The following is a 115343-nucleotide window of genomic DNA, read 5'->3' as shown; positions in this document are numbered from 1 at the left end:
CGCTTGCCTCCTTGCACAGGCTGAGTTCGTCGCCGCTCGAAGGCGAGCGGCTGCGCCAGAAGTTGATCGCGGCTTCGAGTTCGTTGATCGTAATGACGGACATGACTTTCGTGATCATTCGATGGCCGCATCGCACGGCAACGCCGCACAAGCTGTGCAGCAGGCGCTCCGGCGAACGCGTGCACGATACGCCTAAACCCATTGTACTTGAGCGAAATCCATGCGACTCCTTCTGATCGAAGATGACCGCCCCATCGCACGCGGCATCCAAAGTAGCCTCGAACAAGCCGGCTTCACGGTCGACATGGTCCACGACGGCATTTTCGCCGAACAGGCTCTCACGCAAAATCGTCACGAACTCATCATTCTCGATCTCGGTCTGCCGGGCATCGACGGCATGACGCTGCTCTCGCGTTTCCGCCAGGGCAACCGCCACACGCCGGTGATCGTGCTGACCGCGCGCGACGAGTTGAACGACCGCGTCCAGGGCCTCAATTCCGGCGCCGACGACTACATGCTGAAGCCGTTCGAACCCGCCGAACTCGAGGCGCGTATCCGCGCGGTGATGCGCCGCAGCGGCCCGCACGGCGACATGCCGCGTCCGGAAGTGTCGCTCGGCGGCGTGCGTCTGTCGGGCGTCGACCGCCGCATCTTCAACGACGACAAGCCGCTCGAACTGTCGCCGCGCGAATTCGCGGTGCTCGAAATGCTGCTGCTGCGCCACGGTCGCGTGGTCAGCAAGGCGCAGCTGCAGGATCACCTGACGCACTTCGGCGGCGATCTCGGCGACACCGCGATCGAAGTCTACGTACACCGGGTGCGCAAAAAGCTCGAAGCCTGCCGCGTGGAAATCGTCACGGTGCGCGGCTTCGGCTATCTGCTGCAGGAAATCCGCCAGGCTTCGTAACCGCGCTTTTTCGGGCGGTGACCTGGCCGGGCCGATCGCCGGGCGTCCCGTTGAATCGGGACATCCGGCCAAACCCGGTTTTTTTCGCGGACGAGGAGTAATCTGATCCGCGTTGATCTCTTTTGCGCGTTCGACCATGCCCCATCCGGTCGCGAACAGCCTGCGGCGCACGCTGCTGCGCCGCCTCGCTGCTCCCCTTTCGCTGCTCGCGCTGATGAGCGGGCTCATCGCTTACTGGCTTGCATGGCAGTACACACAGCACGTCGTCGACCGTTCGCTCGCTGATCTCGCCACCGCCATCTCGCGCCAGGTCCAGATTGCCGGGCCGGACGCGTCGATCACGGTGCCGCCGCTCGCGCAGGCGATGTTCTCCGATCCGGTCGAACAGCTCGTCTATCGCATCAGCAACGGCGAAACCGAGATTGCCGGCGATCCCAAACTGCCGCTGCAGGGCACGAGCGTGCGCCGCATGCACTACGCGTATGTGTTCGAGGCGCAGCACGAGGGCACGAGCCTGCGCGTGGCACAGGTGCGCGTGAGCCAGCCGCATGGCAATCCGATCGTCGTCGAGGTCGGGCAGCCGGTCCATCATCGTTTTCGCATCGCCGCGGAGTTTCTCGTCGCGATCATGATGCCGCTGCTGCTGTTGCTGCTGGCCGGCTGGGTGATCGTGTGGCGCGTCGTCAACCAGCAGCTCAATCCGCTCACCGATCTCGCCGATTCGCTGAACCGGCAGACGCACACGTCGCTCGAGCCGGTCGACGAAACCTTCGTGCCGATCGAAATCCGGCCGCTCACCAGCGCGCTGAATGGTCTGCTCGACCGCCTGAAAACCGCGCTCGATTCGCAACGCAAATTCATCGCCGACGCCGCGCATCAGCTGCGCACGCCGCTGACCGCGGTCAAGCTGCACGCGGAGCAGGCCGCCGTCGCGCGTGAGCCGAAGCAGGTACACGCCGCCGTGCGCGAGCTGCGCGCCGCCGCGGATCGCGCGGTCCGGCTGTCAAACCAGTTGCTGTCGCTCGCGCGCGCGGAGCCGGGCGAACAGGCGGCGCGCTTCATCAACGTCGACATGGCTGCGCTCGCGTTCGAAACCGGCGCGGAATGGGTGCCGCGCGCGCTCGCGGTTCACGTCGACCTCGGCTTCCAGCGTCTGGACGACCCGACCAACGATCACCCGCTGATCGCGCGCGGCAATCCGGTGCTGCTGCACGAAGTGATCGCGAACCTGCTCGACAACGCGCTGAAATATGTTCCGCCCACGCGCTACGACGGCGGACGCATCACGGTGAGCGTCTCACAGGTGCAGCTTGACGGCACGACGATGGCGGAAATCGTCGTCGAGGACAACGGCGCGGGCGTGCCGCCGAAACAGCAGGCGGAACTCTTCAAGCGGTTTTTCCGCGGCGACGGGCAAAGCGACACGAGCGTCGACGGCGGCGCGGGTCTCGGCCTCGCCATCGTCCACGACATCATGGTGCTGCACGGCGGCGGCGTGCATTACGAAGACGCACCCGGGGGCGGCGCCCGTTTCATCGTGCGCATTCCGGTTGTCGCCAATACCGTTACCGGCGAACGCGCCGGGCCAGCCCATGTGACAAAAAAACCGGCGCACAGGGCGCCGGTCGATATGTGACTGTCTGGCGGGCGCGCGGGTTTCGCGCCGCCCGTCCTTCACTTTTTCTTCTTCGCTTTCTTTTCTTTTTCTGCCTTGTCCGGCGCCGCCAGCATCGTGCCGCGGCACTTGCGCGCGCCGCAACGGCATTCGTATTCCTTCTTCAGTTTCTTCGTCTGACGCGCGTCGATCACGAGGCCGTAGTCGTAGAACAGTTCTTCGCCGGCTTCGATGTCGCGCAGCGCGTGAACGTACACGTGACCGTCGATTTCCTCGGCTTCGCAGTTCGGCGCGCATGAATGGTTGATCCAGCGCGCGCTGTTGCCGTCGACCTTGCCGTCGATCACGCGGCCGCTATCGAGCGCGAAATAGAACGTGTGATTCGGTTCGTCCGGATTGTGCGGGTGACGACGCAACGCTTCTTTCCACGTGATCCGCTCACCCTTGTATTCGATCAACCGTTCGCCGGCAGCGATTGCTTCCACGGCAAACACGCCTTTGCCATGCACACCCGAGCGGCGCACAGCGATCCTGCGTGAACTCATTGAATGAATCCTTGTGAAGAACTGAAGGTGAACATGCAATCACTCGCGTGAAGCGGGGAATCTGCCGGTTTTTCTGGCGTGGATAGCAAACGCGGCGCCATACCGGCGCCGCGTAGCCCTGCGACGCCCATGCGCCACACCCGGCATCGTACACGTTAGAGACGGCTTCGTTCAACCGCCAAAAAGCTTCCGCCGCCCTTCATCTTCGTTGCAGGTCAGCGCTGCCCGAGCGTCGTCTCGCCGAAGAGCGCCTTCTGGTCGCGCGGTTGCGAGCGCCAGTATTGCGGCGGCGCCTCGACGCTCGCGCCGAGTTGCGCGGCCGCGTGCCACGGCCAGCGCGGGTCGTAGAGCATCGCACGCGCCATCGCGACGAGATCGGCGTCGCCCGCTTCGACGAGTTCGCTGGCATGCTGGGCATCGGTAATCAGGCCGACCGCGATCGTCGTCAGGCCCGTCGCTTTCTTCACGGCCCGCGCGAACGGCACCTGATAGCCCGGCTCCAGCGGAATCTTCTGCAGCGGCGACACGCCGCCCGACGACACGTCGATCCAGTCGCAACCCCGCTTTTTCAGTTCGTGCGCGAACGCGATGGTGTCTTCGAGCGTGATGCCGCCTTCAACCCAGTCGGTCGCCGATACGCGCACGCCGACCGGTTTGTCGGCGGGAAACGCAGCCCGCACGATGTCGAGGATCTCCAGCGGAAAACGCCAGCGGTTCTCGCGCGAGCCGCCGTATTCATCGGTGCGCTGGTTCGCGATCGGCGAGAGAAACTGGTGCAGCAGATAGCCATGTGCCGCGTGGACTTCGAGGGCATCGATACCGAGCCGCGCCGCACGACGCGCCGAAGCGGCAAACGCTTCGCGAATCCGGTTGAGCCCCGCGTTGTCGAGCGCAAGCGGCGGCGCTTCGCCGGCCTTGTGCGGTAACGCGGAAGGCGCATGCGGCAGCCAGCCGCCCCCGGCCACCGGAATCAGCTGGCCGCCGGCCCAGGGCACATGGCTCGATGCCTTGCGGCCGGCGTGCGAGAGCTGCATCGCGACGGGCACATGCGAGTGCTTGCGGATCGCGGCGAGCACGGGCTTGAGCGCGGCTTCGGTGGCGTCGTCCCACAGTCCAAGATCGGCGGGCGTGATGCGACCGTCCGGTTCGACCGCGGTCGCTTCAATGCACAGGAGCCCGGCGCCGGACAGCGCGAGGTGACCCAGATGGATCATGTGCCACTCGCTGGCCTCGCCGCGTTCGGCGGAATACTGGCACATCGGGGACACGACAATGCGGTTGCGAAGCGTCACGCCACGCAGCGTGAGCGGAGAGAAGAGCGCACTCATGGGTTCTCGCGAGAGAGGACAAAGAGCGATCGAGGATAGCACTGCGTCTCTTTCGCTGCAGAGCACGCGCCACGCGCGCAGAAAGCGGACTGAAACCCGGCCGCCGCCGTGACGTCAGGCGTCGTGCGTCTGGCCCGACGGTGTGTCGAGACGGCTCGACCACGACTCGATCGTGCCGCTCGCGAGCCGCTTCGTGGCGGTCGCGCGCCAGGAAGCCGTCAGCGTGTCGAGATTCGCCATGCCTTCGAGTGCGGCGCGGTCGTCGCGGTCGACGTACAGCACGCGCAGCAACCGTCCGACGGTCCATTCGGGATGCGGGCGCGCAAGCCGTTCGATGGTGTCGCCGGCGCCCATTTCCCCTGCTTCGAGCACGCGGTAATACCAGCCCGTGCGACGCGTGTCCTGAACCCGGCGCGACATGTCCTCGCGCGAAAAACGCAGGTTCAGTTTCCAGCACGGATTGCGTGGCTGCGACACCTGCACGAGCGCGCCGCCGATCCGGTACACGTCGCCGACGCATACCGTCGATTCCGTCATGCCGAGCGTGCTGATGTTTTCGCCGAACGCACCGCACGCGTCGAGCAGCGTGCGACCGGCGGGCGTTGCCGGCCATTCGTTGCGCCACGCGTCGTAATGATCGAACGCGTAGTGAAGCATCGCCTTTTCGGGGCCGCCGTGATGTTTGCGTTCGGCCTGTTCGTCGCCGTCGAGACCCGTTTCGCCAAGCCACACGCGATGTCCGACCGGCTTCTTGCCGATCGCGCTCTCTTTGCCATGGTCACCCAGCGGCGCGACAACGCCCGTCAACACGGCATCGACGCGAAACACGACACCGCTCATGGCTTCGCCTCCACCTGGTCGAGCCATTCGTTGAACATCGCCTGGGATGCTTCCTCAAGACGCGGGCCAAAACGGGCTGTATCCGCGCGCAGCTGCAACACGTCCACGCCGTCGGTTCCGCCGATTTCCGACGCATTGCCGATGAGCCATGGCTCGAAGCGGTCGGCGCGAATTTCCGGATGACATTGCAGGCCGAGCACATGCCCGCCCCACGCGAACGCCTGGTTTTCGCAGTCAGGCGTGGAAGCGAGACGCGTGGCGCCGGTGGGAAGATCGAAGGTATCGCCGTGCCAGTGGAACATCGATGTTTGCGCGCCGTCCAGGTGACGCACCGGCGACGCGCGGCCGGCGTCGGTGAGCGCAAGCGGCGCCCAGCCGATCTCGGGCCGGGTGCCCGCATAGACCCGCGCACCGAGCACGCGCGCGATCAGTTGCGCGCCAAGGCAGATGCCGAGCGTCGGCAGACCGGCGGCGATGCGCCGTTCGATCATCGATACAAGCGGAACCAGCGTCGGGTAATGCGCGTCGTCGCACGCGTTGATCGGGCCGCCGAGGATAACCATCAGCGAAGGCGCCACCGGATCAGGCGCCTCGATGCGTCCACGGCCGACATCGAGATAGCGCACCGGACGCCCGCGCTCGCCGAGCACGAGTTCGAGGCTGCCCAGATCTTCGAAGTGCACGTGGCGAATGGCCAGAACTTCGTGATTCATCGGCAGTTCCTGTTCCCGAAATAGACCCGAAGAAGACGACCCGTCGCCCGTGCATCGCCGGGCGTCGCTGCCGTGCCGCGAGTCGGTTCGCAAGGGACAACGACGCCCGACACCGGCGCGTTCCCCACCAGCCCGCCGGGCGGCACGGCGGATTCGCGCTTACTGCGCGAAGATTTTCCAGATTTTCTTCTGTGTCGCCACGTCGGCGGTTTCGTGGACTGAACAGTCCAGACGCACATTCGTATCCGACATTTTCAGCTCGAGCAGCGCGCAGTAATGCGGCGTCTTCTTCGGATTCCTGCTCGGAACGAAATGCGTACACGACAGGCACATGCGATGCGGAGGAATCGTTTCCTGCGCTTCGAGCTGATGGATCGTCTTCAGCAGCGTGCGATAGAACACGGCCTGCTCGTCGTCCTTCAGCGTGCCGACGGCCTTCGACAGAAAGTCAGGCCATTGCGCCGCGCGCTTTGCCGCCGTCCGGCCACGTGCCGTCAGGCGCACCGCGAGGGCTCGGCCGTCGTCGAGCGCACGGCGCTTTTCGACGAGACCCTTGCCTTCGAGCGTGCTGACCGCGTCGCTGGTGGTGGCCGCGGTCAACGCCGTTTCGCGCGCGATCTCGCCGAGACGCATCGGACCCTTGCGCTGCATCAGCAAGACGAGAATTTCACCCTGGGTCGGCGTGAGGCCCGCACCTTCCGCCCATTCCCATGCCTGGCTTCGCATGGCCGTGCTCAGTCGCAACAAGGTGTGGGTCACCCGACCGGTTGCCTGCTCTCCGTAGACGCCTTCGCTCATAATCTTTCGTTCGTTAATGACAGCATGCTGCCGCGTGGTTGGCCTTCGGCGGCAAACACGCCGGCAGCCTGTGTGGGGACGGTCCCGTCCGGGAAAGCCGGGCCGATTCTAACTATCTCAAAAATATTCTGCTTTGCCCGCCTGTTCCGGCGGGTTGTGCAGCAATGCTCTCTCATTTCGCTGTGTACCGTCAGCCGTAGTTTTTCGAACAGGGCGACGCGACCCGTCACAGCGTTAAAACCGACATTCTATGCGAGTGCGGCCAATCGTACAGCTAAGTTATCCAGCGCGTGCTGTGGATAACCCCGGGATATCCCATGAAATGGGTGTGCATGGATTCTTGATAACCGGCACCAGGGTTGCCAGGTCAGATGAAGTTATCCGCACTTCCCGGTGAAGACACCCATTGGATCCGCAGGGTTGTGGTTTACGCAATTCATTGACTTTGCAGGGAATTCCTTCGTTGTCCACAGATGAAGCCCATGCTTGTTAACTATTACTACGTATGTATACGTAAACATTGAATAAACCTCAGGAAGCCCTGGCTGGAAAATGAAAGCCGAAAAAAAACCCGCGAAAAGCGGGTTCTGTCAGACAACGGCAACAGGCTGCGGGCAGAAAATCACGCCCGCCATTGCAGACATTGTTGCCGCACGGTTTCATGGAGCGATTTTTCTTCCGAAAACACGCTGCGCAGCCATGTCGCATCGTTGACCTGACCGCGCGCGATCGCGCCGACCTGGTCCAGCGCCTTGCCGGACCCCAGTGCATCCCCGTGCGGCGCGATGCGATCGAGCGTGGCGAGAATGTCCTCGGAAATCGTCCGGCGCTCGCCCGTCTGCGGATCGATGCAGGTGCCGGCCAGTCCGAAGCGGCAAGCCTCGAACCGGTTGAACGTGTAGACGAGGTAATCGTCTTCTTTCGGGATCAACGGTTTGTCGAGCAGCAGATGACGCGCGAGCGTCTGGATGTAGCAGGCAATCGCCGCGGCCCGGTCGACGGACATCGGCGTATCCATCACGCGTACCTCGATCGTGCCGAAACCCGGCTTCGGCCGGATGTCCCAGTAGAAATCCTTCATGCTGTTCACGACGCCCGTGTGAACCATCTTCGAAAAATACTCCTCGAAGCTGTCCCACGTCAGCACGAACGGTGCGCGGCCCGACAGCGGAAACGCGAACACCGAATTCAGGCGCGCGGAATGAAAGCCGGTATCGACACCCTGCACAAACGGCGACGAAGCCGACAGCGCGATGAAATGCGGAATGAAGCGCGACATCGAATGCAGCAGGAACAGCGCGCTGTCCGGATCCGGGCAACCGATGTGTACGTGCTGGCCGAACACGGTGAACTGCTTCGCCAGGTAACCGTACAGTTCGGACAGGTACTGAAAGCGCGGCGTATCGACGATCTGCCGGTCGCTCCACTGCTGGAACGCATGCGTGCCGCCGCCACACAGCCCGACGTTCAGCCGGTCGGCCGCGGCGACGAGCGTATCGCGAATCGTGTGCAGATCGGTCACGGCCTGCTCGTGCGTCGAGCAGATGCCCGTCGACAGCTCGATCATGCTCTCGGTGATTTCCGGCGTGATGTTGCCGGGAATCGGCTCGTCCTTGATGAGACGGAGAAGATCGCTGCCGGCTTTGGTCAGATCATAGTCATGGGTATTGACGATCTGCATTTCGAGCTCGATCCCGAAGGTGAACGGTTTCGAGTCGACAAAGGGTTCGAGTGACATGACGTCCCTTGGATTGGCTGACTGGACCCGCCAGGCGCCGAAGCACCGGCCGGCCGCAATCGTTGTGAATTCAGGTTTGCTTCGCGCGAACGGCTACTCGCGGCGTTCTCCCACCAGCGCGAGGCTGCGATAGACGAGCCACGGCCCGACAAGCTGCAGCACGACAATCGAACACATCACGACGGCGCGCAGTTGCGGATCGAAATTCGGATACAGGTCGTAGGTATCGTTGACAAGCAGATACGCAAGCGCGGACATCGGCGAAAGCGACAGCCCGAGTGCGATGCCCTGCTTCCAGTTCAGGCCGCTCGGCTTCGCGAACACGAGCACGCCGACCAGCTTGCCGATCAGGCGCGCAACAATCAGGCCCAGTGCCGCCACCCCGCCGAGCGCGATGTCTTTCCACTCGAACGACGTCAATGTCAGCACGAACAGGATCACGGTCAGGAGCCACCCGGCCGTGCCGAAATGCTGCGGCCACAATTGCGGCCGCGCCTCCAGATTCTTCACGATGATGCCGGCGGCCAGCAGGCTCAGGATCGTCGACAGCTTGAACAGATGCGCGATCGCGATGGCGAGCAGCACCAGACCGAACAGCGCGACGAACGAATGTTCGTCCTGCATGTTCATGCGTCGATAGAAGAAATTGCACGCGCGCGCGAGCGCGAACGCCAGAACGAACGAGCCGATCAGCAGATAAAGCGGTTGCAGGATCGTGGCGAGCGCGTTGCCGTACACCTCCTGATGCAGCCAGCTCGACGCGAGCTTTTCGATCACCACCGCGTACATGCTGTTGAGCGCGGTCAACGTCATCAGTCGCTGCGTCACCTGCCCCTCGGCACGCAGCTCGGTTTTCAGCTGGATCACCATCGCGGGCGACGTGGCCATCGCGATCGCGGCCAGCACCATCGCGACCATCGTCGGCACCTTGAGGAACAGCAGCACGGCGAGGACGAGTGCGAACGTGAGCGTCGATTCGGCGATGCTCGAGAGAATCAGCCACGGGTTGCGGCGAATCCAGCGCAGGTCGAGACGGCTGCCGAGCTCGAACAGCAACAGACCAAGCGCGACGTCGAGCAGCGGGCGCGCCGCGCCGGAACTGGCATCGATCACGCCGAAGCCAGCCGATCCGGCAATCAAGCCGATCACGGCATAGCCGGAGATGCGCGGCAGGCGCCATGCGCGATAACAGAGTTCTCCACACAGACCGGCCGCGAGCAGCGCGAGACCGGCCCAGAAGATCGCGTCGGGGGCGAGCGGCAGGGCTGGAAAAAATGAAAACGCCGACTTCATCGTGGGGGCTTCTCCTTTGCTGCAACGGCCATGCGGCGAAAACCGGCGGACGGACCGGTGACGGAGTGAACGCGGCTTGCATTCGTCGTCGCTATCGCGTTCGTCGTCGATGTGGCGCTGCGCCGACGGGCGTTGCAGATTGTCGATCGGGTGAAAACTGAGACGGTTGCGCGAAGACCGATTGACCGCGGACGGCGAAGCCCGCGTGTGCATTCCGGCAGCTTGCCAAATACATGTGTACGAACGCCGTCGACCTGTGAATCAGATTGTTATTGACCGGCAACCGTTCCGTGAATGCGCACCCTGGATGAAACGAGGCGTGCGCATGAAGAACGGCGATTGTGCCACAGGTTTTTCCGGGTCGACCGAAAAGGCCCTGATGAGAAGGTAAAGCAGTAAAACGTACCCCAATTTCGTCGAGGCAGGGAAAAACGACCTTTTTGAAGGCTTCGGCGCGTATGGCGCGAGGCATTTCGGGGTGAAGCCCATTGATAGAAACGATGCGAATTTCAGGGAAGCGCTTTTGCGTCGAGGCAGGGGTTTCCGGTTTTGTGGTTTCGGGTTTGATCCAGTGCGAGCGGCCACGCCTCTTTGTTTATATGTTTACCTGTATGTATACGTAGTAACAGTTAACAAGGACATCGCGTTTCTGTGGATAACCGGTGTTTACCGAAGCAGATCATCACGTTAGAAAGCGCATAACCGCACGCACAGCATGTGTGGGTCTCGCGGGCTTCGATGAACAACTTTTCCCGCGAAGACGCGACGCGAAAGTTGTCCCGTTTACGTCCACATCGGGTCCACACGAGTTGATGCCGCTTTTCTCACGGTTATCCACAGACAGGCGTGGATAACTTTTTCGCGCGATCGCGCTATCGAACCGTTCCTTGCCGCAATGCACGAAGCAGAAAACGCGCGGGATCGATGGATTCGGCGAGATCGCGTTCGATTGGCCACGGCTCGCCTTCGATCTGGGATGCGATCAGCTCCGCGCCCAGCGCAGCCCACACCAGTCCACGCGAGCCATACGCGAACGCGCCGAAGAGACCCGGCGAGCGCGGCAGATCAAGCGGCCATGCTCCACGAAGACGGTCGGCTTCGCTTGTGGCTTCTGCTTCGTCGGCAAGCATGCCAATCATCGGCATGCGGTCCGGCGCCACACATCGAAACGCGACGCGACCATCGAGCGCTTCAGCCTTGAGCGGATCGATTGCGTGATGGAGTCCGGGCAGCATCTGCGCGAGGTGCGCCAGATTTTCGGCGTGTCCGTTTGCGCGCAACGAGGCATCGGGATCGTCGAGGTCGTAGGTTGCACCGGTCAGCGTGAGGCCGCTCGCGAGCGGAACCGCATAACCCTCGCCGATCACGGGCAGTTGCAGACCCGGCACCGTATCCGCCGGCAACACGGTCAACTGGCCACGCACGCTGCGTGTCGTCGCGTAGCGCAGCCCGGCAATGCGAGCGGCATCATGCGCGTTCGCAACAATGACAACCGGCGCCCGTTCCACGATCTGCCCGCTGTCATCGAATACGTTCCACTGATCGCCGTCCCGTTCGATACGCGCGACGTTGACGCCAAAGCGCCGGTCAAGCAGCGAACCCGCGGCCGCGCATTGCGCCGCGCACAGCGTCGCGGGATCGATCCAGCCACCTTCGGGGAAGAACCAGCCGCCGTTCGCCACATCCATGTTCGCGAGCCGTCGTGCTTCGTCGCGGGACACCGGTGTGACGTACCCCGACGGCCACGCAAACGAAGCAAGCGATGCCGACATCGCGCGTGCTTCGTCGTCGTTGCCTGCAAGCTGGAGAAGCCCTGAAGTGCCGCGCGCGAGCGGATGGCCTGCATCCGCGAGTACCGCCCATCGCTGCAATGCATAAAGAAAGCCTGCACGCGTGATGCGTGACGCGACGCTGTCGTCGCGCGAAAGCATCGGATGGAACACGCCTGCGGGATTGCCGGACGCCTCACGCGCGATGCCATCGTGTCGTTCGAGCGAACTCACGTGCCAGCCGCGCGCGGTGAGCCGCTCGATCACCGCGCAACCCGCGAGACCGGTGCCGATCACCACCGCGCGACGTTCGGCGACAGCAAGCGGCATCGGCGGATCGTGTCGGCGCACGCGCCAGCGCGGCGCAAAACGTCCGACCAGCATCGCCCGCTTCCAGCCAAATCCGTCGACCTTGCGATACTCGAACCCGGTCTGTATCAGCGCACGTTTCACATCGCCGGAACTGGTGTATGTGGCGAACGTCGCGTCGTCGCCGGCAAGACGCGCGAGTTGCCTGAAGAGTTGCGGCGTCCAGAGATCGGGGTTTTTCGCGGGCGCGAAACCATCGAGGTAAAACGCGTCGGCACGCAACCAGAGCGATGAAAGCGTGGTGCCCGCATCGCCGAAGACAAGCGTCAGCGTGACGCGACCCCCGTCGAATTCGAGCCGGTGAGTACCCGGAACCAGGAGTGGCCACGCATCGGCAAGGGTGCGCGCAAGCGCAGCGATCGACGGATCGGAAATCGTCGCGTCATACGCACGATGCAGATCGTCCCTTGAAAAAGGGTGTTTTTCCGTCGAAACGAAATGCAGCCGCTCGCAACGTAATGGGTCGGCGCGCCAGGCGGCCCACGTCATCAGGAAGTTGATGCCCATGCCGAAGCCGGTTTCCAGCACCGTGAAAACGCGTCTTTCCTGCCAGCGCGCGGGCAGATTGTTGCCCTGCAAAAACACATATTCGGCCTGGGCGAGACCGCCGACTGCGCTGTGATAAATGTCGTCGTATTGACGAGAGAATGGTGCGCCGTTGTCGCGAAAGGCGAGCGTGGCGGGGATCAGCGGCTCGGTCATGCAGGCAGAAAGAGGACGTCGACTATGAGGAACAAAGCGTGCTGCAAGGTACTGGAAAGCCCTTGTTGCAAGAGTCACACGGCGATATACCGCCGCTCGGGCGTTGGCAAAAACCAACGCTGGCGCGGTGTTCAGGCCATCCACGCGAGCGGTTTGATGCGTTCCAGGGGGAAAAAGGCCTCATCCGCGTCCAATCGGAACCCGATCGGACAAGGAACCGTGTAAATCTTCGAAACCCTTGTCCTGATTGGGTTTGCGCTGCGCTATCATAGCAGGCGCCGCACAGGGAAGCGGCAGCACGGCCGTCGCGTGAAAAGCTTCGCGACGCGTTTGACCGGAGCGCTCCGGTCACCGTCGCTGCTCGACGGCGCGGCACGCGCACGTATAATCGGCGCGTTCGCGCTGTTCGTGTCAACCTAACCAAGAAAGGAACCTTAATGAACAAACAGGAACTGATCGACGCCGTCGCAGGTCAGACGGGCGCCAGCAAAGCTCAAACCGGCGAAACGCTGGACACGCTGCTTGAAGTGATCAAGAAGGCTGTGTCCAAGGGTGACGCAGTCCAGTTGATCGGCTTTGGCAGCTTTGGTTCGGGCAAGCGCGCAGCGCGTACGGGCCGCAACCCGAAGACCGGCGAAACCATCAAGATTCCGGCCGCCAAGACCGTCAAGTTCACGGCTGGTAAAGCGTTCAAGGACGCAGTCAACAAGCGCTAGGCATGTAGAGCCTTGTGTTGACGCCCGCCATTGGCGGGTTTTTTTTCGTCTGCGCGTCTAGTGATGATGGTGGCCGTGACCATGATCGTGGTCACCGTGATCGTGATGATCGTGGTCGTCATCGTCGAGGTCCCACGCGGGGAACGGATCGGCGAACGCCTTCCACGCCTCTGGACCGGATGCATATTCGTCGCCGGTCAGCAGGCACGCGTCGAGTTTTGCGCGCCACGCGGGCGCATCGATATCGACGCCGATCATCACCAGTTCCTGGCGACGGTCGCCGATACTGAAGTCGCTGGCATCGCCGTACCAGTCGGCGGCGATTTCATCCATCAGTTCGTCGTCGCCCTCGGGCCATTCGCTGCGATCCTGCGCGGCCCACCACGTGCCCGCCGGCGCGGGCCGGCATGTGCCGCCCGCCTGCGAGAGCGTGCCGCCGATCTCGTTGCGCGTGGCGAGCCAGAAAAACCCCTTGCTGCGCAGCACGCCCTTCCATTCCTCATGCAGCAGCGCCCACAGACGCTCCGGATGAAACGGACGGCGCGCGCGATAGACGAACGTGCTGACGCCGGCATCATCCGCATGCACGTGCGGCTCCGGATCGTGATCTTCGGTGAGCGTGACGAGCCAGCCGGCCGAACCCGACGTTGCGTCGAAGTCGAAGTGTCGTGTGTCGAGCACGTCGGCAGGCGCGATGTCGGCGTAATGGCTCACGATCTGCACGGCGCCCGGATTGATGCGCGTGAGGATGCGCTGAAGACGCGCGAGCGCTTCGTCGCTGACGAGGTCCGGCTTGTTCACCACCAGCACGTCGCAGAATTCGACCTGGTCGACAAGCAGCTCGACGACCGTGCGATCGTCGTCTTCGGTCGTGACAAGGCCCGCTTCGAACAGTGAATCGGTCCGCGCGAAGTCAGTCAGAAAACGCGACGCGTCGACGATCGTCACCATCGTGTCGAGCCGTACAACGCCGGTGTCGTCATCGCTCTCGCCGAACGTAAGGCTTTCCGCAATCGACATGGCCGTGAAGTTGCCCGTCGCTTCGACGAGGATCGCATCGAACTGCTGCTCACCAGCAACGCGTTCGATATCGGCGGGCAGATCATCGCTCGCCGCGATCAACGCGCTGCCGCTTTTCAGCGCGATTCGTTTTTGTGTCGCGCCGTGCGTCGTTCCCGATGCGCGCACGAGCGTCGCATCGAGTTCGATCGCGGCGACATCCGCGACGATTACCGCGATGCGCAGGCCAGCCGCGTTCGCGAGAAGGTGTTCGATGAGCGTGGTCTTGCCCGCGCCCAGAAAACCGGAGAGCACGGTGACGGGCAGTGGCGACTGGTTCATTACGGTCAGAAAGCGAGAAAAGAAGAAAGGCGTGCCGGGCGCAAAACCGGGGTGCGGGCGAGCGGCAGGACGAAGCCGCATTGTGCATCAAACGTCGCGGGGCCGCGCGAATCCGCCGCCTGGCAAGCGCATGCATGGACGCGCGATGCACGATGCCCGATGTCCGGCAACCGGCCGGCCAGCTGGCGTTCGGGGAAGGCTGGCAGAAAACCCGTGTGCGACGAAACGTTCAGCGCAGCAGGTTCCACTTCTGCAAAATGGCCGCGATCTGCTTTGCGTACCGATCGCGCAGCGTCGGCGTTTCCGAGTGGTAGGCGCCGACCGCGTTCCACGTATTGCCGTATTTGTTCATCTGGCGTCGCAGATGCCAGGCGGCAATGTAGACGTTCTTGCAGGGCTGCATCAGCGTATCGGTGGAAATCCCGTACTGCGACAGCGTCGCGAGATGGACGGAGTTGATCTGCATGATGCCGTAGTCGGTCGAACCGTTCGCATTCTTGTGCAGGGCGTCGGGCCGGTTGTGCGACTCCTGCCACGCGATCGCACGCAGGATGAGTGGATTGACCTTCTGGTAACTGGCCGCCTCGTCAAAGCAGTCGGCGCGTGCCGGCGCGGCGGCGAACCACGCGCAGAGCCCGATAGCGACAGTGACGAGAACCGGTTTCATCGATCAAGATGACTAAGCAAATAACGGTGAAAAGACAAGGCGATGCCCGCCGTCGTGACCGGACATCGGGGAAAACCCGATGCCTGTAGAGACGCGTCCGCCACATGGAACCGCCCGTATCATACCGTCAGCCTGTGACGGGTCAAGGTTGGCTAACCGACATAAGAGGGCAGATTCCGGAGACGACGTCCCCGACATTCGACATGCCGGGAGAACGGGGATCTTTCATGAAGTTGACGGGCACGCGCATCAATTAGAGGAAACGCACTGTCGGGCGACTTTTTGTGAGAATGTCGTCATAAAAAGCTGTTACTGTTCATTTTTTTCGGACCTCAGACTGGCGTGCGTCCGGGAGACCGGCGGGCTTCAGGGTGAAGGGGTTGCGCCCGGCCAGCATGTCCACTGCGCATGACCGTCGGCGGCGGCAGTCGCCGGCATCGACATCACATTCCATGAGAAGAAATCGTATGGCATTGCGTCGCATCGCAACGGCGCTGCTGGTTGCTGGATTGATCACCTCGCAGATCGCATACGCACAGGTGACCCTCAACTTCGTCAACGCGGACATCGACCAGGTGGCCAGGGCGATCGGCGCGGCAACCGGCAAAACGATCATCGTCGACCCGCGCGTCAAGGGTCAGTTGAACCTCGTTTCCGAAAACGCCGTTCCGGAAGATCAGGCGTTGAAGACGCTGCAGTCCGCGTTGCGGATGCAGGGCTTCGCCCTGGTGCAGGATCACGGCGTCCTGAAGGTCGTGCCCGAAGCCGACGCCAAGCTGCAGGGCGTGCCGACCTACGTCGGCAACGCGCCGGCCGCCCGCGGCGACCAGGTCGTGACGCAGGTCTTCCAGTTGAAGAACGAATCGGCGAACAACCTGCTGCCGGTGTTGCGCCCGCTGATCTCGCCGAACAACACGATTGCCGCCTACCCGGCCAATAACACGCTGATCGTCACCGATTACGCGGACAACGTGCGCCGTATCGCGCAGATCATCGCGGGTGTCGACACCGCCGCCGGCCAGCAGATCCTCGTCGTGCCGCTGAAAAACGCCAACGCGCTCGACATCGCGACGCAGCTTTCGAAGATGCTCGATCCGGGCGCGATCGGCAGCACGGATGCCACGTTGAAGGTGTCCGTCACCGCCGATCCACGCACCAATTCACTGCTGCTGCGCGCATCGAACGTGCAGCGGCTCGCGGCGGCGAAGACACTCGCCCAGCAGCTCGATGCGCCGAGCAGCGTGCCCGGCAACATGCACGTCGTGGCGCTGCGCAACGCAGACGCGACGAAGCTCGCGAAAACCTTGCGCGGCATGCTCGGCAAGAGTGGCGACACCGGCTCGTCGTCCGGCGCGAACGAAGCGAATGCGTTCAACCAGAGCGGCGGCGGCGCGTCGGGCGGCACTTCGACCGGCACGGCGGGTACGCCGCCGCTGCCGTCGGGCGGACTCGGAAGCAGCTCCATGTCGTCGTCGATGGGCGGCGGTGGCGGTGCATACGGTTCGAGCGGCAATGCCAGTTCCGGCGGGTTTCTGGGTGGCGACAAGGACAAGAGCGACGACAACCAGCCGGGCGGCATGATCCAGGCGGACGCCGCGACCAACTCGCTGATCATCACGGCGGCCGAGCCGGTGTACCGCAACCTGCGCGCGGTGATCGACCAGCTCGACGCGCGGCGCGCGCAGGTCTATATCGAGGCGCTGATCGTCGAGCTCAACTCGAACACGAACGCCAATCTCGGCATTCAGTGGCAGGTCGCGAACAACTCGATCTTTGCCGGCACCAACCTCGCGACTGGCAGCAGCAACAGCATCATCAACCTGACGGCGGCCGCCGCGGCGACCGGCGCCACGGGCGGTCTCGCCGGAGCGCTCGCGGGCCAGCAGCTCCAGCAGGGGCTCAACGTCGGCTGGATTCACAACATTTTCGGCGTGCAGGGACTCGGCGGACTGCTGCAGGCGCTGTCGCAGACCGCCGACGCGAACGTGCTGTCGACGCCTAACCTCATCACGCTCGACAACGAGGAAGCCAAGATCGTCGTCGGCACGAACATACCGATCCAGACGGGTTCGTATTCGAACCTCACGAGCGGCACGACGAGCGCGGCGTTCAATACCTACGACCGCGTCGACGTCGGTCTGACGCTGCACGTCAAGCCGCAGATCACCGAGGGCGGGATACTCAAGCTGCAGCTCTACACGGAAGACTCGGCGATCGTGAACGGCACGACCAACGCGACGACCAACCCCGCGGGCCCCGAGTTCACCAAGCGTTCGATCCAGTCGACGGTGCTCGCCGACAACGGCGAAATCATCGTGCTGGGCGGCCTGATGCAGGACAACTACCAGGTCAGCAACAGCAAGGTGCCGCTGCTGGGCGATATCCCGTGGATCGGCCAGCTGTTCCGTTCGGAACAGAAGAACCGCAACAAGACCAACCTGATGGTGTTCCTGCGCCCCGTGATTATCAGCGATCGCGACACCGCGCAGGCCGTGACGTCGAACCGCTACGACTACATCCAGGGCGTGCAGGGCGCGTACAAGCAGAACAACAACCTCATCAAGGACAACGACGACCCGGTCGTTCCGCCGATGCCGATCGGCCCGAGCCAGGGCGGCACGCCCGCGCTGAACCTGTTCGATCTCGACCAGATGCGTCGCCAGCAGGCGGCGCCGCCGGCCGCGGTTCCCGCTCCTGTTCCCGCGCCGGCGAATGGCGCGGCGGGGAGCATCCAGTCGCCGGGAGCGCATCCGTGACACAGGCGCCCGCGCAGGCATCGCAGCGCGCTCAGGGCGGCGACCCGGCCGGTGAGCGTGAGCCGCCCTCGCCGCTCGCCGCGCGGCTCGTGCCGTACGGCTTCGCGAAGAGCGGCCAGATTCTCGTCGCGCATCAGCACGCGGACAGCCTCGAAGTCTGGATCAGCGATCGCACGACCGACGCGGCGCTTGCGGAAGTCGCGCGCAATTTCGGCGCGCTTTCGGTGGTGCGCCTGTCTGCCGACGAACTCGCGCACGCGATCAACCAGGCGTACGCGCGCCAGGACGGCAGCGCGGCGCAGGTCGTCGGCGAAGTGGAAGGCGAAGTCGATCTGTCGCGCCTGATGCAGGAGATTCCCGAGGTCGAGGACCTGCTGGAATCCGAGGACGACGCGCCGATCATTCGCATGATCAACGCGCTTCTCACGCAGGCCGCGCGCGAACAGGCGTCGGATATTCACATCGAGCCGTTCGAGACGTCTTCGGTGGTGCGGTTTCGTGTCGACGGCACGCTGCGCGACGTCGTGCGCCCGAAGAAGGCGCTGCACGGCGCGCTGATTTCGCGCATCAAGATCATGGCGCAGCTCGATATCGCCGAGAAACGTCTGCCGCAGGACGGCCGGATCACGCTGCGCGTCGGCGGCCGTCCGGTCGACGTGCGCGTCTCGACGCTGCCGACCGGCCACGGTGAGCGCGCGGTGCTGCGTCTGCTGGAAAAAGACGCGGCGCGGCTGAATCTCGAAGCGCTCGGCATGGCCGCCGACACGCTCGTGAAGTTCGACAAGCTGATCGGGCGCCCGCACGGCATCGTGCTCGTGACGGGCCCGACCGGCTCAGGCAAGACGACGACGCTGTACGCATCGATGTCGCGCCTCGAGACGGCGACGACCAACATCATGACCGTCGAGGATCCGATCGAATACGACCTGTCCGGCATCGGCCAGACGCAGGTCAACGAGCGGATCGGCATGACCTTCGCGCGCGCGTTGCGCTCGATTTTGCGGCAGGATCCGGACGTCATCATGATTGGCGAAATCCGCGACCTCGAAACCGCGCAGATCGCGGTGCAGGCCTCGCTCACGGGTCACCTCGTGCTGGCGACGCTGCACACGAACGACGCGGCATCGGCCGTCACGCGTCTCACCGACATGGGCGTCGAGCCGTATCTGCTCGCGTCGTCGCTGCTGGGCGTGCTCGCGCAGCGGCTCGTGCGACGGCTGTGTCCGGTGTGCAAGGAAGAACGCGTCGAGGAAGATGGCGGCGTGCGCTGGCATCCCGTCGGCTGTGACAAGTGCGGCCACTCCGGTTATGCGGGACGTCGCGGCGTGTACGAACTGCTGCTCGTCGACGAGTCGATTCGCGCGCTGATTCACCGCAACGCCGCCGATTCGGAAATCCTTGAAACCGGCCGCGCGCAGGGCATGCGCACGCTGCGTGAGGATGGCGACCGCTGGCTCGAATCCGGGCTGACGTCGCTCGAAGAAGTGATCCGCGTGACGGGCGGAGTGTAAGCGCATGCCAGCGTTCCGTTTTGAAGCGATCGACGCGGCCGGCAAGGCGCAAAAAGGCGTGCTCGACGCCGACAGCGCCCGTGGCGCGCGCACGCAGCTGCGCACGCAGGGATTGACGCCGCTCGTCGTCGAACCGGCCGCGACGCGCACGCGCGGCGAGCGCAACCAGCGCCTGTCGCTCGGACGCCGCCTGTCGCAACGCGAGCAGGCCATTCTCACGCGGCAGCTGGCGAGCCTGCTGATCGCCGGCCTGCCGCTCGACGAAGCGCTGTCCGTTCTGACCGAGCAGTCCGAGCGCGACTACATCCGCGAACTGATGGCCTCGATTCGCGCCGAAGTGCTCGGCGGCCATTCGCTCGCCAACGCGCTTTCGCAGCATCCGCGCGATTTTCCCGAGATCTATCGCGCGCTCGTTTCGGCCGGCGAACATACCGGCAGGCTCGGCCTCGTGCTGTCGCGCCTCGCCGACTACATCGAGCAGCGTAACGCGCTCAAGCAGAAGATCGTGCTGGCGTTCACGTATCCGGCGGTCGTCACGATCATCGCGTTCGGCATCGTCACGTTCCTCCTGAGCTACGTCGTGCCGCAGGTCGTGAACGTGTTCGCGAGCACGAAGCAGCAGTTGCCGTTTCTCACCATCATGATGATGGCGCTCTCCAGTTTCGTGCGGAACTGGTGGTGGGCGATGCTGATCGCGCTCGTGGTCGTGGTCTACGTCGTGCGTTCGATTCTGGCGCAACCCGGGCCGCGTCTCACGTTCGACCGCTGGCTGCTCACCGCGCCGCTCTTCGGCAAACTCGTGCGCGGCTACAACACGGTGCGTTTCGCGAGCACGCTCGCCATCCTGACGGCTGCGGGCGTGCCGATCCTGCGCGCGCTGCAGGCCGCGAGCGAAACGCTCAGCAACAAGGCGATGCGCCTGAACATCGACGATGCGATCGTGCGCGTGCGCGAAGGCACGTCGCTGTCACGCGCACTGGGCAACACAAAGACGTTTCCGCCGGTGCTGGTTCACCTGATCCGTTCCGGCGAAGCGACCGGCGATGTCACCACGATGCTCGACCGCGCCGCCGAAGGCGAATCGCGCGAACTCGAACGAAGGACCATGTTTCTGACGAGCCTGCTCGAACCGCTGCTGATTCTCGCGATGGGCGGCGTGGTGCTCGTGATCGTGCTGGCGGTGATGATGCCGATCATCGAACTGAACAACCTGGTCCAGTGAAGTGAGCGGCGGATGTTGAAAACGTGGCGCGGGCATCGAGGCCGCGCCGGAACCTAGCGCACGTAGATGGTCGGGCCGGGTGCGTTGGCGGGGAGGAATACCTCGGAACGTGAGCCGTTGCGATCGATGATGATCGAGCGCGGGCGGACTTCCGAGAGTTTCGCGCCCTGCATGATCGCGCTGCCGAGCGAGACGGCATGAGGCGGTTCGTCGCCGGTGCTGACGATTGCCGCAGCGCCTTCGCGTAGCGCGAGGATGCCGAAGAGATGCACGTCCTGGTTCGTGTCGCGCGTGAGTTTTCCGCCGAAGAGCGTGGCGGCCTGTTCGACCGAGACGGGCGGAAGTGCAGCAGCCGCCGCCGGACCGGGCCGATGCGTGGTGAGCGTGACGACCCACCAGGTCAGCGTCGCGCAGAAAACGGCGAAGAGCGCGAGCGATAGAAGGCGTATCTGAAGTGCGTTCATGCGTGTCATTGTACGGACTATTGTGAAATTTGCGTGGAGTTGAAACCCTTCAACTCCACGACATTAGAATGACCTGCCGGGTCTGGATCCCGGCGATGGACCGCGGAATATTCACCGCATCGGGCGCCGCCCGGTGCATCGATACATTTTCTGGAACGAGGTAGCAAGTTATGCAGATGTGGACCACACGCCGCTCCGAAATCACGGGGCCGCGCGCCCGCCGTCAACGCGGGTTCACGTTGATCGAAATCATGGTGGTGATCGCGATCCTCGGCATTCTTGCCGCGCTGATCGTGCCGAAGATCATGAGTCGTCCGGACGAAGCGCGCCGCGTCGCGGCGAAGCAGGACATCGGCACCGTGATGCAGGCACTGAAGCTCTACCGGCTCGACAACGGCCGTTATCCGACGCAGGAACAGGGTTTGCATGCGCTGATCGAACGGCCGGCGACCGACCCCGTGCCGAACAACTGGAAAGACGGGGGTTATCTGGAGCGTCTGCCGAACGACCCGTGGGGCAACGCGTATCAATATCTGAACCCAGGCGTGCATGGCGAGATCGACGTGTTCAGCTACGGCGCCGACGGCAAGGCGGGCGGCGAAGGCAACGATTCCGACGTCGGTTCCTGGCAGTAAGCGGCTGACCGTATGAAGGCGATCCGTCCGGGGATGCGCACGCAGGCGGGCGCGTCCGGCTTCACGTTGCTGGAGATGCTGGTGGTGCTGGTGATTGCCGGGCTGCTGGTGTCGCTGGCATCGCTGTCGCTCACGCACAATCCGCGCACGGATCTGAACGAGGAAGCGCAACGTCTCGCGCTGCTGTTCGAATCGGCCGGCGACGAGGCGCAGGTCCGCGCGCGTCCTGTCGCGTGGCTGCCGCTCGACGGCGGCTATCGCTTCGACGTGCGCACCGGTGACGGGTGGCGTCCGCTGCGGGACGACCTGCTGGGGCCGCGTCGCTGGGAAGGCGGCGTGACGGGCGTGGCGATCAGCTATCCGGGTTCGGACCAGCGATCCGACCGGGTTGTGTTTGGCACGGAGAGCATCGATGCGCCGGTGCAGGTCACGCTTTTTTCGTCGGCGGGGCGCGCGACCATCGTCGGTACGGGCAATGGCCGGTATGAGGTGCATTGAGATGCGGCCTCGGGCGTGGGGCATCGGGCGATCGCGTGGCTTCACGATGATCGAGGTGCTGGTCGCGCTCGCGATCATCGCGGTTGCGCTTGCTGCTTCATTGCGCGCGGTGGGCAGTCTCGCGACGGGCGAGGCCGACCTGCACAAGCGCCTGCTGGCCGGCTGGAGCGCGGACAACACGCTTGCCCAGTTGCGGCTTGCACGTGCGTGGCCCGAGGTGGGCGCGCATAGCTTCGACTGCTCGCAGGGCAATTTGCAGCTGATCTGTACCGAGAACGTGAGCGCCACGCCGAATCCGGTGTTCCGGCGTGTTGACGTGACGGTGACGACGCCCGGAGGTTCCGGCAATCTGGCCCAACTGGTGACGGTGATCGCGAATGAAACGAACCGGCCGCTGTGAGGGTTGCGCGCGCGGCGTCGCGCGGGTGCGTCACGTAGGTGGCCGCCATGGCGCGCGAGGTTTCACGCTGATTGAGCTGCTGGTGGCGATTGCGATTCTGGCGGTGATCGCGGTGTTGTCGTGGCGCGGGCTGGACCAGATTGTTCGTGGGCGCGAGACGATTACGAACGCGATGGAAGACGAGCGCGTGTTTGCGCAGCTGTTCGACCAGATGCGGATCGACGCCCGCCAGGCCGCATCGGACGACGAGGCTGGCGAGGCCGCGGTGAGCATCGGTAGCAGCGTGTTGCAGATCGTGCGCGAGCGTGACGAAGTGGGGGCTGCGCCGCGGCTGCAGGTGGTGCGGTACCGGATCGTCGATGGACGCGTGATCCGGTATGTGTCGCCGCCGCTTGCGAATGTGGGGGCGTTGCGGCGCGCGTTGCATGGTGGGGAGGGAAGCGACTGGAGCGCGGTGCCTTTGATGGGTGGGGTGGGGTCGATATCGGCGCGGGTGTATGTCGCGAAGGTGGGGTGGACCGCGCAGATGAAGGATGTGCAGTCGGCGATTACGGAGTACGACAACAATCTGAAGGTACCCCAGTTGGGGAACGCGCCGTTGCCGCGCTCGGTGACCGGGCTGGAAGTGAGTGTTGGCGCGAAGTCGCTCGCGAGGCCTGTTGTGCGGGTGTTTCTGGTGGGGGAGTGATGAGGCGTGGATTTGCGTTACACGCGGGTCTGGTTTTTCGTTTTCTGGCCAGGGGTTTTGTTGGTCTTTCCTTGTGCTCGTGTCGGTCTATTCGCGTTGCCCCTTTGCGGGGCGGGGTTCTGCTTTTCCGTTTTCTGGTTAAGGGTTTTGTTGGCCTTTCCTTGTGTTCATGTCGGTCTATTAGCGTCGCCCCTGTGCGGGGCGGCACCTACTTTTCTTTGTCTTGCCAAAGAAAAGTAGGCAAAAGAAAGTCGCTTCGATACCTTTCCTCTTCCAGGTGTGTCACCCACCGGGAATGGCAACCCATGAAGTGTCGCCCCCGCACCTCACCCCGCATCGGTCCCCGCGCGATTCCATCTCGCGCGCATTCCATGCCCGTGACAAAGCCGTCATTCACCCGGCTCCACGCTTCGCGTGTCGCCGAAGGGTTTACTGCCCTCTCCATTTTTATTGGTTCTGGTTTGCGAAATCTTCTGGATCTCTCCGCTCAAGTGGCGTGGATTGCCAGGGGCGCGAGCCGCGCCGCGTGGCATTCCCTTCCGCGACGCACGCGGTGCGGAGCGGGATGGATGAGTCCTTTGTCACGGGCGGTTGTTTTGCGAGGGACGGTCTCGTGCGCGGACCTATGTGGTTCTAGCGCGATGTCGACACTTCATGGGTTGCCATTCCCCGGGGGGGATTCACCTGGAAAAGATGGCATATCGAAGCGACTTTCTTTTGCCTACTTTTCTTTGGCAAGACAAAGAAAAGTAGGTGCCGCCCCGCACAGGGGCAACGCTAATAGACCGACACGAATACAAGGAAAGGCAACCGGACAAGATAACCGGGAAGAAATGGCCATCGCGACCCACGAGCGAGAGCAAAAACCAAATGCCGCCCCGCACAGGGGCAACGCGAATAGACCGACACGAATACAAGGAAAGGCAACCGGGCAAGATAACCGGGAAGAAATGGCCGCCACGACCCACGAGCAAGGGCAAAAACCAAATGCCGCCCCGCACAGGGGCAACGCCAATAAACCGACACGAGCACAAGGAAAGACCAACAAAACCCTTAACCAGAAAACAAAAAACCAGAAAGGCGCGGCAATCATAACCGCGCTCCTGGTGGTGGCGCTCTCCGCCATTCTCGTCTCCGGCATGCTCTGGCGCCAGCAGGTACAAATCCGCAGAATCGAAAACCAGCGACTCCTGTCGCAAGCCCAGTGGATCTCCCGTGGCGCGCTCGACTGGACGCGCCTCATCCTCCGTTCGGAAGGCGACACCTCCGCCGGTGTCACCTACCTCGGTGGCATCTGGGGCGTGCCGATCGCCAAAACACGCCTGTCGGATTTCCTCGGCCAGATCGGCGAAATCCACGCGACCCAAGGCGCCGACACGTATCTGTCCGGCTCCATCGAAGACGCCCAGGCAAAATTCAACCTGCGAAACCTCGTCTCGAGCCCGGCGCCCGGCGCGCTGCAACTGAACATCGAACAGATCCAGTCGTTCCAGCGCCTCCTCGCCCTCCTCGGCGTCAACGCCCAACTCGCAAAGAACACCGCGGTCCAGCTGCGCACCAGCCTCGGTCAGTCGGCCACCCGCTTCCAGTCGCCATCGACCCCCAACACCACAACGCCCCAAAATGCGCCCCAGCAAGGCGGCATCACCGGCAACAGTACCTTCACCGATCAACCCGGCCTCACCGACAGCGACGACAATTCCGCCACCGCCCCGCTTCAGATGACGAGCGTCGATTCGCTCCTCGACATCCCCGGCTTCACGCGAGAATCGGTCGAGCGGCTGCGCCCGTTCGTCACCGTCCTGCCAACGACAACCGCCGTCAACATGAACACCGCCTCCGCCGAAGTGATCGCGGCCGTCGTGCCAGGCATGAGCCTGTCGAGCGCGCAGGCGTTCGTCGCGCGCCGCGAGACGGTGTTCTTCCGGAACGTCGCCGACGTGCAGCTCGCCCTGCGCGGCGCTGGCGTGCAACTCGCGGTGTACGACCCGAACATGCTCGACGTCAATACGAACTACTTTCTGATCCACGGACGCGTCCAGCACGAACGCGCGGAAGTGGACCGCACCACGCTCGTCTATCGCGATCCAATGACCCACACTACGCGTATCGTGCGTGGACGCGACCAGCTATGAATAACCGGAGAGGCTGACCTTTGAGCACCCTGATCGTCCTGTTGCCGCCACGTGACCCAGCGGTGCCTTCGCAGGAATGGCAACTGCCGGACATGCCGTTCCTGCTGCTCGACAAGGCGGGCCGCACCCAGCGCGCCGGACGCTCGGCGCTCGCGCTGCTGCCGCGCGCGTCGTCGACCGTGCTGATGGTCGCCGCCCGCGATCTCCTGATGGTCGCCGCGACGGTGCCGCCACTCAAAGGCCCGCGCCTGCGTCAGGCGCTGCCGAACGTCGTCGAGGATCAGCTGATCCAGGATCCGCAAACCTGTCACATCGCGCTCGATCCGCAACCGCTCGCAGCTGGCCGGCATCTGCTCGCGATCATCGATCGCGGCTGGTTCCGGTTCGTCGTCGAAGGCTTTCAGGCCGCCGGACACCGCAACCTGCGCGCCGTGCCCGTCACGCGCTGCCTGCCGCCCGCCGTCGCGACCGAAACGGCAAACGCGCTGGAAGAAGCGGTCGCGCTCGCCAGCGTCGACCCTGTCACGGCCGCCCCGGCCTCCGTGGCAGCCGGCGCAACCGGTTCAGCGCCCGACAGCGCGCCGGCCGTGACGCCCATCGTCGCCGCCGTGCTGGGCCGCGTCGTCCCCACCGCGCCGGCGCTGCTGATCGATTCCGCGTTCGACAACGCCACGCCGCGCGTCGAACTCGCGATCGTTCGCGGTGCGCAGGGCGAAGGTCTGGCGGTACCGGCCACCGCCGTTCCCGCGACGCTCGCCGCGCTCGCGGGCACCGCGCCCGTTACTCTGTACGCGCTCACCGATCTGCCTGGCAACGAGCCGCGTCTCACGTCGAACGCCGCGCCCGTGAGCGGCGCGCAACCGCTCACGTTCGAGGCGCTCGCGCGCCGCGCGCCCGAATGCCGCTTCGATCTGTGCCAGTTCGAGTTCGCGTCGCAGCCGTGGCGCCTCGACCGCGCGACGCTGCGTCATCTTCGCGTGCCGCTGCTGCTCACGGTCGCGTCGCTCGTGGTCGCGATCGTCGGCGCCAATGTGCAGTGGATGATGCTCGCGCGTGAACGCGACACCATCAACGCGCAGATGACCGAGCTGCTCCTCAACGCGTTCCCGAAGACGACCGTCGTGCTCGACGCGCCCGACCAGATGTCGCGTCAGTTGCAGCAACTGCGCGTCGCCGCGGGCGAACTGTCGCCGGATGATTTTCTTTCGATAGCGGATCGCCTCGCGCGCTCGCTCGGCAGCATCCCGGTGAACGGCATCGCCGCGCTCGACTATCACGACCGGCGTCTCGAGGTGACGTTCAAGCCTGAAGTGAAGGTCGACGCCGATCTCGGCAAACGCCTCGCGCGCAACGGGCTGAACGGCGCGATCGACAGCAACACCGGCAAGTGGACCATCAGGAACGGACAATGAAAACAGCACTGGCGGACACCTGGGCCGGATTCTGGGGCGTGCGCACGACGCGCGAAAAGACGCTGCTGACGTGGGGCGGCGCGGCCATTGCCGTCGCGCTTGCTTGGTCGGTGCTATGGGTGCCGGCGCAGGAAGGCCGCGCGCATCTGCGTGACACGCTGCCGGCAATGCGCGGCCAGCTCGCGCGGATGACGGCGCAGGCCAACGACGCGCGCGCGCTGTCGGCGGCCGCGCAGGGCGTCGCGCCGACGGGCGGCGCGCTGAAAGATGCGCTCAGCGCCTCGCTGGCCGATCACGGGCTCGCCGCGACGCAGGTGCAGGTGCTCGGCAACGCGGTGCAGATCCAGCTGAAGAACGCATCGTTCCCGGCGTGGACGGCCTGGCTCGACGACGTGCGCAAGCAGTACAAGGTGCAGGTCGCCGAGGCGCACGTGAGCGCGCTGAAGGACGACGGACAGGTGGACCTGACGGCCTCGCTCCAGCCATCGACGGTCAAATGAGCGTTCACCGACAGGGTCGCCGATGAACTTCTGGATGCGCCGTCTGCGCGCGGTGGTGCCGTGGGTGCTGGTTGCCGTGCTGTCGAACGTTGCCGTGCTGCTGGTGCTGCTGCCCGCCGCATGGGTCACGCCGCAATTCGCGAGAGCAACACGCGGTCACGTGAATCTCGTCGACCCGGCAGGCTCGCTCTGGAACGGCTCGGCCACGCTGATGCTCGCCGCGGGCGACGACCCGTCCGGCGCGACGCTGCTGCCTGGCCGCATCGAATGGCACACGGCGTTCTGGCCGCTGTTCACGGGCCGTGTGCGCATGCAGATGCGTCAGACCGAGGCGATGCCCGACGCGGTCACGCTCGACGCCACGCTACGCGGCGCGACGCTGACGGGCGGCAGCATCGCGGTGCCGGCCTCGCTGCTTGCGGGCCTCGGCGCGCCGTTTAACACACTCGATCTGCAGGGCGACGTGCGCCTCGCGTGGACCGACTGGCGCACGCTCGGCAACGAGGCGTTCGGCCAGCTCGATGTCACGCTCGGTGAGATGAGCTCGCGGGTGTCACTCGTGAAACCGCTCGGTTCGTACCGGGTGGCCGTGCAGGCGGAAGGCGCGCGTTCGACGGTCGATCTGTCGACGCTGAAAGGGCCGTTGATGCTCGACGGTCACGGCACGGTGCAGCAGACGCACTCGTCGTTCCAGGGCACGGCCAGCGCCGCGCCCGGGCAGCGCGACAACCTCGCCGGGCTGCTGAATCTGCTCGGCCGGCAAACCGGGCCGGACACGGTGGCGCTGACCTTCGCCCATTGAGCGGCCCGAAGGCCGCATGAAGCGACCCGAACCGGCTGCCTATTTCTGCGCGACGACGGGTTGTTGCGCGGCGCCTGCGCCTTCATCTTGCATCGGCGCGGTTGCGGCGGTCGGTGCCGCTGCCGGCGCGGTCACGCTGCCCGTTTCGCGATCCATCTGCGCGACGTCCCAGCCGCCGCCGAGCGCCTTCACGAGTCCGACCGACGACACCATCCGCTGACCCGCGATGCTCGCCAGCTTCTGCTCGGCGGTGAACGCCGTGGTCTGCGCGGTCAGCACGTTGACGTAGCCCACGGTGCCGGCCTTGTACTCGTTCTCGACGATGTCGCGCGCCTGGCGGGCGGAATCCACGGCCTGCTGCTGCACGACGATTTCCCGCTCGAGGATGCGCAGCGACGCGAGGTTGTCCTCGACGTCCTGAAACGCGGCGAGCACGGTTTGCCGGTAGGCGGCGACGTTCTGGTCGTAGGCTGCCCGCGCGGCGTCGGTTTGCGCGCTACGCAGGCCGGCATCGAAGATGGTCGCGGCGAGTTGCGGGCCGAGCGTCCAGAACCGCGACGGCGCCGTCAGCAGTTGCGACAACACCGAGCTTTCGAAGCCGCCGCTCGCCGTCAGCGTCAGTGTCGGGAAAAACGCGGCGATGGCCACGCCGATCTGTTCGTTGGCGGCGGCCGCCTTGCGTTCCGCCGAGGCGATATCCGGCCGGCGTTCGAGCAGCGCCGAGGGCATCTGCGCGGGGACGGCCGGCGGCGTCGCGTCGAGCGGCGAAGGCGGAATCGCGAACGTCGAAGCCGGCTCGCCGACCAGCACGGCGATCGCGTGCTCGTCCTGCGCGCGCGCGACGCCGTTGTCGATCGCCGCGGCCTGCGCGGACTGCAGTTGCGTCTGCGCCTGGATGACATCCGAGCGCGCGACGATGCCCTGCCGGTACTGGTTCTGCGTCAGTTGCAGCGAGCGGCTGTAGGCGGCGACAGTGTCGTCGAGCAGCTTCTGCGTTGCATCGAGCGAGCGCAGCGAGAAATACGTCTGCGCGAGCGTGGCCTGCGCCGAGAGACGCGCGTTGGCGAGATCGGCTGCGGCGCCCTGCTGGCCGGCTTCCTGCGAATTCACCGAGCGGCTTACCTTGCCCCAGAGATCCGGTTCCCAGGACGCATCGAGCCCGAGGTTGTAGCTGTTGCTGATCGAGCCGGAACTGCTGACGCCGATGGACGTGCCGTTCGATCCCGTTATCGAGCCCGTCGAATTGCGCGACGGCGTGCGTTGCCGCGTGCCGGCAGCCGATGCGCTGATGACCGGGAAGTACGCCGCCCTCGCCTCGCCGACGAGCGCGCGCGCCTGACGGTAAGCCGCGGCGAACTGGGCGACGGTCTGGTTCGACTGGTTGAGTTTTTCTTCGAGCGCGCTTAACTGCGGATCGTCGTAGATCGTCCACCACGTGCCACGATCGCCCTGGTCGGCCGGTTGCGCGACCTTCCAGCCCTCGGCGGCTTCCTTGTACGACGCGGGCACCTGCACGGCGGGCCGCTTGTAGTCGGGGCCAACCGCACAGCCGGCGAGCGCGAGCGCGAGCATCGCGCAAGCGCCGGCGAGCGTCAGGGCACGAGGCGCGACCGCAGGCGGGCGCGTGGTCTGTTCAAACTGCATGCAATGAATTCCTTTCGATCCGGCCGGCCGCACAACGGAATGCGCCGCGCGACCGCCATGACTGGCCGGGGCGCGACAGCGCGGCGCACCAGGATGGTAGCGCACGCGTTGCATAAGACGTGGAAAACTGAAAGGGTAATGCGGCGCACGCCGCAGGTGTGTTACTGACGGTTTCGGCGCGGTTACACCGCATTACTGCTGGTGTGCCGCGCCGGGTCCAGGCTGCGGGGGAGCGAGGTGCTCAGGTGCGCGAATCGCAGGTCTGGCGTGCCTGCTTGCCGGCCGCTGCGCGGCACGGCGGCGCATCGCAGCGCGTCTGGCAGAGGGTTGCGCTGGACGGCGCGGCCGCAGCCGGCTTGCCGGCCTGATCCGAACCCGAAGTCAGCAGGCCGGCGGGCACGGGCACGGCGCGATCGCGAACGGCGCGCCGATGATCGATCCATGCAAAGACCATCACCGCAATCGACCCACCCGGCAACACAAACATGACGGCGTACAGCGCCAGCTTCCACCAGCGGTTGGGCCCCTGGAAAGTCTGGAGCGCGGAACCGGTCAGGGAGCGGCTCAGGCCGCCAAGGGTGTTTTTCAGGTACAGCATTGCAGGATCCTCAGTGCATCGGCACATGCCGGTGCGGTTCAATCGGTCAGAACATGGTCTCGTGATGGCGCAGGTCGCGCTTAACTCATTGCCTGTCATAATATTGACTATGCAATTAAATTTCAACATACTTCAGGCCTTGTCCGATTGACTGTTGTTTTTTGTTGCAGCGCGCCATTGCGGAACGTGCCTTGCGCCCCCCGCCTGGCAGATAAAATCCGCTTCAGTGAAATGGACGTTTCAGGCGACCCGCAATGATGGATGGACCTTACGACAGCAAGGAGGCTCGACTGGAAGCGAGTCTTGGCTATTACCTGTCGAAAGCGCGCAACGTGCTGGCCCAGCGGATGGACCGGGCGGTCGGGCCGCTTGGGCTCACGTCGTCGCAGATCGGCGTGATCCTGCTGCTGTCGTGCGGGCGGGCGCATACGCCGTACGAGCTGTCACGGGCGATGTCCTATGACAGCGGTTCGATGACACGCATGCTGGACCGGCTCGAAAAGAAGGGTTTCATCGCGCGCAGCCGCAGCGATGCGGACCGCCGGATGGTCGAGCTGGAGTTGACGTCCGAGGGCAGGAAAGCGGCGCGCGTGCTGCCGGAAATCGGATCGGCCGTGCTGAAAGAGCAGTTGCGGGGCTTTTCGGAGAGCGAGGTGGCGACGCTGGTCGGCCTGCTCGAGCGCTTCATCCAGAACGGCCCGGTGGTGGACGAATAAAGAGAAGGCGCCTTGATGCGCCTGTTTTTTCAGGCATTTAGCTGTCTGGGCAGAGAGTGTCCAGGCATGCAAGAAGCGCTCCACATGCAGTCTGGGCGTCTTCATAAGCATGCCGCGACAAGCTTTTTCCGCGGACAAAGGGATTGGGACCATGTCAGTTTCCGCTACGACCACTGCCGACGGACCGGCTCAACCGGCACAACCCGCCCAGCCCGCGCCGCTCGCGGGCGGCATGCTCGCCTTGCTGACGCTCGGCCTCGCGCTGGGCACGTTCATGGAAGTGCTCGATACCTCGATCGCCAACGTCGCGGTGCCCACCATTTCCGGCAGCCTCGGTGTGGCGACGAGCGAAGGCACATGGGTGATTTCGTCGTATTCGGTGGCGTCGGCGATTGCGGTGCCGCTGACGGGCTGGCTCGCGCGGCGCGTCGGCGAGGTGCGTCTTTTCACGCTCTCCGTGCTGCTGTTCACGATTGCCTCGGCGATGTGCGGCCTCGCGCACAATTTCGAATCGCTGAACGCGTTCCGGCTGGTCCAGGGGCTCGTGTCCGGTCCGATGGTGCCGCTGTCGCAGACCATCCTGATGCGCTCGTATCCGCCGGAAAAGCGCGGTCTCGCACTGGGCCTGTGGGCGATGACCGTGATCGTCGCGCCGATCTTCGGCCCGGTGATGGGCGGCTGGATCACCGACAACTACACGTGGCCGTGGATCTTCTACATCAACGTGCCGATCGGGCTCTTCTCGGCGGTGTGCGCGTTCTTCCTGCTGCGCGGCCGCGAGACGAAGACCACGCGGCAGCGCATCGACGCCGTCGGGCTCACGCTGCTCGTGATCGGCGTGTCGTGTTTGCAGATGGTGCTCGACCTCGGCAAGGATCGCGACTGGTTCAACTCGAACTTCATCGTCACGCTCGGGATCATCGCGGTGGTGTCGATCGCGTTCATGCTCGTGTGGGAGATGACGGAGAAGGAGCCTGTCATCGATCTGTCGCTCTTCAAGGACCGCAACTTCGCACTGGGCGTGCTGATCATCTCGTTCGGCTTCATGGCGTTCTTCGGCTCGGTCGTGATCTTTCCGCTCTGGCTGCAGACGGTGATGGGTTACACGGCAGGCCTTGCCGGCCTCGCGACGGCGCCCGTCGGCCTGCTCGCGCTGGTGCTGTCGCCGCTCATCGGGCGCAACATGCACCGGCTCGATCTGCGGATGGTGGCGAGCTTCGCGTTTTGCGTGTTCGCGTTCGTGTCGCTGTGGAACTCGACCTTCACGCTCGACGTGCCGTTCAGCCACGTGATCTGGCCGCGCCTCGTGCAGGGCATCGGCGTCGCGTGCTTCTTCGTGCCGATGACGACGATCACGCTCTCGAGCGTGTCGGACGAGCGTCTCGCGAGCGCGTCGGGCCTGTCGAACTTCTTCCGGACGCTTTCGGGTGCGATCGGCACTGCGGTCAGCACGACGTACTGGGAAAACGACGCGATCTATCACCACGCGGTGCTGTCGGAATCGGTCAACGCGTATTCGGCGAATACGACGGCGTATAGCAATGCGCTGTCGAGCCTCGGCATCGCCGGCCAGAGCATCACGGCGCAAATCAACCAGATCGTCACGCAGCAGGGCTACATGATGGCGACCAACGACTTCTTCCGGATCTCGTGCGTCGGGTTTGTGGTGCTCGCGGGTCTCGTGTGGATCACGAAGCCAAGGAAAGGCGCGTCGGCGTCGATGGGACACTGACTGACGATATTGCTTGCGGCACCCGGCTCACTGCGTCACGAGCCCGCCCGCTGGCGCATGCGTGGTCTGGACGGGGCCGGTTTCAAGCTGCATCGTGGCGGCGGGCGCCGAGGCGGGTTGCTGTCCGGCCGGGCTCGCGCTTGCCGCGCTGCCGCGCACGAAACGCTTGAAATCGGCGCCGGCTTTCCACGGGTTCGGCTGGCAACCCATCGCGCTGTCGCAATGCGCGGCGAAGCCGATCGTCGCGGTGCCGTCCTTGTTTTCCGTCTTCGTGATCTCGTAGGCGAGCGCGCGTTTGCCGCCATCCGGGCCGGCGGTCTGGATCAGCGTATCGCTGGCCGATTCCAGCGCGTAAGTCGACACCTGCGTAACCCACGTCCGCGCCCGCGTCCACCATATATCGCACTCGGTTTTGTTCGCACAGGTGAGCGGCGCGGTTGCGATCTGCATCGTGTCGGGATCGACCTGACCGCTGCTCGAGCAGCCCGCGGCGAGCGCGCAAAGGACAGCCAGCAGAGCTTTCTTCATGGCGATCCACCTCCGTCGGTTGAGCCGTGCGGGATGGCGACCCCCTCAAGCCGCGCGCCGCCTCACGTCACGTCATGAAAGTTGGACCGGCGGCGCTCGAGGTCGTTTCATGCAGCGCGCTGCGCGCTGCAATCACACGCTGAAGCGGTTCAGTGTGTACGCGCGATAGGCGGCCACGAAGGCGTCGAACGAGCCGACTTCTTCGCGTTCGAGCTTGGTCTGTTCTTCCAGCGATTTCGCGGCCAGCGTGGCGAACGCCTGGGCCTCGGCGGCGGGCAGCGGACGCGCCCTGAAAGCCGCCGCATGCGCGATGCCTTGCGCGAGACCGAATTGCAGGAAGCTCTGTTTCTGGTCGCGCATGGTTTGCAGCACGCGTGCCGACGGCGTGAGCGATACGTCGGCAAGCTTCGCGCGTTGCGCGGCGACCGCACGCGCGTGCGCGTCGCCGCCACGAATTGCGTCCAGCGCTGCTGCTGCTGCATCGATCTTGCCGAACAGCTCATTCGCCCAGTCGAGCATCCGAACGGTCTTGCCATCGCGCGTCAGTTCGAGCGCTGGCTTGCGCCCTTCCATCGTGACGCGGCCAAAGTTCCGGTTTGCTTCCGCGTAGGCGTCGGGCGGCAGCGCGGCGCTGTCGTCGAGCGCGCAGACGAGCAGGTAGGCGTCGAGAAAGCGCGCGGTTTCAAGCGAAATGCCGACCGGCTCGAACGGATCGATATCCATGCAGCGCACTTCGACGTATTGCACGCCGCGTGCGGCCAGCGCGTGCAACGGACGCTCGCCGGGATACGTGACGCGCTTCGGACGGATCGTCGAGTAAAACTCGTTTTCGATCTGCAGGACGTTCGTGTTGATCTGCACCCACTCGCCGTCGCGCTGCGTACCGATCGCCTCGTACGGCGGATACGGCTGGCTGACCGCCTTCGCGAGCGCGTCGAGATAGCCGGGCAGCGTGTCGTAGTCGGCGTGCAGCGCGGCCTGCGCCGTCGTGTTCGAGTAGCCGAGATCGCTCATTCGCAGGCTCGTCGCGTACGGGCGGTACAGCGTGTCGGCGTCGAAGGTGTCGAGCGTGTGTGCGCGCTCGCGCAAAAAGCGCCGGTCGAGCGCCGGCGAAGCGCCGAACAGATACATCAGCAGCCAGTTCGTGCGGCGGAAATTGCGGATCAGCGCGAGATAACGCTCCGACTGGAAGTCGACCGCGTTTGCCGTCGACTGCTGGTCGGCGCGCAGCAGCCGCCACACTTCTTCGTTCAGCGAATAGTTGTAGTGGATGCCCGCGATGCACTGCATCGTGCGGCCATAGCGCAACGCGAGGCCGACGCGATACACGTACTTTAGCTTGCCGATATTCGACGTGCCGTAGTCCGCGATCGGGATTTCATCGTCGGCGGGCAGCACGCCTGGCATCGAGTTGTTCCACAGGATCTCGTCGCCGAGTTCGGCGTAGACGAAGCGATGTAGCTCATCGAGCTTTTCGAGCGTGACGCTGACGTCTTTCTCGGCCGGCGTGATCAGTTCGATCAGCGCTTCTGAATAATCGGTGGTCAGCGACGGGTGCGTGAGCGCCGAGCCCAGCGCGCGTGGGTGTGGCGTCATCGCGAGACGACCGTCCTGCGTCACGCGCAGGCTTTCTTTTTCGATGCCGCGCAGACCGGTCGTCAGCGCGTCGCGCTGCGGGCCGGAGGTCAGCACGGACAGGCGGTGCGAAAGAGCGTCGGTCGTGCGGATGGGAGTCGTGTTGGGCATTGATGCAGGTCGTGCGCTGCCGGTGCGTGGCTACCGGCAACGATCAGCGGAATTTTCAGTAGCGGGCACTTTAACATCTCGCCACGACGGCTGCTTGAGGCCACTCTGGCGGTGCTTCGAGCGTGTTCGGGACTTCCCTGGCACTGCATTTTTTTGCGTTGCCGCCCTGCTGCCCGGTCTGCTTCAACGCTCGTGCGCGCTGTTCCCCGGGCGTTTAACGCCGCCCGGGCGCTGCATGAACCCTAGCCTCCGCGAGCGCCCTGCGCGCGGTCGGCGACTTCGTTCCACAGATGCATCGCCGCGTATGCGCGCCACGGGCGCCAGGCTTCGGTGCGCGCGTGTTGCTGCGCAGGACGCACGAGCGCCGGGTCGCGCGCGGCGATTGCCTGCATCAGCACCAGATCGAGCGCCGGCCACGCGTCGGCGTCGCGCCACGCGCGCATCGCGACGTATTCGACTGTCCACGGCCCGATTCCCGGTAACGCGAGCAGCGCCGCGCGCATCGTATCGGGATCGTCGATCCCGGCGCCTTCGACCGGCACGGTGCCCGACGCCACGGCCTGGGCAAAGCCCTGCAATGCGGCGATGCGCTTGCCGGGCATGCCGATCTGCGCGAGATCGACGGCGGCAAGTGCCGCCGGCGTCGGAAAGCGCCACGCGGTGCCTTCGTGCGCGTGACCTTCGATGCGCAGGCCGGCGCGCTGCACGAGCCGGCCGATGATCGTGGTGGCCGCTTTCACGCTGACCTGCTGCCCGACAATGGCCCGCACGACCAGCTCGAAACCGGACCACGCGCCGGGCACGCGCAGGCCGGGCGACGCGTCGACGAGCGGCGCGAGCCACGGGTCGTCGGCGAAATGCGCGCGGATCGCGGCCGGATCGGCGTGCAGGTCGAACATGCGTGCGATCGGCGCCGCGAGCGCGCCCGCGTGCTGCCCGACGGCGCCTTCGAGGCTCGCGACGATGCAACGTTTCTTCGGATGAAGACGGACGGTGAGCGTGCCGCTGTCGCCGGCCCATTCGATGGCGCGCCGGTACGCGCCGTCTTCGACTGCTTCGACGCCTGGCGTCGCGCGCCCCGCGAAAAAGCGCAGGACGCGCGGCCAGTCGAAGGGTGGCTTGAACGGCAGCTCAAGCGTGACAGCGGCAAGCGAGGCGGATGGGCTCAAGCGGCGTGATCCAGATCGTGGGTTTTGGCCGGCGCGGACGAGCCACCGGCGATCTCCGCGCCTGCGTGGCGCGCTTCGGCTTCCAGCAGCGCCGCCTTGCGTGGCAGGCCCCAGCGATAGCCGGCGAGCGCGCCGCCCTTCTGCACGACCCGATGGCAGGGAATCGCGAGCGCCACCGGGTTGGTCGCGCAGGCGCTGGCCACGGCGCGCACCGCGCGTGGCGAGCCAACCGCTTCGGCGATGTCCGAATAGCTGCGCGTCTCGCCGTATGGAATGCGGCGCAGCGCGTCCCAGACCCTCAACCTGAACGCGGTCGCTGCAATATCGAGCGGCAGATCGACCGCCTGCTGGCTGCCGCGCAGATACGCATCGATCTGCGCGATGAACGGCATCAGCGGGCCGGCTTCCTCGCGGAGTTCGGCATTGGCGAATTCGGCGCGCAGTTCGTCGACGAGCGGCGCCACATCGTCGCCGAAAGCGATCTTGCAGATGCCTTTTTCCGTGGCGGCCACCAGCACGAAGCCGAGCGACGTCGGCGCACTGGCGTAGCGCACGACGAGCCCCGCCCCCTTGCGACGATACGCCGAAGGCGCCATGCCGAGCTCGGTGGGCGCGGTGTCGTACATGCGCGACGGCGAGCCGAAGCCGGCGTCGACCGTGGCCCGCGTGACGTCGTCGCCCCGCCGCAGCGCGTCGCGCAGCGCGGCGCCGCGTTGCGCCGCCTGGTACTCGCGCGGCGACACGCCCATGACGCGCTTGAAGAGGCGCTGCAGGTGAAACGGGCTGACATGCACGGCGTCGCCCAGCTGCGCGAGCGTGACGCGCTGCTGCGGATCGGCGTCGAGCGCCGCGCACGCGCGGTTCACGATCTCGATGTCGCGCGGCAGGCGGCTAGGCTGGCAGCGCTTGCAGTCGCGATAGCCGGCGGCGCGGGCGTCATCCGCCGTGTCGAAAAATTCGACGTTTTCGCGGCGTGGCGGCCGCGACGCACACGAAGGACGGCAGAAAACGCCCGTCGTGCGGACGGCGAAGAAAAACGCGCCATCGGCTTCGGCGCTACGTTCGGTGACGGCGGCCCAGCGCTTTGCGTCGGTGGACCAGGCAGTACGGAGAGTGTTCGAGGTGTTCATGACGTTCCCGACAGGACGGTTTCGATGTTCACCAATGTAGTCAGCATCCCCTCACCCTACGCTCCGCTTCTTGCTCTGTCATTTCGGCCATTCGGCTAGCGGACGGGGGATTGCGCGATGCGTCGTAGGTAATATGCGACAAATTGTCATTTCCCCGGGTTTTCCCTTAAAAAGTTATTGCATCGCACCAGGCCGTTGTGTATAGTCGTCTCTGTCTCCTCCATGTCTCCTCCTGATATGGATTCAGCCCGCTCCCAGTGAGCGGGCTTTTTTTCGCCTGTTTTCCCCCGCTTTCCCTTTACTGCCGGGCCGCACCGGTGGTGCAATCAGCCTCTTCTGGCGCTTTCGTTTCACGCACGTCGCCTGCCTCTCCTACACTCCTGGAGGGCCACCCAGCGGTGTCCGGATCGGAACGAAGGAGAGATTCCCATGAAGTTTCATATTCGCGAGATCGACCATATCGTCATCAGGGTGCGCGATCCCGAGGCGATGACGCGGTTTTACTGCGATGTGCTCGGCTGCAACGTCGAAAAAGAGCAGCCGGATATCGGACTCACGCAGTTACGCGCCGGGCGCTCGTTGATCGATCTGCTGAAAGTGGGCGGTCCGATCGACCGTCCGGAGAGCGGCTCGCCGGACGCCGGTCGCAATATGGACCACGTCTGCCTGCGCATCGAGCCGTTCGACGCCGATGCGCTCAGAACCCATCTGGTCGCGCACGGCGTGCAGCCTGGCGAGCAGGCGTTGCGATACGGCGCGGACGGTTACGGGCCCTCGCAGTATCTCTTCGACCCGGAAGGCAACATGGTCGAGCTGAAGGGGCCGCCCGAGGCGGCGCGTTCCAGCGCGCTGTAGGTGTTAGAAGAAGCGTCGTGGCCCGGCAATACGCGTCAGGCGCCGGCGGGCGCTTTCAGCACCGACCACTCGATCGGTACCGGGTCGGCGGCGGAACTGCCGAGCCACGCGGCGCCGTCCTGCACCGTGCACTGCAGCCGCATCGTCCGTTCGGCCAGGCTGCCGAGCGATGCCGCCACGCCTTCGCCAAGCGACCACACCGTCACGTTGCGCAGCCGTTCCACCTTGCCGCGCACGCCCTGCCACCAGATATCGGACGTGCGTCCGGCGTACGCGATCACGATCACGTCGTTCGCGCGGCCGCTTGCCTTCGCGATGCGGCGCTCTTCCGGCTGGCCGACGTCGATCCATGTTTCGATGGCGCCCGTCAGGTCCTTTTGCCAGAGGTCCGGCTCGTCGGTATCCGAGAGGCCCTTGCAGAACTCGAGGCGTTCCTGCGCGAACAGCGCGAACGCGGCGACACGGACCATCATCCGTTCGTCGGTTTCGGACGGATGGCGGGCGATCGTCAGCTGGTGATCGGCGTAATAGTGCCGGTCCATGTTGGCGATCTGGAGTTCAGCCTTGTAAATCGTCGATTTGAGAGCCATGCAGCGTTTTCGGCCCGCTCGCACGGGCGATTCAGAATAATGGGGACAGGCAGCGGACCGCCGGTTAGCGGGCCGCTGCGACGTCGAACGGGCCGCCGTAAACATCCGCGGCGGCCGCGCGCAGCGCGCCGAGCACGACCGAAGCCGCAGGTGAAAGCAGATGCGACTGGCGCGTGATGATACCGAAAGCGTCCATCCGGTACGGCAGTTCGATCGGCAGACGCTTCAGCACGCCGTATTGCTGGTACTGCCGCGTGACTTCGTCGGGCAGCACGGCGAGCATGTCGCTTTGCAGCAGCAGGCTCGCGATTGCCAGAAAATTGTTCGTGTTCACCACGTTCTGCGGCGGATTCAGGCCGATCTGCGAAAACATCATGTCGAACCGGTGACGCAGCACGCTGCCCGGCGGATGCAGCACCCAGCCGGCATTCACGATCCCGCGCAGCGTCAGCCCGGCTTCGCCTTCGAGCGGATGGCCGGGCCGCGCGACGACGCACAGCGGCTCGTCGGCGAGCGGCTCGTAGTGGATCTCCGTCTTCAGCTGATTCTGCCGTTCCAGCACGCGGCCAATCATGATATCGAGGTCGCCTTCGGCGACGCGCGGCAACATCACGTCCGACGTTTCGACCTGCACCCAGATCTGCAGCTGCGGATACTGCGCCTTCACTTTCGTGATCGCACGCGGCACCATCGTCGCGGCCGCCGCGGCGATCACGCCGATGCGCACCTGACCGGCCAGCCCCTCGCGTAACGCCGATATTTCATCATGCGCGTGACTGAGGTTTGACAGCACCATCCGCGCGTGGCGAATCATCACCTCGCCGTACAGCGTGGCGTGCATCCCGTGCGGCGTACGGTCGAAGAGGCTCACGCCGAGCATGTCCTCGAGTTCCTTCAGCAGTCGCGATGCGGCGGGCTGCGTCATGCCCAGCACATCGGCGGCGCGGCGTACGTTGCCTTCTTCCTCCATCGCCGCGAGCAGCAGCAGCTGCCGCGTTTTCAGCCGCGCGCGCACAAACCAGTTCGAATAGCTGCGGGTCATCGCGTGTCTCGCTCCGTTGTCATGTCATGCCGTGACGCGCTGGAAATGCATCGCGGCCCGGCGAACCCGGTCTTGTCATACCAGAAACGATATCACGATGTCCCAAAAAGGGATTGGAAAGTTATTGCGACGACTCATACCATTCGTGGACTTTCAGCGAACCGGCCGTGTGCATTGATGAATCGCGACTTTCTCGTTCCCCTCGTTTCGGGTCCATTCCGGCACTTCATCAACGGTGCGTGGGAATCGGGCGCGACGACCGGGCTTTCGCTGAATCCATCCGATCTCGACGATCCGGTCGGCGAATATGCTCGCGCCGACGCCCGTCAGACCGATGGTGCGATCGAGGCAGCAAGCGCCGCGTTTCGTGAGTGGTCACTCGCTTCGATCCAGCGCCGCGCCGATGCGCTCGATGCAATCGGCAGCGAAATCCTCGCGCGCAAGGACGAACTGGGCCGCCTGCTGGCGCGCGAAGAAGGCAAGACGCTGCCCGAGGCCATCGCCGAAGCGGCGCGCGCCGGCCAGATCTTCAAGTTCTTCGCGGGCGAAGCGCTGCGCATTCCCGGCGAGCATCTCGCGTCGGTGCGCGGCGATATCGATATCGACGTGACGCGCGAGCCGGTCGGCGTGATCGGCATCATCGCGCCGTGGAATTTCCCGCTCGCCATTCCGGCGTGGAAGATCGCGCCCGCCCTCGCCTATGGCAACTGCGTCGTCTTCAAGCCGGCGGAAACCGTGCCGGCGTGCGCGGCGGCGCTGGCGGGCATCATCAATCGCGCCGGCCTGCCGGCGGGCGTGTTCAACCTCGTGATGGGCAGCGGCCGGCAGGTCGGCGAACGGATCGTCGCGAGCCCGCTCGTGCAGGCGATCAGCTTCACCGGCTCGGTCGCGACGGGCACGCGCGTGCTGCAGGCGGCGGCCGCCCGTCAGGCCCGTGTGCAGCTGGAAATGGGCGGCAAGAATCCGCTCGTCGTGTTGAACGACGCCAATCTCGACACCGCCGTCGACGCCGCGCTGAACGGCGCGTTCTTCTCGACCGGACACCGCTGCACGGCGTCGTCGCGGCTGATCGTCGAGCGGGGTGTGTTCGAGCCGTTCGTCGCGACGCTCAAGGCGAAACTCGCCGCGCTCACGGTCGACCACGCGCTCAGGCACGGCACCGACATCGGTCCGGTCGCAAACGAACAGCAACTCGCGGTGACGCTCGACTACCTGCGCGCCGGGCGCGAGGAAGGCGCGGAACTGGTCGCGGGCGGCCGCCAGCTTGAACGGGCGACGCGCGGTTACTTCCTCGAACCGGCGCTCTTCATCGGCGAACCGGGGCACCGGATCGCGCGCGAGGAGATTTTCGGACCGGTCGCCGTCGCGTTGCCCGCCGACGACTACGACCACGCGCTGCATCTCGCGAACGACACGCCATTCGGCCTGTGCGCGGGCATCTGCACGCAGTCGCTGAAATACGCGCGGCATTTCAGGCGACACAGCCAGAGCGGCATGGTGATGGTGAATCTGCCGACCGCCGGCGTCGACTATCACGTGCCGTTCGGCGGACGGAAAGGCTCGAGCTATGGACCGCGCGAACAGGGCACGTACGCCGCGGAGTTCTACACGACTGTGAAAACCGCTTACGTCGCGGGCTGAACGCGCGCGCTGGAGCATGAACCAGCGCCGCACGCGATGTGGCACACCGGCGCACGCGGGCACCCGGATCCGCATGCGTCTGCATTGACCGGCTGCTATTCGCCAGACAGGCATGCAGCCTTGATAATCGAAGGAGACTATCTGTGAATCGCAAGCTTCGCCGTTTGACGTTGTCCGCGATGGCCGCCGCTGCCCTCGCCGCTCCGTTTGCTGTCCATATGTCGGCACAGGCCGACGAGCCGCTGAAAGTCGGCTTCCTCGTGAAGATGCCCGAGCAGGCATGGTTCATCAATGAACAGAAAGCCGCCACCGCGCTCGGCCAGAAAGAACACTTCTCGGTCGTGAATATCGGCACGCCGGATGGAGAAAAGGTGCTGGCCGCGATCGATAACCTCGGCGCGCAGGGCGCGAAGGGCTTCGTGATCTGCGCGCCCGACGTGCGCCTCGGACCGGCCATTCAGGCGCGCGCGAAGCGCTACAACATGAAGTTCGTCACCGTCGACGACCAGCTCGTCGACTCGACCGGCAAGCCGCTCGCGAACGTGCCGCATCTCGGCATGTCCGCGTTCAAGATCGGCAATCAGGTCGGCCAGGCGATTTCGGATGAAATGAAGCATCGCGGCTGGAAGCCGGAAGAAGTCGGCGCGCTGCGCATCACGAGCTACGAACTGCCGACGGCCAAGCTGCGCACCGATGGCGCGACGCAATCGCTGCTCGCGAACGGCTTCAAGAAGGAGAACATTTTCGACGCGCCGCAAAAGACGACGGACGACGAAGGTGGCTTTAACGCGTCGTCGCCGGTGCTGGCACAGCATCCGAACATCAAGAAGTGGGTGATCTTCGCGCTCAACGAAGAAAGCGTGCTGGGCGGCGTGCGCGCCACCGAGCAGCTGCACATTCCCGCTGCGGATGTGATCGGCGTGGGCATTAACGGCGCGGGCGAAGCGTTCGCCGAGTTCCAGAAGAAGGAACCGACGGGCTTCTTCGGCACGATCGCCGTCAGCTCGACCAACCACGGCAGGGAAAGCACGGAGAACCTGGTCGAGTGGATCGAGAAAGGCAAGCAGCCGCCCGCCGATACGCAGACCACCGGCAAGCTGATGGTGCGCAGCAACTGGCAGCAGGTGCGTCAGGAACTGGGTATCTAAGGATGCATGTGCGAGGCACACGGCGCGTCTGGCGTGGTGTGCCCCGCCCCATCAGCAAGAGGCATTCGATGACCGGTTTATCTCAAGACGAAACGACGGCGCCCGATACGCGCGCCGTCGATCCGTATCTCCAGCTGGAAGGTATTACCGTGCGCTTTCCGGGCGTACTCGCGCTCGACCAGGTGTCGCTCGACGTGCGTCGCGGCGAAGTACACGGTCTCATGGGCGAAAACGGCGCGGGCAAGTCGACGCTGCTCAAGGTGCTCTCGGGCGTGAACCACCCCGAGGCGGGCACGCTGTCGCTAAACGGCGCGGTGCAGCAGTTCGCCACGACGAAGGCGGCAATCGAAGCCGGCATCGCGATCATCTATCAGGAACTGCATCTCGTACCGGAGCTGACGGTCGCGGAAAACCTGATGCTCGGCGCGCTGCCGAACCGCTTCGGCGTGCTCGACGAGAAGGCGCTGGTCAAACGCGCCATTCACGAACTCGACCGGCTCGGCGAGAAGATCGATCCGTCGGTGCAGGTGAAGCGCCTGTCGATCGGCCAGCGGCAGATGATCGAAATCGGCAAGGCGTTGATGCGCGACGCGCGCGTGATCGCGTTCGACGAACCGACGAGCTCGCTGTCCTCACGCGAAACGGAGCAGCTTTTCCGCATCATCCGCGCGTTGAAGGCCGAAGGCCGCGCGATTATCTACGTCACGCATCGCATGGACGAAGTCTACGAACTGTGCGACCGCGTCACCGTGTTTCGCGATGGACGGCGCATCGAGACGTTCGAGGACGTCGACGGGCTCGAACGCGACCGGCTCATCAGCTGCATGGTGGGCCGCTCGATCAGCGACGTGTACGGCTATCGTCCGCGCGAAGTGGGCGCCGTGCAGCTCGACGTCAACGGACTGATGGGACCGGGTCTCTCGGAGCCGGCTTCCTTCACGGCGCACGCGGGTGAAATCGTCGGCTTCTTTGGTCTTGTCGGCGCGGGCCGCTCCGAGCTGATGAAGCTGATCTACGGCGCGGTCAGGCCCACGGCGGGCGAAGTCACGCTCAAGGGCAAGCGCGTGCAGTTCGCCACGCCGCGCGACGCAGTGCGCGCCGGTGTCGCGCTTTGTCCCGAGGATCGCAAGCAGGAAGGGATCGTCACGATCGCCTCGGTCTCGGACAACCTGAACATCAGCTGCCGCCGCCACTTCAGCCGCTTCAACGTGCTCAACGGTCGCAAGGAAGCACAGACCTCGAAGGAATACATCGCGAAGCTCGCGATCAAGACGCGCAGCGGCGACACGGCGATCGGCACGCTGTCGGGCGGCAACCAGCAGAAGGTGATCCTGTCGCGCTGGCTCGCCGAGGAAATCGACGTGTTCCTCATGGACGAGCCGACACGCGGCATCGACGTCGGCGCGCGCAGCGAGATCTACGGCCTGCTGTACGGGCTCGCCGAAGCGGGCCGCACGGTGATCGTCGTGTCGAGCGACCTCGCGGAAGTGATTGGCGTCGCCGATCGCATCCTCGTGATGAAGGAAGGCCGCATCACGGGTGACCTGCCCAAGGCGCAGGCAACGCCCGACGCGCTCATCAAGCTCGCGCTGCCGCGCTGACACACCAGCGCGCGAATCAGGCAATCGAAACGGGAACAGACAACATGCAAACGCAATCCACCAATTCTTCCGCGCCGCCACCACCGCCGCGCGTATCGGCTGGCGTCGGCTCGCGTGCGGCGCGCACGTGGGACCTCGTCAACAAGTCCGGCATCGTGATGGTGTTTCTCATCCTGTTCGCGGTGCTGGCCGTGACGGTGCCGGACTTTCTCAGCTCGCGCAACATCCAGGGCCTGCTGCTGTCGGTCACGCTGATCGGCTCGATCTCCGTGACGATGATGTTCGTGCTCGCGCTTGGCGAAGTGGATCTCTCGGTGGCGTCGATCGTCGCGTTTTCGGGCGTCGTGGCGTCGACGCTGATTACCGCGACGCACAGCGTCATGCTCGGCGTCGCCGGCGGCGTGCTGGCGGGTGGCGCGGTCGGGCTCGTGAACGGCATGCTGGTGGCGCGCTACAAAATCAACTCGCTGATCGTCACGCTCGCGATGATGGAAGTCGTGCGCGGCCTCGCGTTCATCACCTCGAACGGCGATGCGGTCATGATCTCCGAAGAACGGTTTTTCGACCTCGGTGGCGGCTCGTTCCTCGGCATTTCGTATCCGATCTGGAGCAACATCGTCGGCTTTGTGCTGTTCGGTTTCCTGCTGAAGAAAACCGTGTTCGGCAAGAACGTACTGGCCGTCGGCGGCAACAGCGAAGCGGCGTTGCTCGCGGGCTTGCCGGTGACGCGCATCAAGATCACCGTGTTCGTGCTGCAAGGGCTCGTGACCGGCTTCGCGGGCGTGATGCTCGCGTCGCGGATGAGCCTCGGCGATCCGAAAACATCGGTGGGTCTCGAACTCGGCGTGATTTCCGCCTGCGTGCTCGGCGGCGTGTCGCTGACGGGCGGCGTGGCGACGATTTCCGGCGTACTCGTTGGCGTGTTGATCATGGGCTCGGTGCAGGACGCGATGAGCCTGATGAACGTGCCGACTTTCTATCAATATCTGATTCGCGGCGGAATTCTGTTGCTCGCGGTATTGTTCGATCAGTACCGCCGCAGCAAACGCGTGCATTGACGCGCGCCCTCCCGCGCCCGCCGCAACGGTAAAAACAGGAGTTTTCATGGCTGATTCCAAAAAGAACGCGAAGCCGCTTCGCAGCCAGGCCTGGTTCGGCCTGAAAGATCGCGACGGCTTTCTGCACCGCTCATGGATGAAAAACCAGGGCATCCCGCACGACGAATTCGACGGTCGTCCGGTGATCGGCATCTGCAACACCTGGTCGGAGCTCACACCGTGCAACGCGCACTTCCGCGAGCTCGCGGAGTACGTGAAAAAAGGCGTGTATGAAGCCGGTGGGCTGCCGCTGGAGTTTCCCGTGATGTCGCTTGGCGAGACGAACCTGCGCCCTACCGCGATGCTGTTTCGCAATCTGGCTTCGATGGATGTCGAGGAGTCGATTCGCGGCAACCCGATGGATGGCGTGATCCTGCTCGTCGGTTGCGACAAGACCACGCCCGCGCTGCTGATGGGCGCGGCGTCGTGCAACCTGCCCGCGCTCGCCGTCTCTGGCGGCCCGATGTTGAACGGCCGCTTTCGCGGCAAGAACATCGGCTCGGGCACGGGCGTCTGGCAGATGTCGGAGGAAGTGCGCGCCGGCACGATGACGCAGGAAGAATTCACCGAAGCCGAATCGTGCATGAACCGCTCGCGCGGCCACTGCATGACGATGGGCACCGCTTCGACGATGGCGTCGATGGTCGAATCGCTCGGCATGGGCCTGCCGCACAACGCGGCGATTCCCGCGGTCGATGCGCGCCGTCAGGTGCTCGCGCATCTGGCCGGGCGGCGCATCGTCGACATGGTGCGCGAAGACCTGACGATGGACAAAATCCTCACGCGCCAGGCGTTTGAAAACGCGATCCGCACGAATGCGGCGATTGGCGGCTCGACCAACGCGGTGGTTCATCTGATCGCGCTCGCGAAGCGCATCGGCGTGCCGCTCTCGCTTGAAGACTGGGAACTGGGCTCGGACGTGCCGTGTCTCGTGAACCTGCAGCCTTCCGGCGAGTATCTGATGGAGGACTTCTATTACGCAGGCGGTTTGCCCGCGGTGCTGAAGCAACTCGGCGAACAGGGGCTGCTGCATCGCGACGCGCTGACCGTCAACGGCAAGACGATCTGGGACAACGTGTCCGGCGCGCCGAACTACGACGAGAAGGTCATCACGACGTTTGCGGAGCCGTTCAAGCCGAAGGCGGGCATCGCGGTGCTCAAGGGCAATCTGGCGCCGAATGGCGCGGTGATCAAGCCTTCGGCGGCGACGCCTTCGCTGCTCCAGCATCGCGGCCGCGCGGTGGTGTTCGAGAACATCGAGGAACTGCACGCGAAGGTGGACGACGATTCGCTCGACATCGACGAGCACTGCATCATGGTGCTCAAGGGTGCGGGGCCGAAGGGCTATCCGGGCTTCGCTGAAGTCGGCAACATGCCGCTGCCCAAAAAGGTGCTGGAAAAAGGCATCACGGATATGGTCCGGATTTCGGATGGTCGCATGAGCGGCACGGCGTACGGTGCGGTGGTGCTGCATGTGTCGCCGGAAGCGGCGGCGGGCGGTCCGCTCGCCCTGGTCAAGACGGGCGACATGATCGAGCTCGACGTCGCGGCGCGCCGGCTGCATCTCGAGGTGTCCGACGAGGAACTCGCGCGCCGCCGCGCTGAATGGCAGGCGCCGGATCTGCCGAAGCGCGGTTACTACAAGCTCTATGTCGAGCACGTGTTGCAGGCGGATCAGGGCGCGGATCTGGACTTCCTTGTCGGATCGAGCGGCGCGCCCGTGCCGCGCGATTCGCATTGATTTATCGTTGAGTCACCTGCGCTAGCGAGAAGGCGCCATGCCGATGCGGTTCTGCCGCATCGGCTTTTTTAAGGTTCCTCGCGCAGATGCCGCCCAAATGCAAAAATGGCCAGTCCGTATGAACTGGCCATTTTTGTGCAGATATGCCGACGAACAGGCGAAGCCCGATCAGCCGGTGACGAAACCGGTTGCGTCGGGCTTCTGCGTTGTGCCGGAACTGCCGACCTTATTGCTTGATGAAGCGGTCGTTGGTCCAGAGCCCCTGCGTGTCGCCGTTACCGGCGTTCACGAATTCGAGGTCATGCCCCACGACGCGCACCACGCGGAAATCGGCGTTTTCCGGCGTCGAAAGACATTGATAGCCGGAGAAGAACTCCTGCATCTTCTGTTGCTCGCCCGCTTGCGCGTGATGATCGGCGGCGTCGAACTTGTCCTTCGACAGACACCCATATGAATTAGGCCGGAACTGGATCGTCTGCTGCGGCTTGATGACGATGTCCTGCGCCTGCGCGGCGGAAACAGCGGCAAGGCCAGCGATCGCGAAAAGAACAGCAATGTGCTTTTTCATGTTCAGCCTCCGTGCGGGTCATTACTCAGGTTAGCTATCTATTTAACTTCGGGGGACACCCGTATCTTGCACTCTAGGAGAACTGCAAACGGACACAAGCACATCTTGTGTGCGCTCGCAACAGTGGCGAATTGTCGCAGACGGTGTCGCATCTGAAAGTCGGCTGAAAAGCGCGCGTAAACCCCGGGTGGGCGAGTATTGGCTGAAATGGGGGATTTCTGGCTGTGCGCTTTATCCATCAAGCGTTTTACGTGAACAGGGTGAATCGGTCGAATGCGTTAATTAAACGACGACTAAGATTTATTGCGATTTTGTGCATTGCACACACACTCATTAACCCGATGAATCAAAAGGCCTTGAGTATCGGGTTAGATGCAGAATAAAAAAGATGCCTGCTTGCATTTAGCTGTCTTCGCGGACGCATTCACGGCGCGAAAACCGGCATCTGGCATGTCGGGAATACCATGACTGGGCATGCGGAATGCTTTAAAACGACCGTGGAGCGGGCGATACGTCGCGCTGCCGGAACGGGCGAAGCAATGCGGGACAAGCCTTTCACCGGTGATTCAGTGACGCCCGGCGAATATCTGGCGATGAGCCAGTACGGCGGAAAATACAACACCGGATGTGACGCCTACAATGGAATGAGGGACTAGCCGCTCCGCTGATCCAGGAGGCTATCGTGATTGAGAAGTTCATCCTTGGCGCGTTTCTGGTCGTGCCGTTATTGATTGTCGCGTTCCTGTTTTCCGATGAACTCTGGCAGGAGCGGCGTTTGCAGGACCGTGTCGTGCGGTCAAAGCGCATGAACTGGCGGCATCCGCTGCGTAGTTTGAGGCATCGGCATTGAACCGGCGATGCATGCGGGGGCGTAGCCTGGGCGTTCGCCCGTTTGTTTGCCCGGACGCGGATGGCGAGTCATCGTCCTGCCGGCCTCGGCTTCGAACATCAGACCGCGTGAATTGCGCGACTTTGCAGCGCGAAACAGATCTGTCCGTCAGGGATGGTACGAAGAACGTCCGCCAGCGCGTCTCGATCCACTTCACGGCCGTACCTTCATCCTCCATTACTGATTCGGGCAACAGGAAGGCGTCCGTGTCCTCGCGAAGTTCCTCGAGCGTTGGACGGAGAGGGGCTGGACCCGGGTCTGCCGCCGCAGACCAATCCGCGAACGGCTGGTTCGGGAGGATCAGAACGAGCGCCCGGTTGATCGTGAACCGCGGATAGTCAGATAGGGTGGTGCGATGACAAAAGGGTGAGCCAGCATTGTAGTGATCGTGTCGCTGGACGAATCGTCTACAGTTCCTCCCCCTTTTCGTTCTCGTCGTCCCTGCGCGCCACGCAGATTCTTCTGTGTGGTCGATGGCGTCGTTTGATCGTGCAGCCGTCGAGACGGAAATTATTTCGGCAGCTTCTTTTGCGCTCGTTCGATCTGCTGAATACTCGTATCAGGTGTCGGCAGTTGTTCGGGCATCGTACCGCCCAATTCCTGAATCGTTTCCCGCACCTTATGGCCCACCGCAAAGTGCGTCTGGTTCGCTCGCTGCTTGCCCTTGATTCCATCGCGCCGCAGCTTCTCCTCGGTCTGAGTCGCCCGGAACAGATTGGCAGCGAGTTCCGTACTGCCCATGTGGTCGAGGATCTTCTGGCTCTTTTTCAGACCTTTCCTAGTGTGGATTTCCTTGCTGCGAAGGCCGCCGTACAGACCTTTATAGCCGTGATCCTGAAAGATTGCGTAGTCGATCGGCGTTTCGACACCCGCATCCTTCGCGGCCGCGGCGAGGTGCTTGTTGTGCGTCACTAATTCGTTGCGAATCGCAAGACGACGCTCGTCCTCGCCGAGCTGGGCAAACTTCGCATCGTCGGCCAATTCCTGGCGGCGCGTCTGCATTGCGAAATAGGTTTGCCCGTTAGCAATTACCGGCTTTGACGGGTCGCCATTCTGTACGATCAGGTAGCAGGCGTAACGAGACAGGCACACGTCGTCGATCGGGCGTTGCGCGCCGGAACCGATCCCGACCATTTTGCGCATGTCCGCAAAATGGTCTTCCATCTGTTGCCCGCTCTGGCGGCAGGCCTTCCGAGCCTTATCCAGCACCGGCAGGAAGTTGCGCCATTGCGGGTAATCAAGCAGTGGCGCGAGGTCACGAGCAAACCAGAACTCCGAGCCGCTGTCATTGATCTGCTTGATGCTTTCGAAGGTTCTATGGTGGAGCGCTTCTATCACGTTGCTATTTACCACTGACACCTCCCTTGCTGGGGTGGTTGCCGCCGTTTGGCAACAATTGCCGATAATTGTAGATCGGAATACTGTTTTTTTGTACAGGTGGTAGAGATCAGGTCGCGGAGCCAAATTTGCCGAGGAACAGCTTGCGTCCTTCGTCGATCCGCGCATCGGCGAGACGCCGCCTGCAGCCATTTCCGCGTAGCGGCGGGTGTGCTCCCGAGCCGCCATCAGGCTGGTGGCTGGATAATTCGCCGATCGTGACGACTGGTTGGTTCTGTACTGGTGACCGTGGCTGTCAATGGCAGAAGTTTGGCGAACGTGGGAGCAATAGTGAAAGCTTGCAAAAGCGCTTGGGAGACCGTGTTGTGAACCCTGGACACTGCCCGGCGACCGATCACTTCCCAATACAAAAGCGGCTGAAAATCACCCCGAGCAGATCATCGGAGGTGAACTCGCCGGTGATCGAATTCAACTGTTCCTGTGCAAGCCGCAGTTCCTCGGCGAAGAGATCGAGTGCCTGCGCGCTCTGGTCCGCGTGCCGGGCGGCCGTACCGAGATGTTCCTGCGCCGCGCGCAGCGCGATCAGATGCCGCTCCCGGGCCAGATACACGCTCTCCGCGCCCGCCTGCCATCCCGCGATGCGTAGCAGTTCCGCGCGCAACAGCGAAATGCCGTCGACCTTCTTCGCCGACAGCCGCACCTCGCGCAGATCGGCGCCGCCGGTGTCGTCGAGCTTCGTCACCGACGGCGCGAGGCCGGTGAGATCGGTCTTGTTCATCACGCGCACGACCGGCACGCCCGGCGGAAAACGCGCTGCGATCGGGCCGTCTCCCGGCGTCATGCCCTCGCGTGCGTCGAGCAGATGCAGCACGACATCCGCGCGTTCGATCTCGCTCCAGGTGCGCGCGATGCCGATCTTTTCGACTTCGTCTTCCGTTTCGCGCAGGCCGGCGGTATCGATCACGTGCAGTGGAATGCCCTCGATCTGGATTGTCTGCGTGACCTTGTCGCGTGTCGTGCCGGCGATCGGCGTGACAATCGCCAGTTCCGCGCCCGCGAGCGCGTTCAGCAACGACGACTTGCCGACGTTCGGCTGGCCCGCCAGCACCACCGACAACCCTTCGCGCAGCAACGCGCCCTGACGCGCCTCGCTCAGCACGTCCGCCAGCCGCTCGCGGATACGCGAGAGCTTGCCGCGGGCGTCGGCCGCCTCCAGAAAGTCGATCTCTTCCTCGGGGAAATCGAGTGTCGCCTCGACGAGCATGCGTAGCGTGATGACCTCGTCGACCAGCGCGTGAATGTCGCGCGAAAACGCGCCTTCGAGCGAGCGGCCGGCCGAGCGCGCGGCGGCCTCGGTGCTCGCCTCGATCAGGTCGGCGACGGCCTCGGCCTGCGCCAGATCCAGCTTGTCGTTGAGAAACGCACGGCGCGTGAATTCGCCAGGCTCCGCGAGCCGCAGCCCGACGGCGCGACCCGCATCGATACACCGTTGCAGCACGAGCTGCAGCACGATCGGACCGCCGTGGCCCTGCAGTTCGAGGACATGCTCGCCGGTGTAGGAATGCGGCGCCGGAAAGTACAGCGCGATACCGCGGTCGAGCGCATGGCCGCCGCCATCGAGAAAAGGCACGTAGCTCGCATGGCGCGGCGCCAGCGACTGACCGGTCAGCGCCAGCATCAGCGGTTCGGCAGCGGCCTCACCGGCGCGGCCGAACGAGATCCGTACGACACCGATCCCACTTCGCCCGGGCGCGGTGGCGATGGCGACAATCGGATCGGAATCGGTAGTGAGCATGGTGGGCGAACGAAGAGAAAACCGCAGAAAACACGTGGCGTGGCGAGGATCGCACGGTGCCAGACATTGTAACGTGCGCGTCTCGTGCGCCTTCGCCTGTCGCGCGAATTCGGACCTCGGCCAAAAGGCCTAAGACGATTCCCGATTTATCTTAATCGCGATAGGTCCAGCGATTGGAAGGCGGTGACTTCGGCGCTGACGCTGCTGCGGCAAAAATCCTACCGACGCTCAGATGCGTGCTGAGAGGCCGCGTGGGCGCACGAGAACCGGATGATGCCGCGAAGACGCCATACGATGCCGTCGAGCTAAATTTATCGCACGAGGTTGTCAGTGGGCACGGGTCGCAACGGCACAATCTCGTGCATGCCCACCATCGAAGAGAAAACGGCTTTTGCCGAGCGTCTGAAATTCGCGATGAACCGCGCGCCGGAAAAACTGCGGGGCGGCACGGATCTCGCGCTGCATTTCAACCTGCGCCACCGCGGCGCTCAACCTGTCTCGCCGCAGACGGTTCACAAGTGGCTGAGCGCGCGCACGATTCCAACCAACGACAAACTGCAGACACTCGCCGAGTGGTTCAAGGTCGATCTGCATTGGCTGCACTACGGGCCGGCACCCGTGGAAGCGTCGCGCGCGGTGCCAGGGCCGTTGCCGCCCGCCAGTGCGACGGGGCTTTCCGCCGAGGCGCTGGAGTTGTCCGCGAAGATCGAGGCGTTGAAGCCGCATCACCGGTATCTGATCCACGAACTCGTCGCGCAGTTTTACGGCGACGCGTGTAACCGTTTGAGCGTTAAAAGCCCACCGCCGCCGCCAGGCGATTCGCGCTGATTCACGCGCCAGAATCGCGTAAAAAAAGCCGCCCGGCGCAAAAACCGGGCGGCTTTCTTCGTCAGCTTCGTCGTGAACGGCCGGCGTACCCACCGTTCACGAGGCTGGGCGTCAGGCGGCTTTCTTCGCGCCCTGACCCATCATGCGCGTGATGTAGTACTGCTGCGCGATCGACAGCACGTTGTTCACCACGTAGTACAGCACGAGGCCGGCCGGGAAGAAGAAGAACATGACCGAGAACGCGATCGGCATGAACATCATCATCTTGGCTTGAACCGGATCCGGCGGCGTCGGGTTCAGGCGCGTTTGCAGGAACATCGAGACGGCCATCAGCACCGGCAGGATGAAGAACGGATCCTGCTGCGACAGATCGTGAATCCAGAGAATCCACGGCGCGCCGCGCATTTCCACCGACGACAGCAGCACCCAGTACAGCGAGATGAACACCGGAATCTGGATCACGACCGGCAGACAGCCGCCGAACGGATTCACCTTCTCGGTCTTGTACAACTCCATCAGCGCCGAGTTCATCTTCTGCGGATCGCCCTTGAAGCGTTCGCGCAGCGCCTGCATGCGCGGCGTGATCGCCTTCATGCGCGCCATCGACTTGTAGCTCGCCGCCGACAGCGGGAAGAACACGGCCTTGATCAGCAGCGTCAGCAGGATGATCGACCAGCCCCAGTTGCCGACAAAGCTGTGGATCTTCTCGAGCAGCCAGAAGAGCGGCTTCGCGATGATCGTGACGTAGCCATAGTCCTTCACGAGTTCGAGGCCCGGCGCGACGCTTTCGAGCATGCGCTCTTCTTCCGGACCGGCGAAGAGACGCGACTGCACGTCGACCGACTGTCCCGGCGCGATCGTCGCGACCGGCTGCTTCACGCCGACGCGGTAGAGCGTCGGATCGATCTTCTCGACGTAGATGTCGCGCTTCGCGCCCTGCGTGGGGATCCACGCCGATGCGAAGTAATGCTGCACCATCGCGATCCAGCCGTTGTCGGCGGAAGACGCGAACGTCGCCTTGTTCTTGTCGATGTCGCTGAAGTCGATCTTCTGGAAGTGATGCTGTTCCGTGTAGACCGCCGGCCCCATGAACGTGTGCGAGAAGCGCGGCGTGTCGACCGGCTGGCTGTCGCGCACGAGTTCCATGTACAGCGTGGGCGTAACCGGCACGGTGCCGACGTTGACGATCTTCGTGTCGACGCCGATCACGTAGCTGCCGCGCGTGAACGTGTACGTCTTCACGACCTTCACGCCACCCTTCACCGGCGATTCGAAGCTGATCTGCATCGATTTCGCGTCGCCCGTCAGGTCATGCGGCTGGCCGGCGACCGGGGTGTAGATGTCGTTGTGGTTCGGGAAATCGCCGCCGAGCAGCCCCGTGCGCGCCAGATACGTGTGCGTCGCGGTGTGGTCGAACAGCGTGATGTACAGGTCGGGCTGCTTGCCGTCGCCTTCTTTCATGAGCGAAAGCTTCGACAGCGTGCCGCCACGCGTGTCGATTTCGCCGTCATAGACGTCGGTGTGGAAGTGGATCAGCTGGGCGGCCGCCTGAGTAGCGGGCGCGGGCGCGCCGCCCGGCGCGGCGCCAGCGGCTGCCTGCGGAAGCTCGGCGCCCGACGTGCCCGGCGTGGTCGTGCCCGGTGCTGCGCCCGGAGCGGTCTTCGTGGCCGACGTGTTCGGGAAGAACATCGACGGACGTCCGTGGTCGCGTTGCCAGTTGTCGAACAGCATGACCGCTGACATGAAGAAGATGACCCATAGGACGGTGCGTTTAATATCCATGCGTTGTCTCAGTGTCGATGGAACGGCGCGTCAGCGCTTTTCAGAAGTGGGAGGCGGGACGAGATCGATGCCGCCCGCGGAAAACGGATGGCAGCGGCACAGGCGCCTGGCGGCGAGATAAGTACCACGCGCGGCGCCATGATACTGGATTGCTTCGCGCGCGTAATCCGAACAGGAAGGGTAAAAGCGGCACCGGCTGCCGAGCAGGGGGCTCACGGCAACCTTGTAGAAACGCAGTAAAGCGAAAAGTACCGTTTGCATGGCAAGTGCGGCCAGAGTGCGCCGCGCTGTGTGGAGAAGCAACTGGCGCCTGCGCGCGGGCGTCATTCCGTCACGGGTGCGTCGGGCGTTGCGGGCGATTCGGCCGGCGGCGCCTGGCGGCGGGTGATTTCGCGAGCGGCCTTGTCGAGCAACGCTTCGATTTCGCTGCGGCACAGCGTTTTCAACGGTGGCGACGACGCAGCGGGCATCGCCTTCCGGTCGAACTTCGTGTGAAGCCGCAGCAGCACGTCCCAACCGCCGAACTCCGCGCGACGCAGCCGGAAAGCTTCACGCGCGATGCGGCGCACCAGATTGCGGGTGACCGCGCGCGGCGCATACTTCTTGCCGATCACGAGACCGAGGCGCGCTTCGTTGCCTGTCGGCCTGCCGTAGACAACGAAATGAGCCGACCGGCGCCACGGGCGCAAACGAAAAACGGATGAAAATTCATCCGTTTTCAGTAGCCTTGCGGCTTTGGGAAAGGCGGCTTGCGCTCGCAACGGAACCGAGCCCTGATGCGGCGCTCCTGCCGTTCCCGCAGCGCGGCTGACGTCGCGGGCTTCGGACACAGCGCGCAATGGTCGCAAACCTGCGCTTCAGCCTTAGATGGCGAGGCGCTTGCGGCCCTTCGCGCGGCGTGCGTTGATCACCTTGCGGCCACCGGCGGTCTTCATGCGGACGCGAAAGCCATGGGTACGCTTGCGACGGGTAACGGAAGGTTGGTAAGTACGTTTCATGTTGCTCTCACTTGACAGAGAAATAACCGCGCGAGCATCGCGGAAAGTGCAATGGCCGGTGGTTCAAAAATTGGTTTTCGCGGAACCCGCTATTTAAACCGGTTTTCTCTTGGTCGTCAATAGTTTAGAGCGGTGATCCCCAGGCTGGACACGGGCTCACCGCTTGATCGGACCCTGTGGATAACTCCCTTTGCGCGCGCTTTTGGCGGTAGAATCTCGCCTTACTTCCCAAAAATCATGCACGCCGCTCCGGCCCGCTTGCCCTGCCCAAACCCTTGTGGCACAAGCACCTGGAACCTGTCCGCTCGGCTGTACCGGGCCTTGTCGCGAAATTCGCGGTGGGGGCGGCCGCGGACCGCTGTGCTTAAAATTACAGCAACTCGATGAATGATTTCTGGCAACACTGTTCGGCATTGCTGGAGCGCGAGCTGACGCCCCAGCAGTACGTGACGTGGATCAAACCGTTGGCCCCGGTCGCCTTCGACGCCGCTGCAAATACCTTGCGCATCGCTGCGCCCAACCGTTTCAAGCTCGACTGGGTCAAGAGCCAGTTCTCGGGCCGGATCTCCGATCTGGCACGCGATTTCTGGCAGGCGCCGGTCGATGTCCAGTTTGTTCTCGATCCGAAGGCCGGTTTGCGTGCGCCTGCCGCGCCGCAGCCGTCGCGTCCCATGTCGCCGCAGATGAATTCCGGCGCCGCCGCCGTCGATGCCGCCGTGAGCGCCGTTCAGGCTGCACACGCCATGCGCGCCGGTAATGGCAGCGCCGCGCAGGCGGCAGCCATTCACGCGGCCGACGATCACGCCGATCTCGACCTGCCCAGCCTCGACGCCAACGAAGCCGCCGCTGCACGCCGCACGTGGCGTCCGGGTTCGGGCGCCGGCACCGGCAATGGCGAAACCGACTCGATGTATGAGCGCTCGAAGCTGAACCCCGTGCTCACGTTCGACAACTTCGTGACCGGCAAGGCGAACCAGCTGGCGCGTGCCGCGGCGATCCAGGTCGCCGACAATCCGGGCATCTCGTATAACCCGCTGTTCCTGTACGGCGGCGTCGGCCTCGGCAAGACCCACCTGATCCACGCGATCGGCAACCAGTTGCTGATGGACAAGGCCGGCGCGCGCATCCGCTACATCCACGCGGAACAATATGTGTCCGACGTCGTGAAGGCGTACCAGCGCAAGGCATTCGACGACTTCAAGCGCTATTACCACTCGCTCGACCTGCTGCTGATCGACGATATCCAGTTCTTCTCCGGCAAATCGCGTACTCAGGAAGAATTCTTCTACGCGTTCGAGGCGCTCGTCGCGAACAAGGCGCAGGTGATCATCACGAGCGATACGTATCCGAAGGAAATCTCGGGTATCGACGACCGGCTGATCTCGCGCTTCGATTCCGGCCTGACCGTCGCGATCGAGCCGCCCGAACTGGAAATGCGCGTCGCGATCCTGATGCGCAAGGCGCAGTCGGAAGGCGTGAGCCTGAATGAGGACGTCGCGTTTTTCGTCGCGAAGCATCTGCGCTCGAACGTGCGCGAACTCGAAGGCGCGCTGCGCAAGATTCTCGCGTATTCGAAGTTCCACGGCCGCGAAATCTCGATCGAAGTCACGAAAGAGGCGCTTAAGGACCTGCTGACGGTGCAGAACCGCCAGATTTCAGTGGAAAACATCCAGAAAACGGCCGCCGACTTTTACAACATCAAGGTCGCGGACATGTATTCGAAGAAGCGTCCGGCGAATATCGCGCGGCCGCGGCAGATCGCGATGTATCTGGCGAAGGAACTGACCCAGAAAAGCCTGCCGGAAATCGGCGAGCTGTTTGGCGGACGCGATCACACCACCGTGCTGCACGCGGTGCGCAAGATCGCCGACGAGCGCAGCAAGGATGCGCAGCTCAATCACGAATTGCACGTTCTGGAACAGACGCTCAAGGGTTAAACGCGGAATTGAGTGCGTGAGCGGCGCAATCCGCTCTGTTTATTGCTGAACTCGCCCCCATTTTAGTGGAGCGGTTCCGTTTTAAGGCACAATACAGGTTTAACCGCCCGGCGGCCGGGGGCGGATTTCACGCCGTGACTGGCGCAGCGTGGCGCCAGCCAGCGGGGGGCGGGGCCCACGCGCATCAAGCTGCCGGACGAGGCGCGCAGGCCGTCACATAACGAAGGAACTCTATGCAACTGGTCAAGACCGAACGCGATAACCTCCTCAGGCCGCTGCAAACCGTGAGCGGCATCGTAGAACGCCGCCATACGTTGCCGATCCTCGCCAACTTGCTGATTACCAAGAACGGCTCTGACGTGTCGTTCCTGTCGACGGACCTCGAGCTTCAGATCACCACGCACGCCGATTTCGGCGTCGGCGGCGAATCGGTTGCCACGACCGTCGCCGCGCGCAAGCTGCTCGACATTCTGCGCGCGATGCCCGACGGCCAGGTCACGCTCACCCTGAACGACAAGCGTCTCACGGTGCAGTCCGGCAAGAGCCGCTTCGCGCTGCAAACGCTGGCGGCCGACGAATTCCCGACCGTCGCCCAGGCTAAAGACTTCGGCGCGAATCTGGTGGTTCCCCAGAAGACGTTCCGCCAGTTGCTCGGCATGGTCCATTTCTCGATGGCGCAGCAGGACATCCGTTACTACCTGAACGGCATGTTGCTGGTAGTCGACGGCGACCAGCTGATGGCGGTTGCGACCGATGGCCACCGTCTGGCGTTTTCCTCGATGAAGATCGAGGGGTCGTTTCCGCGTCAGGAAGTGATCATTCCGCGCAAGACGATTCTCGAGTTGCAGCGTCTGCTCGAAGACATCGACGACACGCTGAAGATCGACATCGCGCCGACGCAGGTGAAGTTCACGTTCGGCCAGGTCGAACTGGTGTCGAAGCTGGTGGAAGGCAAGTTCCCCGACTTCCAGCGCGTGATTCCGAAAACGCACAAGAACAAGTTTGTGATCGGCCGAGAAGAATTGCAGCGCTCGCTCCAGCGCGCGGCGATTCTGACGTCGGACAAATTCAAGGGCGTGCGCTGCATCATCGAGCCGGGCCAGCTGAAGATCATGTCCACCAACGCCGATCAGGAAGAGGCGCAGGAAGAACTGGAAATCGCTTATACCGGCGACAGCGTCGATATGGGGTTCAACGTCACGTATCTGCTCGACGTGCTCGCGAACCTGAAGGTCGACATGCTGGAAGTGAGCCTCGGCGATGCCAGTTCCAGTGCGCTGATCACGATTCCCGAGAACGAGGAATTCAAGTACGTCGTGATGCCGATGCGCATTTAAAGCGTTCGACAACCAGATGACACCAAGGGGCGCAGTGCCCCTTTGGCGTTTTTATGGTGTTTTGAAAAGTCCCGAGCAGTAACAAGGCAGCAATGCAGCAGTAACGCAGAACCGGAAAAAATCCATGACTGAACTGAACAATTCGCAACCCGACAACAGCTACGGCGCCTCGTCCATTCAGATCCTTGAAGGTCTGGAGGCGGTGCGCAAGCGGCCTGGGATGTACATCGGCGATACGTCGGACGGCACCGGTCTGCATCACCTCGTATTCGAAGTGCTGGACAACTCGATCGACGAAGCGCTCGCGGGCCACTGTAACGACATCAAGGTGATCATCCACGCGGATAACTCGATCTCGATCACCGACAACGGCCGCGGCGTGCCGACCGGTCTCAAGATGGACGACAAGCACGATCCGAAGCGCAGCGCCGCGGAAATCGTGATGACCGAGCTGCACGCGGGCGGCAAGTTCGACCAGAACAGCTACAAGGTGTCGGGCGGCCTGCACGGCGTGGGCGTGTCGTGCGTGAACGCGCTGTCGGGGTGGCTGCGCCTCACGATTCGCCGCGACGGCAAGAAGCACTTCATGGAGTTCCACCGTGGCGTGCCGCAGAACCGCTTGATCGAAGAGATCGACGGCGTGGCTGTGTCGCCGATCCAGGTGGTGGGCGATACGGAAAATCGCGGCACCGAAGTGCATTTCATGGCCGACGAGACGATTTTCGGCAACGTCGAATATCACTACGACATTCTCGCGAAGCGCATTCGCGAACTGTCGTTCCTGAATAACGGCGTGCGTATCCGTTTGACCGACCAGCGCTCGGGCAAGGAAGACGATTTCGCGTTTGTGGGCGGCGTGAAGGGTTTCGTCGAGTACATCAACAAGACGAAGTCCGTGCTGCACCCCACGATTTTCCACGTGAGCGGCGAGAAGGACGGCGTGGGCGTCGAAGTGGCGATGCAGTGGAACGACAGCTACAACGAGAACGTGCTGTGCTTCACGAACAACATTCCGCAGCGCGACGGCGGCACTCACCTGACCGGCTTGCGTGCGGCGATGACGCGCGTGTTGAACAAGTACATCGCCGATCACGAAGTGGCGAAGAAGGCGAAGGTCGAGACGTCCGGCGACGACATGCGCGAAGGGCTTTCGTGCGTGCTTTCGGTGAAGGTGCCGGAGCCGAAGTTCAGCGCGCAGACGAAGGACAAGCTGGTTTCTTCCGAAGTGCGCGCGCCGGTCGAGGACGTGGTGGCGAAGGCGCTCGAAGAATTCCTGCTGGAAACGCCGAACGACGCGAAGATCATCTGCGGCAAGATCGTCGACGCGGCGCGTGCGCGCGACGCGGCGCGCAAGGCGCGTGAGATGACGCGGCGCAAGGGCGTGCTGGATGGCGTCGGTTTGCCGGGCAAGCTCGCGGATTGCCAGGAGAAGGATCCGGCGAAGTCGGAGATTTATATCGTCGAGGGTGACTCGGCAGGCGGCTCGGCGAAGCAGGGGCGTGACCGGAAGTTTCAGGCTATTTTGCCGCTACGCGGCAAGGTGCTGAACGTCGAGAAGGCGCGGTATGACAAGCTGCTTTCTTCGGAACAGCTCGTGACGTTGATTACTGCTTTGGGATGCGGTATCGGTAAAGAGGATTACAACCTCGACAAGCTGCGCTATCACCGCATCATCATCATGACCGATGCGGACGTGGACGGCGCGCACATCCGGACGCTGCTGCTCACGTTCTTCTATCGGCAGATGCCGGAGATGATCGAGCGCGGGTATATCTATATCGCGCAGCCGCCTTTGTACAAGGTGAAGGCCGGGAAGGATGAGCGGTATCTGAAGGATGCTGCTGATTTGAATGCGCATATGTTGAAGCTGGCTTTGAACGGCTCGGAGCTGCTGCCATCGGAAGGGGCGACGCCGATTGCTGGCGATGCTTTGGGTGAGCTGGCGCGTTCTTATTTGCTGGCGCAGGCTGTTGTGGATCGGTTGAGCCGGTTGTATGACGCTGGCGCGCTTGAGGCTGTGATGGATGGGGTTTTGATTGATCTCTCTAGCGAGGCTTCTACAGACGCGTCTGCCAGGGCGCTTGAGGCCAAGTTGCGGGATGACCCGCTGAAGCCTGAGGTGAAGGTGTCGTCGATGTATGACCCTGTTCGTGAGTTGCGCTCGCTTAAGGTTTCAAGGACGCATCACGGGAATCAGAAGGTTTCTGTTCTCGATGAAGAGTTTCAGCTGACTGCGGATTATCAGCAGCTTGTTAATACCGCTAATACGTTCAAGGGGTTGATTGGGACTGGCGCTGTTATCAAGCGTGGTGAGCGGAGTATGGCGGTTACCGACTTCAAGAGTGCTATGAAGTGGTTGATTGCGGATGCTGAGCGGAATGTTTCCAAGCAGCGTTATAAGGGTCTCGGTGAGATGAATCCTGGGCAGCTTTGGGAAACGACGATGGATCCGGCTGTGAGGCGTTTGCTTCGTGTGCAGATCGAGGATGCTATTGCTGCGGATGGGATCTTCACCACCTTGATGGGCGATGATGTTGAGCCGCGGAGAGCGTTTATTGAGTCGAATGCGTTGAGGGCGGGGAATATTGATGTTTGATCTTGTTCGCCGCGGTCGCCAAGCTGATGAAATCCCGCATCTTGGAAGGTCGCGCTCGCCTTCAGGGCGAGCAGCGACAGGCAGCGTAACCATGCAACCTTGAAGTTGCTAACTCGGGGCAGTTGAAGGGCAGATCAATAGATCTGTACTTCAATTACAGCCCTCCACTGCGAGACAACTGGCTCTTGAAGAATTTCCATCGCTCAGCAAGTGCCGCGCGATCGGGGCCGGTAGTTCCATTCGTGAACAGTAGTCGGCCTTCAAAAGATACATAGTCCGTCATTAGTAACGCAGGGTGCAGTGCAACAGCCATGCTGGCGGGGTCGACTGCCAGCAGCCCTAGATCGAAGAGGGTATGAAGGTCGCTACGTAAAAGAAGCCCATTATGAGCGCCATTTTCGTAGGTGAGAGCATAGGGGGTGATGTGGGCCGCTTCGACAAGACCCGGGAAGGTGCATGCGCTGATCTGGCAGGCGTTGCCATAGCGCCGGATGAGCCGCTCCCGGAATTGCGGCTGTCCTCGCCTCAGATTCACTTCACGCAGTACGCGTCGTCGCGTTTCGATGATCGACGTGGGCGCCTCAAGACCAGTATCATTTTGCGCCGCCCCGTCCGGCGCGATCGCGCTGGCGTAATCAACGACCAGCTGATGACAACCGCTATCGGTTCGGAGCCATTCCTCTATTCGGCCGAGATCGAGCTCCTTAATCGACATTTGGTCGCTCGGCCGCATGACTGCCTCATTCAAACGAGTCAGTGTCAACGTTGGGGGAGCCGGACGAAAGGTTCTGCCGTAGTGAGCCTCGAACGTACCGACAGTAACGGTCTGCCGCTCGGGCTCCTCAAACGTGTGTCGGTTTTTGCACGCCCACCGCGGCTGCATTGTTGCCCGCTCTTTGATGTTGGTGACATGGCAATGCGGACAACGAAGACGTTCCTTCGCACCTTGCTCAGAGAGGATCTTCTCGATCCGAGCAACACCGATGACATCGGAGCGGGATCGCAGAATGATCACGTCGTCTTCTGACACCTGCCGGTAGTTGGCGACATCACTGTCATAACGGTAAACCTCTTCCGGATTGTCCGCATATCCAGCGTTTCCTCCGTACTGCCGGGCACCGTCGATCGTGAGAAGTGACCATGCTCGCGGGCTCGCCATTACGCTCGTGGTCATTTCGCTCTCTTGGTTAATTGCTAGGTAAACGGCAATTTGCCCACGTTCTTGAGCGACTTATATCTTCTCCATTCAGCATTCTCAGCTAATTGACATAAAAACCAGTTCGCAGCGTCTTCATTCGGGAGCCTTGAGGAGGTAACGTCGGGTGCCTGATTGCTCGGGACACAGGCCGCCTGGCGTCATCGTGCTTAGTTGTTCGCCGAACAAAGCAAGGATGAAAACCCAGTTGTCCCGACAACGGATCGCGGGCAAAGGTTGGTTTTTGGGCAGATTCCTGTGCAGAACCTCAAGTCAGGGCTAGCTCGAAGGATGGTAAGCGAGGGGCGTCGGTCCAAGCATCGCTGCGGCGAATAACCCTCAGATTCACCGCAAATTTTGCGGCGAATAGCTTGCGGACGTGGCGATTGCACCGCATAATCTCCGCATGAAAAGCGGAGATTGGACCTATATCTGGCAGGACCCTGCTTGGCCGGAATGGCGGTACGACCTGTCGCGGGTTACGTCAGCCCTGACGGACGTAGCGCAGGCGCAGGGGCTACTGCTTGGCCGTCTGGCCGACGTCGGCGTGGCTCTGCGCGACCAGGCCAGCCTTGCTGCGCTCACCGAAGACGTACTGAAAACGAGCGAGATCGAGGGTGAACAGCTCAATGCGCAATCGGTACGGTCCTCAATCGCGCGTCGCCTGGGTGTGGACATAGGGGCGTTGGCTCCTGTCGACCGCCACGTGGAAGGCGTGGTCGAGATGGTGCTGGACGCCACAATCAACTGCGTCGGTCCGGTAACAGCCGACCGGCTATTCGCATGGCACGCAGCGTTGTTCCCGACCGGTTACAGCGGCATGTCCCGAATCGAGGTCGGCGTATGGCGCGACGATGCCAACGGCCCCATGCAGGTCGTGTCGGGGCCGATAGGCCACCAACGCGCCCATTTCGAGGCGCCTCCGGCCAGTCGCCTGAACGACGCGATGACGAGCTTCCTCAACTGGATCAACAACGATTCAGGTCAGCCCGCGCTCATCAAGGCGGGACTCGCACACCTCTGGCTCGTGACGCTGCATCCCTTTGGCGACGGTAATGGCCGCATCGCACGAGCGATCGGAGACTTGTTGCTTGCCCGCGCCGACGGCAGCCCGCAACGTTTTTACAGTCTCTCAGCGCAAATCCAGCGAGAGTGCAGCGCCTACTACGACGTTCTCGAACGCACGCAGAAAGGCTCGCTCGATATCACTGAGTGGTTGCTGTGGTTTTTGAAGACCCTGAATCGCGCGGTGGGAAACGCGCAACAAACAGTCGATGCGGTTCTCGCCAAAACGCGCTTCTGGCAGCGGTGGGCTGGAACGCCTTTGAACGAACGCCAGGTGAAACTGCTTAATCGACTGTTGGACGGCTTCGAGGGGAAATTGACAAGCAGTAAGTGGGCCGCGATCGCGAAGTGCTCCCAGGATACTGCGTTGCGCGATATCGGAGAGCTTGTCGTGCTTGGCGCATTGCGTAAATCCGCTGCGAGTGGCCGGAGTACAGCCTACGAGCTCATCAATTAGCGCTTGCCTCACAACGCGAACCCGGCGCCGCCGGGTTCGCTGATCACACCGATGTTCAGCCCACAAGCGTGATCACAAGCTTCCCACGCTGAACCTCGACCCGAATGCGGCTGTTAATTTGAAACCCGGCCTTTTCGAGCCATCGTCCCGCGAGACGAATCCAGGGCGCCGGCGGCAAATCCTTACGTGGGCGGTAGTAATCGTGGACGCTTCTAATCGGCCTCGGCCGTCTTTGTGACGAAATCGTCGCGAAGCGTTCGGTAACAGGCGCAACTGCTTTATGATTGGCGTCAGCCATAGTCAACTCCTTCGTTGAGTTGGTTGTGGTCAGCGGGCCGTATGGGTTGCCGCCCATACGGCCCGCGCTTCTTTTCCTTCCAGGTGTTCTCCGCCGTTCTATCAATCGGCTCGGTCGATGACGTTTAGTGAGTCATCCGATCTATTTTCACGCAGTGAAAATTCGCAAACAATATGCCGAACGGCCATCCGGCGGCAAGATCAGCCGGCATTTTGAGCTGGATCAACAGGAAACACCTCTCGCGCCCCAACCTCGCCCAGCGCTACCACCGCAGCCCTCAAAGCCGTCCTAACCCCTTCCTCAACCACAGGATGATAAAAAGGCATTTCCAACATCGCATCGACGGTGAGCTTCATCTGCAGCGCCCACGCCAGCAAGTGAGCGATGTGTTCAGCATCCGGCCCGATCCATTCCGCGCCGACGAACTGCCGCGTAGCCTTGTCGACATAAACATGCATTAACCCACGATTACGCAACATGATCCGGCTACGACCCTGGTCTTCGAAACTGACCTCACCGATCACGAACGAACCCGGCGCCAGATCAACAAACCGCGCACCAACCATCGCCACGCCCGGGTCTGAAAAAACCACCGAAATCGGAGCCCGCCGTCCCAGCGGCACAACATCTGGAAACCGCGCAGCATTCGTCCCAGCCGCCTTACCTTCATCGGCGGCTTCATGCAGTAACGGCAACACGCCATTCACATCCCCGGCGATAAACACAGGGGAAGCACCGGCCTGCAAAGTCAGCGGATCATAAACAGGCACGCCGTCCTTACCGACCTCAAGGGATGTATTCCCCAGCGCCAGCCCAGCCACATCAGGCCGCCGACCCGCCGCAACCAGCACATAATCAAACGTATCCTCAACCACCTGCCCAGAAGCAGAACCAGCACCAACCCCAGTCCGATACTGCATCCGCACGCTGTCACCTTCACGCGAAACCGCCTCCACCTCAGCCCGCGCGAAAAACCGGAACCCATCAGCAAACACCTTCTCCGCATAGGCCTTAACCTCAGGGTCCGTCAAAGGCCCAACCCGCCCACGCGCGCCGAGAACGGTCACATCCACCCCGAGCCGCGACAAAGCCTGCCCCAGCTCCAGCCCGATCACCCCAGCGCCCACAACAGCGACCTTCCGCGGAAGATCGTCCCAGGCAAAAACATCGTCATTCACAATCGCCCGGTCGCCCAGCTTCCGGTACATCTCCGGCACATACGGCGACGAACCGGTAGCAATCACCACACTGCGCGCACGCACCTGCGTGTGATTACCGACCTGCAACAACCCATCATCGATAAACCGCGCGTAACCGGTCAACCGGTCCACTTCCGGAATCCCCTCGGTACTCTCGACCACAAAACCCACGAAGCGGTCACGCTCGCTTTTCACCCGCGCCATCACCTCACGCCCATCGATACGGATAGTCCCGTCGACATGCACGCCAAACGGCGCCGTCCGCGCTGCGGCATGCGCTGCCTCAGCCGCCGCGATAAGCAGCTTCGACGGCATACATCCCACACGCGCACACGTCGTCCCATACGGCCCGCCTTCGATGAGAATCGCGGACGCGCCTGCCGCCTTCGCCGCGCGGTACGCCGACAACCCGGCACTACCGGCGCCAATAATCGCAACATCGGTTTGAACTGTTTTCATGACATCCTCAATGGGTAGCGCATATGGCCGACAACCGCTCACAACCCCCGTCCACAAGACGTGGACACCGGCTCCAACGGCCCGCGCCCGCCTCAAGTAAAATCGGCTGGCAATTGCATGAGGTCACTCTACGTCGGCGCGCGCCCGGCAGTAACCCTCAAACGACGCATAAACATGCTCAAGCGGCTCATATGGATCTGTTAAGTCGACTCCTTTCCCTGATGCCCGTCACCGGACGCCTCGACGTGCGCTGTCACTTCGGCGCGCCGTGGGCCATCAGCCAGGAAAAGTCGGGTGTCCGCGAAATTCCGTATCACGTGCTGCTCTCCGGCAGCGCGGTGGTCGAAGACGGCACCGGTCCACTGGAGCGGCTCTTCCCCGGCGACATCATCGTGTTTCCAGCCGGCGACGCCCATCGCATCCACGACGGCAGCGGCGAGACGCCCATACAGCCCGCATCGCGTCAGGCGGTCTCATCGGTGGTGATGGAGAACGGCGGCGAGGGCGCATCGGCGGACATCCTCTGCGGCCGCTTCCTGCTCGGCGCGGTCCCCGACCGGTTATTGCGCGATCACCTGCCGGGACGCCTGATCGTCCGCAGCGCGAACGCGCGCAACACGGGCAACGCGCATGGCGACGCAGGCGAATCCACCCAGTCGACGGCGAACTCGCGTCTCACACGCCTGATCGAATTGATGAGAGAAGAAGCCACCGACGACGGGCCGGGCAGCGAAACGCTCGTGAGCCATCTCTCGGCGGCGTTGTTCGCGCTGACGCTGCGCTTCGCGAGCGAACTGTCGGCACCGCCGCACGGGCTGCTCGCGCTCGCGGGCCGGCCGCGGCTGCAGGCGGCCGTCTCGGCGATGTTCGAGACGCCCGGCGAGCCGTGGACGCTCGATCAGCTCGCGTCGCTCTGCAACATGTCGCGCGCGACGTTCGTGCGACAGTTCCAGGAAGCCATCGGCCGCTCGGCCACCGACGTGCTCACCGAAGTGCGCATGACGATCGCCGGCCGCGCGCTGCTGCAATCCGCCACGCCGGTTGCCGAGATCGGCGAAGCGGTGGGCTATCAGTCGGAAGCCGCGTTCCAGCGGGTCTTTAAACGACAGATCGGCGTGACGCCGGCGCGCTGGCGCTCTTCCGGCGGCAACATCCGCGCGGAATAACCAACGACGCTGGCAAGGACCGTTGTTCTTTCAAGCGACGTGACGCACACGGCGCGTTCTCACGCATGTCAAACCGCCTGATCCTTGCCGATTTCCGGTAACACCATCGATTAATGGCGCTCTACCATCGGCCGATGGACATCTGCTTGCGGCCCACACAAGCCCATGGTGTACTTCAACTTTCAGATGGCGATCTGTCTCGTGTCCTTCTACCGGCACTTTCTGCCGACGCGTCGTCAGCATGAAGTCGCACCGGCGAACGCCCTGCTCGAAGACTGACGCGCCACGCAAAGCCGCTGCTTCCGGGCAACGGCGATGGAGCAACGGAAGATGAGCTATACGGAGACCATCGGCAGCCGTACGTACCGGTTCGCCGATCTGAAAACCCTGCTGGCGAAGGCGAGCCCGCTGCGCTCCGGCGACCAGCTCGCCGGCATCGCGGCGGCAAGCGAGGAAGAACGCGTCGCCGCGAAGATCGCGCTCGCAGCGGTGCCGTTGCGCACGTTTCTGAACGAAGCGGTCGTGCCGTACGAAAGCGACGAGGTTACACGTCTCGTCATCGACGATCACTCGCCCGAAGCGTTCGCCGAAATCGCACATCTGACGGTCGGCGATTTCCGCAACTGGCTGCTCTCCGGCACGACGGATACCGCCGCGCTCACGCGAATCACGGCGGGCCTGACACCGGAGATGGTCGCCGCGGTGTCGAAGCTGATGCGCAATCAGGATCTGATCGTGGCGGCGCGCAAGCGTCCGGTGGTGACGCGCTTTCGCAATACCGTCGGCTTGCCCGGACACATGTCCGTGCGCCTGCAACCGAATCACGCAACCGATGACGTCAAGGGCATCGCGGCGTCGATGCTCGACGGCCTGATGTACGGTTGCGGCGACGCGATGATCGGCATCAATCCCGCCACCGACAGCCTCGCCGCCATCACCACGCTGCTGCACATGGTCGACGACTTCCGCCAGCGCTATCGGGTACCGACGCAGTCGTGCGTGCTCACGCACGTCACCAGCACGATTGCCGCGATAGAGAAGGGTGCGCCGGTCGATCTCGTGTTCCAGTCGATCGCGGGAACGGAGAAGGCGAACGCGGGTTTTGGCATCACGCTTGCGCTTTTGCAGGAAGGGTATGAGGCGGGGTTGTCGCTCAAACGCGGAACGGTCGGCGACAACCTGATGTATTTCGAAACCGGGCAGGGCAGCGCGCTTTCGGCGAACGCGCATCACGGCGTCGACCAGCAGACGTGCGAAGTGCGCGCGTATGCCGTCGCGCGCAAGTTCAATCCGTTTCTGGTGAACACGGTGGTCGGCTTTATCGGACCGGAGTATCTGTACGACGGCAAGCAGATCACACGCGCCGGTCTCGAAGATCACTTCTGCGGCAAGCTGCTCGGCGTGCCGATGGGCTGCGACATCTGCTATACGAATCACGCGGAAGCCGATCAGGACGACATGGACAACCTGCTCACGCTGCTGGGCGTTGCCGGCGTCAATTTCATCATGGGCGTTCCCGGCGCCGACGACGTGATGCTCAACTATCAAAGCACGTCGTTCCACGATGCGCTGTACGTGCGCGATGTTTTAGGCCTGCGTCGCGCGCCGGAATTCGAAGAATGGCTGGAGTCGATGCAGATCGCCGATACGCGCGGCGCGCTCTTGAGTGCATCGCTTCGCCAGCCGCTACTGCAAGGCGCCAAAGATTGGATCGGAGCCGACCTCGCATGAGCGACTTCCTCGAAAAGAATCCATGGAACGCGCTGCGCGAATTCACGAATGCGCGTATCGCTCTGGGTCGCGCGGGAAACAGTCTGCCGACCGCGCCGCTGCTGGCATTCGATCTCTCGCACGCGCAGGCGCGCGACGCCGTGCATCATCCGCTCGACGCCGATGCCTTGCATGAGCAACTGCGCGCGCATGGGTTCACGTCGCTCGATGTGCATAGCGCGGCGCCCGATCGCGAGCATTATCTGCGTCGTCCGGATCTTGGGCGGCGTTTGTCCGACGAGAGCCGCGAAGCGCTCGCGCGCGTCACGATCGATCCGCCCGACGTCGTGTTCGTCATCGCCGATGGTCTTTCCGCGTTCGCTGCGTCGCGACAGTCGTTGCCTTTACTGCAGGCCGTCTGCGCGCGGCTTTCAGACTGGAAAATCGGCCCCGTTGTGGTGGCGCGCCAGAGCCGCGTCGCGCTCGGCGACGAAATCGGTGAACTGCTGAAGGCAAAACTGGTGGTGATGTTGATCGGCGAGCGGCCGGGCCTCAGTTCGCCGGACAGCCTCGGCATTTATCTGACATGGGCGCCGAAAACCGGTTGCACGGACGCGCAGCGCAACTGCATTTCAAACGTGCGCCCCGAAGGACTTTCATACGATGCCGCCGCACACCGACTGCATTATCTGCTGACGCATGCGCGTCGCCTCGGGTTGACCGGCGTCGGCCTTAAAGACGAAAGTGATGCCTTGCCAGGAACAACCGCAGCGACGGCAGCGGTCCCGGCGCCGCCGTCTGCCTGAGAGAAAACACCTTTAATCACGCATCGGCGCGCGCAACCGGATGCTTTTCGAGCCACGCGTTTTCCGCATCCTCGAAGAGGCGCGAACGCGTAAGAAAGCGCATCCCGGTCGGACGTTCAAGCGAAAACATGCCGCCGTTGCCCGGCACGACGTCGATGATCAACTGCGTGTGCTGCCAGTATTCGAACTGCGATTCGCTCATGAAGAACGGCACACCGGCAATCTCACCGAGCCGCACGTCCGAGCTGCCCACCATGAACTCCGAAGCAGGAAAGCACATCGGTGCGCTGCCGTCGCAACATCCACCCGACTGATGAAACAGGATCGATCCATGTTCGGCGCCGAGTTTATGGATCAACGCTTCCGCGGCGGGTGTTGCGATCACACGTGCTACTCCATCGTCTGCCATGACGTCACTCCAGTGAAAAAAAGGGCGAACCGCAACGTGCGGCTCGCCCACGGGAGCGTCGAGCTCAGAAGAAGCCCAGCGGCTTCTCGCTGTAGCTGACGAGGAGATTCTTCGTTTGCTGGTAGTGATCGAGCATCATCTTGTGATTCTCGCGTCCGATGCCTGACTGCTTGTATCCACCAAATGCCGCGTGGGCCGGATACGCGTGATAGCAGTTCGTCCACACGCGTCCAGCCTGAATCTCGCGGCCAAAGCGATAGGCGCGTGTGCCGTCGCGCGTCCAGACGCCTGCGCCGAGGCCATAGAGCGTGTCGTTGGCGATCTCCAGCGCTTCATCTTCATTCTTGAACGTCGTGACGGAGACCACCGGCCCAAAGATCTCTTCCTGGAAGATGCGCATCTTGTTGTGGCCTTTGAACACGGTCGGCTTCACGTAATAGCCTTTGCTCAGTTCGCCGCCCAACGTGTTGCGCTCGCCGCCGATCAGACATTGGGCGCCTTCCTGCTTGCCAAGATCGACATACGACAGGATCTTTTCAAGCTGTTCCTGCGAAGCCTGCGCGCCGATCATCGTTTTCGTGTCGAGCGGATGGCCTTGAGTAATCGCCGCCACGCGCTTGAGCGCGCGCTCCATGAACCTGTCGTAGATCTTTTCGTCGACGAGCACGCGCGACGGACACGTACACACTTCGCCCTGATTCAGCGCGAACATCGTGAAGCCTTCGAGCGCCTTGTCGAAGTAGCTGTCGTCGTGATCCATCACGTCGGCGAAGAAAATGTTCGGGCTCTTGCCGCCGAGTTCGAGCGTCACGGGGATGATGTTCTGGCTCGCGTACTGCATGATCAGCCGGCCCGTCGTCGTCTCACCCGTGAACGCGATCTTGGCGATGCGCTTGTTCGACGCCAGCGGTTTGCCCGCTTCGAGACCAAAGCCGTTGACGACGTTCAACACGCCAAGCGGCAGCAGGTCATGAATCAGTTCGAGCAGCACGAGAATCGAGGCGGGCGTCTGTTCCGCGGGCTTAAGCACGACGCAGTTGCCTGCGGCGAGCGCCGGCGCGAGTTTCCACACCGCCATCAGGATCGGGAAATTCCACGGAATGATCTGGCCGACAACGCCTAGCGGCTCGTGAAAGTGATACGCGACGGTGTCTTCGTCGACCTGCGAGATCGAGCCTTCCTGCGCGCGCACGCAGCCCGCGAAATAGCGGAAATGATCGATCGCGAGCGGGATGTCGGCCGCCATCGTTTCGCGCAGCGGCTTGCCGTTGTCGATCGTTTCCGCGACGGCGATGCGCTGCAGGTTCGCTTCCATGCGATCGGCGATGCGGTTCAGGATGTTCGCGCGCTCGGTCGTTGACGTTTTACCCCACGCGACCTTTGCGCGATGCGCGGCGTCGAGCGCGAGTTCGATGTCGGCTTCGCGCGAGCGCGGAATCGACGTGAACGGCTCGCCGGTGATCGGCGAGATGTTATCGAAATACTCGCCGCCAACGGGCTTTACCCACTCGCCGCCGATGAAGTTCGCATACTGCTTCTTGTACGGGAATTCGGTGGTCAGAAACTGCATCTCTGCATGGTTCATCAGTGTGCTCCTCACATGTGTGATCGTTTATCGTCGGTGCGCTCTTCTGCACGCCGCGAACCGGATACGCCAGAAGCGTGCCAATGGCACAACCGGCGGAATTCACACATGTACATGGGCACTGCGACGGCGCATGGTGTCGAACCGATGCTTCGCGGTTCAGGTCGATGCGTCAGTCCTGAACACACAGGGGGACACCTGTTCAGGACTTGAACACAGGGGAGCGCTGCTTTTGTGACACCTTTTCAGCCGCGCTGAACAGCAAGGGGCATGCATCGTTTGGTGATTCCCCATTCGCAGGCGGATCCGCATGCCCAGTGGTGAACGGAAACGTGCCGTCGGGCGCGTCTGTTCATCGCTGGTGTGGCCTGGTACGCGCGACCGGACCTTATGCACGCATTCCAGACTGGCTCTGCGATGCAACCAGCAATGGTTTCTGGTCACACTTGCAAACGCACCAGTCAGAGCTCAACGCCTGCGTACGACCGTTGACACCTGTATTCGGCACGCGCCTGTCGACGCAAAGAATCCAACCCATCGCGTTGCATTTCGGACACCATACCTGGTCGCCTTCGTATGCCAGTGCGCGACCATTAAGAAAGTCTTCGCGTGAACTGGCATGTACCCGCCCGCTGTGGTCGTGTCGCCGTCGCAGATGTCAAAACGTTGACTCATCGTAAATTTCGCTGAAACTAATGGTGATGCGTTGAAAAACCGTCTCTTTACCGGAGTTACGTTGTCTCAGCGTAGGGCACAAAATGCCACTGCTGGAACTCTGGATCGAACAAGGCAAGCTGCCTGCAATCTTTCGGGTCTCCGTGCGTTAGCTCGAGTGAGTCCATGGCCTGTTCTGCAATCACCTGTCGGCGCAGACCGGTCCAGTTCGGAATGTTCCGTGCCGTTTCTTGCCACGCATAAAGACCCGCGAGTTCACGAAACCGGGTGTATTCCGCGAGCATGATTTCATCGACTTCGAACCCGGATCGATCAAGCGCCCAATGGTGCATGACTTGACAACATCTGCCGAATGCGCCGCCCGGCCGCGCGAGAATCCGACCATCGATCGCAGGCCATCCGAGGTGTATGTCGGCAATAAGCCCGTGACCGTCATGCTCGCGAAACAGGCCCTCTTCGAACTGAGACGCGGCCATGACCTGATGGGGCCACCCGTGCCTCGTGTAGTGGGCCGCTTCGATAACGGCATCGAATGGCGACAGAAAACATGTGACTGCGCGACCGAGCCCGGTTCTTTCTGTATCGACGCACCAATCGCCATTTTCGTCTTTGAAGAGCAGGATGTAGGCCGGCACGACACTGAAAAACGACTGTGCATTGCTTTCACGCTGGGTGGAAGATGTCAAGACCGATCTCCATCATTCGAATGACTTATAAAGTCGTGAATTTAGTAAAGATAGAAACCTTGTCTTGCCATACAGTCCTTTTTTTCCTCGTGAAGCCGGGAGGCCGCCAACTTGCAATTTTCTACTATGTAAAAATTCCAGATTGGATCACCTTTGCTGGATGCCTTATCTGCCAACTTATCAATGAATTTATTTCTATCTCCAGCCTCATAGAATTTTGAAACAATGTCTACGGCATGGAAGAACTCGTCCATACCTGATCCACTATCCAGATACTGCAATTCCTTTGTCCTAATTTTGGTAAGATTATCAAGGCAGGTCCATTTCTCTATTCCTGCTTCCTCACCCGGGTTGGTGGCATCATACGTTGCTTGGCAAGATTTTTCCTTGTATTGAATCCATTCTCGTTGAGAATTTATAAGCATGTCCTTGTTTCGACCTGAAAACTTGGAAAAGAGGGTCTTATATTTGATGTTCAACTGAACATCTGACGATTCGAAGTTGCTTTTTGCACATGCTTCAAGTTCACGAGTCACGTTACTATTGCATAGTGAACCGGCCGTCGTTGCACTTGAAAATATCGATAAGAAAAATATGAGGCCAATATTTTTTTTCATGAGATCACTTCCAGCAATTACAATTCATTCCCTTTTCGAATAGGCTCGCTTCGTTCTCGCGACGAGTTACCAGGCCATTCTGTCCAGTTCCAATCCATAGTGATTTCATGGCTCGCCACTGAACTGGCACATCTGCCAGATTATCGGAAACGATATCGCCTCTGATTGCTCTCATGTGTGCTCTAGTCTTTTGATGAGGCTTATGTCTGAGTTGTGCGCGGGGTGAGGCAGCCAATGTGCGGCTCGATAACAATCTCGTAGCTGCTCAGATCCACCGTGGTCTTTGTGTGCGAGAAGCGTGTGATACGCCCCCAGAACACGCGTGGCTCGCTACCATCCTCGGGCACCATCCTGAATCTTGCTTCATGTCCCAGGATCACGTCCCGTTTCAGCCTCTGCAGATGTGTAGCGACGAGATTGATGCGGTACGGCTGTCCCATCTTTTCGACGATACGAAAGGACACGACCGAAATATCATTGATTCTTTCTTCGCCCAGTACTTCGAGGTGGTAGGGTTGCCGTCCGGTTACCGCTGCCCATCCATCAATTCGCCTACCTGCCTCATCCATTCCGGTCATCGTTTTTCATCCCGTTATCAGCGCGTCTTAACACGGCTTCGCCATGGCGAAAACCTGTTCGTATTGCCAGGCACTGCGCACGCAGCCCAGCAGCCGCCAGTGCGAGCGTGGCGCAAAAAAGGGACGGTTGAAACCAGATTTATCTGAAGAATTGTTGACTCGATTTCCCTGGCGCGGGAAACCGGGGGAAGACGTCAACCCGCCAAGGGAGCGGGCAAGTTCACTGGCAGCGAAAACCTGCGCTGCGGGCGCAACGGTGTCCCGACGCAAACGGTCTGCGTTGGCGTTGCGACCCAGTGTGTCCAGTTTTTTGATGGTGATATGAGACAGGCGGTGATTCAGCCGCCTCCTTGCAAACCTCGTTCAAGCCCCGGCCACCGGACCTTGCGCGTACATCAGCGAACCAGGCGTCGTCAGCGTTTCCCCTGTTTCGAGCAGCGTCTTGAGGCCCGAAAGGATCATCGGCCATCCGCCATACAGCTCGGGGTTGGCCTCGTCACGCAGCTGATCGTGCGTCACCGTCAGACGACACGAATCCGCGACCTGCTGGATTTCCCACGTGACGCGCGACGTGCCCTCGCTCTTCACGTCGTCGCTCCACAGCGCGCGAAAGCTCTGCACGAGTCGCCTCGGTGGATCGATCTCCAGGTTTTCGCCTTCCAGAATCGCGCTGTGAGCCGCGGAACCCGCGGCCGGCTGGCCGCCGCTCACGCCTTCGTAACGCGAACCCGGCGTCCAGTCCGAACTGATCTGAAGCCCGAACGTGTATTTCGCCCGCATTGCCTTGCTGGTGATCGCTTCCCACAGGCGTTCCGGCGTCGTCTTGATGTAAATCTCGAACACTTTTTCCATCGTCCTGTCCTCCAGTTGATGTTTCAGCCCGCTCAGGGTCGCGGCCCACGGTGCGGCGTACTTGCTCACCCAGCGGTCGTAGATCAGCTGGATCGGGACGGCGTTCAGAAAGTGCCGCTTCTCGCGCCCCTGACGACGGGCGACGACAAGCCCCGCCTCTTCCAGCAGCTTCAGGTGCTTCATCACGCCGAAGCGCGTCATCGGCAGCCGCGCTTCGAGCGCGCTCAACGTCTGTCCGTCTTCCTTGAACAGCTCGTCGAGCAGGCTGCGGCGCGTCGGATCGGCCAAAGCTCTAAAAACGTCATCCATGCTTCCCACAATAGGTGACCATATGGTCACGTGTCAAGGCGTATCCAGGCCAATTGCACACGATTCTTCCCGTGATCCGGGTGCTATTTGTGGTCTATTACGGAGAACGCGGCGTCGCGGCGGGCGAAACCGGGCGAACGGAATCCGTTTCGTGCGACACTGCCGGGCTTTCGATATAACGCACCACGAAATCCGCGCTGCCCTGGCTTCGCACACGTGGCAAGCCTCAACAGACAGCCGGATCAGGCGGGAGAATCAACGATGTTTACGTGCAGAAACCAGTCATGCGGCGCCCAGTGGGAAACGTCCGACGTCATCATCAAGAATGAAGGGCAAGGGCTGCTGTTCCGCTGCCCGATGTGCGGCGCGCGCAATTACGTCGAGCGCTTCGACGCGGACGATGGAACGATCGTCTACGAGCAGATCGAAGGCCGTCCGCTTTCGTAAGCCGACGCACGCGCAACGACCCTCAGGCAAAACACATGACCAAGCCCACTCCCGCCCCTTTCAGCCAGCTGCCGCTGCCGCCCGCGATGCTGGCCAACCTCGCGCAGCTCGGCTATCTGGAGATGACGCCGATCCAGGCGGCCAGTCTGCCGGTCGCGCTCGCCGGCCAGGATCTGATCGCGCAGGCGAAAACCGGCAGTGGCAAGACGGCCGCGTTCACCCTCGCGCTGCTCGCGCGCCTCGACGTGCGCAACTACGCGGTGCAGTCGATGGTGCTCTGCCCGACGCGGGAACTCGCCGACCAGGTCACACAGGAAATCCGCCGTCTCGCGCGCGCCGAGGAAAACGTGAAGGTGCTGACGCTATGTGGCGGCACGCCGATGCGTCCGCAAACCGCGAGCCTCGAACATGGCGCGCACATCGTCGTCGGCACGCCGGGGCGCATCATGGATCACCTGGAGCGCGGCAGCCTCGATCTGAAGGCGCTCAACACGCTCGTCCTCGACGAAGCCGATCGCATGCTCGACATGGGCTTCTTCGACGACATCGCGACGGTCGTGCGTCAATGTCCGAAAGAGCGTCAGACGCTGCTGTTTTCCGCGACGTATCCCGAGGGCATCGGCAAGCTGAGCCAGCAGTTCCTGCGCAATCCGAAGGACGTGAAGCTCGAGGAGCGTCACGACGACAGCAAGATCCGTCAGCGCTTCTATGAAGTGACGGAGAACGACCGCCTGCATACCGTCGGCCTGCTGCTGAACCACTACCGCCCGGTCAGCACGATCGCGTTCTGCAACACGAAGCAGCAATGCCGCGATCTGCTCGATGTGCTGCGCGCGCAGGGTTTTCATGCGCTCGCGTTGCATGGCGAGCTCGACCAGCGCGAACGCGACCAGGTGCTGATCCAGTTCGCGAACCGTAGCTGTTCCGTGCTCGTCGCCACCGATGTCGCGGCGCGCGGCCTCGACATCGCACAGCTCGAAGCGGTGATCAACGTCGACGTCACGCCCGATCCGGAAGTACACGTACACCGCATCGGCCGCACGGGCCGCGCGGATCAGGACGGCTGGGCGTTGAGCCTCGCGAGCATGAACGAGATGGGACGCGTCGGCAGCATCGAGCAGGCGAAGGGGCGCGAAGTCGAATGGCATCCCGTCTCCGAGCTGAAGCCGGCGAGCAACGCGCCGCTTTTGCCGCCGATGGAAACGCTGCAGATTCTCGGCGGCCGCAAGGAAAAGATCCGTCCGGGCGACGTGCTCGGCGCGCTGACCGGCGACGCGGGTTTTGCCGGCTCGCAGATCGGCAAGATCAACGTAACGGAATTTTCCACCTACGTGGCGATCGAGCGCGGCGTGGCGAAGGACGCGCTTCGCAAGCTCAACGCGGGCAAGGTGAAGGGCAAGAAGGTCAAGGTCCGTCTGATGGACGAAGACTGAGGCCTGTCGCGGCGTCGGGCGACGCCATGACGTAAACGCATGCCGCGCATGACAAACTTTCGATTGTGGCTGCGTATTGGTTGATGCCTAATCGGCAGCAACAGGATGGGATTGCCGCACGAGCGACGTCCCGTCGATACGCTGTCCGATGGAGGAACCCTCATGCAGAGCGCCTTGCAAGCCCGCTCGAAACTGCCCGACGTGGGCACGACGATCTTTACCGTCATCGGCCAGCTGGCCGCCGAACACAACGCGCTGAACCTCTCGCAGGGCGCGCCGAATTTCGCGCCGGACGCGAAGCTCGTCGATGGCGTCGCGCAGGCCATGCGTGACGGTCATAACCAGTACGCACCGATGGCCGGTATCGGCGCGCTGCGCGAGGCGCTGTCGAACAAGGTCGAGCAGCTGTATGGCGTGTGCTACGACCCGACGTCGGAAGTGACCGTCATCGCGAGCGCGAGCGAAGGCCTCTATTCGACGATCAGCGCGCTCGTGCATCCGGGCGACGAGGTGATCTACTTCGAGCCCTCGTTCGACAGCTACGCGCCGATCGTCCGTCTGCAGGGCGCAACGCCGGTGCCGATCAAGCTCTCGCTCGAACACTTCCGCGTGAACTGGGACGAGGTCTCCGCCGCGATCACGCCGAAGACGCGCATGATCATCATCAACACGCCGCACAATCCCACCGCGACCGTTTTCAGCGATGCCGACATCGAGCGCCTGCGCGCTGTCACGCGCAACACGGATATCGTGATCCTCTCCGACGAAGTGTACGAACACGTGATATTCGACGGCGCGAAGCATCAGAGCATGGCGTGCTATCGGGACCTCGCAGAACGCAGCGTGATCGTGTCTTCGTTCGGCAAGTCGTATCACGTGACGGGCTGGCGCGTCGGCTACTGTCTCGCGCCCGCCGCGTTGATGGACGAGATCCGCAAGGTACACCAGTTCATGGTGTTCTCCGCCGATACGCCGATGCAGTACGCGTTCGCCGATGCGCTTGCGCACAAAGAAAGTTACCTCGGCCTGTCCGCGTTTTACCAGAAGAAGCGCGATCTGCTGAAGGAAGCGCTGCGCGAATCGCGCTTCGAACTGCTGCCGAGCGAAGGCAGCTTCTTCATGCTCGCGCGCTTCCGCGGATTCTCCGATGAACGCGACAGCGATTTCGTGCTGCGCCTGATTCGCGACGCGCAGGTCGCGACCATTCCGCTCTCCGCGTTTTACACCGACGGCACCGATTCCGGCCTGATCCGCCTGAGCTTCTCGAAGGACGACGCGACGCTGATCGAAGGCGCCCGCCGCCTCTGTTCGATCTGAGGGGTACGTCATGAGTCAGATGGAAAAGACGCTGACCGCCGCCGTCGTGCAGATGAGCAGCACCGACGACGTTGCATACAACCTCGAGCAGGCGCGCCACTGGGTCACCGAAGCGGCGCGCGCGGGCGCGACGCTCGTGAGCCTGCCCGAGTACTTCTGCTGGATCGGCAACGACGAAGCGGAGCGCGTCGCGCTGGCCGAGACGCCAGGCGACGGGCCGATCCAGCACGCGCTCGCGCAACTCGCGCGCGATACCGGCACGTGGCTGATCGGCGGCACGGTGCCGATCCGTCCGGCAGGAGCGCAGGCCGGCACGCATGCGTACAACACGTCGCTGCTGTTCGACCCGACCGGCGAGTGCCGCGCGCGCTACGACAAGATTCATCTCTTCAGCTTCAGCCAGGGTGCAGAGCAGCACGCGGAAGGCGATACGATGGTGGGTGGCGACAGCGTCGGCACGGCGTACGGGCCGTTCGGCACGCTGCGGCTTTCCGTCTGTTACGACCTGCGTTTTCCCGAGTTGTACCGTGCGGGTCCGGTGGCGGATGTCATCGCCGTGCCCGCGGCGTTCACGCATACGACGGGCCTCGCGCACTGGGAGCTGCTGCTGCGTGCGCGTGCCGTCGAAAATCAGGCGTACGTGCTGGCTTCCGGCCAGTGCGGTACGCATCCAAACGGCTGGCGGACTTTTGGTCACAGTATGATCATCGGACCGTGGGGTGAAGTGCTCGCGCGACACGACGACGAGCCAGGCTTCGCGATCGCGACGCTCGGTTCCTCGGTGCTCGATGCGGTGCGCGAACGCTTGCCGGTACACAGGCACAAACGCATCGCAACGCCGTCCGGCGTCACGACGGATTAACCAGAAGATCAAACGGAAGGAGATCATCCATGAAGCTGCTCAGGAACCTGCTGGCGATAGTCTGTGCATTCGCCTCGGTGTCGGCCATCGCCGCCGACGCGACGACCCTGCGCTTCGGTCTCGAGGCGCAATATCCGCCGTTCGAATCGAAGGGTGCGAATGGCGAGCTGCAGGGCTTCGATATCGACATCGGCAACGCCGTCTGCGCGACCGCGCATCTGAAGTGCTCGTGGGTCGAGACGTCGTTTGACGGCCTGATTCCCGCGCTGCAGGGCCGCAAGTTCGATGCGATCAACTCGGCGATGAACGCCACCGAGAAGCGTCGACAGGCCATCGATTTCACGAACATCATCTACCGTGTTCCGACGCAGCTGATCGCGCGCAACGGCAGCGGCCTCCTGCCGACGCCGGAATCGCTGAAGGGCAAGCGCGTCGGCGTGCTGCAGGCTTCGATTCAGGAAACGTACGCGAAGGCGCATTGGGAACCAGCCGGCGTGAACGTCGTGTCGTATCAGGACCAGAACCAGGTGTACGCGGATCTCGTGTCCGGTCGTCTCGATGCCACGCTGGTGCTCGCGCCGGCGGGACAGACAGGCTTTCTGTCGCGTCCGGACGGCAAGGATTATTCGTTCGTCGGCCAGCCGGTGCGTGACGACAGGATTCTCGGCAGCGGCATCGCATTTGGCCTGCGCAAGGGCGACGATTCGCTGAAGAAGCAGCTCGACGCCGCGATCGTGAAGCTGCAGACGGACGGCACGGTAAAGACGCTGGCGCAGAAGTATTTCGGCAGCATCGACGTTTCGCCGAAGTAACGAAGTGGTTTGACCTGCCCGCGGGTCGGCACACTCAAGTGCGAGGGCGGGAGCGACTCAGGCGACGCCGGTTTGCCGGGCCTGCAACTGTTCGAAAGCGTCGACAATCCGCTCGACGAACACGTTCTTGTGAGCGAGCACACCGGTGTTCGCCTCACGATGAACCAGCATGGTTGCGTTTCCTTCGAACACCAGCACGCGGCCGTCGGGCAGCAGCGCAAAGTCGATGCCACCGTAGTCGAGATCGAGACGCCTGCCGATTGCGGCGATCGCATTCATCGCACGTTCTCCCAGCACCGCGCCGCATTCCTGCAGGAAGCGGCGTTCCTCGTCGATCTTCCAGTCCGCCGTGATCATGTCCGCGGAAAAGTAATGCACGATCCAGTGCGATGAAATCGCGAGATGGTAGGGGAACGGCGCCCTGTCGACAAACACGGTCCGGTATTTGCGAAAATGCCCGTCCGCGCTGCGGAAGTCGTGGAATGCCGTCAGGTAGTGCGGGGCGGTGAAGGTTGCGAGCGCTGACCACAGCGCGTCGATCGAGGCGTGCATCGTCAGCCCCTCACCGCCATGCTTCGCGAGCGGGCGCGTCAGAACCGGAAAGTCGATGCCTTCGCTGACGAGCCGGTCTGCGAGGGCGTCGACTGAGCCGGGCATCGTTTCCAGCAGGATGCATGGCGCGACCACCACGTCGTCGAGACCGGCAAGGAGCGTGGGCAGCCTGTCCCGCCTGGTTCGCGCGACTGCCGCCGGCGGGTTGAGCAACGGGCGATTGCACCGCTGCGCGAAGCGTTCGAGACGTGGCGCGAGCGGTTCCGCAATGTCCGGTTCACCGACCGCGTTGAAGACCAGATCGAACGGCGGCAACTGATCGTCTTCCGCGTCGCCTGCGTAGTCGATTGCATACTTGATGCGATAGCTCGCGCCGGGTGGAAGCAGCGTGTCGAACGGGACGTTTCCTGCAACGTTGCCGGTACACAGGATCAACACCTTGCGCGGCGCGTTGTCGGCGGGCTCCACATAGATCCGTTGCAGCCGGTAGGCATGCGCGCGATGCGCCTGCGCTTCGGTGACGTTGCCCGTCGCGTCATGGACGGCAGCGAGATTCTGATGCGCTATCGCGAGATCCGGGTCGACGTCCAGCGCGATCCCATACCAGCGCCTCGCCGATTCATGGTCGCCGTTCATGAAGAAGACGGTCGCGACGTTGAAGAGCGGAATCGCCCACGGCTGCGGCAGCGTCTTCATCAACTCGAAGGTTTCGATGCCAATTCCGTGAGCGAGATAACCGGTCTCGTTGCCGGCATCGCGCATCGCGTCGGACATCGAACGATGTAGCCCGACGTTCAGCGGGTCGGCATCCAGCAGATGCGTCAGGTGTGTGATCGTCTGCGAAGTCTGCACGGTCCTGTCATGATCCGTGAGTTGCGCCGCGCCGGACACGTCGTTCCGTGGTTCCGTTTTGTCGTCGCCTGCTTGCGTGGGATTCGCCATGTTGTTCTTCAGATAGAGCATGCAGGGTTGCGCGTGAGCGCCGCTTCAAACGCGCTCGGCGGAAAACGCCGTCAAGGCGTGAGCCAGTGTCTCCACCGCCTGAGGGGTGACGGCGTTGTATAGCGAGGCGCGCAGGCCGCCAAGCGAGCGATGTCCTTCCAGCCCCACCATGCCCCGTTCCCGCGCGCAGACGAGAAACGCGTCGTCGAGACGCCTGTCGCCGAACGTGAAGGCGACGTTCATCTGCGAACGCCAGCGGCGGTCCGCGTGAACGGCGACGCAACCGTCGAGCGAATCCAGCGCTTCGTACAGGCACCGCGACTTTCTTTCGTTGATATTCTGCATGGCGCTCAAGCCACCGATATCGAAGCGCAGCCAGCGCGTCACCAGCGTCAGGACGTAGATCGCGAATACCGGCGGCGTGTTGTAGTTCGAGCGATGCGAAATATGGGTGCGAAAGTCGAGAATGGACGGCAACCCATCCGGGATGCGCTCGAGCAGCGATCGGTCGATGATCGCAACCGTGACGCCGGCTGGGCCGAGATTCTTCTGCGCATGCGCGTAGATCATCGAAAACAGCTCGGGCCGGATTGGCTTCGACAGAAAATCCGATGACATGTCCGCGACGAGCGGCACGTCGGACGCTTCTTCGCAGGAAGGGAACTGCAACCCTTCCACTGTTTCGTTCGATACGTAATGCAGGTAGGCGGACGAGCGGGCCACATCCAGCGCGCGCAGATCGGGCAGTTGCCGGTAACCGCCTGAGCGGCCATCCCATGCGATTTTTGCTGGACACACGCGTGCAGCTTCGGCCGAAGCTTTCGCGCTCCAGTAGCCGGCGTTGATGTATTCAGGCGGCGCGTTCGCTGCTGCGGCGAAGTTCATCGGGATCATCGCGAATTGCAGACTGCTGCCGCCCTGGAGAAAGGTCACGGCGTAGTCGTCGGAGATGCCTAGCAGGTGACGAAGATTCGATTCGGCTTCGTGCAGGATCGCGTTAAACCAGTCTGACCGGTGGCTCATTCCGAGTACGGACAGACCGGTCTCCGGGAGCGTCGCGATTGCCTCCCGAGTTTGCGCCAGGACCGTTTCCGGCAACGCGCCTGGGCCGCCAGAAAAATTCAGTGAATTCGGTGTCATGTTTCGTGCGTCGATGTCCGATGCGTGCGTCGGGTGGTTTGCCGGGACTCAGACGTTCAGGCGCACCACGATTGCCAGATTTGCCGGTAAATGGTCTCGACGTGACCGGCGAAGCGCGCGCCGTCCATCAGCGGCGATTGCGCCATGCGTGAACGTAATGTTTGTCGCAAGCCAGCAAGACGCGGCAGGTTCGCGGCCAGCTCAACGGCAAGCCGGACAAACGCGTCATCCGAATGCGCCGCCATTTCGTTCAGGCCGAGATTGAAGAGCTGGCTCATGCCGGCGCGACCGACAGCGGTCTCTCCCACTCGCGTAATCACCGGCACGCCCATCCACAGCGAGTCGAAGCTTGTCGTGTGGCCGTTGTACGGAAACGTGTCGAGCCCGATGTCGATCTCGTGATACGTGCGCAGGTATTCAGCGCGCGGGCGGAACGGGACGAAACGGACGCGCTGAATGTCGATGCCCTGTCGTTCCATGCGTGCCGCAAGACTTTCGCGTGCGTTGCCAGCGGGCGCCATGAGCAGCAATTGCGCGCGTGGCACTTCGCGTAGCACCGCTGCCCACATCCCGAGCGTGCGGTCGGTCAGCTTGCAGGGATTGTTCAGGCAGCCGAACGTCAGATGGCCGGCCGTCAGCGCGGGCAACGCATTCACGGCGGGTTGATCCGTCAACGGGTCGTAGCACCAGAACGAGTCCGGCAGGCGCAGCGAGCGTTCGCTGTACAGGGTGTCGTTCGAGGGTGGATCGAGACGTGGATCGGTCAGACGGTAGTCGATCGCGTCCAGACCCGTCGTGCCGGGATATGCGAGCCATGCCACCTGCACCGGTGCGGGCTTGCGGGCGAACAGCAAAGGCCTGCCGTCGGCCATGTGCATGGCCAGATCGACGAGGATGTCGATGCCGTCGGCCCGGATCTGTTGCGCGAGGCGGCCGTCGTCGAATCCATGGACATCGCGCCATACGTCGGCATAAGCGGCGATTCGCTGCGTCAGAGCGTCGGGCCGCTCGACGCTCGCGTAGCAGTAGACCTCGAACTGATCGTGGTTGTGATGAGACAGCAGCGGCACCGTAAACAGCGACTGGCAGTGGTCACGAAAATCCGGCGAGACGTAACCAATACGCAGCCGCCGGTGAGCGTTGCGATCGTTCGCATGTGGCTCGCGCGTGGCACGCAGCGGCGCTTCGTGACGGGCCGACCAGCGGCGGCATTCGTCAAACGCGGCCTCGCCGTTTTCCGACTGAAACGTCAACGCGTAGGCAAGGTTGCTGTGCGCGACCACGTTGCCGGGATCGCTCTGCACCGCGCGGCGATAGTGGACGATGCCTTCGTCGAGCGCGCCACTGTCTTTCAGGACATTGCCGAGGTTGTTGTGCGACGCCGAATGATCTGGATCGATGGACAGTGCCGCTCTGAAAAGCGTCTCCGCTTCGGCCGTCCTGTGCAGCGTGCGCATCAGGTTGCCTGCGTTGTTGCAGGCCGCCACGAAGGCGGGACGTGCCCGCAGCGCTGCATCGAACGCATCGAGCGCGGAGTCGAATTCGCCCAGGTCCCTGCACACACGTTCCCAAGGTTGTTGTACGCATCCGCGTGATGCGGGTCGAGCGCGATCGCCAAACGGTATTGAGCCTGTGCTTCGTGACGCTTTCCTAGCGCGTTCAGCGCGTTGCCCAGGTTGTAGGCGGCCTCCGGAAACTGCGGGTCCAGTGCGAGCGTGTGCTCAAGCAGGGTCGCGGCTTCGTCGAATCGACGCTGTTCGAGCAGCGCCACGCCCAGATTGAGCAGGCTTGCCGGGGAGTCCGGCATAAGCTGTACCGCTTTGTTCAAGAGTGCGACCGCGTCGTCGATCTGGCCGCGCATCTGGAGCAGCGTGCCGAGGTTCGTGAGGGCGCTCACGTAGTCGGGCTGCACGGCGAGGGCGCGACGATAGCTGGCCTCCGCCTGCGCGGTATCGCCGAGTTGCCGCTGGCAGTTGCCCAGGTTGTTCAACGCATCGACGTTTGCAGGGTCGAGCGCAATCACCGATTCAAAGGCCGCCGCTGCCGCGTGCGTGTCCCCGCTCAATTGAAGGGTGCTGGCGAGCGCAAACCACAGATCCGTGGAGGCGGCTTCTGATGCAAGTAGCGCGCGGTAAGTGGCGACCGCCTCGTCGAAACGCTGCGACGTCGCCAGTACCTGGGCGCGGGCGAAGTGGTAGCGGGCTTCCTGCGGAGCGTGGGACAGCGCGCGGTCGAGCCATGCGAGTGCGTCGTCGCATGCGCCGCATTGCAGCGTGAGTACGCCAAGGCGAAACATGACGTCGGCTTCGGCCGGGTACACGGCAAGGACAGTTTCATAAAGACTGCGTGCGCCCGCGAGGTCGCCTGCAAGGTGCCGCTCTTTTGCCAACGCCAGATGCTGATCGGGCAGCATGGATGTTTTGTCTCGTTCTGAAGGGAGTGGCGACGGGCATGTCCCTGTCCGCTTGAACGAGCAGCATATCGAGCGCCCCTTTCTGGACGTTTACCGTGGCGTTACCGCAAATTACTTTCAGATAGCCGTCGGATGTAAGGACGATCGGCGCGGCCGGCTTTGCGTGGGCGGTGGCTTTTTTGACGGTCGCTTACGCGCCGCCGTGGCGGAAATACACGAGCAGGAGCGACAGCGTGACGAGCGAGCCGAGCGTCGACAGCAGGATGGTGCGCGACGTGATGTGCGCTTCGCGTCGATAGAATTCGGCGAGCATGTACGGGCCGGTGCCGGTCGGCAGCGCGGCCAGCATCACGGCCATTTGAACGAGCGTCACGGGCAGGGTGAACACCCGCGCCGCAAGCCACCACGTTACAGCGGGTTGCAGCACGAGTTTGACCGCGGTCAGCATCAACGCATCGTGCGATCTTTCGCCTGCCGGACGTTTTTCCGCCAGGAAAAGCCCGAGGCTCACCAGCGCGCATGGGCTCGCCGCCCCGCCCAGGAGCTTCAGGAACGTCTCCGCGCTTGCGGGCATCGTCACGTGCGCGACGGCCATCATTGCGCCCGCGATCGGAGAGACGATCAGCGGATTGCGCGCGAGCGATCCGATCACCTTCATGCCGAGCCTGTGCGGCGTGCGTTCCGTCTGAAGTCCCACTTCGATCAGAACGATCGCAATCGAGAACAGCACGCACGCGACCAGGATCGTGGCGATCGTCGTCGGTGTGAGGCTTGCGTTGCCGAACACGATCATGCACAGCGGAAAGCCGATGTATCCCGTGTTTGGGTACGCGGCGGCGATCGCGTCGACGCTGGCGTCGGCGAGATGCCGGCCGCTCAACAGGCGCACGACGAGTATCAACACGAAGACGCCCGCGCATGCGAGTGCGAACGTGCCGATGAAGGACGGCTGATCGAGTTGCCGCCATGTGGTGTGCGCCATGATGTCGAACAGCAACGCGGGTAATGCGAGCCATACGACAAAGCGGTTCAGTTCCGACGCGGCGGTGGGGCCAAGCAGCCCGCGGCGGCGACAGGCGAAGCCGGCGAAGATCAGCCCGAAAACGGGTAGCAGGATTTCAGGCGTCGAGAACATCGGTTGGACGTGTTGCAGGGAATGCGAAAGCGTAGTGGTTCGCGTTGATACAATCCAATGCTGAATTCTCTTTTCAACAATACCTTTTCTGCATCGTGATCGACATCAGGCCACTTCGATACTTCGTGACGCTCGCCGAGACACGTCATTTCGGCCGGGCGGCGGCGCGGCTCAATCTCACGCAGCCGCCGCTCAGCCGGCAACTGGCTGCGCTGGAGGCGTCGCTGGGTGTGACGCTGATCGAGCGCAGTCCGCGCAACGTCACGCTGACGGCTGCGGGCGAGCGCTTTTATGGCGACGCGCGCGCGATTCTCGCCGCGCTCGATCAGGCCGCGAAGAACGCGCAGGCGGCTGCCGCGGGCGAAGCGGGCACGCTGGGCATCGGATTCACAATGTGCGCGGCCTACAGCGTCGTGCCGCGTTACGCGCGTGCGTTCGGCGACGCGTATCCGGACGTGGCGCTGAACCTGCGCGAGGTTGTGTCGAACGATCTGGCGGCGCAGGTGCTGGCCGGACATATCGATGCCGCGATCATGTTTCCAGGCCTGCCGGACAAAGGGCTTGCGACGCGCACGGTCGTGACCGAGCCGCTCTGCGTGGCGTTGTCGCGGACGCATCCGCGCGCACGGGCGCGCCGGCTGAAGATTGCGCAACTGGCCGGAGAAGCGTTCGTGATGGCATCGAGCGAAGTCGCGCCGACGCTGCGCGCGACGATCGTCGAGCATTGCCGGACGGGTGGGTTCGAACCGGACATCCGCTTCGAAGTGCAATTGCAGCAGACGGTGCTGAGTCTCGTCGATGAAGGTGTCGGTATCGCGCTCGTGCCGGCGTCGATGCGCAAGGCACAGCTGGCTGGGGTGGTCTTCAGGCCGCTGATGGATGCGCCGATGACCGAGCAGGTGCTGGTGTGGTCGCCCGGGAACCGGAATCCGTGTCTGGCGCGGTTTCTGGCGCTGGCTTAGGGGCGAGTTTGGTTATCGGAAATGGTCCGGATAAAAGCAAGAGGCCGGTTAGCGAAAGCTAACCGGCCTTTGAGATTTCTTTGGTGGTGTGAGTGAGTTGAACACTCGATCTGCGGATCAAGAGTCAACTTTTCCAAGGAAAGCCATAACGGCGACGCTCGACCGCATCGAACCGTGCAGACCGGTCGTGTTAACCAGCGCCGGCTAGTCGCGAAACGCTGGAGCCGGTCACAATTACAATGGCACCCTACGCGATTGAAGCGTTTGTTCGCTTTACGTCTGCGCCTGGTTGTCGTCCTTAATTGCTGCTATTGGCCGGCGATGCCGTGCTCGGGGTCGCCAGCGTGTTGTGGCTCCCGAAAGCGCTGGCGCCAGGCGTCGAGTTATTGTTCGTGCTGTTCTGCGGGCGCGAGTTCGGCGAGCCGGTGCCCATGCCGCTGTCCGAGCTGGTGGCGCCAGGCGTGCCGTAGCCACTCGTTGTATTGGCGGCCGGTGACACGGTGGTCGGAGTCGCCAGCGTGTTGTTGCTCTGTGCATAAGCGCTGCCCGACAGCGCGAGTGCGGCGACGGCCGCGATTAATGTGCTGATTGCCTTGTCCATGATTCGTTCCTCCGTGATTGGGCTGGAATATCGACGCAGCCGATCGCCGTCTGCCTGACCATGATTGAGCAATTACCGTGACCGGGATCGACGCGAACGAACTCATGCAGCCAGCATGCACAGTTGAATGGCACGAGATCGTGATAACGGGCGGCCGCGGGGGGCACATGACTGCTCGATACCAGGGGCAATGGAAATCATCTAACAGACTGATTTCCTGAAACGCTCCGGACAGTATAGGTCAAGCAGCGAATGCCCGCTGTCGGTGCCGCCGGATCGTCGGCGGCCTGCACATCCGGCCTGGCCGGCATCTGCCTGCGTCGCTTGGGGCAAGAGCGGCAGCCGTCCGCTTCAGGACTGGCTTGAGGCGATCGCTTCTGTGGGTTCGACCCATCGGTTCTGCGACGACCCGGCTAGCATCACGCAGTTTCTGCCGTTGGCTTTTGCGGCATAGAGCGCGGTGTCGGCTCTCGCCATCACCGCGGCAAGGGTATCGCCGGCACCGAACTCGTCGACGCCGGCGCTCAGTGTGCATGTAACCTCACCGGCCGGAGCGTGCGAAACAGACGCCGCGACGATTGCGCGCAACCGGTTTGTGAGGCGGGCAGCCTCCTCTTTCCCGGTCAGTGGAAGCAGCAGTGCGAACTCCTCACCACCGATGCGGCCAAGGACATCGCTTTGTCGAATTTCGCGCGAGATTGTCAAGGCAACATGCGCAAGCGCCTGGTCACCGGCTGCGTGCCCGTATCTGTCATTGATGCGCTTAAAGTTATCGATGTCCAGAATCGCGATAGACAGCTTCGACTTCGCCGCCTTTGCCAGGTCAAACAGCGCCTCGGCCCGGGCGATGAAAGCCCGTCGCCCTAGCACGCCCGTCAGATCGTCGATGGTCGCCAGGCGTTCCATCCGCTCCGCAAGCCGGTCATGAGCCAGCATGACCATGCCCACCGACAGGCATGGCAACGTCAGCGTGGCCATGGCGAGAAACGCGACGTTTATCGGCGTCGCCTCCAGAAAAGTAGTTTGATGCACCAGACCGAGTCCGTATATGACACAACGGACTGCGTGGACAATCGCCCCGAGGACCGCGGCAACAGACACGAAGTGGTAGCTATATTTGGGTCTGCCCGCCGGCCGGTACCGCTGCACAATCCAGCCGATAGCAGACCGGATATAGGCGAGAAACCCCGAAATCACCGCATTTCGGGCATTGACGTCAGGTGATACGTAGGTCCAGTAGACGAGTCCAACCAGAATCGCACCGACCGCGCCGTATTCCCAGATAACCGATGGCCGCAGATGAAAGAACTGCCGGAAGCCCTGAAGGCCGAGGAGCGAGGCCACAACCAGCAATGTGCTCGCGCCTGCTACGACAATATCCGACCTGGGTAAAAGGAGGAGAGCGGCGGTGATGGTCAGCAGACCACTTGCCACACACCAATGGCGTATCCCGGGAATCTGGGCGTGAAACAGCGAGCCGAGAACGGCGAAGCTCATCAGGCAGGACAGAATCGCGATGCCGATAAGGGCGGTCGAGATAGGCATGGCAGCGTGACCAAGGAGTGTGAGCCATGACGGCACCTGGCGTGAGACGAGGTCGCGCAACTACATGGGCTACCTCCGCGCAGGCGCATATCGTACCGGAAAAAATTTCGACGTCAGTGCAATCCGGAGGTCAAAACTTCGGTAATTTTCGCCATTTCCAGGCTTCATGCGAAAGTTGGGATCGCCTGGTCTGGATTCTTCCGTTCCGGCAGATTTCCGGTAAAGGCCAGTTTTGGACGCCTGCGCACGCGGACTACAGACGAAAAAAAAGCACCGCGATTTCTCGCTGGTGCCTGATTTCCTGCTGCTAAATTCGGTGGTGGGGCGTGAGTGACTCGAACACTCGACCTACGGATTAAGAGTCCGCTGCTCTACCAACTGAGCTAACGCCCCAAACAGACTGCGAATTATGCACGAGTCCCCGCTACTTGCCTAGCCCCTTTCGCAGATTTCCTAAAAAAATCTATCGGACGGGTCCTGCAAGCGCATCGAGGCCGTGCGTGCAGAACCCGCACACCCGCTCCAGAACACGCACTCCAGCCGCGCCCGGTATGATGTCGCGACAACACGCCGCGCCTGCCAGCGCGGCCCGAACCGGGGACACACGATGGACGACAACGCAATCCGCGAACTGCTAGACCGCGTACTCGCGCCGTGGGTGCGCGCGCTCGCGCTGACGCCCGTCAAGGTCGACGACGAGAGCGCCACGCTGCGTCTCCCGTTCTCCGGCGAGCTGCGGCATTCGGGCGGCGTGATCTGCGGCCAGGTCTTCATGGCCGCGGCCGATACCGCGATGATCGTCGCCATTTCGGCCGCGCTCGGTGGCTTCAAGCCGATGACCACCGTTTCGCTCAACATCAGCTTCATGAAGGCCGTCCGCAAGGGCGACGTGCTCGTCACGGCGCGCGTGCTGCGCCTCGGCCGCAATCTCGTGTTCGGTGAAGTCGAACTGTTCGACGAAGACGGGCGGCTGGCCGTCCACGCCACCACCACCTACGCGCTGCTCGACTGAGCCAGCCGCGCAACATCCAGATGGCGACGCGTCCACCGCGTCGCACCGGAGGAATCAGTCACGATGTTCGATCAGGTCGTATTCGCGGGCGGCGGCAATCGCTGCTGGTGGCAGGCGGGCTTCTGGGACGTCGTCCAGCCCGAACTGCACATCAAGCCGCGCGTCATCTCCGGCATTTCGGCGGGCGCGGCCACGGCATGCATGCTTTATACGAACGAATCCAGCTGGGTGATGCGCTATTACGAGCACGCGCTGCGAGAAAACACGAAAAACGCGTACTGGGGCAACCTGCTGCGCGGGCAATCGGTGTTTCCGCACTACCGGATCTACCGTCAGGCGCTACTCGATATTTATGGCGACCGTTTCGCTTCGCTCGCGAAGGCGCCGGAAATCCGCATCGGCGTGTCGCATCTGCCGCGCTGGCTGGGCGCGCGTAGCGCCGTCGCAGCCGGGCTGATCGCGTACAACATCGAAAAATACGTCCGCAAGACGCTGCATCCGACGCTCGGTCAGACGCTCGGCTTCCATCCGGAATTCGTGCGCGCGCAGGATTGCGCGACGGTCGAAGATCTCGCCGACCTGATCCTGCAATCGTCGAGTACGCCGCCGTTCACGCCCGTTCTGCGACGCAACGGCCGCCCGGTGCTGGACGGCGGAATGGTCGACAACGTGCCCGTCGGCGCCCTCGACGAAACGCCCGGCATGGTCCTCGTGATGGTGACGCGGCTCTATCCGCGTCCGCAGATGTTCGTCGTGCCGCACGGCACGCAGCAGCGTCTGTACGTGCAGCCGTCGCGCAAGGTGCCGATTTCGAGCTGGGACTACACCAGCCCGTCGCAGATGCAGCACGCGTATAACCTTGGCCGCGTCGACGGCGAGCAGTTCCTGCAACGCGTGCCCGACCTGCTGGGCGCCGCCGCTCACGACTGAACCGCGACGCGCCCATACAGACCTCGCACTACAGACAAAAGCGCAAGGAGTCCGGTTTACCGGCGTCGTCCGCCCTGCAGCGCTTCCGGATTCGCGACGCTCGACGTGTCGCCTCCGTCGAATGCGAGGATGTTTTTGAACGCCGCGCCGAAGTACAGCTCGTAGCTTTCCCGTTCGACATAGCCGATGTGCGGCGTGCAGATCACGTTTTCCATCCGCAGCAGGCTGTAGCCCTGCAGGATCGGCTCGCTCTCGTACACGTCGATCGCCACCATGCCCGGCCGGTTGTGCGAGAGCGCGCCCATCAGCGCGTTTTCTTCCAGCAGTTCAGCGCGGCTCGTGTTCACGAAGAGCGCGGTCGGCTTCATGCGCATCAGGTCTTCCTGTCTCACGATGCCGCGCGTGTCGTCATGCAGGCGCAGATGCAGCGACAGCACGTCGCTCTGCTCGAACAGCGCCTCGCGGCTTTCGGCGACGTCGAAGCCGTCCCCCTTCGCCGCTTCGCGCGAGTGTTCGCGCCCCCAGATCAGCACGTTCATGCCGAATGCCTTGCCGTAGCCCGCAAGCAGGCGGCCGATCTTGCCGTAGCCCCAGATCCCGAGCGTCTGGCCGCGCAAAACCGTGCCGAGCCCGAAGTTCGGCGGCAACGCCGACGTCTTCAAACCCGACTGCTGCCAGGCGCCCTGCTTAAGGTTTGCTACGTATTGCGGAATGCGCCGCTGGGCGGCCATGATGAGTGCCCACGTCAGTTCGGCGGGCGCGATCGGCGAACCATTGCCTTCCAGCACGGCGATGCCGCGCTCGGTACACGCGGCCATGTCGATGTGGCTTGATGCCTTGCCCGTCTGGCTGATCATGCGCAGATGCGGCAATTTATCGAGGAGTTGCGAGGTGATACGCGTACGTTCGCGAATCAGAACCAGCGCGTCGACTTCGGACAGGCGGCTTGCCAGCTGGCCCAGTCCACGGACGGTGTTGTTGAAAACCTTGACTTCATGGTCGGCGAGCAACTGGAAGCAATTGAGCTTGCGAACGGCGTCCTGGTAATCGTCGAGGATGGCAATCTTCATGGCGTGTGTTTTGCTGCGCACTTAATGGGCGCGGAACGGAGTGATAAGCTGAATGTCCCAACATGTGATTTACATGCATGCTGGTACTGCGGATTGAAGCCCTGTCGAACGGGACCGGAACATCGGCATCGTGTCAGACAGGCAGGATTCACCCCTGTTTTTAACAGTTTGTTGCCAATCGATGCAAGCCGCTTTACAGACGGTTTCGAACAACAGGCTGGCAGGCCCACGACGTCATGCACAATCCGGCGGGCCGGAACATCGGCGAAGCAGGATTGGATGCCTCTCGCAGCAGCGTTGCTGGGCTGGTTACCGTTTTTTCTTTCAATAACAGAACGGAGACAGCTCGATGAACCATCCCGCATTCAATGGTCAGGCCGCCGTAGAGGCACCGGCCTGGATCAGGCACCGGAAACTGATCGACTGGGTTCAGCGCGTTGCCGCGTTGACGAAGCCGGACCGCGTCGTCTGGTGTGACGGTTCGCAGGAAGAGTATGACCGGTTGTGCGCGCAGATGGTCGCGTCCGGCACGCTCACGCAGCTGAATCCGGCGAAGCGTCCCAACTCGTATCTCGCGTGCTCCGACCCGTCCGACGTGGCGCGCGTCGAGGATCGCACGTTTATCTGCTCGCAGCGCAAGGAGGACGCCGGCCCGACCAACAACTGGCTTGAACCGGCCGACATGCGCTCGACGCTCGATGGTCTTTTCGACGGCGCGATGCGCGGCCGCACGATGTACGTCGTGCCGTTTTCGATGGGACCGCTCGGCTCGCCGATCGCGCACATCGGCGTTGAACTCAGCGACAGCCCATACGTGGTGACGAACATGCGCATCATGACGCGCATGGGCCGCAAGGTGTACGACGCGCTCGGCGAGGACGGCGACTTCGTGCCGTGCGTGCATTCGGTCGGCGCGCCGCTCGCCGCGGGCGCGAAAGACGTGCCGTGGCCGTGCAACGACACCAAATACATCGTCCATTTCCCCGAGTCGCGCGAAATCTGGAGCTACGGCTCGGGCTACGGCGGCAATGCGCTGCTGGGCAAGAAATGCTTCGCGCTGCGGATCGCGTCGACGATGGGCCGCGACGAAGGCTGGCTCGCCGAACACATGCTGATTCTCGGCGTGACGTCGCCGGAAGGGCGTAAGTATCACGTCGCGGCGGCGTTTCCGTCGGCTTGCGGCAAGACCAATTTCGCGATGCTGATTCCGCCGAAAGGCTTGAACGGCTGGCGCATCTCCACCATCGGCGACGATATCGCCTGGATCAAGCCAGGCAGCGACGGCCGCCTCTACGCGATCAATCCGGAAGCGGGTTATTTCGGCGTCGCGCCGGGCACGAGCGAAAAGACCAACTTCAACGCGATGGCGTCGCTGAAGGAAAACGTCATCTTCACGAACGTCGCGCTGACGGACGACGGCGATGTCTGGTGGGAAGGCATGACCGACGAGCCGCCCGCGCACCTGATCGACTGGCAGGGCAAGGACTGGACGCCCGCGATCGCGAAGGAAACCGGCCGCAAGGCGGCGCATCCGAACGCACGCTTCACGGCGCCGGCGTCGCAATGTCCTTCGATCGATGCCGAATGGGAGAACCCGGCCGGCGTAGCGATCGACGCGTTCATTTTCGGCGGCCGCCGCTCGACGACCGTGCCGCTCGTCACCGAGGCGCGCAACTGGGTCGAGGGCGTCTACATGGCCGCGACGATGGGCTCCGAGACGACGGCTGCCGCAGCTGGCCGGCAGGGCGTGGTGCGCCGCGACCCGTTCGCGATGCTGCCGTTTTGCGGCTACAACATGAGCGACTACTTCAGCCACTGGCTGCGGACCGGCGAGCGCCTCGCGCGCCTGAACGTGCAGATGCCGAAAATCTTCTGCGTAAACTGGTTCCGCAAGGGCGCCGACGGCAAGTTCGTGTGGCCGGGTTTCGGCGAGAACATGCGCGTGCTGCGCTGGATGGTCGGTCGTGTCGAGGGCGACGCGAACGGCGCGGAACACGCGTTCGGCATCTCGCCGGCCTACGACGACATCGACTGGAGCGGCCTGGATTTCACGCGCGACCAGTACGACGAGGTGATTTCAGTCGACGATGCCGCCTGGCGCGAGGAACTCGACCTGCACGCCGAGCTGTTCGACAGGCTGGAGCGCGGCCTGCCACCGGCATTGCAGGAAACGCGAACGGCGCTGCGCAACCGGCTCGCCGCATGACAATGTGAGCACACGCTTCGCTATTGCAAGCCGCTCAGTTCAAGCCGCCTTCGGGCGGCTTTTTCATGACCGGTGCTGGGAGAATTCTTGCCGCTTTCGCGGCACTTTCGACAGTTGAGCATAGCCTTTCGGCATTTTCCGCAATGGTTGCTTCGACGATCGCGGCCTTCTTATTGTTTCTGAATTCAGAGTAATCGAGAGATTCATCTTCCATTAAAGGGCACAATCGCACAAATTTTTATGCAATCGCTGTGTTTCCAGGCAACTTCTGCAGGATTTCAGGAGTCGGAGGAGAATTCGCCATTCGCAGTTCGCTTCGCCTTCCTGGGAAGAAAAAAGCTGTAACACGCAGGAGTTGTCTTATGGATCATTTGCAGTCGATGCGAGTTTTCGTCAAAGTGGCGGATCTCGGTAGCTTTGCCCGCGCAGCCGGTGCGATGGATATCTCGAACGCTGTCGCGACCCGGCATGTGGCCGATCTCGAAGGTCGGCTTGGCACGCGGCTTCTCAACCGGACAACCCGTAGTCTCTCACTGACCGAATCCGGTCAGGTTTATCTCGAACGCGCGCGCCAGATTCTCGACGAGCTGGAAGACGTCGAGCAGATGGTGGTGGCGCGCAATCATGAACCCGTCGGCACGTTGCGCATCGTCGCGCCCGTGGTGTTCGGGCTGCACAACCTCGCGCCGGTGCTGCAGACGTACGCCGAGCGCTATCCGAAAGTCATCCCCGATGTCACGCTGGTCGACCGGCAGGTCGATCTCGTCGAAGAAGGGTTCGATGTGGGTGTCGTGATCGCGCGGCATATGCGCAGCGCGAGCATCGTCACGCGGCGCCTGACCACCGGTTGCATGACCGTATGCGCGACGCCCGCGTATCTGGAAAAGCATGGCACGCCGACGCGTCCCGAGCATCTGACCGAACATCCGTGCCTGAGCCTGCCGTCCGAATATTGGGGCGACGAGCGTGTCTTCACGGGGCCGGATGGTGAAGTGCGCGTGCGTCCGACGAACGTGATCGTCGCGAACAACACGGAGATGCTGCGTCAGTTCGCGATGCTCGGCATGGGCATCGCGATCCTGCCAAGCTATCTGATTGGCCGCGACACGACGCGCGGCAAGCTGGTGCGCCTGATGAGCGATTACCGTTTGCCGCAGGTCGAGATCAACATCGCGTACCCGAGCCGCCGGCATCTGCCGGCCAAGGTGCGCACGTTTATCGATCACCTTGTCGAGCATTTCAACCAGACGCCGAACAGCCAACTGGGCGAGCAATGGGTCAAGGACGGCCTCATGCGCCCGTCCGCGCCGGCGATGGCGCCTTCCTCGGACCGCATGCCGCCCGAGGCGTTCGATGGCGCTGAGCCGCTGTCCAGCCTGCTGGATAGCGAAGTGCCCGCAGCCAAGCCGGTCAAGTCCAGTCCACGGACACGACCGACGGCGTTGTCTCCGCTTTAAGTCAAGCGGGCCGAGACGCAAAAAAAAGCGCAACCTTGATGGTTGCGCTTTTTTTATTGCACGCGCGCGCCGCCGTGCAAAGCCGGCGCGCGTCGTATCGTCTACGAGCCGGTCTTGCGCGCGACGGCCTTTTTCGCGGGTGCTTTTTTGGCGGCAGCGGTTTTGGTCGCAGTCTTTTTAGCCGCCGTTTTCCGTGCCGGTGCAGCCTTGGCCGTGACGCCTGCTTCCTGCGTTTCGGTCTGCGCGTCGTCGCTCGCGCCGACGGCCTTTTTGGTAGCCGTCTTCGCCGCGGTTTTCGCTGAAGGCTCTTTCTTCTCGAACTCGAAGCCGATCTTGCCGTCGCTCTGCTTCACGAGGAACGCCTTGAAGTTGCGACCGGTACGCGACGACTTGAAGTTCGTCAGCAGATCGGTGCGCCCTTCTTCGAGCAGCTTCGACATCTGTTCGCGGCTGATTTCCTGTTGAAGGATCACCTTGCCCGAACGGAAGTCGCAGGTTTTCGGATTCGCCACCGAGTTCTCGCAGACGAAGCTCATCCCGTGTTCGAACACGCGCGCCTTGCACTTCGGGCAGGCGCCGACCGGCTCCTGCGCGGAGAAATCAGGCGGTTCGCCATCTTCGCCGCCTGAGTCCTGGCCGAAGTCGAACTCGAGCTTGTAGTTCTTCGTTTCGTCGTCGAACGAGAGCTTGAGGATGGCCGAGAACGGGCGGCCCATCTTGCTGCGAAAGCCCGAGAGCGGGCCGATCGTCTTGTTCTGCAGCAGTTCCTCGACTTCCGGAATCTCGAACTGACGGCCGCCTGGAATCTTCGAAATCGAAAACTCGCACTTCGTACACGCGAAGCGCCTGTAGTTCTCCTTGACCTGGCCGCCGCAATTCGGACACGGCGTCTCAAGCGTGGCGTAGTCGCCCGGGATTGTGTCCGAGTCGTATTCCTTCGCGCGCTTGACGATGGTTTGCGTCATGCGCGCGATTTCCTGCATGAACTCGTCGCGCTTCAGGTTGCCGCGCTCCATCTGCGCGAGCTTGTGCTCCCACTCGCCGGTGAGTTCCGGCGCGGTCAGTTCCTCGACGCCCAGGCCGCGCAGCAGCGTGGTCAACTGGAACGCCTTGGCGGTCGGAATCAGATCGCGGCCTTCGCGAATCAGATACTTTTCGCCCAGCAGACCTTCGATGATGGCGGCGCGCGTGGCCGGCGTGCCGAGCCCCTTGGCCGCCATCGCCTCGCGCAGTTCGTCGTCCTCGACGAGCTTGCCCGCGCCTTCCATCGCCGAAAGCAAGGTGGCTTCGTTGTAGCGCGCAGGCGGTTTCGTCACGAGCTGATGGGCCGCTACCTTGTCGGTCTTGACCTTCTCGTCCTTCTTTACGGGCACGAGGTTCGCGTCTTCGCCGCCGATTTCGCGGCCATAGATCTGCAGCCAGCCCGGCTCGACCAGTACCTTGCCCTCGGTCTTGAAATGATGACCGACGACTTCCGTGATGCGCGTCGTTACCTTGAATTCGGCCGCCGGGAAGAACACCGCGAGGAAGCGCTTCACGACGAGGTCGTACAGCTTCTGCTCCGGTTCGGACAGCGCCTTCGGTGCCTGCAGTGTCGGGATGATTGCGAAGTGGTCGCTGATCTTCGAGTTGTCGAAGATGCGCTTGTTCGGCTTCACCCAGCCCTTGTCGAGCACCTGCTTCGCGAACGGCAGATAGTTGTTGCTCTCCTTCAGCATGTCGAGCGTGCTCTTCACGGTCTCGATATAGTCTTCCGGCAGCGCGCGCGCATCGGTACGCGGATAGGTCAGCACCTTGTGCCTTTCGTACAGCGCCTGGGCGAGACCGAGTGTGTTCTTGGCCGAAAAGCCGAAGCGGCCGTTGGCTTCACGCTGAAGGCTCGTCAGGTCGAAGAGCGCGGGGGAAAGTTGCGTCGACGGTTTCGATTCTTCCGTCACCGTGCCGATCTGGCCGCGGCAGGCGGCGACGATCGTTTCGGCGGCCGGCACGCTCCAGAGGCGCGAATCGCGCTTTTCCGGATCGAACTCGTCTCTCTTGAATTTCGGGTCGTACCAGCGGCCTTCATAGAAGCCCGCCGAACAGACGAACTCGGCTTTCACTTCCCAATAGTCGCGCGGCACGAAGCGGCGAATCTTCTCTTCGCGCTCGACGACGATCGACAGCGTCGGCGTCTGCACGCGCCCGACGGTTGTGAGGAAGAAGCCGCCGCCCTTGCTGTTGAACGCGGTCATCGCCCGCGTGCCGTTGATGCCGACGAGCCAGTCGGCTTCGGAACGGCAGCGCGCCGCATCGGCGAGCGGCTGCATTTCCTCGTCGCTACGCAGACGGGCGAAGCCGTCGCGGATCGCGGCCGGCGTCATCGATTGCAGCCAGAGACGCTGCACGGGTTGCTTCGCTTTCGCGTGCTGCGCGATCAGACGGAAAATCAGCTCGCCTTCGCGCCCCGCGTCGCATGCGTTCACCAGCCGGTCGATGTCCTTGCGCTTGAGCAGCTTCGTCAGCACCTTCAACCGCGACTCGCTTTTTGCGATCGGATTCAGGTCGAAATGCGGCGGGATGACCGGCAGATTGGCGAAGCTCCATTTTCCGCGCTTGACTTCGTATTCCTCGGGCGCCGCGATCTCGAGCAGATGCCCGACCGCCGACGAAAGCACGTAGTCGTCGCTTTCGAAGTATTCGTCATGCTTGGTAAAGCCGCCCAAAGCGCGTGCGATGTCGTTCGCGACGGAAGGCTTTTCGGCGATGATCAGTGCTTTGGACATGACTGGGATGTGAGTATGTGGATCGGGTTTATGGCCCTTTAACGACCGCTTTATAGCACACGCCGCTGCAACAACGATTCCTGTGCTTCAAAAAGCGGCTCATCATAATTGGGAGCCCGCCAGTCAGGCAAGCGCGGCTCCCATACCCGGGGGCGCCATGGAAGCCTTGCTGGCTGTGCGTTTCAGTGTTTGATACCGCCTTTTCCAGCCTTCTGGCGATCTACCGCAACGTGTCTTCGCACGACTCGCCGCGCATCAGGCCCGCCTCCCTGCGATGCTTTCAGGCAACCGCCAGTGCGGGTCGCAGTTTCGGCGCACCCGTGACACCTGGCAGCGCGGTGGACTCGGCCAGCATGCGCTCGACGATGCCCGCTTGCGGAAGCACGGTGCCGAAAAAGCGTGTCGTGCTGGCGTCTTCGATCAGGATCGTCGGAAAATTTTCCACGTCCAGATCGTCGAAGCGGTCCGCGTGCGTTTCGATGTCGATCCAGGCAAAACAGATGTCGGGATGGCGATCTGCCAGCCGGTCGAACGCGTCGCGATACTCGCGGCACGTTCCGCACCACTGCGCGCACAGACACGCGACGAACAACGTGTCGCGGTTGTGGATACGCTCGGCGATCCGGTCCTGATCGGTGTCGAGATTCAGCGCGGGCATGGCGATTCCTTGCGTATTTGTGTCAGGTGCTTTGGCGCGAATGTAGCATGGCGCGCCGTCAGCCGTGGCTGGCCCGAACGAAGCGCCCGCCCGGCAACACGCTCAGGTGGCCGGCCAGTTCCAGCTGCAGGAGCGCGGCCTGCAACCTCGCCTCGACCATTTCGGTGCGCGTGGCGAGAATTTCAAGCGTGGCCGGCGAATGGCCGAGCGCGTCGAGCAGTTGCTGGGCTTCCGGCGCGAGCGAAGTCTCGATGCCCGAAGGCGCGCGAAGCGACGGCCGCGCGACCGCCGGAACCGCGAACCCGAGTTCTTCGAGCACGTCTTCGGGCGTCTCGACGAGTTTTGCGCCCTGCTTGATCATCCGGTGACAGCCGCGCGAGAGCGGTGCGTGAATCGAGCCGGGGATCGCGAACACATCGCGTCCCATTTCGTTCGCGAGCCGGGCGGTGATCAGCGACCCGGAGCGCATTGCCGCTTCGACGATGAGCACGCCGCTCGACAGCCCCGCAATCAGCCTGTTGCGCTGGGGAAAGTGGGCGGAGCGCGCCGGCGTGCCGAGCGGCCATTCCGACACGATGACGCCCGTCGCCGCGATCTGGTGTGCAAGCTGATGATTTGCCGACGGGTACACCACGTCCGCCCCCGTTCCGATGACCGCAACGGTACTGCCGGGTCCGGCGAGCGCGCTGCGATGCGCGGCGGCGTCGATACCCAGCGCGAGCCCGGATACGACGGCGAGGCCTGCGTCCGACAGCGCCCGAGCAAACCGGCCTGCGTCTTCGACGCCCTGTGGCGTCGCGCTGCGGCTACCGACCACGGCGATGCTTCGCGCGTGGAGCAGTTCGAGTTTCCCCTTTATATATAGCAGCGGTGGCGGATCGGGCATGGTCAGCAGCGTCGGCGGGTAAGCCGGGTCGCCCAGCGTCAGCACCTGGTTGCCGGGCGCCTCGCGCCATGCGAGGACTGCGGCGAGCTGTTCGTCGAAACCCGCCGCGGGCGGCGCGAGCACGGCGCGCGCGGACGCTTCGCTGCTTGCCGCCGCGATTGCAGCGAACGGTTGACCAAGCAGCGCCTCCGGAAGCCCGAAAGCATCGAGAAGCGTGCGCAGGACGGCGGGTTTGAGTCCGCGCGCCAGCGAAAGCCGCAGCCACGCGGCGAGTTCACCATCAGTCATCGGCAGGGTACGCATTGCGTGTCAATCCTTTACGGGCAGCGGCCGGGCGGTCGCCATGCTAAAATTTTCATCATCCGGAATAAAAGCAGTGCCGCGCCCGCCCGCGCGTGCCTTTCAGTCGTGCGTCCAGCCCTGTGTTGAATCGAACTGGTTCGACGACATATCCTCCGCATAACCCGATGGGCCCACAAGCTGGCCAGATGGCCATATATGAGACCCGGCCCGGTATCGGACTGAAAGCGGCCGCGACGCGCAGCGCTCACTCACTCTCATCAGAACCATGGCTTTACTGAACATCCTCAACTATCCCGACAAGCGCCTGCACAAGATCGCGAAACCCGTCGAAGTGGTCAATGACCGCATCCGCCGGCTGGTCTCCGATATGGCCGAGACGATGTACGCGGCGCCGGGCGTTGGCCTTGCGGCAACGCAGGTCGACGTGCATGAACGCGTGATCGTGATCGACGTATCTGAAACACACGACGAACTGCAGGCGTTCATCAACCCGGAAATCATCTGGTCGAGCGACGAGAAGAAGCTTTCCGAAGAAGGCTGCCTGTCGGTGCCCGGAATCTACGACGACGTCGAGCGTGCCGAGAAGGTGCGTGTGCGTGCGTTGAACGAGAAGGGCGAGACGTTCGAACTCGACTGCGAAGGCCTGCTCGCCGTGTGCATCCAGCACGAAATGGATCACCTGGTGGGCCGCGTGTTCGTCGAATATCTGTCGTCGCTCAAGCAGACGCGCATCAAGAGCAAGATGAAAAAGCTCGCGCACGCGATGTAACGCGTTCCTGTCCTGCTAACGCCCCTGTACATGAACCATTCGCTACGCGTCATTTTTGCCGGTACGCCGGAATTCGCCGCCGAGGCACTTGCCGCGATTCACGCGGCCGGATTTCCGGTGCCGCTCGTTCTGACACAACCTGATCGCCCCGCCGGCCGCGGCATGAAACTGCAGGCGAGCCCGGTGAAGCGCTTCGCGCTGGAACATGGCCTCGATGTCGCGCAGCCGCCCTCGTTACGCCGGAACGGCAAATATCCGGCCGAAGCCGGCGCCGCCATCGACCAGTTGCGAGCGACACCGCACGACGTCATGGTCGTGGCCGCGTATGGACTGCTGTTGCCTCAGGAGGTGCTCGATATCCCGCCGCACGGCTGCATCAACATTCACGCGTCGCTGCTGCCGCGCTGGCGCGGCGCGGCGCCGATTCACCGAGCGATCGAAGCCGGCGACGCCGAAACCGGCATCACGCTGATGCAGATGGACGTCGGCCTCGATACCGGCGCGATGATTTCCGAAGCCCGCATGCCCATTTATCCCGACGACACCACGGCGACACTGCACGACCGGCTCGCGCAGGCTGGCGCCACCTTGATCGTCGACGCGCTCGTGGAACTCGAGCGCTCGGGCAACCTGACGTCCGCTCCGCAACCCGCCGACGGCGCAACGTACGCCGAAAAGATCGCGAAGCACGAAGCGGCGCTCGACTGGCGGCGTCCCGCCATCGAGCTTGCGCGCCAGGTTCGCGCGTTCGACCCGTTCCCGGGCGGCGTGGCGACGCTCGAAGACGGCACCGCGCTGAAAATCTGGGCTGCGGAAGCACTCGACGCCATTGGCTCTGCACGTGAAGCCGCGCCAGGCACGATCGTGGAGGTCTCCCCGGAGGGCGTGGTCGTCGCGAGCGGCGACGGCGCGCTGCGCCTCACGCAACTGCAGAAGCCCGGCGGCAAACGCCTGCCGGTGCGCGAGTTTCTTGCTGGCTCAACCGTCGCCGCCGGACAGCGTTTCAAGCTGCCCGAAGCGCGGTAGTCGCCATGTCTTCCGCGCTGCGGCGCCCTGATTTTCGTGTCGTTCAGGCAGGATCGTAAGGCCACCGGCGTCGCCGCACCATATGCCGTTCGGCCAGATCGCGCCGCCGCCTCGCGGCGCGTTAGAATCGTTTGTGCATTCCCCACGCGCTCGAGGTTTCAATGTTTGGCATCACTCATTTCGCTTTTTTCGTCGTCGCGGTTTTCCTGCTGAACATAACGCCCGGCCCTGACACGGCTTATATCGTCGGGCGCAGCGTTGCGCAGGGGCGCGGTGCGGGGCTGATGTCGGCGCTTGGCATTTCGGCCGGGTGCTGCGTGCATTCGCTTGCCTGCGCGTTCGGTCTGACCGCGCTGCTTGCGGCGTCGGCCACGGCGTTTACCGTCATCAAGTTCGTCGGCGCGATCTACCTGATCTACCTTGGCGCACGTTTGATCTTTGCGAAGCCGGCGGTAGAGTCGTCCGATCCGGCGAAGACCGCACCTTCGCGCGCGCCCGGCGCGCCGAAATCGCTGCGCCAGCTTTTCCTGCAGGGCTTCTGGACGAACGTGCTGAACCCGAAGGTCGTGCTGTTCTTCGTGTCGTTCTTTCCGCAGTTCGTCACCGCGGATAGCGCGCACAAAACCCTGGCGTTCCTGGCGCTTGGCGTGGTCTTCGTCGTGATGAGCATGGTCTGGAACAGCTTCGTCGCGTGGATCGCCGGCAGCGTGACGCAACGCTTCTCCGGCAAGCCCGGTGTGAAGAAGTGGCTCGACCGTGGCGTGGGTAGCGCGTTCGTCGGTCTGGGCATCAAACTCGCCACCGCGTCACGCTGATTGAATTTTCCCTGCGCGCCCATATCTAACAAATCGCTTACAATCGGTCGCCGCACTCGGCGGCTTCACAGGTAAACGCGCATTCGGGCAAGGAGTACAGGACATGTTTAACTGGGTGAAAACCGCGATGCTGATGGCCGCGATTACGGCCCTTTTCATCGTGATCGGCGGCATGATCGGCGGCTCGCGGGGCATGATGCTCGCGTTCCTGATCGCCATCGGCATGAATTTCTTTTCGTACTGGTTCTCGGACAAGATGGTGCTGCGCATGTACAACGCGCAGGAAGTCGACGAAACCAGTGCGCCGCAGTTTTACCGGATGGTCCGCGAACTTGCCACGCGCGCGAACCTGCCGATGCCCAAGGTCTACCTGATCAACGAAGACGCGCCGAACGCCTTCGCGACGGGCCGTAACCCCGAGCACGCGGCCGTGGCAGCCACGACGGGCATCCTGCGGGTGCTGTCGGAGCGCGAAATGCGCGGCGTGATGGCGCACGAACTGGCGCACGTGAAGCATCGCGACATCCTGATTTCGACGGTGTCGGCAACGATGGCGGGTGCGATTTCGGCGCTGGCCAACTTTGCGATGTTCTTTGGCGGGCGCGACGAGAACGGCCGCGCGTCGAACCCGATCGCGAGTATCGCCGTGGCGATTCTGGCGCCGATCGCAGGCGCGCTCATCCAGATGGCGATTTCACGCGCGCGTGAGTTCGAAGCGGATCGCGGCGGCGCGCAGATTTCGGGCGACCCGCAGGCGCTTGCGTCGGCGCTCGACAAGATTCATCGCTACGCGAGCGGCATTCCGTTCGCGACTGCCGAAGCTCATCCGGCAACGGCTCAGATGATGATCATGAACCCGCTCGCAAGCGGCGGCATCGCGAACCTGTTTTCCACGCACCCGGCCACGGAGGAACGCGTGGCGCGTCTGATGGAGATGGCGCGAACCGGCCGCTTCGAATGATTTGACGAAGAGCGCGCCGCTTCGGGTGAAATGAACCGAAGGGGAACGCTCGCACGGCAGTATTCGTGTTCCACAGCCCGAGGGCGAGCCAGCAGGCTCGCCCTTTTTGATTCTCAATGCATGCACAACCGCATGCGCCAGCCCGTTCCTGGGCAAAGCCCCCCGTACGACCGGCAACCTCAAACACCTCCGCGCCACCCACGTACCGTGGGTCCGGGCCCGGCGCGGCGGCGCGCCACGCTACAATGTCTCTTTTGCGCCACGCCGCCTGTGTAGCGCGCCTCTGTCTGATCCATGACTGCCAAGCCTTCCGAGCGATCCATCTCATCAAAATCCCCGCGCACGCGCGAATCGCGCCTGTCGGCGCTGCATCTCGCGCCTGAGTCGCTGGGCTTTGCGCTCGATTGCGCGGCGCAGGCCATCGGCGCCGTGCGCCTCGGCGCTGCGCTGCCGGCTGCCCTGCAAAGCGTTTTCGTCTCCGCGCCTGAAGGCGCCGCCGCGGCCGCGCGCGGCGCGGTGCAGGACATCGCGTATCGAACGATGCGTCGTCTGGCCACCGCCGAGGCGCTGATCGCACAGCTCGTGCGCAAGGCGCCTCCGCCGCACGTCGGTCACGTGCTGGCCTGCTCGCTTGCGCTGCTGGTCGACGAGCAGGAATCGGCTGCGTACACGCCGTTCACGGTCGTCGATCAGGCCGTCAGCGCGATCGGCGCGCGCCGCGAGTTCGCGTTCGCGAAGGGACTCGTCAACGCGGTTTTGCGCCGTTTCCTGCGCGAGCGCGAAGGCCTGCTGGCCACGGTGCAGGCCGACGACGTCGCTCACTGGAACTATCAGCAATGGTGGATCGACGCCGTCAGAAGCGCATGGCCGGACAACTGGGAGGCGATCCTCGCCTCCGGCAAGGAGCAGGGACCGCTGACGCTGCGCGTGAACGCGCGCCGCTCGAGCGTCGCTGATTATCTGAACGTGCTAGGCGAGCAGCACATCGCGGCGAGCGCGGCTGGCGAACACGCGGTACGTCTCGATACGCCCATGCCAGTCGATCGTATTCCAGGTTTCGATGAAGGCGTCGTCTCGGTGCAGGACGCGGGCGCGCAACTCGCCGCGCAATCCCTTGGCGTGCAAAACGGCATGCGGGTGCTCGACGCGTGCGCGGCGCCCGGCGGCAAGACAGGGCATCTGCTCGAACTCGCCGACATCGAACTGATCGCGCTCGAAAGCGATGCGTCGCGCGCACGGCGCATCGGCGAGAATCTTCAGCGCCTGAACCTCGAAGCCGAAGTGCGCATCGGCGACGCCGGCGATCCTGCGAAGTGGCACGACGGCCAGCCGTTCGATCGCATCCTCGCGGACGTGCCGTGTTCGGCGTCGGGCATCGTGCGACGTCATCCGGACATTCGCTGGCTGCGTCGCGCGAGCGATATTCCCGCGCTGGTTGCCGAGCAGCGGCGCATTCTCGAGGCGCTCTGGCCGCTCGTCAAACCCGGCGGCGAACTGCTTTACGTGACGTGCTCGATCTTCCCCGAAGAGGGCGAGTTGCAGGCGCAGTGGTTTGGAGGCAACCATCAAGATGCGGTACGATTGGACGCGCCGGGGCAGCTGTTGCCCAAGGTCGCCCGCGCGCAGGCCGTTGCATCAGGCGCGCCGCGTGCAGGGCAGGACACCGACTCGAATTCAGACCACGACGGATTTTTCTACGCGCGCTTTCAGAAACGGTGACCATCAAACGCTTCTTCCCGCTTCGGCTCGCGGCCGTGCTCTGGATTGCGCTGGCTGTCTGGCTGGGCACCGCCGGATCCGCGCGCGCCGACTCGATCGCCGTGCAGCGCGCATCGTTGCAGGCCGACGGCAATGGCTGGAGTCTCGACGCGCGTTTTGAGTTCGAGCTGAACAGCAACCTTGAAGACGCCGTCAACAAGGGCATCCCGCTCTACTTCACCACCGATTTCGAGCTCAGTCGCCCGCGCTGGTACTGGTTCGACGAGCAGCCGGTCAACGTTTCGCAAAGCATCCGCCTGTCGTTCCAGCCGCTCACGCGGGAATATCGCGTGTCGACGGGCGGGCTTCAGCTTGGTTTCAGCACGCTGAAGGACGCGCTCTCGGTCATCAAGCACGTCACGTCGTGGCATGTGATCGACCGCAACCAGGTCAATGTCGGCGAGACGTATAACGCGTCGGTCCGCATGCAGCTCGATGTCGCGCTGATGCCGAAGCCGTTCCAGATCGACGCGGTCAACAACCGCGACTGGAACCTCTCTTCGGACTGGAAGCGCTTTACCTTCACGGTGACCGAACGTGCTAAATAAAGTGCGCCACGCCACGACAACCAGCATCACCGGACTCCTCGTCCGCGTGCTGGTGTCGACGGTCGCCGTCACCGCCGTCCTGCTGCTCGTGCTGCTCGCCGCCGCGAGCGCGAACACCGAATTCTTCGATCGCTACTATCAGTGGCTGTACGCGGCGAACGTCGCGGTCGCCCTGATTTTCATGCTGATCGTCGCGGTGCTCGTCGTCGTGATCATCACGCGATTGCGCAAGGGCAAGTTCGGCACGCGGCTGCTCGCGAAGCTCGCGTTCTTCTTCGCGCTCGTGGGCGTCGTGCCGGGCGGGATCATCTACATCGTGTCGTATCAGTTCGTGTCGCGCAGCATTGAATCGTGGTTCGACGTCAACGTCGAAACGGCGCTCACGTCCGGCCTGAATCTGGGGCGCGGTATGCTCGATGCATCGCTGTCCGATTTGCAGACGAAGGGCCGCCTGATGTCCGAGCAGCTGGCGAGCACCGGGGCGGGCAGCACGACGCTCACGCTGCTGCGTCTGCGCGACCAGTTCGGCGTGCAGGAAGCGCTCATCGTCGAGCCGGTGCGCAGCATGTCGGGCGCGACGCCGGACATGCACGTCGTCGCGCAGGCGTCGGGCAATTACGCGTCGCTGGTGCCGAACGATCTGCCCACGCTGCTCATGATCGAGCAGGCGCGCGGCCGCGGCTTCGCCGCCATCGAAGGCGAAGTGGACGGCGATCCGAATCTGCGTGGCGCGAAGGGCGCGCTGCGTCTGCGCGTCGTGCAGCGCATTCCGGATTCGAACGCGGCGTTGCTGCAACCGGCCGAACGCTTCCTGCAGCTCACGGTGCCGGTTTCGCCGTCGCTCGCGCGGAACGCCGATGCCGTGCAGCGCGCCTATCGCGAGTACCAGGAAAAGGCGCTCGGGCGGACGGGTCTGCGCAAGATGTACATCGGCACGCTGACGCTTGCGTTGTTCCTCGCCACGTTTATCGCGATGATGCTGGCGCTCGCGCTCGGCAACCAGCTCGCGCGGCCGCTGTTCCTGCTCGCACAGGGCACGAAGGAAGTGACCGAAGGCGACTACACGCCGAAGCGCGAAATCAAGTCGCGTGATGAGCTTGGCTTCCTCACGCAGTCGTTCAACGCGATGACGCGCCAGCTTTCGGAGGCGCGCGCGGCGGTCGAGAACAACCGCATCGCGCTCGAACATTCGAAGGCGTATCTGGAAAGCATTCTCGCGAACCTGACAGCGGGCGTTTTCGTATTCGACCGGCGCTTCCGGCTGACCACGGCGAATCGCGGCGCGGAGCGCATCTTCCGTCAGCCGTTCCAGCCGATGCTCGGCTCGCCGCTGGATCACATCGGCGTGCTCGACGAATTCGGCGCGATGGTGCGCAAGGCGTTCGCCGATCGTGAGGCGGCGAGCGGCGACGGACACGGTCATGGACAGGACGATCGTGGACACTGGCAGCAGCAGGTATCGGTTCAGGCGGCCGGCGAAGCCGAACCGTTGACGCTGCTGGTGCGCGGCGCGCGGCTCGTCGCGGCTGCCGATGGCGACGAGCAGGATGCGCAGACGTCCGGCTACGTGGTCGTGTTCGACGACATATCGGACGTGATCTCGGCGCAGCGTTCGATCGCGTGGGGCGAAGTCGCGCGGCGGCTCGCGCACGAAATCAAGAATCCGCTGACGCCGATCCAGCTTTCCGCGGAGCGTTTGCAGATGAAGCTCGCCGACAAGCTCGGGCCATCCGACGCCGACGTGCTCAAGCGCGGTGCGACCACGATCGTGAACCAGGTCGCGGCGATGAAGCAGATGGTCGACAGTTTCCGCGATTACGCGCGCACGCCGCCGGCGGTGCTCGCGAACCTGCAGCTCAACGAGCTCGTGAGCGAAGTGCTCACGCTGTACGGCATCGAAGAAGGCAAGAGCTCGATCGAGGTGGAGCTCGGCGCGCATCTTCCGGTGATTCGTGGCGATGCGACGCAGTTGCGCCAGGTGATCCACAATCTGTTGCAGAACGCGCAGGACGCAGTGGCCGACGTCGAGCATCCCCATGTGGTGCTCGAGACGCGGACAGTAGAATATGGCGATCCCGATGCAGAAGGGAAAGCGCGTGTCGCGGTGCGCCTGACCGTCTCGGACAACGGTCCGGGCTTCTCCGCCCGCATTCTCACGCGCGCCTTCGAACCTTACGTAACGACCAAGGCCAAAGGAACAGGCCTGGGTCTTGCCATGGTCAAGAAGATCGTCGACGAACATGGCGCGCGAATCGACATTCGCAACCGCATGAAAGCGGGCGATGTGATCGAGGGCGCGCAGATCTCGATACTTTTCCTTCAAATGGCAGACGATGCGGCGGCGCCGGAAGCGGGGCCACACGGCACGCACGGCGACGCATTGCGGGGAACGACAAAAGCAACCGTGCAGACAAGGGCAGCGTAAATGGCAACCATCCTGGTGGTAGATGATGAAATGGGCATCCGGGAATTGCTCTCGGAGATCCTGAGCGACGAAGGGCACGTCGTGGAAGCGGCGGAAAACGCGCAGGAAGCGCGCGATTTCCGTCTGCGTCAGGCGCCGGATCTCGTGCTGCTCGACATCTGGATGCCGGATACCGATGGCGTCACGTTGTTGAAAGAGTGGGCCGCGCAAGGGCAACTGACGATGCCCGTGATCATGATGTCCGGTCACGCGACGATCGACACAGCAGTCGAGGCCACGCGCATCGGCGCACTCAATTTCCTCGAGAAACCGATTGCCTTGCAGAAGCTGCTGAAGGCGGTCGAGCAGGGTCTTGCGCGCGGCAACGCGGCGCCCGCCATCGGCGGCGCGGCGGCGAAACCCGCGTTGCCGGCGGGCATGTCGACGGTGGCTTCGGCGGCCGCGCTGCCGATGCTTTCCGGCGACGGCATGATCGGCAGCGCACTGCCGGCACAGACAGCGTCGATTTCGTTCGATATTCCGCTGCGCGATGCGCGTGACGCGTTCGAGCGCGCTTACTTCGAATATCACCTCGCGCGCGAAAACGGCAGCATGACGCGCGTCGCGGAGAAAACCGGACTGGAACGCACGCACCTGTATCGCAAGCTGAAGCAGCTCGGCGTCGACCTCGGCAAGAACAAGAGCGAATAAGGCCGGCCACGGGCCATTCCGATAAATTTCATCAAGGGGCTTGAGGCGGTCGGCCCACTTTGATATACTTTCGCTTCTTCGTTGGCCCGGTAGCTCAGTTGGTAGAGCAGCGGATTGAAAATCCGCGTGTCGATGGTTCGATTCCGTCCCAGGCCACCAGAATTTAGCCCCAGGATAATCGCAAGATTCCTGGGGCTTTCTGTTTTCAGGGTGCCCCAATCGGGCATCGGTGAAGCGGGTTTGCGACCGGCGGCGGCGTCAGCGGCACACGGCGTCGCATGATAAAATCGCGCCAGTTCAAGGACTTGCCACGTTCGACTGACAGGTCCTTTTTCGTTTCAGGCAGTCTGCAGCCTGACCTTGTTGCGCCGATGACCGAAGGTCATGTCCTCTGGAACGTGCTGGACTGTGGAGTTGCGACGAACGGCGTGAGCGCCCGGGATTGCGCGGCGCACGCGACGCGCAAAAGAAAGCCCTCTGGCGGCGATGAGCGGTATAAGCGCCAGCGACGCTGCGTGCGAAAGGCGCGGCCTATACTGCCTGAGACCGGTCCCATCAGGCGCCGGCTCGACATTGACCCAGCCCCGGCCCATCATGCGCCACGCTGCTGTTGCACACACCGCACAGCGCGACGCGGGCAATCATCAATCACGGAGTTTCACGGTGACCCGGACAGACGCTAAACGCAGCGCCCTCGTGCTCTTCTCCGGTGGTCAGGATTCGGCCACCTGCCTCGCGTGGGCGCTCGAACGATTCGAAACAGTCGAGACGCTCGGCTTCGACTACGGTCAGCGGCACCGCGTCGAACTGGAATGTCGCGAGGGTTTTCGCAGCGCGATCGCGCGCGAATTTCCCGCGTGGGGCGAGCGGCTCGGCGACGATCACATGATCGACCTTGGCGTGCTCGGCGCCATCAGCGATACCGCGATGACGCGCGAGATCCAGATCGAAGCCGCCGCAAGCGGCCTGCCGAACACGTTCGTGCCCGGCCGCAATCTGATGTTCATGACGATCGCCGCGGCCATTGCCTACCGTCGCGGCTTGCAGGTGCTGGTGGGCGGCATGTGCGAGACGGATTTTTCGGGGTACCCCGATTGCCGCGACGACACGATGAAAGCGCTGCAGGTCGCGCTGAATCTCGGCATGGACAGCCGCTTTCTGCTCGAAACGCCGCTGATGTGGCTCGACAAGGCCGACACCTGGCGGCTCGCGCTGGAGCTGGGCGGCGAGGCGCTCGTTGAGCTGATCCGCGTCGAGACGCACACGTGCTACGTCGGCGAGCGCGCCGAGCTGCACAAGTGGGGGTTCGGTTGCGGCGAATGTCCGGCGTGCAAGCTGCGCAAGCGCGGCTACGAAGCATATCTCGCCGGCGAGAACGTGACGGAACCGGTTTAACCGCTGCGCTGCAACGCAGCGCAGCGCAGCATAAGCAGTCGACCTATTCAGGATATTCAGGCAGAAGGCAGCATGACGTACGCGGTCAAGGAAATCTTCTACACGTTGCAGGGCGAGGGCGCGAATGCCGGGCGCCCGGCCGTGTTTTGCCGTTTTGCCGGCTGCAATCTGTGGTCGGGCCGCGAGGAAGATCGCGCCGACGCCGTGTGCCGCTTCTGCGATACGGATTTTGTCGGCACCGATGGCGAGAACGGCGGCAAATTCCGCACGGCGGATGAACTCGTCGCGATGATCGCGTCGCTGTGGCCGGAAGGCGAAGGCGAGCGTTTTGTCGTATGTACCGGCGGTGAGCCGATGTTGCAGATCGATCCGCCGTTCGTCGATGCGCTGCACGCCGCCGGCTTCGAAATCGCGATCGAAACCAATGGCTCGCTGCCCGTGCTGGACACCATCGACTGGATCTGCGTGAGCCCGAAAGCCGACGCGCCGCTCGTCGTCACGAAGGGCAACGAGCTGAAGGTCGTCGTTCCGCAGGACAACCAGCGTCTCGCCGACTACGCGAAGCTCGAGTTTGACTATTTCCTCGTGCAGCCGATGGACGGTCCGTCGCGCGATATCAACACGAAGCTCGCTATCGACTGGTGCAAGCGCCATCCGCAATGGCGCCTGTCGATGCAGACCCACAAGTACCTGAACATTCCCTGATCCGCCGTGCTGACGATTACCCGAAAACTTGAATTCGATGCGGGCCACCGCATCCCCGACCACCGCAGCCAGTGCCGTAACCTGCACGGCCACCGGTATGTGCTCGAAATCACGCTGCAAGGCGACCTCGTCGAAACGGAAGGCGCGCCGGATCGCGGCATGGTGATGGATTTCGCCGACGTGAAGTCGCTCGCGAACGAACATCTCGTGGACCTGTGGGACCACGCGTTTCTCGTCTACGAAGGCGACGCGCAGGTGCGCGGGTTCCTCGAAACGATGCCTGGCCACAAGACGGTCGTGCTCGACCGCATTCCGACCGTCGAAAATCTCGCCGCCGTCGCGTTCGACATCCTCGCGAACGTCTACGACGCGCATTACGGTGTGAATCTACGGCTGCACAAGGTGCGGCTTTACGAAACGCCGAACTGCTGGGCCGACATCGTTCGCGACTGAACGGGCGCGTTATTGTCACGGTATGATCGCGGCGTAACCAGCCGGAGCGAGACATGCCGTACACCACACCGACAGGCGGGCGCGACTGCCGCCGCACCGACGCCACATCCAGTGCTTCCCGTGCTTGCCGCCGCGCCGCGCGCCGCGAGGGAGCACCGCGATGAGCACGTTCACCAATCCCCTCAAGCTGCGCCTGAAAGAGCCCGATCCGCTGTTCGGCCTGTGGCTTTCGCTCGGCAGCGACTCGGCCGCCGAAGCGCTCGCGCACGCCGGCTTCGACTGGCTGCTGATCGACATGGAGCACTCGCCGAACGACAGCGTCGACGTCACCGGCCAGTTGCGCGCGATTGCCGCGGCACATCTGCCGACCGAACCCGTCGTGCGTCTGCCGGCGAGCGAGGCGTGGCTCGTCAAACGCGTGCTCGATGCGGGCGCGCGCACGTTGATGTTTCCGAATATCGAAACGGCCGAAGAGGCGGCGCAGGCCGTGCGTCTGACGCAATATCCCGGTGCTGGCGGCGACGGCCTGCGTGGCGTCGCGGGCGCGGTGCGCGCGGCGGCGTACGGCATGCGGCGCGACTACGTGCAGAACGCGAACGCGCAGATCGCGACGATCGTGCAGATCGAGTCGGCGCGCGCCGTCGACAACATCGAGGAGATCGCGGCCACGCCAGGCATCGACTGCCTGTTCATCGGGCCGGCCGATCTCGCCGCGAGCCTCGGCCATCTCGCCGACCCGAAGCATCCGGACGTCGTGGCCGCCATCGCGCGTGTCACCGAGGTCGCGCACCGCGCGAAGGTGGCGACGGGTATTTTCGCCATGGATGTCCTGGGCGCGCGGCAGTATCGCACCGAAGGATTCCGTTTTATCGCGCTTGCCGCGGACGTCATGTGGATGTTGCGCGCGACGCGTCAGGCGCTGCAGGAGGTGCGTTCATGATCCGCGTTTCATTGCCGGCGTGGCTGGCGCTCACCACGACCCTCGCGACCCTCGCGGCGCCGATGCAGGCCGGTGCGCAGACGACTGGCTCGCTCAAGGCCCAGGACCCCGAGACGCAGACGGCCGTCGCCGACTACAACGCGGGCAACTTCGGTCCGGCGCTTGCCGAGTTCCGCAAGGCCGCGCAGCACGGCAGCCGCCTCGCGGAATTCAACTACGCGATGATGCTGCTGAACGGCGAAGGCACCGCGCCCAACGTCGACGAAGGCAAGAAGTGGCTGCGCAAGGCCGCCGACGCGAACATGTCACATGCGCAGTACGTGTACGGCAAGATGTATGACGATGGCGATTTCGTCGGCCGTGATCCGTCGGAGGCACACGCGTGGTTTCTGAAAGCCGCGAAGCAGGGACACGTGCAGGCCGAACTGGCGCTTGCGAACCAGTTCCTGGACGGTCGCGGTACCACGCGCGACAACCAGCAGGCGTTCTTCTGGTACAAGAAAGCGGCTGAAGGCGGCGACATGACCGCGCAGTACGTGACGGGCTCGTTTTACGAGCGGGGAGGCGATGGCGTCGAGCGCAACCTGAATGTCGCGCGGGCCTACTACGCGGCAGCGGCGGCGCAGGGTGATCCGGCGGCGCGCCTGAAATACCAGCAGCTCACTTCGCAGCTTCAGCAGGAACACGAAGCGAAACCGCAGTAACGCGATTCGCGGCGGCCGGCATTCGCCAGCCGCCGCGTGGATCGCTTTTCAACGGCAGACTAGCTCTGCATCAACCGTTTCTGTCGCGCGACGCTCATGATGAGCCCGGTCGCGATGCCGAGCGTGATCAACGCTGTTCCGCCGTAACTCATGAACGGCAACGGTACGCCGACAACCGGCAGAATCCCGCTCACCATGCCGATGTTCACGAACGCGTAGGTGAAAAACGCCATCGTCAGCGAACCGGCGAGCAGCCGGCCAAAGAGCGTCGCGCCGTTCGCCGCGATGTAGAGCCCGCGTGCGATCAGCAGCATGTAAAGCGTCAGCAGCACGATGCCGCCGGCGAGCCCGAATTCCTCCGAAAACACCGCGAAAATGAAGTCGGTGTGCTTTTCAGGGATGAATTCGAGGTGAGCCTGGGTGCCTTTCATCCAGCCCTTGCCGGTCGCGCCGCCGGAGCCGATCGCAATCACCGCCTGGATGGTGTGGAAGCCCTTGCCGAGCGGATCGGAAGTCGGATCGAGCAGCGTGCAGATACGGTGCTTCTGGTAATCGTGCATCAGCGGCCACGTGACTTCCGGCTGGCAGATCCTGTCCTGGAACGCGGCGATCGAACCCACCGCGATCACGGCGGCGATCAGCACCGGCACGATCAGCTTGAAACTCAAACCTGCGAAGTAGATGACGAAGAGACCCGCGGCAAACACGAGCACAGCCGTGCCGAGGTCCGGCTGTTTCGCGATCAGTCCAACGGGAAGCAGGAGGATCAGCAGGCCGACCACGTAATCGAACCAGCGCATCACCCCTTCGCGCTTCTGGTAGTACCAGGCGAGCATCATCGGCGTCGCGATCTTCATGATCTCGGACGGCTGGACCACCACGCCGACGTTGATCCAGCGTTTCGCGCCCTTGCGCGTCAGCCCGAACATCGCCACGGCAACCAGCAGCGCGATGCCGAACGTGTAGAGCGGCAGCGCAAAGCGCATCAACGTGGTGGGCGGCACGGTGGCGAGCGCCCACATCAGGACGAACGTCAGCATGATGTTGCGCAGCTGGTCCTCGACCTTGCCGGGCATGTCGAGCGTCGCGCTATACAGCGTCACGATGCCGACGCACAGCAACAGAAAAACGATTAGCGCCAGCGGCTTGTCGAAGCCGAGGAACATGCTCTTGATGCGATCGAGCCAGGCGCGCTTGTCGAATTGCATGCCGCTCTCCTTTATTCGTCCATGC

105 protein-coding genes and 2 tRNA genes (2 of these 107 running past the window's edge) are annotated in these 115343 nt (G+C 63.1%); 55 read left to right on the top strand and 52 right to left on the bottom strand.

The window, feature by feature from the left end; all coding sequences use genetic code 11:
- Positions 1–103 carry the 5' portion of a DUF3717 domain-containing protein gene (locus BLV45_RS16670; protein ID WP_090535289.1) on the bottom strand. The gene continues 122 nt to the left of window position 1, outside the view, so 103 of the gene's 225 nt are visible here — the first part of the coding sequence; the start codon lies at positions 101–103; its stop codon lies beyond the left edge, outside the window.
- Between the two features lie 117 nt (positions 104–220).
- Between BLV45_RS16670 and BLV45_RS16665 the strand changes: the two genes are divergently transcribed.
- Both BLV45_RS16665 and BLV45_RS16660 read left to right on the top strand, forming a co-directional pair.
- On the top strand, positions 221–907 hold the full coding sequence (locus BLV45_RS16665; RefSeq protein WP_090535065.1) for a response regulator transcription factor: 687 nt from the start codon (positions 221–223) through the stop codon (positions 905–907).
- Positions 908–1043: 136 nt separating this feature from the next.
- Complete coding sequence (locus BLV45_RS16660; protein ID WP_090535288.1) at positions 1044–2543, top strand: sensor histidine kinase; 1500 nt, start codon at positions 1044–1046, stop codon at positions 2541–2543.
- Positions 2544–2581: 38 nt separating this feature from the next.
- Here BLV45_RS16660 and BLV45_RS16655 read toward each other — a convergent pair whose 3' ends face one another.
- The 8 genes from BLV45_RS16655 to mnmC all read right to left on the bottom strand — a co-directional run bounded on the left by BLV45_RS16655 (position 2582) and on the right by mnmC (position 12617).
- The gene (locus BLV45_RS16655; protein ID WP_090535064.1) at positions 2582–3067 is read right to left on the bottom strand and encodes an SET domain-containing protein; all 486 of its coding nucleotides are present in this window, start codon (positions 3065–3067) and stop codon (positions 2582–2584) included.
- 215 nt (positions 3068–3282) lie between these two features.
- Positions 3283–4395, bottom strand: coding sequence for an NADH:flavin oxidoreductase/NADH oxidase (locus BLV45_RS16650; RefSeq protein ID WP_090535063.1), 1113 nt, complete (start codon positions 4393–4395; stop codon positions 3283–3285).
- Between the two features lie 114 nt (positions 4396–4509).
- Positions 4510–5235: an MOSC domain-containing protein gene (locus BLV45_RS16645; RefSeq protein ID WP_090535062.1), complete on the bottom strand. Its 726-nt coding sequence runs from the start codon at positions 5233–5235 to the stop codon at positions 4510–4512.
- Entirely contained in the window at positions 5232–5948 is a 717-nt protein-coding gene (locus BLV45_RS16640) for a glutamine amidotransferase (RefSeq protein ID WP_090535061.1), read from the bottom strand. Before BLV45_RS16640 ends, BLV45_RS16645 begins: the two co-directional genes overlap by 4 nt.
- Before the next feature lie 159 nt (positions 5949–6107).
- Positions 6108–6746, bottom strand: a complete 639-nt coding sequence (locus tag BLV45_RS16635; protein ID WP_090535060.1) for a MarR family winged helix-turn-helix transcriptional regulator — start codon at positions 6744–6746, stop codon at positions 6108–6110.
- 622 nt (positions 6747–7368) lie between these two features.
- Positions 7369–8484: a YbdK family carboxylate-amine ligase gene (locus BLV45_RS16630; protein ID WP_090535059.1), complete on the bottom strand. Its 1116-nt coding sequence runs from the start codon at positions 8482–8484 to the stop codon at positions 7369–7371.
- A gap of 93 nt (positions 8485–8577) precedes the next feature.
- Positions 8578–9777: a cation:proton antiporter gene (locus BLV45_RS16625; RefSeq protein ID WP_090535287.1), complete on the bottom strand. Its 1200-nt coding sequence runs from the start codon at positions 9775–9777 to the stop codon at positions 8578–8580.
- Positions 9778–10649: 872 nt separating this feature from the next.
- A complete protein-coding gene (gene mnmC / locus BLV45_RS16620) occupies positions 10650–12617 on the bottom strand; it encodes a bifunctional tRNA (5-methylaminomethyl-2-thiouridine)(34)-methyltransferase MnmD/FAD-dependent 5-carboxymethylaminomethyl-2-thiouridine(34) oxidoreductase MnmC (protein WP_090535058.1) in 1968 nt (655 codons plus the stop codon).
- Positions 12618–13054: 437 nt separating this feature from the next.
- On the opposite strand from mnmC, the gene BLV45_RS16615 reads away from it, so the two are divergent.
- Positions 13055–13333, top strand: coding sequence for an HU family DNA-binding protein (locus BLV45_RS16615; protein ID WP_074262967.1), 279 nt, complete (start codon positions 13055–13057; stop codon positions 13331–13333).
- A gap of 57 nt (positions 13334–13390) precedes the next feature.
- On the opposite strand, the gene BLV45_RS16610 is transcribed toward BLV45_RS16615, so the two are convergent.
- Together BLV45_RS16610 and BLV45_RS16605 are read right to left on the bottom strand one after the other, a co-directional pair.
- Positions 13391–14674, bottom strand: a complete 1284-nt coding sequence (locus BLV45_RS16610) for a GTP-binding protein (protein ID WP_090535057.1) — start codon at positions 14672–14674, stop codon at positions 13391–13393.
- 229 nt (positions 14675–14903) lie between these two features.
- Complete coding sequence (locus BLV45_RS16605; RefSeq protein ID WP_090535056.1) at positions 14904–15341, bottom strand: lytic transglycosylase domain-containing protein; 438 nt, start codon at positions 15339–15341, stop codon at positions 14904–14906.
- A gap of 467 nt (positions 15342–15808) precedes the next feature.
- Between BLV45_RS16605 and gspD the strand changes: the two genes are divergently transcribed.
- From gspD to gspF, 3 genes are read left to right on the top strand one after another with little or no spacing between them, the layout of a single operon-like run.
- Positions 15809–18097, top strand: coding sequence for a type II secretion system secretin GspD (gene gspD / locus BLV45_RS16600; protein ID WP_090535055.1), 2289 nt, complete (start codon positions 15809–15811; stop codon positions 18095–18097).
- Positions 18094–19608: a type II secretion system ATPase GspE gene (gspE, locus tag BLV45_RS16595; protein ID WP_090535052.1), complete on the top strand. Its 1515-nt coding sequence runs from the start codon at positions 18094–18096 to the stop codon at positions 19606–19608. The genes gspD and gspE overlap by 4 nt, the downstream gene beginning before the upstream one ends.
- A 4-nt stretch (positions 19609–19612) precedes the next feature.
- Positions 19613–20830: a type II secretion system inner membrane protein GspF gene (gene gspF / locus BLV45_RS16590; RefSeq protein ID WP_090535049.1), complete on the top strand. Its 1218-nt coding sequence runs from the start codon at positions 19613–19615 to the stop codon at positions 20828–20830.
- Positions 20831–20883: 53 nt separating this feature from the next.
- Here gspF and BLV45_RS16585 read toward each other — a convergent pair whose 3' ends face one another.
- Entirely contained in the window at positions 20884–21294 is a 411-nt protein-coding gene (locus BLV45_RS16585) for a type II secretion system protein N (protein ID WP_090535047.1), read from the bottom strand.
- A 170-nt stretch (positions 21295–21464) separates the two neighbouring features.
- Between BLV45_RS16585 and gspG the strand changes: the two genes are divergently transcribed.
- The 8 genes from gspG to BLV45_RS16545 all read left to right on the top strand — a co-directional run bounded on the left by gspG (position 21465) and on the right by BLV45_RS16545 (position 28364).
- Positions 21465–21929, top strand: a complete 465-nt coding sequence (gene gspG, locus BLV45_RS16580; protein WP_090535043.1) for a type II secretion system major pseudopilin GspG — start codon at positions 21465–21467, stop codon at positions 21927–21929.
- Between the two features lie 12 nt (positions 21930–21941).
- Positions 21942–22427 (top strand): GspH/FimT family pseudopilin, encoded by a 486-nt coding sequence (locus BLV45_RS16575; RefSeq protein WP_090535040.1) that lies wholly within the window; start codon positions 21942–21944, stop codon positions 22425–22427.
- Position 22428: 1 nt separating this feature from the next.
- Positions 22429–22827 (top strand): type II secretion system minor pseudopilin GspI, encoded by a 399-nt coding sequence (gene gspI, locus BLV45_RS16570; protein ID WP_245753324.1) that lies wholly within the window; start codon positions 22429–22431, stop codon positions 22825–22827.
- A complete protein-coding gene (locus BLV45_RS16565; protein WP_090535035.1) occupies positions 22805–23515 on the top strand; it encodes a PulJ/GspJ family protein in 711 nt (236 codons plus the stop codon). Before gspI ends, BLV45_RS16565 begins: the two co-directional genes overlap by 23 nt.
- Positions 23516–24465: 950 nt before the next feature.
- Complete coding sequence (gene gspK, locus BLV45_RS16560) at positions 24466–25650, top strand: type II secretion system minor pseudopilin GspK (protein ID WP_090535033.1); 1185 nt, start codon at positions 24466–24468, stop codon at positions 25648–25650.
- A 20-nt stretch (positions 25651–25670) separates the two neighbouring features.
- On the top strand, positions 25671–27062 hold the full coding sequence (gene gspL, locus BLV45_RS16555; protein WP_090535029.1) for a type II secretion system protein GspL: 1392 nt from the start codon (positions 25671–25673) through the stop codon (positions 27060–27062).
- Positions 27059–27562: a type II secretion system protein M gene (locus tag BLV45_RS16550; RefSeq protein ID WP_090535027.1), complete on the top strand. Its 504-nt coding sequence runs from the start codon at positions 27059–27061 to the stop codon at positions 27560–27562. Before gspL ends, BLV45_RS16550 begins: the two co-directional genes overlap by 4 nt.
- A 22-nt stretch (positions 27563–27584) precedes the next feature.
- On the top strand, positions 27585–28364 hold the full coding sequence (locus BLV45_RS16545; protein WP_090535024.1) for a type II secretion system protein N: 780 nt from the start codon (positions 27585–27587) through the stop codon (positions 28362–28364).
- Between the two features lie 39 nt (positions 28365–28403).
- On the opposite strand, the gene BLV45_RS16540 is transcribed toward BLV45_RS16545, so the two are convergent.
- Positions 28404–30008 (bottom strand): efflux transporter outer membrane subunit, encoded by a 1605-nt coding sequence (locus tag BLV45_RS16540; protein ID WP_090535021.1) that lies wholly within the window; start codon positions 30006–30008, stop codon positions 28404–28406.
- Between the two features lie 241 nt (positions 30009–30249).
- Entirely contained in the window at positions 30250–30606 is a 357-nt protein-coding gene (locus BLV45_RS16535) for a hypothetical protein (protein WP_090535018.1), read from the bottom strand.
- A gap of 254 nt (positions 30607–30860) precedes the next feature.
- On the opposite strand from BLV45_RS16535, the gene BLV45_RS16530 reads away from it, so the two are divergent.
- Both BLV45_RS16530 and BLV45_RS16525 read left to right on the top strand, forming a co-directional pair.
- On the top strand, positions 30861–31322 hold the full coding sequence (locus tag BLV45_RS16530) for a MarR family winged helix-turn-helix transcriptional regulator (RefSeq protein ID WP_090535015.1): 462 nt from the start codon (positions 30861–30863) through the stop codon (positions 31320–31322).
- A gap of 151 nt (positions 31323–31473) precedes the next feature.
- Positions 31474–33054, top strand: a complete 1581-nt coding sequence (locus tag BLV45_RS16525; RefSeq protein WP_090535012.1) for a DHA2 family efflux MFS transporter permease subunit — start codon at positions 31474–31476, stop codon at positions 33052–33054.
- Positions 33055–33081: 27 nt separating this feature from the next.
- Here the strand turns inward: BLV45_RS16525 and BLV45_RS16520 are convergent, their stop codons facing one another.
- The 4 genes from BLV45_RS16520 to ada form a co-directional block, all read right to left on the bottom strand.
- Entirely contained in the window at positions 33082–33582 is a 501-nt protein-coding gene (locus BLV45_RS16520; RefSeq protein ID WP_090535010.1) for a hypothetical protein, read from the bottom strand.
- 132 nt (positions 33583–33714) lie between these two features.
- A complete protein-coding gene (gene gshA, locus BLV45_RS16515) occupies positions 33715–35328 on the bottom strand; it encodes a glutamate--cysteine ligase (RefSeq protein ID WP_090535007.1) in 1614 nt (537 codons plus the stop codon).
- A gap of 242 nt (positions 35329–35570) precedes the next feature.
- A complete protein-coding gene (locus tag BLV45_RS16510) occupies positions 35571–36497 on the bottom strand; it encodes a DNA-3-methyladenine glycosylase family protein (protein WP_090535004.1) in 927 nt (308 codons plus the stop codon).
- The gene (gene ada, locus BLV45_RS16505) at positions 36494–37627 is read right to left on the bottom strand and encodes a bifunctional DNA-binding transcriptional regulator/O6-methylguanine-DNA methyltransferase Ada (protein WP_090535002.1); all 1134 of its coding nucleotides are present in this window, start codon (positions 37625–37627) and stop codon (positions 36494–36496) included. The genes BLV45_RS16510 and ada overlap by 4 nt, the downstream gene beginning before the upstream one ends.
- Positions 37628–38056: 429 nt before the next feature.
- Here ada and BLV45_RS16500 point away from each other — a divergent pair, with 429 nt between their 5' ends.
- On the top strand, positions 38057–38482 hold the full coding sequence (locus BLV45_RS16500) for a VOC family protein (RefSeq protein ID WP_090535000.1): 426 nt from the start codon (positions 38057–38059) through the stop codon (positions 38480–38482).
- Between the two features lie 35 nt (positions 38483–38517).
- Here BLV45_RS16500 and BLV45_RS16495 read toward each other — a convergent pair whose 3' ends face one another.
- Together BLV45_RS16495 and BLV45_RS16490 are read right to left on the bottom strand one after the other, a co-directional pair.
- Positions 38518–39072, bottom strand: a complete 555-nt coding sequence (locus BLV45_RS16495; protein WP_090534997.1) for a YaeQ family protein — start codon at positions 39070–39072, stop codon at positions 38518–38520.
- Positions 39073–39136: 64 nt separating this feature from the next.
- Positions 39137–40114 carry a LysR family transcriptional regulator gene (locus BLV45_RS16490; RefSeq protein ID WP_090534994.1) on the bottom strand — a complete coding sequence of 326 codons (978 nt, stop codon included), beginning with the start codon at positions 40112–40114 and terminating at the stop codon, positions 39137–39139.
- 177 nt (positions 40115–40291) lie between these two features.
- Between BLV45_RS16490 and BLV45_RS16485 the strand changes: the two genes are divergently transcribed.
- The 5 genes from BLV45_RS16485 to BLV45_RS16465 all read left to right on the top strand — a co-directional run bounded on the left by BLV45_RS16485 (position 40292) and on the right by BLV45_RS16465 (position 47342).
- The gene (locus BLV45_RS16485; protein WP_090534992.1) at positions 40292–41755 is read left to right on the top strand and encodes an aldehyde dehydrogenase family protein; all 1464 of its coding nucleotides are present in this window, start codon (positions 40292–40294) and stop codon (positions 41753–41755) included.
- Between the two features lie 143 nt (positions 41756–41898).
- A complete protein-coding gene (locus tag BLV45_RS16480) occupies positions 41899–42903 on the top strand; it encodes an arabinose ABC transporter substrate-binding protein (RefSeq protein WP_090534990.1) in 1005 nt (334 codons plus the stop codon).
- Positions 42904–42971: 68 nt separating this feature from the next.
- Positions 42972–44504 carry an L-arabinose ABC transporter ATP-binding protein AraG gene (araG, locus tag BLV45_RS16475; protein ID WP_090534988.1) on the top strand — a complete coding sequence of 511 codons (1533 nt, stop codon included), beginning with the start codon at positions 42972–42974 and terminating at the stop codon, positions 44502–44504.
- 44 nt (positions 44505–44548) lie between these two features.
- Entirely contained in the window at positions 44549–45562 is a 1014-nt protein-coding gene (araH, locus tag BLV45_RS16470; protein ID WP_090534985.1) for an L-arabinose ABC transporter permease AraH, read from the top strand.
- 46 nt (positions 45563–45608) lie between these two features.
- On the top strand, positions 45609–47342 hold the full coding sequence (locus tag BLV45_RS16465) for an IlvD/Edd family dehydratase (protein ID WP_090534983.1): 1734 nt from the start codon (positions 45609–45611) through the stop codon (positions 47340–47342).
- Between the two features lie 226 nt (positions 47343–47568).
- On the opposite strand, the gene sap1 is transcribed toward BLV45_RS16465, so the two are convergent.
- Positions 47569–47910, bottom strand: a complete 342-nt coding sequence (gene sap1, locus BLV45_RS16460; protein ID WP_090534981.1) for a surface attachment protein Sap1 — start codon at positions 47908–47910, stop codon at positions 47569–47571.
- Between the two features lie 682 nt (positions 47911–48592).
- Between sap1 and BLV45_RS27600 the strand changes: the two genes are divergently transcribed.
- The gene (locus tag BLV45_RS27600) at positions 48593–48760 is read left to right on the top strand and encodes a hypothetical protein (RefSeq protein ID WP_176954184.1); all 168 of its coding nucleotides are present in this window, start codon (positions 48593–48595) and stop codon (positions 48758–48760) included.
- Between the two features lie 549 nt (positions 48761–49309).
- On the opposite strand, the gene dinD is transcribed toward BLV45_RS27600, so the two are convergent.
- A complete protein-coding gene (dinD, locus tag BLV45_RS16455) occupies positions 49310–50152 on the bottom strand; it encodes a DNA damage-inducible protein D (protein WP_245753322.1) in 843 nt (280 codons plus the stop codon).
- 379 nt (positions 50153–50531) lie between these two features.
- On the bottom strand, positions 50532–51932 hold the full coding sequence (gene mnmE, locus BLV45_RS16450; protein WP_090534979.1) for a tRNA uridine-5-carboxymethylaminomethyl(34) synthesis GTPase MnmE: 1401 nt from the start codon (positions 51930–51932) through the stop codon (positions 50532–50534).
- A gap of 363 nt (positions 51933–52295) precedes the next feature.
- Between mnmE and BLV45_RS16445 the strand changes: the two genes are divergently transcribed.
- Entirely contained in the window at positions 52296–52760 is a 465-nt protein-coding gene (locus BLV45_RS16445) for a transcriptional regulator (protein WP_090535285.1), read from the top strand.
- 111 nt (positions 52761–52871) lie between these two features.
- Here the strand turns inward: BLV45_RS16445 and yidC are convergent, their stop codons facing one another.
- The 4 genes from yidC to rpmH all read right to left on the bottom strand — a co-directional run bounded on the left by yidC (position 52872) and on the right by rpmH (position 55540).
- Positions 52872–54542, bottom strand: coding sequence for a membrane protein insertase YidC (gene yidC / locus BLV45_RS16440; RefSeq protein WP_090534976.1), 1671 nt, complete (start codon positions 54540–54542; stop codon positions 52872–52874).
- 30 nt (positions 54543–54572) lie between these two features.
- Positions 54573–54803 carry a membrane protein insertion efficiency factor YidD gene (yidD, locus tag BLV45_RS16435; RefSeq protein WP_133661444.1) on the bottom strand — a complete coding sequence of 77 codons (231 nt, stop codon included), beginning with the start codon at positions 54801–54803 and terminating at the stop codon, positions 54573–54575.
- A gap of 62 nt (positions 54804–54865) precedes the next feature.
- On the bottom strand, positions 54866–55381 hold the full coding sequence (gene rnpA, locus BLV45_RS16430) for a ribonuclease P protein component (protein WP_407671024.1): 516 nt from the start codon (positions 55379–55381) through the stop codon (positions 54866–54868).
- 24 nt (positions 55382–55405) lie between these two features.
- A complete protein-coding gene (gene rpmH, locus BLV45_RS16425) occupies positions 55406–55540 on the bottom strand; it encodes a 50S ribosomal protein L34 (RefSeq protein WP_004198824.1) in 135 nt (44 codons plus the stop codon).
- Positions 55541–55923: 383 nt separating this feature from the next.
- Between rpmH and dnaA the strand changes: the two genes are divergently transcribed.
- The 3 genes from dnaA to gyrB all read left to right on the top strand — a co-directional run bounded on the left by dnaA (position 55924) and on the right by gyrB (position 61410).
- On the top strand, positions 55924–57477 hold the full coding sequence (gene dnaA, locus BLV45_RS16420) for a chromosomal replication initiator protein DnaA (RefSeq protein WP_090534971.1): 1554 nt from the start codon (positions 55924–55926) through the stop codon (positions 57475–57477).
- A gap of 233 nt (positions 57478–57710) precedes the next feature.
- Positions 57711–58814 carry a DNA polymerase III subunit beta gene (dnaN, locus tag BLV45_RS16415; protein WP_090534969.1) on the top strand — a complete coding sequence of 368 codons (1104 nt, stop codon included), beginning with the start codon at positions 57711–57713 and terminating at the stop codon, positions 58812–58814.
- 124 nt (positions 58815–58938) lie between these two features.
- Positions 58939–61410: a DNA topoisomerase (ATP-hydrolyzing) subunit B gene (gene gyrB, locus BLV45_RS16410; RefSeq protein WP_090534967.1), complete on the top strand. Its 2472-nt coding sequence runs from the start codon at positions 58939–58941 to the stop codon at positions 61408–61410.
- A 154-nt stretch (positions 61411–61564) separates the two neighbouring features.
- Here the strand turns inward: gyrB and BLV45_RS16405 are convergent, their stop codons facing one another.
- A complete protein-coding gene (locus tag BLV45_RS16405) occupies positions 61565–62584 on the bottom strand; it encodes an HNH endonuclease (protein WP_090534965.1) in 1020 nt (339 codons plus the stop codon).
- Between the two features lie 427 nt (positions 62585–63011).
- Between BLV45_RS16405 and BLV45_RS16400 the strand changes: the two genes are divergently transcribed.
- Positions 63012–64127: a Fic family protein gene (locus BLV45_RS16400; RefSeq protein ID WP_090534963.1), complete on the top strand. Its 1116-nt coding sequence runs from the start codon at positions 63012–63014 to the stop codon at positions 64125–64127.
- A 55-nt stretch (positions 64128–64182) separates the two neighbouring features.
- On the opposite strand, the gene BLV45_RS16395 is transcribed toward BLV45_RS16400, so the two are convergent.
- Together BLV45_RS16395 and BLV45_RS16390 are read right to left on the bottom strand one after the other, a co-directional pair.
- Positions 64183–64425, bottom strand: coding sequence for a SymE family type I addiction module toxin (locus tag BLV45_RS16395; protein WP_090535283.1), 243 nt, complete (start codon positions 64423–64425; stop codon positions 64183–64185).
- Between the two features lie 200 nt (positions 64426–64625).
- The gene (locus BLV45_RS16390) at positions 64626–66083 is read right to left on the bottom strand and encodes a dihydrolipoyl dehydrogenase (protein WP_090534961.1); all 1458 of its coding nucleotides are present in this window, start codon (positions 66081–66083) and stop codon (positions 64626–64628) included.
- Positions 66084–66274: 191 nt separating this feature from the next.
- Between BLV45_RS16390 and BLV45_RS16385 the strand changes: the two genes are divergently transcribed.
- The 3 genes from BLV45_RS16385 (at position 66275) to eutC (ending at position 69765) form a co-directional block, all read left to right on the top strand.
- Positions 66275–67249 (top strand): AraC family transcriptional regulator, encoded by a 975-nt coding sequence (locus tag BLV45_RS16385; RefSeq protein ID WP_090534959.1) that lies wholly within the window; start codon positions 66275–66277, stop codon positions 67247–67249.
- Positions 67250–67579: 330 nt separating this feature from the next.
- Complete coding sequence (locus BLV45_RS16380) at positions 67580–68980, top strand: ethanolamine ammonia-lyase subunit EutB (RefSeq protein ID WP_090534957.1); 1401 nt, start codon at positions 67580–67582, stop codon at positions 68978–68980.
- Positions 68977–69765 (top strand): ethanolamine ammonia-lyase subunit EutC, encoded by a 789-nt coding sequence (eutC, locus tag BLV45_RS16375; RefSeq protein WP_090534955.1) that lies wholly within the window; start codon positions 68977–68979, stop codon positions 69763–69765. The genes BLV45_RS16380 and eutC overlap by 4 nt, the downstream gene beginning before the upstream one ends.
- 16 nt (positions 69766–69781) lie before the next feature.
- Here eutC and BLV45_RS16370 read toward each other — a convergent pair whose 3' ends face one another.
- From BLV45_RS16370 to BLV45_RS16340, 7 genes are all read right to left on the bottom strand, one after another.
- Positions 69782–70174 (bottom strand): DUF779 domain-containing protein, encoded by a 393-nt coding sequence (locus BLV45_RS16370; protein WP_090534952.1) that lies wholly within the window; start codon positions 70172–70174, stop codon positions 69782–69784.
- Positions 70175–70238: 64 nt separating this feature from the next.
- Positions 70239–71759 carry an aldehyde dehydrogenase gene (gene adh, locus BLV45_RS16365; protein ID WP_090534949.1) on the bottom strand — a complete coding sequence of 507 codons (1521 nt, stop codon included), beginning with the start codon at positions 71757–71759 and terminating at the stop codon, positions 70239–70241.
- 388 nt (positions 71760–72147) lie between these two features.
- Complete coding sequence (locus BLV45_RS16360; protein ID WP_407671035.1) at positions 72148–72414, bottom strand: PAAR domain-containing protein; 267 nt, start codon at positions 72412–72414, stop codon at positions 72148–72150.
- Positions 72415–72490: 76 nt separating this feature from the next.
- On the bottom strand, positions 72491–73120 hold the full coding sequence (locus BLV45_RS16355) for a hypothetical protein (protein ID WP_090534946.1): 630 nt from the start codon (positions 73118–73120) through the stop codon (positions 72491–72493).
- A 41-nt stretch (positions 73121–73161) separates the two neighbouring features.
- Positions 73162–73737 (bottom strand): lysozyme inhibitor LprI family protein, encoded by a 576-nt coding sequence (locus tag BLV45_RS16350; RefSeq protein WP_090534943.1) that lies wholly within the window; start codon positions 73735–73737, stop codon positions 73162–73164.
- Positions 73738–73937: 200 nt separating this feature from the next.
- Complete coding sequence (locus BLV45_RS16345) at positions 73938–74315, bottom strand: contractile injection system protein, VgrG/Pvc8 family (RefSeq protein WP_143130436.1); 378 nt, start codon at positions 74313–74315, stop codon at positions 73938–73940.
- A gap of 363 nt (positions 74316–74678) precedes the next feature.
- Entirely contained in the window at positions 74679–75476 is a 798-nt protein-coding gene (locus tag BLV45_RS16340; RefSeq protein ID WP_090534937.1) for an ArsR/SmtB family transcription factor, read from the bottom strand.
- 261 nt (positions 75477–75737) lie between these two features.
- On the opposite strand from BLV45_RS16340, the gene BLV45_RS16335 reads away from it, so the two are divergent.
- The 5 genes from BLV45_RS16335 (at position 75738) to BLV45_RS16315 (ending at position 80347) form a co-directional block, all read left to right on the top strand.
- A complete protein-coding gene (locus tag BLV45_RS16335; RefSeq protein WP_090534934.1) occupies positions 75738–75923 on the top strand; it encodes a hypothetical protein in 186 nt (61 codons plus the stop codon).
- A gap of 35 nt (positions 75924–75958) precedes the next feature.
- Positions 75959–77356, top strand: a complete 1398-nt coding sequence (gene dbpA, locus BLV45_RS16330) for an ATP-dependent RNA helicase DbpA (protein WP_090534931.1) — start codon at positions 75959–75961, stop codon at positions 77354–77356.
- Positions 77357–77518: 162 nt separating this feature from the next.
- Complete coding sequence (locus BLV45_RS16325; RefSeq protein ID WP_090534928.1) at positions 77519–78673, top strand: pyridoxal phosphate-dependent aminotransferase; 1155 nt, start codon at positions 77519–77521, stop codon at positions 78671–78673.
- A gap of 10 nt (positions 78674–78683) precedes the next feature.
- Positions 78684–79535, top strand: coding sequence for a carbon-nitrogen hydrolase family protein (locus BLV45_RS16320; protein WP_090534925.1), 852 nt, complete (start codon positions 78684–78686; stop codon positions 79533–79535).
- A 29-nt stretch (positions 79536–79564) separates the two neighbouring features.
- Entirely contained in the window at positions 79565–80347 is a 783-nt protein-coding gene (locus BLV45_RS16315; RefSeq protein ID WP_090534922.1) for an ABC transporter substrate-binding protein, read from the top strand.
- 57 nt (positions 80348–80404) lie between these two features.
- On the opposite strand, the gene BLV45_RS16310 is transcribed toward BLV45_RS16315, so the two are convergent.
- The 5 genes from BLV45_RS16310 to BLV45_RS16295 all read right to left on the bottom strand — a co-directional run bounded on the left by BLV45_RS16310 (position 80405) and on the right by BLV45_RS16295 (position 86529).
- The gene (locus BLV45_RS16310) at positions 80405–81862 is read right to left on the bottom strand and encodes an ATP-grasp domain-containing protein (RefSeq protein WP_090534920.1); all 1458 of its coding nucleotides are present in this window, start codon (positions 81860–81862) and stop codon (positions 80405–80407) included.
- Positions 81863–81886: 24 nt separating this feature from the next.
- Positions 81887–82981: a phosphoserine transaminase gene (locus tag BLV45_RS16305; RefSeq protein ID WP_090534918.1), complete on the bottom strand. Its 1095-nt coding sequence runs from the start codon at positions 82979–82981 to the stop codon at positions 81887–81889.
- Between the two features lie 56 nt (positions 82982–83037).
- A complete protein-coding gene (locus BLV45_RS27935; protein WP_245753319.1) occupies positions 83038–84543 on the bottom strand; it encodes an O-linked N-acetylglucosamine transferase, SPINDLY family protein in 1506 nt (501 codons plus the stop codon).
- Positions 84438–85394 carry a tetratricopeptide repeat protein gene (locus BLV45_RS27930; RefSeq protein WP_245753318.1) on the bottom strand — a complete coding sequence of 319 codons (957 nt, stop codon included), beginning with the start codon at positions 85392–85394 and terminating at the stop codon, positions 84438–84440. The genes BLV45_RS27935 and BLV45_RS27930 overlap by 106 nt, the downstream gene beginning before the upstream one ends.
- A gap of 190 nt (positions 85395–85584) precedes the next feature.
- Positions 85585–86529: an AEC family transporter gene (locus tag BLV45_RS16295; RefSeq protein ID WP_090534915.1), complete on the bottom strand. Its 945-nt coding sequence runs from the start codon at positions 86527–86529 to the stop codon at positions 85585–85587.
- A 95-nt stretch (positions 86530–86624) separates the two neighbouring features.
- On the opposite strand from BLV45_RS16295, the gene BLV45_RS16290 reads away from it, so the two are divergent.
- Complete coding sequence (locus BLV45_RS16290) at positions 86625–87491, top strand: LysR family transcriptional regulator (protein WP_090534911.1); 867 nt, start codon at positions 86625–86627, stop codon at positions 87489–87491.
- A gap of 298 nt (positions 87492–87789) precedes the next feature.
- Here the strand turns inward: BLV45_RS16290 and BLV45_RS16285 are convergent, their stop codons facing one another.
- From BLV45_RS16285 to BLV45_RS16275, 3 genes are all read right to left on the bottom strand, one after another.
- Complete coding sequence (locus BLV45_RS16285; RefSeq protein ID WP_090534909.1) at positions 87790–88092, bottom strand: hypothetical protein; 303 nt, start codon at positions 88090–88092, stop codon at positions 87790–87792.
- Positions 88093–88443: 351 nt separating this feature from the next.
- Positions 88444–89637, bottom strand: a complete 1194-nt coding sequence (locus tag BLV45_RS16280) for a GGDEF domain-containing protein (RefSeq protein WP_090534906.1) — start codon at positions 89635–89637, stop codon at positions 88444–88446.
- Positions 89638–89954: 317 nt separating this feature from the next.
- Positions 89955–90030 (bottom strand) — tRNA-Lys (locus BLV45_RS16275).
- A gap of 214 nt (positions 90031–90244) precedes the next feature.
- Between BLV45_RS16275 and BLV45_RS16270 the strand changes: the two genes are divergently transcribed.
- Both BLV45_RS16270 and BLV45_RS16265 read left to right on the top strand, forming a co-directional pair.
- The gene (locus tag BLV45_RS16270; protein ID WP_090534903.1) at positions 90245–90649 is read left to right on the top strand and encodes a PaaI family thioesterase; all 405 of its coding nucleotides are present in this window, start codon (positions 90245–90247) and stop codon (positions 90647–90649) included.
- Between the two features lie 63 nt (positions 90650–90712).
- Positions 90713–91579 (top strand): patatin-like phospholipase family protein, encoded by an 867-nt coding sequence (locus BLV45_RS16265; RefSeq protein WP_090534900.1) that lies wholly within the window; start codon positions 90713–90715, stop codon positions 91577–91579.
- 56 nt (positions 91580–91635) lie between these two features.
- Here BLV45_RS16265 and BLV45_RS16260 read toward each other — a convergent pair whose 3' ends face one another.
- Positions 91636–92649: a D-2-hydroxyacid dehydrogenase family protein gene (locus BLV45_RS16260; protein WP_090534897.1), complete on the bottom strand. Its 1014-nt coding sequence runs from the start codon at positions 92647–92649 to the stop codon at positions 91636–91638.
- A gap of 349 nt (positions 92650–92998) precedes the next feature.
- Between BLV45_RS16260 and BLV45_RS16255 the strand changes: the two genes are divergently transcribed.
- A complete protein-coding gene (locus tag BLV45_RS16255; RefSeq protein ID WP_090534895.1) occupies positions 92999–94855 on the top strand; it encodes a phosphoenolpyruvate carboxykinase (GTP) in 1857 nt (618 codons plus the stop codon).
- A 34-nt stretch (positions 94856–94889) separates the two neighbouring features.
- Here the strand turns inward: BLV45_RS16255 and BLV45_RS27140 are convergent, their stop codons facing one another.
- Entirely contained in the window at positions 94890–95069 is a 180-nt protein-coding gene (locus BLV45_RS27140) for a hypothetical protein (RefSeq protein WP_143130435.1), read from the bottom strand.
- A gap of 148 nt (positions 95070–95217) precedes the next feature.
- Here BLV45_RS27140 and BLV45_RS16250 point away from each other — a divergent pair, with 148 nt between their 5' ends.
- Positions 95218–96312 carry a LysR family transcriptional regulator gene (locus BLV45_RS16250; RefSeq protein ID WP_090534892.1) on the top strand — a complete coding sequence of 365 codons (1095 nt, stop codon included), beginning with the start codon at positions 95218–95220 and terminating at the stop codon, positions 96310–96312.
- Positions 96313–96413: 101 nt separating this feature from the next.
- Here BLV45_RS16250 and BLV45_RS16245 read toward each other — a convergent pair whose 3' ends face one another.
- From BLV45_RS16245 to dprA, 3 genes are all read right to left on the bottom strand, one after another.
- A complete protein-coding gene (locus BLV45_RS16245; protein WP_090534889.1) occupies positions 96414–99074 on the bottom strand; it encodes a DNA topoisomerase III in 2661 nt (886 codons plus the stop codon).
- 280 nt (positions 99075–99354) lie between these two features.
- A complete protein-coding gene (locus BLV45_RS16240; RefSeq protein WP_090534887.1) occupies positions 99355–99732 on the bottom strand; it encodes a thioredoxin family protein in 378 nt (125 codons plus the stop codon).
- Between the two features lie 58 nt (positions 99733–99790).
- Positions 99791–100921, bottom strand: coding sequence for a DNA-processing protein DprA (dprA, locus tag BLV45_RS16235; RefSeq protein ID WP_090534884.1), 1131 nt, complete (start codon positions 100919–100921; stop codon positions 99791–99793).
- A gap of 265 nt (positions 100922–101186) precedes the next feature.
- Between dprA and def the strand changes: the two genes are divergently transcribed.
- The 14 genes from def (at position 101187) to BLV45_RS16165 (ending at position 114110) form a co-directional block, all read left to right on the top strand.
- The gene (gene def / locus BLV45_RS16230) at positions 101187–101690 is read left to right on the top strand and encodes a peptide deformylase (protein WP_090534882.1); all 504 of its coding nucleotides are present in this window, start codon (positions 101187–101189) and stop codon (positions 101688–101690) included.
- Positions 101691–101720: 30 nt separating this feature from the next.
- Positions 101721–102716 carry a methionyl-tRNA formyltransferase gene (fmt, locus tag BLV45_RS16225; protein ID WP_090534879.1) on the top strand — a complete coding sequence of 332 codons (996 nt, stop codon included), beginning with the start codon at positions 101721–101723 and terminating at the stop codon, positions 102714–102716.
- 161 nt (positions 102717–102877) lie between these two features.
- Complete coding sequence (locus tag BLV45_RS16220; RefSeq protein WP_090534877.1) at positions 102878–103531, top strand: LysE family translocator; 654 nt, start codon at positions 102878–102880, stop codon at positions 103529–103531.
- 103 nt (positions 103532–103634) lie between these two features.
- Positions 103635–104492: a zinc metalloprotease HtpX gene (gene htpX, locus BLV45_RS16215; protein WP_090534876.1), complete on the top strand. Its 858-nt coding sequence runs from the start codon at positions 103635–103637 to the stop codon at positions 104490–104492.
- Between the two features lie 294 nt (positions 104493–104786).
- The gene (rsmB, locus tag BLV45_RS16210) at positions 104787–106211 is read left to right on the top strand and encodes a 16S rRNA (cytosine(967)-C(5))-methyltransferase RsmB (RefSeq protein ID WP_090534873.1); all 1425 of its coding nucleotides are present in this window, start codon (positions 104787–104789) and stop codon (positions 106209–106211) included.
- Positions 106208–106798 carry a DUF4390 domain-containing protein gene (locus BLV45_RS16205; protein ID WP_090534870.1) on the top strand — a complete coding sequence of 197 codons (591 nt, stop codon included), beginning with the start codon at positions 106208–106210 and terminating at the stop codon, positions 106796–106798. Before rsmB ends, BLV45_RS16205 begins: the two co-directional genes overlap by 4 nt.
- Positions 106788–109223: a sensor histidine kinase gene (locus BLV45_RS16200; RefSeq protein WP_090534868.1), complete on the top strand. Its 2436-nt coding sequence runs from the start codon at positions 106788–106790 to the stop codon at positions 109221–109223. The genes BLV45_RS16205 and BLV45_RS16200 overlap by 11 nt, the downstream gene beginning before the upstream one ends.
- Positions 109224–109913, top strand: a complete 690-nt coding sequence (gene esaR / locus BLV45_RS16195) for a response regulator transcription factor EsaR (RefSeq protein ID WP_090534865.1) — start codon at positions 109224–109226, stop codon at positions 109911–109913.
- An 83-nt stretch (positions 109914–109996) separates the two neighbouring features.
- Positions 109997–110072: transfer RNA gene (locus tag BLV45_RS16190), tRNA-Phe, on the top strand.
- 504 nt (positions 110073–110576) lie between these two features.
- Positions 110577–111308 (top strand): 7-cyano-7-deazaguanine synthase QueC, encoded by a 732-nt coding sequence (gene queC, locus BLV45_RS16185; protein ID WP_090535282.1) that lies wholly within the window; start codon positions 110577–110579, stop codon positions 111306–111308.
- Between the two features lie 72 nt (positions 111309–111380).
- Positions 111381–112013 carry a 7-carboxy-7-deazaguanine synthase gene (gene queE / locus BLV45_RS16180; RefSeq protein WP_090534862.1) on the top strand — a complete coding sequence of 211 codons (633 nt, stop codon included), beginning with the start codon at positions 111381–111383 and terminating at the stop codon, positions 112011–112013.
- Positions 112014–112022: 9 nt separating this feature from the next.
- Positions 112023–112466: a 6-carboxytetrahydropterin synthase QueD gene (queD, locus tag BLV45_RS16175; protein WP_090535281.1), complete on the top strand. Its 444-nt coding sequence runs from the start codon at positions 112023–112025 to the stop codon at positions 112464–112466.
- Positions 112467–112626: 160 nt separating this feature from the next.
- A complete protein-coding gene (locus tag BLV45_RS16170) occupies positions 112627–113406 on the top strand; it encodes an HpcH/HpaI aldolase family protein (RefSeq protein ID WP_090534860.1) in 780 nt (259 codons plus the stop codon).
- A complete protein-coding gene (locus BLV45_RS16165) occupies positions 113403–114110 on the top strand; it encodes a tetratricopeptide repeat protein (RefSeq protein ID WP_090534857.1) in 708 nt (235 codons plus the stop codon). The genes BLV45_RS16170 and BLV45_RS16165 overlap by 4 nt, the downstream gene beginning before the upstream one ends.
- Positions 114111–114169: 59 nt before the next feature.
- Here the strand turns inward: BLV45_RS16165 and rodA are convergent, their stop codons facing one another.
- A complete protein-coding gene (gene rodA, locus BLV45_RS16160) occupies positions 114170–115318 on the bottom strand; it encodes a rod shape-determining protein RodA (protein WP_090534855.1) in 1149 nt (382 codons plus the stop codon).
- A gap of 11 nt (positions 115319–115329) precedes the next feature.
- On the bottom strand, positions 115330–115343 hold the end of the coding sequence (mrdA, locus tag BLV45_RS16155; protein ID WP_090534853.1) for a penicillin-binding protein 2. It continues 2338 nt past the right edge of the window; only the last 14 of its 2352 coding nucleotides appear in the window; the start codon falls outside the window, past its right edge — the gene reads right to left on this strand; it ends in the stop codon at positions 115330–115332.

Source organism: Paraburkholderia sartisoli, from assembly GCF_900107685.1.
GTDB lineage: Bacteria > Pseudomonadota > Gammaproteobacteria > Burkholderiales > Burkholderiaceae > Paraburkholderia > Paraburkholderia sartisoli.
Note: the sequence above shows the minus strand (reverse complement) of the source record. Positions and strands in the feature narration are given on the sequence as shown.

Coding starts and splice junctions, on each gene's coding strand:
- gspG (WP_090535043.1), top strand. CDS start 21,465: ATGCAGATGTGGACCACACGCCGCTCCGAAATCACGGGGCCGCGCGCC.
- BLV45_RS16350 (WP_090534943.1), bottom strand. CDS start 73,737: ATGAAAAAAAATATTGGCCTCATATTTTTCTTATCGATATTTTCAAGT.
- BLV45_RS16295 (WP_090534915.1), bottom strand. CDS start 86,529: ATGTTCTCGACGCCTGAAATCCTGCTACCCGTTTTCGGGCTGATCTTC.
- BLV45_RS16625 (WP_090535287.1), bottom strand. CDS start 9,777: ATGAAGTCGGCGTTTTCATTTTTTCCAGCCCTGCCGCTCGCCCCCGAC.
- dprA (WP_090534884.1), bottom strand. CDS start 100,921: ATGCGTACCCTGCCGATGACTGATGGTGAACTCGCCGCGTGGCTGCGG.
- BLV45_RS16565 (WP_090535035.1), top strand. CDS start 22,805: ATGAAACGAACCGGCCGCTGTGAGGGTTGCGCGCGCGGCGTCGCGCGG.
- mnmC (WP_090535058.1), bottom strand. CDS start 12,617: ATGACCGAGCCGCTGATCCCCGCCACGCTCGCCTTTCGCGACAACGGC.
- gshA (WP_090535007.1), bottom strand. CDS start 35,328: ATGCCCAACACGACTCCCATCCGCACGACCGACGCTCTTTCGCACCGC.
- BLV45_RS16465 (WP_090534983.1), top strand. CDS start 45,609: ATGGCTGATTCCAAAAAGAACGCGAAGCCGCTTCGCAGCCAGGCCTGG.
- araH (WP_090534985.1), top strand. CDS start 44,549: ATGCAAACGCAATCCACCAATTCTTCCGCGCCGCCACCACCGCCGCGC.
- BLV45_RS16665 (WP_090535065.1), top strand. CDS start 221: ATGCGACTCCTTCTGATCGAAGATGACCGCCCCATCGCACGCGGCATC.
- eutC (WP_090534955.1), top strand. CDS start 68,977: ATGAGCGACTTCCTCGAAAAGAATCCATGGAACGCGCTGCGCGAATTC.
- BLV45_RS16520 (WP_090535010.1), bottom strand. CDS start 33,582: ATGAAGAAAGCTCTGCTGGCTGTCCTTTGCGCGCTCGCCGCGGGCTGC.
- sap1 (WP_090534981.1), bottom strand. CDS start 47,910: ATGAAAAAGCACATTGCTGTTCTTTTCGCGATCGCTGGCCTTGCCGCT.
- BLV45_RS16485 (WP_090534992.1), top strand. CDS start 40,292: ATGAATCGCGACTTTCTCGTTCCCCTCGTTTCGGGTCCATTCCGGCAC.
- BLV45_RS16305 (WP_090534918.1), bottom strand. CDS start 82,981: ATGACACCGAATTCACTGAATTTTTCTGGCGGCCCAGGCGCGTTGCCG.
- BLV45_RS16530 (WP_090535015.1), top strand. CDS start 30,861: ATGATGGATGGACCTTACGACAGCAAGGAGGCTCGACTGGAAGCGAGT.
- araG (WP_090534988.1), top strand. CDS start 42,972: ATGACCGGTTTATCTCAAGACGAAACGACGGCGCCCGATACGCGCGCC.
- dnaA (WP_090534971.1), top strand. CDS start 55,924: ATGAATGATTTCTGGCAACACTGTTCGGCATTGCTGGAGCGCGAGCTG.
- BLV45_RS16165 (WP_090534857.1), top strand. CDS start 113,403: ATGATCCGCGTTTCATTGCCGGCGTGGCTGGCGCTCACCACGACCCTC.
- BLV45_RS16495 (WP_090534997.1), bottom strand. CDS start 39,072: ATGGCTCTCAAATCGACGATTTACAAGGCTGAACTCCAGATCGCCAAC.
- gspK (WP_090535033.1), top strand. CDS start 24,466: ATGGCCGCCACGACCCACGAGCAAGGGCAAAAACCAAATGCCGCCCCG.
- BLV45_RS16240 (WP_090534887.1), bottom strand. CDS start 99,732: ATGCCCGCGCTGAATCTCGACACCGATCAGGACCGGATCGCCGAGCGT.
- gyrB (WP_090534967.1), top strand. CDS start 58,939: ATGACTGAACTGAACAATTCGCAACCCGACAACAGCTACGGCGCCTCG.
- dnaN (WP_090534969.1), top strand. CDS start 57,711: ATGCAACTGGTCAAGACCGAACGCGATAACCTCCTCAGGCCGCTGCAA.
- BLV45_RS16380 (WP_090534957.1), top strand. CDS start 67,580: ATGAGCTATACGGAGACCATCGGCAGCCGTACGTACCGGTTCGCCGAT.
- BLV45_RS16395 (WP_090535283.1), bottom strand. CDS start 64,425: ATGGCTGACGCCAATCATAAAGCAGTTGCGCCTGTTACCGAACGCTTC.
- yidD (WP_133661444.1), bottom strand. CDS start 54,803: ATGCAAACGGTACTTTTCGCTTTACTGCGTTTCTACAAGGTTGCCGTG.
- BLV45_RS16255 (WP_090534895.1), top strand. CDS start 92,999: ATGAACCATCCCGCATTCAATGGTCAGGCCGCCGTAGAGGCACCGGCC.
- gspD (WP_090535055.1), top strand. CDS start 15,809: ATGGCATTGCGTCGCATCGCAACGGCGCTGCTGGTTGCTGGATTGATC.
- BLV45_RS16535 (WP_090535018.1), bottom strand. CDS start 30,606: ATGCTGTACCTGAAAAACACCCTTGGCGGCCTGAGCCGCTCCCTGACC.
- htpX (WP_090534876.1), top strand. CDS start 103,635: ATGTTTAACTGGGTGAAAACCGCGATGCTGATGGCCGCGATTACGGCC.
- BLV45_RS27140 (WP_143130435.1), bottom strand. CDS start 95,069: ATGGAAGATGAATCTCTCGATTACTCTGAATTCAGAAACAATAAGAAG.
- BLV45_RS16325 (WP_090534928.1), top strand. CDS start 77,519: ATGCAGAGCGCCTTGCAAGCCCGCTCGAAACTGCCCGACGTGGGCACG.
- BLV45_RS16280 (WP_090534906.1), bottom strand. CDS start 89,637: ATGCCTATCTCGACCGCCCTTATCGGCATCGCGATTCTGTCCTGCCTG.
- BLV45_RS16400 (WP_090534963.1), top strand. CDS start 63,012: ATGAAAAGCGGAGATTGGACCTATATCTGGCAGGACCCTGCTTGGCCG.
- BLV45_RS16650 (WP_090535063.1), bottom strand. CDS start 4,395: ATGAGTGCGCTCTTCTCTCCGCTCACGCTGCGTGGCGTGACGCTTCGC.
- BLV45_RS16340 (WP_090534937.1), bottom strand. CDS start 75,476: ATGGATGACGTTTTTAGAGCTTTGGCCGATCCGACGCGCCGCAGCCTG.
- BLV45_RS16285 (WP_090534909.1), bottom strand. CDS start 88,092: ATGGACAAGGCAATCAGCACATTAATCGCGGCCGTCGCCGCACTCGCG.
- BLV45_RS16260 (WP_090534897.1), bottom strand. CDS start 92,649: ATGAAGATTGCCATCCTCGACGATTACCAGGACGCCGTTCGCAAGCTC.
- queE (WP_090534862.1), top strand. CDS start 111,381: ATGACGTACGCGGTCAAGGAAATCTTCTACACGTTGCAGGGCGAGGGC.
- BLV45_RS16575 (WP_090535040.1), top strand. CDS start 21,942: ATGAAGGCGATCCGTCCGGGGATGCGCACGCAGGCGGGCGCGTCCGGC.
- BLV45_RS16490 (WP_090534994.1), bottom strand. CDS start 40,114: ATGACCCGCAGCTATTCGAACTGGTTTGTGCGCGCGCGGCTGAAAACG.
- BLV45_RS16640 (WP_090535061.1), bottom strand. CDS start 5,948: ATGAATCACGAAGTTCTGGCCATTCGCCACGTGCACTTCGAAGATCTG.
- BLV45_RS16500 (WP_090535000.1), top strand. CDS start 38,057: ATGAAGTTTCATATTCGCGAGATCGACCATATCGTCATCAGGGTGCGC.
- BLV45_RS16525 (WP_090535012.1), top strand. CDS start 31,474: ATGTCAGTTTCCGCTACGACCACTGCCGACGGACCGGCTCAACCGGCA.
- def (WP_090534882.1), top strand. CDS start 101,187: ATGGCTTTACTGAACATCCTCAACTATCCCGACAAGCGCCTGCACAAG.
- BLV45_RS16585 (WP_090535047.1), bottom strand. CDS start 21,294: ATGAACGCACTTCAGATACGCCTTCTATCGCTCGCGCTCTTCGCCGTT.
- gspF (WP_090535049.1), top strand. CDS start 19,613: ATGCCAGCGTTCCGTTTTGAAGCGATCGACGCGGCCGGCAAGGCGCAA.
- BLV45_RS16545 (WP_090535024.1), top strand. CDS start 27,585: ATGAACTTCTGGATGCGCCGTCTGCGCGCGGTGGTGCCGTGGGTGCTG.
- BLV45_RS16370 (WP_090534952.1), bottom strand. CDS start 70,174: ATGGCAGACGATGGAGTAGCACGTGTGATCGCAACACCCGCCGCGGAA.
- BLV45_RS16310 (WP_090534920.1), bottom strand. CDS start 81,862: ATGCTCTATCTGAAGAACAACATGGCGAATCCCACGCAAGCAGGCGAC.
- BLV45_RS16345 (WP_143130436.1), bottom strand. CDS start 74,315: ATGACCGGAATGGATGAGGCAGGTAGGCGAATTGATGGATGGGCAGCG.
- BLV45_RS16630 (WP_090535059.1), bottom strand. CDS start 8,484: ATGTCACTCGAACCCTTTGTCGACTCGAAACCGTTCACCTTCGGGATC.
- rpmH (WP_004198824.1), bottom strand. CDS start 55,540: ATGAAACGTACTTACCAACCTTCCGTTACCCGTCGCAAGCGTACCCAT.
- BLV45_RS16390 (WP_090534961.1), bottom strand. CDS start 66,083: ATGAAAACAGTTCAAACCGATGTTGCGATTATTGGCGCCGGTAGTGCC.
- BLV45_RS16605 (WP_090535056.1), bottom strand. CDS start 15,341: ATGAAACCGGTTCTCGTCACTGTCGCTATCGGGCTCTGCGCGTGGTTC.
- BLV45_RS16385 (WP_090534959.1), top strand. CDS start 66,275: ATGGATCTGTTAAGTCGACTCCTTTCCCTGATGCCCGTCACCGGACGC.
- BLV45_RS16170 (WP_090534860.1), top strand. CDS start 112,627: ATGAGCACGTTCACCAATCCCCTCAAGCTGCGCCTGAAAGAGCCCGAT.
- rsmB (WP_090534873.1), top strand. CDS start 104,787: ATGACTGCCAAGCCTTCCGAGCGATCCATCTCATCAAAATCCCCGCGC.
- BLV45_RS16645 (WP_090535062.1), bottom strand. CDS start 5,235: ATGAGCGGTGTCGTGTTTCGCGTCGATGCCGTGTTGACGGGCGTTGTC.
- BLV45_RS16610 (WP_090535057.1), bottom strand. CDS start 14,674: ATGAACCAGTCGCCACTGCCCGTCACCGTGCTCTCCGGTTTTCTGGGC.
- BLV45_RS16615 (WP_074262967.1), top strand. CDS start 13,055: ATGAACAAACAGGAACTGATCGACGCCGTCGCAGGTCAGACGGGCGCC.
- BLV45_RS16445 (WP_090535285.1), top strand. CDS start 52,296: ATGCCCACCATCGAAGAGAAAACGGCTTTTGCCGAGCGTCTGAAATTC.
- BLV45_RS16270 (WP_090534903.1), top strand. CDS start 90,245: ATGGACGACAACGCAATCCGCGAACTGCTAGACCGCGTACTCGCGCCG.
- BLV45_RS16635 (WP_090535060.1), bottom strand. CDS start 6,746: ATGAGCGAAGGCGTCTACGGAGAGCAGGCAACCGGTCGGGTGACCCAC.
- BLV45_RS16540 (WP_090535021.1), bottom strand. CDS start 30,008: ATGCAGTTTGAACAGACCACGCGCCCGCCTGCGGTCGCGCCTCGTGCC.
- BLV45_RS16550 (WP_090535027.1), top strand. CDS start 27,059: ATGAAAACAGCACTGGCGGACACCTGGGCCGGATTCTGGGGCGTGCGC.
- BLV45_RS16335 (WP_090534934.1), top strand. CDS start 75,738: ATGTTTACGTGCAGAAACCAGTCATGCGGCGCCCAGTGGGAAACGTCC.
- BLV45_RS16315 (WP_090534922.1), top strand. CDS start 79,565: ATGAAGCTGCTCAGGAACCTGCTGGCGATAGTCTGTGCATTCGCCTCG.
- adh (WP_090534949.1), bottom strand. CDS start 71,759: ATGAACCATGCAGAGATGCAGTTTCTGACCACCGAATTCCCGTACAAG.
- BLV45_RS16265 (WP_090534900.1), top strand. CDS start 90,713: ATGTTCGATCAGGTCGTATTCGCGGGCGGCGGCAATCGCTGCTGGTGG.
- gspI (WP_245753324.1), top strand. CDS start 22,429: ATGCGGCCTCGGGCGTGGGGCATCGGGCGATCGCGTGGCTTCACGATG.
- BLV45_RS16245 (WP_090534889.1), bottom strand. CDS start 99,074: ATGTCCAAAGCACTGATCATCGCCGAAAAGCCTTCCGTCGCGAACGAC.
- mnmE (WP_090534979.1), bottom strand. CDS start 51,932: ATGCTCACTACCGATTCCGATCCGATTGTCGCCATCGCCACCGCGCCC.
- rodA (WP_090534855.1), bottom strand. CDS start 115,318: ATGCAATTCGACAAGCGCGCCTGGCTCGATCGCATCAAGAGCATGTTC.
- esaR (WP_090534865.1), top strand. CDS start 109,224: ATGGCAACCATCCTGGTGGTAGATGATGAAATGGGCATCCGGGAATTG.
- BLV45_RS27930 (WP_245753318.1), bottom strand. CDS start 85,394: ATGCTGCCCGATCAGCATCTGGCGTTGGCAAAAGAGCGGCACCTTGCA.
- BLV45_RS16660 (WP_090535288.1), top strand. CDS start 1,044: ATGCCCCATCCGGTCGCGAACAGCCTGCGGCGCACGCTGCTGCGCCGC.
- BLV45_RS16220 (WP_090534877.1), top strand. CDS start 102,878: ATGTTTGGCATCACTCATTTCGCTTTTTTCGTCGTCGCGGTTTTCCTG.
- BLV45_RS16320 (WP_090534925.1), top strand. CDS start 78,684: ATGAGTCAGATGGAAAAGACGCTGACCGCCGCCGTCGTGCAGATGAGC.
- BLV45_RS16405 (WP_090534965.1), bottom strand. CDS start 62,584: ATGACCACGAGCGTAATGGCGAGCCCGCGAGCATGGTCACTTCTCACG.
- BLV45_RS16250 (WP_090534892.1), top strand. CDS start 95,218: ATGGATCATTTGCAGTCGATGCGAGTTTTCGTCAAAGTGGCGGATCTC.
- dbpA (WP_090534931.1), top strand. CDS start 75,959: ATGACCAAGCCCACTCCCGCCCCTTTCAGCCAGCTGCCGCTGCCGCCC.
- BLV45_RS16655 (WP_090535064.1), bottom strand. CDS start 3,067: ATGAGTTCACGCAGGATCGCTGTGCGCCGCTCGGGTGTGCATGGCAAA.
- fmt (WP_090534879.1), top strand. CDS start 101,721: ATGAACCATTCGCTACGCGTCATTTTTGCCGGTACGCCGGAATTCGCC.
- yidC (WP_090534976.1), bottom strand. CDS start 54,542: ATGGATATTAAACGCACCGTCCTATGGGTCATCTTCTTCATGTCAGCG.
- ada (WP_090535002.1), bottom strand. CDS start 37,627: ATGAACACCTCGAACACTCTCCGTACTGCCTGGTCCACCGACGCAAAG.